This window comes from Arcticibacter tournemirensis (assembly GCF_006716645.1).
Lineage (GTDB): Bacteria > Bacteroidota > Bacteroidia > Sphingobacteriales > Sphingobacteriaceae > Arcticibacter > Arcticibacter tournemirensis.
On the sequence record NZ_VFPL01000001.1, the window covers coordinates 403,701 to 519,043 of the forward strand.

Consider the following 115,343-nt stretch of genomic DNA (forward strand, 5'->3'; position numbering starts at 1 on the left):
CCGTAAGGACATCGTTCCAGTTTTCTCCGATAAGATGTTTGTAAGGGAAGAAGTAGTTGATTATATTCCAGTACCGGTATAAGGAAAGCAACCTGAAGCCATCGTCCGGAAAGGTCATGGAGGCGTAACTGTTCTCATTTTTAAAGATTGGATTTCCAACACCCTCAGCTAAGCCGATGTAGTAATGCTCCATTTTCCTTTTGGCGCTTCTTATCTGAATGAGTTTATTACTGAGGGTATCTCCGAGCTCTTTTTTATTAGTCAGCCAGTCGAGGTCAGGCAGGATTTTGGCGTCCTTGTTACGCTCGTTTCTTTCTGTGGCTTTACTGTTTATGTCTCCCGCCAAGTTCACAAGATTAAGTAAACAGGCATTTCTTTCTTTCGCCGTTTTACTGCTTAAATAAGAAGGTAAGACTTTAAAAAGTGCGTAGTCCCAGTTGACTTCACCTGAGGCTATAACAGGGTGATAATATTTTAAGAATCCCCATACTTTACACAGGAGAGCCAGGTTTTCGACTGCAGGTTTATCAACTTGTGAGATTGAAATTCCTGAACCATTATCAAAAGTGTGGTCGTTAGCAGCCCTATAGGTTTTTGCATTTTCTTTAATTACAACATTGATATCCTTTCCATCTATCTTTAGAGTAAGGCCATCCGCCCATACGGTTCCTGTTCCGGTATTCATGGCTGCTATGTAGATATAGCAGGCATCGTTAGGAAGCGGAAGCCTGGTAGTGTATCGTGTCCATTCGCTGCTTCCGTGGATATTCTTCTGATGCATGTTATCGAATTGAAGAGTTTTACCTTCTCCGTCAATCCTCAACAGGAGTCCGGCGTAGCCGTTGTCCACGTTGCGTAGCTTGAGAAAGCCACTTAATTCCACTTCTTTTCCTTTAAAGGTTACCGGAATACCAAGAGCCGGTGAGCCAAATTGATTTTCCTGCGTCTCCGTACGGCTCTGAATCATAATGGAGTTTTTTCCCTGATACTTTTCGGTTGTGTCGGTACGGATGGTATACCCCTGCCCCCAAATAAACCAGTCCTTTGGGAAGCCAGATTCGTTTAATTGTTCGAACCCGAGATTGAGCCCGGCTGTTTGATTTGATGATTGTGCATAGGATGAGGCAGAAAGTGCCATCAGAAAAATCAATAGAAAGGAGTAGAATTTCATAAGGAGAGCTGTTATGTGATTGAGTTTGATAATGTATCTTGTTCCGGCTATTCGACATTAGCCAGAACAAGATACAAAGAAATCAGAAGATTTCCATCACGGTGCTTTTGCTCCATTTTTCGAGAGGGGGCAGTTCAATGATCCCTTCTTTATTCTCTAAATTTTTATCGTGGTTCACGGAATCGGCAATCCCGCACCATGGTTCGATGCATACAAAAGGAGCGTCTTTAGCTGCCCATATTCCCATATAAGGAAATCCTTTGAAATGATAACGAAGTCCATGCGGTGTTTTATCACTCCGGATGGTAATGGTTTCGGACTTCAAGTCCTTAAAAACAATAGCATCTTGATAAAACAGGTCGTGCTTCAAGGGGAGCTTATCTTCATTGTTCAGAAAAGGTACGGGCTCTGCAATCAGGTTGCCGTCGATCTTCCATTGAGAGCTTGTTTCCTTCTTTTCGAACTCGAGGTAATAATCGGTATAGTTTGTGCCCTCAAGCAGAGGCACTTTAAATGCCGGATGCGCTCCAAGTGAAAAGAACATTTCTGTTACGGAAGGATTTTTGACCTCGTAGGTAAGGGTGATACGATTATCGTCGAGCTGATAAATGTGCCTTAGTTCAAAATGAAAGGGATAGCTTTTGAGCGTTTCATCATTGCTTTTTAAAACAAGGGTAACTGCGGTGGCTGAAACTTCTTCTACTTCGAAGTCCATATCTCTGGCAAATCCGTGTTTTATGAGCGAGTATTCCTGTCCGTTATAGAAAAAACTATCGTCTTTTAAGCCCCCTACGATAGGGAACAAAACCGGAGTGTGCCTTGGCCAATATTCGGGATCGCCGTTCCATAAATATTCAAGACCGTTAGTTTTGCTGAAAAAACTATGAAGTTCTCCTCCTTTTGTATCAATAGAGGCAACAAATCCCTCGTTTTCTAAAGTGATCATAATATGCTGTTAAAATGTATTCTCTTTTTTTAGTTTCAAGAATAGCAAATTTAAGCGTATTTAGTACTTTAAAACTATTATGAAAAGATATATACTTCCAGTACTGCTGTTTTCTGTTTTGCTCTCTGCCTGTTCCTCCCACCCATACAAGCAAACCAACAAGTTCTATCGTAAACAAGCTAAGGAACTTGTAAAGTCGCTGAGCGATATTCCACCTGTAGAAGGTTATGGGGGTAAAACTGCTGAATATCAGATTGGCACAACTAACTTTAATCTGAGGAAGCCCAATTATGTGATCATCCATCATACAGCTCAGAACTCATGTGATCAAACGTTAAAGACTTTTGTTTTACAACGGACCCAGGTTAGCGCTCACTATGTGGTGTGTAAAGACGGTACAGTTCATCATATGTTAAATGATTACCTGCGGGCATGGCATGCGGGCGCCGCCAAATGGGGGAGCCTGACCGATATTAATTCTACATCTATTGGTATCGAACTGGACAATAATGGAAAGGAGCCTTTTTCTGAGAGCCAGATAAACAGCCTGATCTCGCTTCTGGAGAAGCTGAAGAAAAACTACTCTATTCCAACGGGCAATTTTATCGGACATGCAGATATAGCTCCGAGGAGAAAACCCGACCCGAATGCTTTTTTTCCCTGGAAGAAGCTGGCAGAACATGGCTTTGGCTATTGGCCGGATATGATTGTAGAGGTTGTGCCGCCCGGTTTCAATAGTATTAACGCCCTGCGTATAATCGGGTACGATACGAAAGATTCCGTAGCTGCGATTAAAGCTTTCAAGCTGCATTTTGTTCAAACCGACTTATCGCCGAGGCTCACTGAAGCCGATAAAGGGCTGCTTTACAACTTAAGTAAGAAATATTAATTTGATATCCATAGATTTTGTCTATGACGTATTGATAAAAAGAATGAAGAAATAGCTGCAATCAATTGATGTTTGAACGCCGGCTTGGTACCTTTGCACCAGATTTAAAAATAAGAATTAGATATGATAACAATAGGTCAAAAGTTTCCGGCATTCGAGAAAAAAGCAGTAGTTAGCAGAGAAAAAGGTAAAGAATTCGAAACTATTTCTTCTGATTATCTTGTTAATGATGACAACATCTGGACAGTAATTTTCTGGTGGCCAAAAGACTTTACATTTGTTTGCCCTACAGAAATTGCTGAATTCAATAAGTCATATGGCGAGTTCCGCGACAGAGACGCCCGTTTGATCGGAGCATCTACAGATTCAGAGTTTGTTCACCTTGCCTGGAGAAACAACCATGAGGACCTGCGTGACCTTAAGTTCCCTATGCTTGCGGATACATCGAAATCACTTGCAGAGGATTTAGGCATTTTAGAACCGACAGAAAAGATTGCTTACCGTGCTACATTCATTATAGATCCACAGGGAATCGTTCGTTGGGTAAGTGTAAACGATTTAAATGTAGGCCGTAACGTTAAAGAAGTATTACGTGTGCTTGATGGTTTACAAACCGATGAGCTTTGCCCATGTAACTGGGAAAAAGGTCAGGAAACTCTTCAGGCATAAACTGATAGCTGTTGGCGGTTAGCTATTGGCAATTAGCTCCTGGAATATTATTCAGAAGCCAATTGCCAATAGCTAAAGACCAACGGCCAATAAATACAGTCCCCTTGCGAAAGGGGATTTTTTTTGAACTTCAATTCGAATAATAAAATGAGCGAAACTGCAGAAGTAATAAGTGAATTATTAGAAAGCATCCACGTAGACGGGGCTTACCGCAATGAAGGTCTTAACCTTCTCGAAAAAGGCGAGTCAAGATATCTGAGAGATCTGAAAGTAAATTTTAACAGCACCTTAAGTTCTGAACATTTAACAGCTAAGGAGATCGGTCTTATTGGTTTGAGTATTGCTGTAAATAACATTAACAAACCGCTGACTGATTTCTATACCCGCTTTGCCGAAGAAAACGGCGCTACAGCAGAGGAAGTTGCAGAAGCAGCTGCGTGCGCTTCTTTACTTTCATCCAATAATATTTTTTACCGTTTCAGGCACTTCACACAGAAGGAAAAATACGGACAGATACCAGCCCGCATCAGAATGCAGATTATGGTAAAGCCCGTAACGGGAAAGGAGTTTTTCGAACTTTTAAGCCTCGCTGTTTCAGCGGTTAACGGGTGCGAGATGTGTGTGAATGCACATGAAGATTCTCTGATAAAGATGGGAACACGTGAGGAGCGTATTTTCGATGCGGTGCGGATTGCCTCCCTGGTTACAGCGACAGGTAAGCTGATTTACTAGACGCAGCTTATTTTTATTTATAATCTTCATCACAATTTAAAAAAAACCGACACCTTGCTTTTACGAATTGAAAATCTTTCGTAATTTAGCTACAAGGTTAACCGCCTTGAGACTTAAGCAATTTCCCGGCGAAGACATTACAGGTGTGATGTAAGTTTCAGGGACAAAAGGTTTTTAATTGTAATTTGGGATACCGTCGTATGATAAGCTTCATACGACGGTTTTTTTTAATGTGCATCTTTGGGTATTTCAACATTCTTTTTAAACTTTTGCAGGTATACCAGAGGGATGGAGCACAGCAATATAAATCCAACCAACCAGTACGCATCGGTATAAGTAAGCAGCATAGTTTGCTTTACAACGGTACCTTCAATCGCTTTTAACGCCACATGCTGTGCGTCGAGGAACGAATAGCCTTTAGCCATAAAGTTTTGAACCATTGCGTGGAAACGTGCAACATAGGCGGGGTTATAGTCATTTATATTCTCAATAAGAATATTCCGGTGTGCCCCCTGTCTAACATGGATGAATGTGGTAATGGCTGCTATCCCGAAAGAACCTCCGAGCTGCCTCATCATGTTATTCAAGCCTGTTCCCTGACCAATTTCAGAACCTCTTAAGTCCTGTATTGCAAGGGTTGTAAGAGGAACGAAGAGCAACGACATCCCTAACCCGCGTACCGCAAGCGGCCAGAAGAAGTCGCTCGTACCCGAAGAAAGGGTTGATTTGCTCAGCATATGCGAAAACAAAAAGAATAGTGCCAGGCCCGCTGTCGCCATAAACTGTGCAGGCACTCCCTTTTTTAACATTATACCAACAAAGGGCATCATTGCAATTGTTACCAGTCCGCCGGGGAACAATATCTCGCCGGTTTGCTGAGCCGAAAATCCAAGAAGCGTCTGGCAAAACACGGGAAAGATAAACACCGATCCGTAAAGTCCCAGTCCAAGTATGAAAGAAGTGAACATTCCTACCGCAAAGCTTCGATGCCTCATGATCTTGAAGTTTACTATCGGATGGTCGGTAGTCATTTCCCTCCAGATAAAAAGAAGCAGTCCTATTATTGCCGCAGCCGAAAGAACGATAATATACCCGGTAGCAAACCAGTCCTCGCTTTCGCCCTTTTCGAGCACGGTTTGTAAGCTTCCTACTGCGATTGCCAGCAGAAGTATGCCCCACCAGTCAACCGGCATGTCTTTTCCGATTTTGGGCGTGGCCCTCACAAAGGTATAAGTACAGTAGGCAGCAATAATTCCTACGGGGATATTTACATAGAAGATCCAGGGCCACGAGAAATGATCGGTGATATAGCCGCCGATAGTGGGACCTACTGTGGGACCAACGACAGCGCCAAGACCAAAAAGTGCCGTTGCAATACCCACCTCTTCGGGAGGCCAGGTTTCAAGCAAAATGGCCTGGGCATTCGAAATAAGGCCACCTCCGGCGAGTCCCTGAAGGATCCTGAAAACGACCAGTTCAGTCAGTGTATTCGCATTACCACAGAGGTAGGAGGCAATAGTGAAAATTATGATAGAGGTGAGAAAGTAGTTTTTACGCCCAAACCTGTTTCCGAGCCAGCCAGACATGGGCAGAATAATTACGTTGGCTACTCCATATCCCGTAGTCACCCAGGCGATATCCTCGAGTGTTGCTCCGAGATTTCCCTGAATTTGGGGGATCGAAACATTAACGATTGTTGTATCTATTAATTCAAGAAGCGCGGCGGTAATTACTGTAATTGTAATTACCCACTTCTTTAAACCTTTTTCAGCCATTTATTTGTCGTTTGTGAGAACAGAAACCTTCACGCTCATTCCGGGACGCAGCCGCTGCATCAGTTCTTTACTTGCTTTTATCTTGATCTTAACAGGCACCCGCTGAACTACCTTAACAAAGTTACCTGTTGCGTTATCCGGAGGCAGCAACGAGAACTTTGCGCCGGTTGCAGGGGAGAAGTTATATACTTCGCCATCTACTTTTTCTTCAGGAAAAGCGTCTACTTCTACGTCCACTTTTTCGCCTGCCCTTAGTTTTTCGAGCTGGGTTTCCTTGAAGTTAGCTGTGATATAAAGGCTGTTATCGTTAACAATGGAAAATAAGGTTTGACCAGCCTGGATCAACTGGCCTTTCTGTATACTTTTCTTAGAAACGTTTCCGGACGCCGGTGCAACTATGCTGGTATACGAAAGCTGAAGTTTTGCAAAGTCGACGTCGGCCTGGCGCTGATCGACGCCTGTATTGGTCACTTGTAACTGCGACCGTGTAGTTCCTACCTGACCCTGCGCTGCTTTATACTGGTCGAGCGCAGCCTGATAGGCAGCCTGGGCTGCGTCTCTTTCGGCCTTGGCTGAATCAAACTGCTGTTGTGTAATGGCTCCCTCTTTAATCAGGTTTGAATAGCGGGTATAATCCTGATTGGCTCTCCATAGACGGACGCGGGCGGCCTCTGCGTTTGATTTTGCTGTAGACGATGTTGCTGTTGTCGAACCTATCTGCGACTGAGAGACCCCGATGCTGGCTGTAGCCCCACGCTGCGCGGCCAGAGCCTGTTCCAGTTTGATCTGGTAATCGCGGTTATCCAGCTTAACCAGTACTTGACCCGCTTCCACGTGTTCGTTTTCTTCAAACAGAATGGAGTCTACATAACCACCCACACGCGCTACTACCGGACTGATATCAGCATCTATCTGGGCATCATCAGTATCTTCATGTTTCTGCAGGTAAAGATACTCCCTCGTGGCAATGATGCCGCCTATTATTAGTATCACTCCGAGGATAACAGGAATGATCTTGTTTGATTTCTTCTTTTTTGGGTTGTGTTCCATTGTACTACTATGCTTATCGTTGTTTGATTGTTCCTGTTGATTTTCTTAAGGTATACCAGGCGAGACCTGCGTCGGCCTTTGCCAGTTCAAGATTTATCTGAGATTGAAATAGCTGCGTCTGGGCGTCTATCCGGTCGGTTACTGAGGCGATATTGTTCCGGTATTTGGATTCGAGGATACGGTCGTTTTCTGCGGCCTGTTGTATCGAGTTTTCCAGGATCTTTATTCTCTCAACAGAGCGGGTGAAGTTCTGATAATCCTGGTTCACTTCTGTTTTTACATTATCAGTAGTAATGCCTTTGCCGATTTCCGCCTCGTTCTTCTGAATCTGCGCTTCTGATACTTTATGTTTATTCGTCCAGAGCCTGTCTATACTCCAGGCCAGAGTCGCGCCTACCGATACCGGCGCCAGGAAGGTGTTTGCCTTCGGCACAAACTTACCTGTCGGGTTGATATAATACATACTTCCCGTAGCGCTTAAAGTAGGCATCAGGTCGGCTTTAACGGTTTTTATATTCGTTTCGGCGAGCTGTGACCTTAACGCATAGTCTTTAATTTCTTCGCGATTGTTAAGGGCTGTATCAATTAAACTGACAAGAGCAGCGGGCGTGGTAGCCGGAAAACCAAACTCCTTTATCTCCAGCTCTGTGTTTTCGGGCAGGCCCAGTAAAATATCCAGATTATAGTTAACTATTTTTTTGTTGGTCTCCAGATCGACACCAGTAAGCTGGATGTTATTCTTCTGTAGCTGAAACCTTAAAACGTCATTTTTGGTTACCAGTCCCTGGCTGAAGAACTGCTGTGCCTGTTTGATCTGCTGATCTACAGCCTGCAGGTTTTGCTCTACTACTTTCTGGCTTTGCTCAACTTTATAGAGGTTGTAGCAGGCGGTTATGATGTTATATGCAATATTATCCTTTTGTTTATCAGCATCGAGACGGGCGATGCTGGTCAGCAGATCGGTAGATTCTTTAGCATATTTTAACTTATTGCCTGCAAAGATGGTCTCCTGAACAGAGAGTGTACCTATAAAAGCGTCGGCTTTGGAAGGCAGGTCCAGCGGTTCATTCGTGCTGCCGGGCAACTCAAATTTCCCGCTCAGGAAATTAGCGTGACTAAAGGCGTAGCTGGCACTTGCAGTAGGTAAAGCCCGGTCTTTAGCCTGATTAAAGCGGCTGACGGCTTCATCAATGCGTGACTGTGACACCTTCAGAGCCTTGCTGTTTTCTATGCCCAGTCTGATGGCTTCGTCAACCGTAATCGTTCGCGACGACTGCGCAGAAGCGCCCAGCGAACCAAAGAATAAGATAATAAGGAGCGTTTTTCGCATGTTTTTGCGGATTATTCTGAAAATGCCTTTTTTCAGCTTTTGATATGAGTGATTCATGACTTACTAATCGTGGAAGAAAATTCAGTATTGCCGCTCGGGACAGTACGGTAATTAATTATTTATACAGGCAGCAGGTTTCAGGTAGGATTCCAGCATAGCCTTAAGATGTTTCTTTAAACGGGGCTTGATGTCAGTATTCAGAATATTGTCATCGCTCAGGTCTTTATCCAACAGCGCCGACGCAATACCCGAAAGATTGACAATATAGTATTTGGTGCCGAACAGCGTCGCTACGAGGAGATCTATATCTACTTCCTTAAAGCTTCCGTTCTCAATGCCTTCACGCAGGATTTTTCGTATCTCGTTAATATTTCGCAACAAATACTCTACTATAAAGCTACCCATTTCGGACCGTTGCTGTATAGATATTTCATGCTGCATCAGCCGTTGAAAACAGTTCTGTGCTGCAATCTTATCCACATACAGGTCGATGTATTTATTCAATTTCTCCCATGAAGAGATATCCTCTTCATTTAAGCTGATCAGCGTCTGATGAAAACCTTTGAACCTTCTTTCAAATACGGCCTTATAAAGACCTTCTTTTGACCCGAAGTAGTAATTAAGCATAGCCATATTAACTCCTGCTTCGTTCGCTATCGAGCGGGTAGAAGCACCGTCATAGCCAAGCTCGGAGAAAAGCTTTTCAGCAGTCTGCAATATGATCTCTTTCTTGTCCTCTTTCACGCCGCAAAATTAATCAATCGATTGATTAATAAAAATATTTCTTTAACAATCCGTCGTTTGTGACGTTTATCTGATTATTAGCATTGATTTTTAAAGACTTAGGTATGGAACAATTTAATAAAGACAAGCAGCCGGAGGGGTTATATTTCATTCTGGCAGCGATTTGCGGTGTGTTGACGGGATGGGTAGCTACCCATTCGCTGTTATGGGTTTTTGTAGGGGCTCTTTTAGGTTTACTTACAGCGGGCTTTTACCTGAACGTTTTTGTAAAAGGAAGGCATCATTAAAAATAAAGGGGGTGTCCAAAAAGGCACCCTCTTTCCTTTTACAAGAGAGTAGGAGTTTTTCAGATTCTTATGAAATAGCTTTTCACTTTATGTTTAATGCAGTTAATTGCTGCATTAGATCGTATAGACATTGTGTTATCATGATGAATCGCGTCAATTTAGGCTTTTTAAGCAGCTTTTGCTGCCATTTTCCTTAAGTTATGTGCTATGGCGGCCAGTCCGAACTCGATATTTACTTTAGGGAGTGTACGTAGTCTGAATCGATTGAACCTGTTATTGCTTTTTAGTTGACCAAATACAGCTTCTGGTTCTATCGCTCTGTTCTTTCTGAGCCTAACACCTTCTTCACTTAACAGCTTTTGCTTCACTTTCTCCTTAAAGGCCCTTAAGGCATGGTTGACCTCAATTTTACGGTCTTCATCGCCTTTATAACACATTTTCCTGAGCGGACAGCCCTGGCAGCTCTCTGTTTTGTAACAGCTCACCTTAGATTTATACCCCAGCTCTGAGATGCGCTCAGATTCCTCCATTTTGATCATACGTTTGCCTGCCGGACATATAAAGTAATCCCCTTGCACATCGTAGGGCAGGTTTGAGGCATGATATATATTCTTTTTAAAGCTGCGTTTTTGTTCTTTATGAAAGTAATTGTACTTGATAAAAGCCTCAATATCATTATCCTCCATCCACTGGTAGTTCTGCTCGCTTCCATACCCTGAGTCTGCCACTACTTTCTTTGATTGTTTATTGTAATGTGCTTTGAACTGCTCCAGGTGGAGGGTCAAAGTGGCAGTATCTCCGGCACGCTGGTGAATGGAAAAGTTGGTAATAAACTGATTCTCGGTACTAATCTGGGTATTATAAGCCGGTTTAAGCTGGCCGTTTTTCATATGGTCTTCCTTCATCCGCATGAAAGTAGCATCCTGATCGGTCTTGCTGTAGCTGTTGCGTGTGCCTAAAGTTTCCAGTTGCGCTTCATATTTCTCAAGTCGGGGAAGTGCATCTTTTTCAAGCTTCTTAACCTCTTTTTTTTGTTGCTTGTTCAGCTCTGCCAAACGACCGTTCAGTTCATCTATCCTGTTCTTAAGTTCCGTTGAACTTACAGGAACGCCTGGCTTTTCCGGTGAGGCCAGTTCCGCTTTATCATGCTTTATAGACCTATCTATATCCCCAAGTACTCCGGTTATTTTTTCTTCCAGCTTTGCTTTATTCTTCTCTGTAGAGCCTTTCCATACAAAGGTATACCGGTTCGAAGCCGATTCCAGCTTGGTGCCGTCCACATACTGGATATCAAGACTGACATAGCCAAGATCAGCCATCAAACGGACCAGTTCTGCAAACAGATGCTGGATCTTATCCTTTAACCGCTTACCACGAAAATCGTTAATAGTGCGGAAATCAGGGGTACTGTTGCCTGATAGCCACATGAAGTGGATATTTTCCTGCAGGGCCTGAGCCATCTTTCGACAAGAATAAATATTACAGAAGTAACTGTAGAAAAGTACTTTAATTAGCATTCTGGGATGAAAGCTGCTGGTACCGCCGCCTTTATATCCTGAAAGAATATCATCGATATTAAGTGATTCAACAACTTGGTTAACAATACGGACAGGATGATCTGATGGAATCCGATCCCCTATGTTCGAGGGAAAAAGCACAACCTGCTGCGAGGTTAACGCCTTAAAATGTACATTTGATCTTGTTTTCATTAGCACCATTAATTTACGAATTAATGGGAAAACAAAAAAGGGTGTCCTTACTTTTTGGACACCCTCTTCAACCTAAACCTTATCACAATTAAACCAACTTATCATCGGTTCTGAAATAAAAACGGTCGGCCAGAGGAAATGTTTTACAAAAATTTAAAAATATCAGGAAGCAGCCATGACCTTATCCTGATGTCGCTTTACCGTTTCATAGGCATTATTGATTGAATCGCTTATTATAGTTATTAATTCGCCGGGTTGCACCTTGCCGATAACATAGTCCCAGGCTTCTTTACTATTAGCGATTATCGCGCAGGGGATTTCAGGCTTAACTTCTTTTATCCCTTCCTGTAATAATACTATAAGCTCATCATAAGTCCTGTCCCGAAGGTATTTCTCCTGGCAAATTACAATATTGTCAAACATTCCAGCTGCCAGCCGGCCAATCTCGCGTATGTCGTCGTCTCTTCTGTCGCCAGTGCCTGATATAACCCCAGTTCTGTAACTGGCCTCTGTATTGAGAATAAAATCTCTCAACCCTCTGAGCCCGTCGGGATTGTGTGCATAGTCTACCAGTATTTTAAAATCTCTGAACTCGAAGAGGTTCATCCGTCCAGGCGTATGGGCCGGAGAGGGGACGAAGGTTTCGAGCGAGGTTCGAATGTCTTCGATTTTGAATCCCCACAGGAAAGCGGCAAGGCCTGCGGCCATCGCATTCTGAGTCATGAAATGAACGGTTCCATTGAAAGTAATGGGAATATGACTGATTTTAGCGATACGGATTTTCCAGTTACCTTTTTTAACCGTAAAAATCCCCTGATCGTTAAAAGCGGCTACGCCGCCACGGCTGCAATGCTCTTCTATCACTGCGTTATTCTCATTCATGCTGAAATAAGCGACATTACAATGAGTAGTATCCCGGCCAATTTTAACGCAGTATTTGTTATCTGCATTTAAAACTGCCCATCCGTCTTTCTGCACCGACTCTACCAATACCTGCTTTACGTTTGCCAGATCTTCCAGCGTGTGAATGTCCGAAATGCCAAGGTGATCTTCCTGGATGTTGGTTAGAACAGCGATATCGCAGCGACTAAAACCCAGTCCAGCCCTTAGTATTCCACCCCTTGCAGTTTCAAGAACAGCAAATTCAACGGTGGGGTCTTTAAGTACAAAAGCGGCACTGGCGGGACCGGTGGTATCACCCTTGATCATCAGAGAGTTTTGGATATAGATACCGTCGGAAGTGGTGTATCCCACTCTGTAACCGTTGTTTTTGATGATATGCGCTATGAGGCGTGTTGTAGTGGTTTTGCCGTTTGTTCCGGTTATTGCAATGATCGGAATACGTGCCGACTTCCCAGGAGGATAAAGCATATCAATAACGGGAGCCGCAACATTCCGCGGCTGGCCTTCGCTGGGGGCGAGATGCATTCTGAATCCCGGCGCTGCGTTTACTTCCAGGACGACCCCTCCGGTTTCATACAAGGGCTGCGACAGGTTCTCGGCCATAATATCAATGCCGCAGATATCCAGTCCAATTACTCTGGCAATCCGTTCGCAAACAAACACGTTATGTGGGTGAACAATGTCGGTGACGTCGATAGCGATTCCCCCGGTGCTGAGGTTGGCAGTAGATTTTAGGAAAACAATTTCTCCTTCAGCCGGAATGGTTTCAAGTGTGTACCCTTTTTTTTGGAGGATGTCCATCGTATCGCGGTCCACGGTAATTTCCGTCAGCACATTTTCATGCCCATAACCGCGTCGCGGATCCTCGTTGGCAATCTCTATAAGCCTTGAAATGCTATGTCTGCCGTCAGCCACAACATGGGCCGGAATGCGGCGTGCGGCGGCTACCATCCTGTTATTGATCACCAGGACCCTGAAATCGTAACCGGTAATAAATCGTTCGGTAATCACTTTTTCAGAATATTGCCGCGCATGCTTAAATGCTTCAAGGGCCTCCTGCTCCGTTTTTACATTGATTGAGGCCCCTTTGCCATGATTACCGTTCAGCGGTTTGAACACAAGAGGGAAGCCCATGTCACTTATTGCCTGCAGCAGTTCTTCCTCCGTTGAAACAGTTGTGCCATCAGCAACAGGTATAGCTTGTTCTTTCAGAATGCGCTTGGTTTCTTCTTTGTCGCCGGCGATGTCAACAGCTATGCTACTGGTATTGTCCGTAAGCGTTGCCATAAACCGCACCTGATTCTTGCCATGTCCGAGTTGAACGAACGAACCGGCATTAAGTCTGATGTAGGGGATATCGCGTGCTTTAGCCTCGTCGACAATGGAGCCCGTACTTGGTCCAAGCCTTTCGTTATCCCTCATTTCACGCATTGTAATGATGTCGTTCTCTATATTATATGCGGAGCCTTCAACCAGCGCTTCTGCAATGCGAACGGCGGCTTTTGCTGCATATATTCCTACATTCTCTTCAATATAGGCAAACACAACGTTATAGATGCCGGTGGTTTTAGTGCTTCTTGTCCTGCCAAACCCGGTGTCCATTCCGGCAAGCGTTTGAATCTCTAAAGCAATGTGCTCAATAATATGGCCCATCCAGGTACCTTCTTCCACGCGTTCAAGAAATCCACCGTCATATCCTTTTGAACAGCGGTGTGTGTACAAGGTAGGAATAAGCTCTTCCAGCCTTTTCTTAAATCCTGGTATTTCGTTACTGGGTTTGTATTCTAAATCCTCCAGATCCAGGCGCATCTGTATAAGCTTTTCCCTCTTTATAGACCAGATGTTGGGGCCTTTGAGCACCTGGATATTCATTATTTTCATCGGGGTAATCGGTTTTAATACAAAAGGAATTTAATATCACTTGTTATTAATTTCCGGGAACGCAGGTAAGCGCTTTGTGTAAGTTAAGGTCAATCGTACGGAACTTTAAAGTGTGTCATGGTTTAACCCATCGGTTATATGTTAATTTTGATTTAATCCTATCCTCCGTTTATTCATTTCTTCTGTGTCAGCACTCATATCAGTTTTAATTCCGGAGATAAACATCGGTCTATTTAACCACGTACGGTTGATAAAGTTTTTAAAAAAAGATCAGCGTTTAGAATAAGTAAACCGGGCTATAGATGCTGTTTCTGTAACTTGCATATCAAAACAAGTTTATCTAAGTTTGATATATATAGATTTGAGATAAGATTTGAGGAAATAGATATTTTATATAGCTCCGCGTCATCCTGACACTGTGCTTTCGCTTTCCGCTTGATTACTCATATCTCGATTTCGTCTTGATACCTGATACTTTGTATCTTGATTCATTATTAATCAGAAGGAATATGCTGCCTAAAGGGAAACTTGTTATTATTGGAGGAGCTGTAGATCTGGGGAGTTCTTTAAGCTATAATGAGAATATCAGCCATCCGCATTATATTAAGTTTTTTGAGCGCGGGATATTGAAGCGAATGATCACCGAATCGTCGAAGGGAGAGGATTCGGTCGTTGAAGTGATCACCACAGCCTCTAAAATTCCCGAAATTGTCGGCGCCGAGTATATAAAATCGTTTAATCAGCTCCAGGTTGGTAATGTAAATGTGCTTGATATCCGCTCCAGGGATGTAGCATCGTCGCCAGAGGTTAAGGAGAGGATAAAAAATGCCGATGTAGTAATGTTTTCGGGAGGCGATCAGCTTCGGCTAAGTGCCATCTTTGGCGGTACTGAATTGCTGAAGATATTAAAAGAACGGTATCAGAATGAATCCTTCATCATTGCCGGGACGTCGGCAGGCGCTGCCGCAGCTTCTACCAATATGATTTACCGGGGAAACAGCAGCGAAGCCTTAATAAAAGGAGAAGTACAGATCACCGGGGGCCTTGGATTTATTGATGATGTGATCATCGACACCCATTTTGTGCAGCGTGGAAGAATGGGCCGTTTATTCTATGCTGTAGCCAGTAATCCTGGAATGCTCGGCATTGGCCTTGGCGAAGATGCCGGCTTGCTGATCAAAGGAAATACAATGGAAGCAATCGGCTCGGGACTAACAATTCTGGTTGACGGGCGTTATATAAATGAGACCAGCATTTATGATGTAGAGATAGGATCGCCGGTTTCAATTGATAACCTGAGGGTTCATGTAATGTCGATTTTCGATAAATATGATCTGCACAGGCACCAGCTGTTTATAAACCAGGCCATACGGGTAGAAGAAGATGTTTACCTTAAGGCCAAAGACAAGGATTGATGAAACCAGCAATTATTATCCATGGAGGTTTTTTTAGTGAGTCTTCTGGTAGTGAGGAAGTGAAAACCGCCAAGCAGGAAGCTCTTAAAGAAATTGTAAACAAGGGATATGACTTTTTGCAGCAGCACACAGCCCTTGAGACGGCCGCCTATACGGTTGCATTACTTGAAGAATGCGATCTTTTTAATGCAGGGTTGGGAGCGCAAATACAGGCCGACGGGAAAATCAGGCTGAGCGCATCCCTAATGGATGGAAAGAGCAGGAAGTTTTCGGGCGTGATTAACATTGAAGAGGTAAAAAACCCGATCTATGTAGCTGAAAGACTAATGGCGTTTGAAGATAAGGTTTTAAGCGGCCCCGAAGCGCAGCAATTTGCCAGGAAGGAGGGCTTTGGTTATTTCAACCCGGAAACACAACAGCGGAGGGAGGACTATCTTAAGAAGCTGAACGAGTCGCTGAGAACAGGGACCGTTGGATGTGTCGCTCTGGACAAAGAAGGCAACCTTGCCGCCGCTACTTCAACCGGAGGCAAGGGTTTTGAGATGCCTGGGAGAGTAAGTGATTCGGCAACCGTTGCAGGCAACTATGCGAATGAAGTTGCTGCCGTTTCCTGTACCGGAGTGGGCGAAGATATCGTAAACGCCGCTTTAGCTGCCAGTATCGTCACCCGGGTTACAGATGGAATGAGCCTTGAAAACGCCGTAAACAGATCTTTTAATGAGCTGAAATCTTTCGATGGCTTCGCCGGTGTAATAGGGATCTCTTCAAAAGGCGAGGTATTTCATTATTGTTCACATCCCTACATGGTTTGGGCTTTAAGTTCCGGACAATCTGAAGTATTTTCTTAGTCATTCAACTTGCTTTGAATGATTACTGAACGGCCGCTATGGGTGTAGTTAATACAAGTATATACGGCGTAGAAAAAATAAATGTAACTCAATGTCAGATATATACGTATCTTTGGCTAAGAGTTTATCTGTTGAGTGAAAGAACATGGGGGTTAAAAGTTTAGTATGTGCGGCAGCATTCATGCTTGCAGGACTGAATAGTTTTGCAATTTCATCTGATTCATTACTAGTAAAAAATAAGCCGGAAAGGGTAAAAATAGGTCCATCTAATTTCGATGCTACGCCTGTTGATTCTGCCCTGCTGAGAAAACTCCTTGTGAAGGAACGTCTTCAAAAAAAGGATAAGGAAACACAGGAGCTGATCAAATACCAAAATACACTTCTTCTAAGGAACTTACTGAACGAGACGGAGACTTCCGAGGTTCCTAACGAGCGCATTTTAAGCACCCTTGACCTGGTTCTTGAAGAGTACCGCCGTACGGGCGATATCAAAAGCGAGTCGCTTATCCTGAATACTCTTGCTGTGTATTACGGAAAAAAAGGTGAATCTGATAAAGCAATACAGTACTTTAAAGAGGCGCTAATTCTGAAAGAACGCCTCAATGACAAGCCGGGAATGATAAAGATTGCTGAAAATATGGCAGCGATCTACCAGATTGCAGGGAAGTATGACAAGGCAGCCATTCAGAATGAATATTATATTCAGCTTAGTCTTGCGCAAAAGAAAACAGCGCAGGCCGCCGAAGGGTATCTGAGCCTGGCCGAAAACAAGCTGTTGCAGAATAAGTACACTGAATCGGAATATTGCATACTTAAAAAAGCACTCCCAATGTTTACGCGGACGGGTAATAAGGCGGGCCGGCTGAAATCGTTTGAAAGTTTGGCGCGAATCTATTATACGCAGAACAGGCTTTCGGAGGCTAAGTGGTTCTATATACAAGCTCAAACCCTAGCCACAAAACTCAATAACAAAGAGGCGATGCTATCCAGTTTAATTCATTTAGCTCAGATAAAGAGCGCCTTGGGAGAACATGAAATGGCCCTGAATGATTATCGTGAAGCAGAACTGCTCGCCCTTAGAAATAACTTTCCCGTTAAACTCGTTCAGATAAAAGCTGAGATCGGTGAGGTTTATAGCCAGATGGGAAATTATCTTGCTGCCGGTTCGGCACTGGATGAATACTCGAAATTACGTGAAGATTTATTGAAGAGCGTTACCCTGTAGCGCTGGTTACAACTTATCAATAATATTGTAAAATTTATATCTTAAAAGTAACAATTTATACTAATTTTGGTCTGAAGAAGTTAAAGAGGCAGTACAAAAACTGCCTCTTTTCTTTTATACCGGAAAAACTGGTATAGAATTAGTAGAAGAGAGAGATACGAAAATGGATTTTAAATCTTTTAAAGAAATGCTGAAAAAAATATTCCTGGCTTTGTTTATGGTGGCAGTAATCGCTTGCAAGGCTAAATCAAGGGTGGATACCGCCGTAGACAGCACGCATAATTTGAAGCCGGAAGCTCAGCAGAACCTTGTTGCCAGCGAATTGGTTAAGATCATTGAAAGTGCCAACTTCAAAAAAGTGAAGCTTAATGATTCTATTTCTTCAGTCATATTCGACAGGTATCTGAAACAGCTGGATGAGGGACACAACTATCTCCTTGCGAGCGATGTAAAGGAATTCGAAGAATACAGGTACTCCCTGGATGACGATTTGCGTGAGGGCGATCTGAGCGCGATGTTCAGGATGTTTAATGTGCTTCAAAAGCGTTATGAAGAAAGACTTCGTTATTCTCTTGCACAGGTAAATAAACCTTTTGACTTCACTAAAAACGAAACTTACACCTATAACCGCGAAAAACTTCCATGGTTTAAGTCGTCACAAGAGGCAGATGAAGTATGGACAAAGCGCGTGAAATACGATTTGCTTAACCTCAGGCTTTCCGGAACGGACGCGGCCAAGAATGCCGGACTCTTAAAACAGCGGTATGAAAATCTCCTTTCCCAGACCAAAAAATTGAATAATCAGGACGCATTCCAGGTAATGATGGATGCTTTCACCGAATCAATAGATCCACACACCAATTATTTCAATCCGGAGAATGCGCAAAGATTTAATGAAGAGATGGCGCGCACTTTTGAAGGAATAGGCGCGAGCTTGCAGCTTGAAAATGAAGTAGTGAAAATAGCAGGAGTTATCCCGGGTGGTCCTGCCTTCAAATCGAAGAAGATAAACGTGAACGATAAGATTATCGCAGTTGCACAGGGAGCGGATGGAGAGTTCGTGGATGTTAGAGGATGGCGGCTTGATAACACTGTTCAGAAAATTAAGGGGCCGCGCGGTACCGTCGTACGGCTGAAGATTATTCCTGCCGGGCAGGAACTGTCGGCTCAGCCTAAAATCGTTTCCCTGGTGCGTGAGAAAGTAGTTCTCGAGGACCAGTCGGCCAAAAAGAAGATTAAAACGGTTACCTCTGGTGGAAAAACGTACAAAATAGGCATCATTGAAGTGCCTGCGTTTTACATGGACTTTAAAGCGTATCAGGCAGGCGATCCTAATTACAAAAGCACAACGAGAGACGTAAAGCTCATTATTGATACGTTAAAAAGAGCCCAGGTAGATGGAATTGTGATGGACCTTCGTACGAATGGAGGCGGTTCATTAATGGAAGCTATAGAACTGACCGGGCTTTTCATCAAGACGGGACCAGTGGTACAGGTTCGTGACCCACGCCGTACAGAGATTAATGCTGACGACGATCCTTCTATAATATGGACCGGACCGCTTGGCGTGATGGTCGACCGCTTTAGCGCCTCGGCCTCTGAGATATTTGCTGCTGCCATTCAGGACTATAACCGCGGAGTGATTATGGGTACCCAGACCTATGGAAAAGGTACCGTACAGTCGGCTCTCGATCTTTCAAGATTTATAAGCACGGTAGATGAACTGTTAAACAAATTTAAGGGCTCTGATAAAGAAGGAACCTCTGCTACTGCAGGCCCCAAATACGGTCAGATCAATCTTACCATGGCTAAATTTTACAGGATCAATGGAAGCAGCACACAGCATAAAGGAGTTATTCCTGATATTCAGTTTCCAATGATCTTCCCGGCTGATAAATATGGTGAAAGCTCTGAGCCTTCAGCCCTGCCCTTTGATTCGATAAAGCCTAGCAAATATGCGCCTGTTGCTAATCTCCAGCCGATTAAACCGATGCTGGTTAAACAACATGAGGAACGGATGAAAGCGTCGCCGGATTACAAATATTTATTGGAAGATATAGAGCAGTTTAAGAAGCGTGAGTCCGAAGCCTCTGTTACCCTAAACGAAGCACAGCTTAAAAAGGAACGCGAAGAGCAGGAGGCTAAAACCTTAGCCCGCGACAACAAACGACGTGCTTTGCAGGGACTGCCTCCGCTGAAAAAGGGCGAAGTGAAGCCGAAAGAAGAAAATGACTTCGTGCAGGACGAGAGCCTGAAAATTATGGCCGATTTTATCCGGTTTAACAAGGCCGGGCAGTTTACAATGGTGTATTAGTGTTATTTATATGTAATAAGTCGTAAGTTTTAACAGAAAACAATAAGTGGTTTTACCTTTAACATAACACTAGGTTATCAAATAATAAGTATAATTTTTTAAGAAGCCGGTTTACGCCGGCTTTTTTCGTTTATCAAACTATCTGTTTATATTAAGGTTTCCTTGATATGGCCACGCAACTGCTTCAGTTTAATGATAAAGGTATCTATTGCTCCGCCGGCGATTTTTATATAGATCCATGGAAGCCTGTAGAATATGCCGTCATCACACATGCTCACTCAGATCATGCGCGTTGGGGGAGTAAGTTTTATCTCGCTCATCGTCTTGCACGTGGCGTTTTAAAATATCGTTTAGGCGAAATACAGCTTGAGACAGCAGAATACGATCAACCGATATTTCGAAACGGCGTTAAAATATCGTTTCATCCTGCCGGCCATATTATTGGCTCGGCACAGGTACGGGTAGAATATAAAGGAGAAGTATGGGTGGTTTCGGGTGATTATAAAACCGAGGACGACGGGATATCTACACCGTTTGAACCTGTAAGGTGTCATACGTTTATATCCGAATGCACCTTTGGTATGCCGGTGTATAAATGGCCGGCCCAACAACAGGTACACGATGATATTAATCAGTGGTGGAGGCGGAATGCAGAGGACGGAAAAATCACTTTTATCACCGGCTATTCTTTAGGAAAGGCACAGCGCATACTACAGCAACTGGACCAGTCGATCGGAAGAGTTTTTTTGCATGGAGTGATTGCAAATACCAACCGCGCCCTTGAAAGCGATGGTGTCAATCTGCCGGCGGCAGCGTGGTTAAGCCCTGACGTTAGTATAGCGGATGCCCGGGGAGGCATTATAATTTGTCCGCCCTCCGCTATCGGTACCCCCTGGATGAGAAAGTTCCATCCCTATTCATTTGGATATTGTTCGGGCTGGATGGCCTTGCGTGGAGCAAAGAGGCGAATGGCCGCCGACAGGGGATTTGTCCTTTCGGACCATGCCGACTGGCAGGGTTTGATTAGCGCTATTGATGCCACCCAATGCGAGTGTGTTTGTCTCACTCACGGCTATACTGCTTCTTTTGCGCGCTATCTTCGCGAGCGGGGCTATAATGCTCATGAGGCTCATACCTATTACGGCGCAGAAGAGGAAACGGCAGAGCTGGCCGATAACGCCGCTCCCGCTGGTCCGCAGTCAATGCCGGGAGAGAAAGGGGGGATGTTATGAAAGACTTCGCACAGCTTTTTTCGTCGCTCGACGAAACCAATAAAACGAATGAAAAGATTAATATCCTGAAAGAGTATTTTATTTCTGTTCCCGATGCCGATAAGATCCAGACGCTGGCTTTGTTTACAGGCCGGAAGCCGAGGCGGCAGATAAACTCCACGCTGGTAAAACTCTGGGCGATGGAGATGGCGGATATCCCGCAATGGTTGTTTGAAGAAAGCTATCAGGTAGTGGGCGATCTTGGCGAAACCATTGCTCTTCTACTTCCGGAGAACGAGGGGACGCAGGACCGATCGCTGGCAGAATGGATTGCTGAAATAAATGGACTCGGTCCTCTTACCGACGAGGAACGAAAAAACTGGCTCAAGGCTTCGTGGAATATGATGGATCAGCAGGAGCGATTTGTTTTCAACAAAATACTGACTGGCAGCTTCCGCGTTGGCGTTTCACAAAATCTCATTATTAAGGCGCTTTCGGAGATCTCTGGACTTGAGCCGGCAACCCTTACCCATCGGATTATGGGCAACTGGGATCCTCTTACTTTTAGCTTCTACGACTTGCTGCAGAAAGAAGATGCGTCCGACGATGTCTCCCGGCCTTACCCTTTTTGCCTGGCCTACGCCATTCAGGAAACATCCGATCAGACTAAGACAGCCGAAGAAATGGAAGCTGCTCTTGGAGTGCCCGATCAGTGGCAGGCTGAATGGAAGTGGGACGGCATAAGAGCTCAGGCGATCCACCGGGCCGGGAAAATATTCATCTGGACGCGAGGAGAGGAACTGGCGACAGACAAATTCCCCGAACTGCATGCATTTTTATCCGGCCTGCCTGAAGGTACTGTTCTGGATGGTGAAGCTATTTGCTTTGCCGATGGCAAACCTTTGCCCTTTAACGTTCTTCAAACGCGCATTGGAAGAAAGAACCTCAGTAAAAAAGTTCTTGAAGCAAGTCCGATGGCCTTTATAGCTTATGACTGCCTCGAATTGGCAGGTGATGATATCCGCTCAATGCCCTTAAGGCACCGCAGGTCGGTGCTTGAAATGCTCCACGTCAAAAGTGAGTTTAAAGATGTTTTCAGGCTTTCCCCTGTTGTCCCGTTTGACAGCTGGCAGCAACTTTACGACTTACGTTTGCGGGCAAGGGAACATCAGGCAGAGGGGTTTATGCTGAAGAAAAAGGAGTCTGTATATCAAACCGGCCGAAAACGTGGCGACTGGTGGAAATGGAAGGTAGATCCTTTGTCGGTCGATGCGGTGATGATCTATGCTCAAAAAGGCCATGGCCGCCGGGCGGATCTGTATACCGACTATACCTTTGCCGTGTGGGATGGTGATAAGCTCGTCCCTTTTGCCAAAGCATATTCGGGGCTAACAGACCAGGAGATCAGGCAGGTTGATAACTTCGTGAAACGCAATACCCTTGAAAAGTTCGGACCCGTGAGGACGGTGACTCCTTCGCTGGTTTTTGAAATAGGATTTGAAGGAATAAATAAGTCAACCCGGCATAAATCAGGCGTAGCCCTGCGTTTTCCCAGGATCCTCAGGTGGCGCCGTGACAAGAAGATAGAAGACGCCGATAATTTGGATACGTTGAAGGCATTGCTTGTGCAGTAAAGTATATTTGTTTTATGAACCCTGGCGAAAGGATAATATCTGACTGGTTTGAAAAGAAAGGATGGAAACAATTCCCCTTTCAGAAGGATATGCAGGATGCCTACCTTTCAGGATACTCAGGTTTGCTAAATGCTCCGACCGGTAGTGGTAAAACCTTCGCACTTTTCCTTCCTTTTGTAGCAGATTATATTAATCGTTATCCCGATGATTACCAGGTAAGGAAGAATAACGGCTTGCTCATGCTCTGGATAACCCCCTTAAGAGCGTTAACAAACGATATCCGCAAAGCCATGCAGACGGCTGTGGATGATATTGGGCTTCCATGGGTAATCGGCAGTCGCACCGGAGACACCTCTCAGAAGGAAAAGGATGCGTTAAGAAGAAAACAGCCGGAGGTGCTGCTTACTACTCCTGAGAGCCTCCATCTCATGATCGCTCAAAAGGACTATCCCAAACTGTTTAAGAACCTTCAGGTTGTAGTAGCCGACGAATGGCATGAATTGCTGGGAACGAAACGGGGTGTTCAGCTGGAACTGGGACTATCGCGGCTGAAATGTGTTGCGGGAAATGGGTTGTATGTTGCGGGTTGCAGGTTGCAGGATGAAGTTGCCACAGGTATTTCGCCCGCTATAAAGGAGCCTGCAAGTGATACCGCTCATTCAGCACAGCCCGCAATACAGAACTCACAACCAGCATCTCACAACCTACAACATGCGACTCACAACCCACAACCCGCAACCCGCAACCCACAACTCCGCATCTGGGGGATCAGCGCTACGATAGGTAATCTGAGTCAGGCGGCAGCGGTATTGTTGGGCAATGATGTGCCTGAGGAAAAAATTAAGCTCATACGGGCGCACCTGGATAAAAAAATAGAGATCGAATCGGTAATCCCCGATAATATTGAGAAATTTTCGTGGACCGGACATCTTGGTATTAAGCTGTTACCGCAGGTGATGGAAATCGTTGCCAAAAGTAAAACTACGCTGATCTTTACCAACACGCGCTCACAATCGGAGATATGGTATCAAACTATCCTTGATAAATATCCGGAGTATGCCGGCATCATGGCCATGCACCACGGATCGTTAGACAACGAACTGAGAAGCTGGGTGGAGGAGGCGCTTCACCGGGAAATGCTGAAGCTGGTGGTTTGCACCTCAAGCCTCGACTTAGGTGTCGACTTCAGGCCTGTGGATACGGTGATACAGATAGGCAGCCCGAAGGGGGTAGCGAGATTTATGCAAAGGGCGGGGCGAAGCGGTCACCATCCGGGTGCAGTATCAAGAGCCTGGTTTGTGCCTACGCACTCTCTCGAGCTGCTGGAGGGAGCGGCTATCAAGCAGGCGATGGTGGAGGAGGTTTTTGAAAGCAGGGATCCGGTAGTTCTGGCTATGGACGTCCTGACCCAGTATCTCGTAACTCTTGCCGTATCCGACGGGTTCATCCCTAACGTGATATTCAAAGAGTTAAAAACCACCTACGCTTATGCTGATCTTCAGGAAAAGGAGTTTGGGCAGATCCTCGACTTCATAACCAAAGGTGGTAAAACGCTTTCGCAGTACGACGAATATCTCAAAGTAGAGATAGAGAACGGCCTTTATAAGGTAAACAGCAGGCGTGTGGCCATGCGGCACCGGCTTACTATGGGAACGATCGTAAGCGATGTGAGTATGAGGATCAAGTTCCTGACGGGCGGCTACCTGGGCTCTATTGAAGAAGATTTCATTTCAAGACTGAAAGTGGGAGATAACTTCTGGTTTGCAGGGAGAAGTCTGGAGCTGGTAAAGGTGAAGGATATGACCGCCTTTGTGAGGAAATCGAACAAGAGTACGGGAAGGATCCCGAGCTGGATGGGCGGGCGCATTCCTTTGTCGTCTCAGCTATCGGCTATGTTCAGGAAGAAGCTCGACGAGGTGGCCCGGCATATAGAGAAAGATGCCGAGGTAAAAGCATTACGGCCCCTGTTTGATATGCAGGCCGAGCTTTCGCATCTGCCGCATTCTTCAGAGTTTCTGATTGAGAAGTTTGAATCAAAGGACGGTCATCACCTGTTCTTTTATCCTTTTGAAGGCCGGCTTGTACACGAGGGCATGGCTTCTCTTTTTGCCTGGCGCATTTCAAAAATTAAAGAGGCAAGTTATTCAATTGCTATGAACGACTACGGCTTCGAATTATTGACAGACGAAGATATTCCGTTGGAAAAGTCGCTTACATCGGGCCTGTTCTCTGAGGATAACCTTTTGGATGATATTCAGAATAGCCTTAATGCAAATGAAATGGCCAGAAGGAAGTTCAGGGATATTGCTCATATTGCCGGACTTGTATTCACCGGCTTTCCGGGTAAGGCAATGAAGAACCGCCATCTTCAGGCGTCAACCTCACTGCTTTTCAACGTCTTTAGCGAGTATGAGCCAGACAATGTGCTGGTACGGCAGGCATACAATGAGGCTTTACAGTTTCAGCTTGAAGAGTTCAGGCTTAGAGAAGCGTTACGGAGATTGCAAACCCTCAAGGTTGTTATCAGGCACTGCAGCCGGCCAACGCCTTTCGCATTTCCGATCATGGTAGACCGCCTGCGCGAAAAGCTTACAACGGAATCGCTTGAAGCAAGAGTGGCGAAAATGTCTCTCGATTACTCCTGATATTGTAACATTTCACATTTTTGTTTATCATAAATTTTATTCTTCAGTATGTATATGAAACTTATTAAATCACTAAGCATGGCAGCGCTTCCGGCCCTGATGTTTGCTGCATGTTCTCAAAACAAAAGTTCATCAGGGGAAAACAAGAGAACTGTTTTTTTCGATAAGGCCGGAATGGACACCACCGTTAGTCCCGGCGAGAACTTTTTTCAGTACGCCAATGGAGCGTGGTATAAGAATACCGAAATTCCGGCATCGGAGTCGGGATGGGGCTCTTTCTATGTCCTTTACGATGAGAACCTCAAGGATCTGAAAAAGATACTGGAGGAGGCATCGAAAGATAGTAAGGGAGCGAATGAGCAAAAGGTAGGAGATTTTTATGTTAGTGGTATGGACACAGCTGCTATCGACAAAAGAGGTTATGAGCCGGTAAAGCCATTGCTTGCCAGAATAGATGCTGTTAAAAGCCCTAAGGAACTAGTGAATTTTGCTGCCGGTAGTTTTAAGGAAGGCGAGTCATTCCTCTTTTCTTTCTTTGTAGGGCCTGATGACAGGATCAGCACGAAGAATGCAGTCAACTTTCAGCAATCCGGTTTGGGATTGCCTAACAGGGATTATTATTTTAATACCGATCCTGAGAACCAGAAGATCCGCAGGGAATATGTAAAATATATAGCAAAGCTGTTCACGCTTACCGGTACCGATTCGGTAGTCGCAAAGAAGAATGCGGATGCTATTCTTAAACTGGAAACAGAAATAGCCAAATCACACTTTACACCTGTAGAGCTGAGAGATCCGGTTAAAAACTACAATAAGTTTGCAGTAGCTGAATTTCAGAAACAGAACCCCGACTTCGACATGAAAGACCTTCTTTCAAGACTTAGTCTGAAGACCGATACCATCCTGGTAGGGCAACCGGGCTATTATAAAGCGCTTGCCGGACTGCTTAAATCGCAGCCACTCGATCTATGGAAGAACAAGCTGAAGTTTGAAGCGCTGAGCTCTTCTGCCTCTGCTCTAAGCACTCCGTTCAGGAAAGCAAGATTTGATTTCTACGGAAAGGTTCTGAACGGTCAGCAAAAGGAGCAGGACCGCTGGAAACAAATGGTGAGTAAAACAGACCAGGGCCTGGGCGACTTGCTTGGACAGCTGTATGTAGAAAGACATTTCCCGGCAGATGCAAAAGAAAGAATGCTGAAGTTGGTTGATAACCTTCAGAAGGTATACCAGTCGCGTATTGAAAAACTTGACTGGATGAGTCCTGAAACGAAGAAGAAGGCACTTGAAAAGCTGAATGCGTTTACAAAGAAGATTGGCTACACCGATAAATGGAAGAGCTATGATGATGTTGAGATCAGCAGATCTAAATATTATGAGAACCTTCAATCGATCGCAAAGCATGACTATAAGGAGATGACCGGTAAGCTTGGTAAGCCCGTGGATAAAACGGAATGGTTTATGACCCCGCCAACTGTAAATGCCTATTACAATCCAGCTTTTAATGAAATAGTTTTCCCGGCCGGGATTCTTCGTTTCCCATTCTTTGACAACAATGCTGACGATGCAATCAACTACGGTGCGATAGGAGCTGTTATAGGGCATGAGATGACCCATGGTTTTGATGATCAGGGCAGGCAGTACGACAAGGATGGCAATCTGAAAGACTGGTGGACGAAACAGGATGCTGAGAAGTTTACCAAAAAAGCTGATGGCGTAGTAAAACAGTATAATAACTACACTGTCCTGAATAATCTGCATGTAAACGGACAGCTCACACTTGGTGAGAATCTGGCTGATATCGGCGGGACAGCCATTGCATACGATGCATTCAAGCTGACCGACCAGGGTAAAAGTGATGGGAAGATAGATGGCTTCACTCCTGATCAGCGTTTCTTCCTTGCCTATGCGCAGGTGTGGCGTATAAAAAGCCGCGACGAATTGTTAAGGACCCGTATCAGTACAGATCCGCATTCTCCGGAGATGTTCCGTGTAAATGGTCCCCTTTCAAACATGCCGCAGTTTTATAAGGCCTTTAATGTTAAGCCTGGCGACAAGATGTATCGCGCAGAGAACGAGCGCGTAAAGGTTTGGTAAATTATACTGTATAAGCGACGTGTGCCAGAAGGCGCCCGTCGCTTACATAATGATTCATAGTTTTTATTATTGTGGCAGCTTATTTGCTAATATCAGGTAAATAAAGATATCTATGAATTTAAAAAGAACCTTTGGTACCATTTTGACAATACTGGGTGTTGTTGGACTTATATATGCCGCGATTGGTTTTGTTCAGGAGTCGGGAAGCTGGCGTGAGCTGGCAGTTTATGGAGTGTTGGGAATTATATTCTTTTCTACCGGGATAGGACTTATAAGAAGTACAAGTGATGTAGCTAAGATGTAAAAATAAAGGGCTGACCTTACGGACAGCCCTTTTTACCTTGGCAAGGTATAATTGATTGAATTATAATTTCTCTCTTAATGACTCGATCAAACGGCCGCCCTTGTAATAATAGCGTTGCCAGTAAGATTCGTTGAGGTTGCTGATCATTACCCCTCTGCTGCTGGAAGCATGTGCGAATTTATTATTCCCCAGATATACTCCAACATGCGAAATAGCCCTGCTTCTGATCTTAAAGAATACGAGATCTCCCTCCTGCAACTCATCCTTACTTACTGGATTGACCATGCTGAAGATGTTGCGGGAGTTATTTCCTATAACCGTATTGAAAACCTTTTCATATAGCTCAAATGCAAAACCGGAACAATCGATCCCTCTTTTGGTATCACCCCCTAAACGGTAGGGCGTTCCCAACCAATCGTATACAAACTGATATAATTTAACATTCGATGTAGCAGAAACAGCTACTCCCATGATTTGCGAAAAATAATCTTTAGCAAGATTGTCCGGATCCTCGGTGGTTTTTTTGGTTGTTTGTGCCTGGGTTGACACATACGTTAACACAATTAGTATTGCTACTATTACTTTTTTCCCCATTCTAAACATCGTTTATCAGTTAAACAACAAGACTTATAAACGCCCTCTTGTACTAATTAATGCACCCATTACTTGTACGAGCACTGCAAAGCTAAATAAATATTCCTCATCTGCAAGGGCTTTCTGTCTATTTTTAACAACTTTTAACAAACTTTCGTATGTCTTTCTAGACACCCAGCTCAAAAAAATCCTTTATTGTTTCAGTATACAGCTATGCCATAAATTATGTTTCAAAAAATATTTTTTTCTTTTGACACAAGTACTACCAGAGGTATTTTGCTGTATCGTGTTTGGGACTTCCGGCAGTCAGGTTTTACTTGATGTTCACCTGGTTATCGGGCGGGCGATAAGTTGCCGGACATGTTTGCTCATGCCTCTCGAATCGTTCCCGGCACCGACTTTTCAGTTTGTTGTGCTTCAGTCATTTCCAAGGTTGGTAGAACTATCATTATATCAGAAACAAGGTTTGAAAGTAATTGAACAAATTTTATATTTGCACGGTAATCGGCATACAGCCGGTTCGGGATGTAGCGTAGCCCGGTATCGCGTCAGCATGGGGTGCTGGAGGTCGCAGGTTCGAATCCTGCCATCCCGACAAAAGCGATACCAATCGAAGTCGAAACCCCTTAAATCGTATGATTTAAGGGGTTTTTTATTTTATTCCACCCCAATTCATTCAAGTTATATCAAGGAAAATGTGCCCTATTCGGTGCCCCAAATTTTTAAAATATATTTGGGCACAAATAGCATATTAAGTATTTGATAGTCAATTGATTACTTAGTTTATTTTGACGGTTTTTGGTACCCTTTAGTGTGCCCTAAAAATTCGGCAGACTTGCCCACAATGCAAAAGCCGCCAAAGACCGTCAATCTGATGCTATTGTAACTTAATAATTGACAATATGAAAACAGCGAACAGCACCTTTGGCGTTATCTTTTATCTTAGGAAGTATAAAGCCACCAATGACGGTAAGACCCCTATTTATGCAAGGATCACCGTAAACGGAAGTAGAATTGATTTATCTGTTAAACGGACGATTGATCCCGATAACTGGAATGCCAATAAAGGAATGGCACGTGGTAGCAGAGAGGAAGTCGTAAAGCTGAACAAGTACTTAGAGCAGTATCGTTCGGGTATCGTGGAAAGCTACCAGGAACTTTTATTGCAGAAGAAACTTATCACGGCAGAATTAGTAAAGGAAAAATTTACCGGAGAAGACCAGGCGGAATTTACTTTATGCAAATTGATGGAGTACCACAATGCAGAGCAATCCCAGGTGTTAGAGCAAGGAACGATGAAAAATTATTATACCACACAAAAGTATATTAAGGAGTTCATAGCGGAGCGATTTAAGACAAGTGATAAATACTTATCAGAATTAAGCTATAAGTTTATTACAGATTTTGAATACTTCCTACGTAACAGGAAGCCCGAAAAAGGGCAAAAGCCTTTAAACAACAACGGCTTAATGAAGCACATAGAAAGGTTTTGCAAGATGGTGAACCTTGCCGTTAGGCTGGAATGGTTAGACCGTAACCCCTTTCATGCCTACCAGTTAAAGTTTGATAAGGTAGAACGCGAATACTTGACCAAAGACGAACTGGCAAGGATTGAAAAAAAGAAATTCAACATTGTTAGGCTACAGGTGGTAAAAGACTTGTTCATTTTTAGTTGCTATACAGGTTTAGCGTATATAGATGTATTCAACCTAACCCCGGCAAATCTTATAGAGAAATCCGAAAACAACATTTGGATAGCCACAAATAGGCAGAAAACCAATGAGCCTGTAAGAGTACCGATACTGCCAAAAGCTTTAGACATTATCGAAAAGTACAAAGGCCACCCGCAGGCATTAGCAGAAGGGAAAGTGCTACCAACGTTGAGCAATCAGAAGTTAAACAGCTATTTGAAGGAAATAGCGGATATGTGTAACATCACCAAGCCGCTAACCTTTCATATTGCGCGGCACACTTTCGCCACAACGGTTACTTTGACTAACGGTGTACCTATTGAAACAGTAAGTAAACTGTTAGGTCATAGCAAGCTTACTACAACTCAAATTTATGCTAAAGTTGTCGAGAGCAAGATAAATGATGATATGGCTCTGCTAAAAACCAAACTATGCTAAAGGATATAGGGCTGCCAATTTGATTGTCAGCCCTATTTTTTAATCTGTTGGGCATTCAATTTTGGGATAGGCGTAAAATAAATTTGGATGGTAAAAATATCCATCGTAATATTGCAATATAAAGTATGGGCTTAACTAAAACAGAAATATTCACCGAAGAACAAAACAGGTTAGCTGTGATGCTGAAAGCTATCGCGCACCCTGCCCGTATCGCCATTTTACAGGAAATCATTAAATCAAATACCTGTATATGTGGCGATCTTGTAGAAGAATTGGGTTTAGCGCAGCCTACCATTTCACAGCATTTAAAAGAACTAAAAAATGCTGGACTTATACAAGGTACTATTGAAGGGGTTAGCGTTTGTTACTGCATTAACCCACCTGTTTGGAATGAGCTGAAAGAACAATTAGGCGGCTTTTTTGCAGCCTATGATTTGAAAGCCACCTGCTGTTAAAAAAATTTGATTACATTAATCGCAATATTGCAATAATATAATAATCACAAAGCCATGAATAAAGTAGAAGCGATCAACTGGAAAACTTTTAAAGACACCTTATTAGAGCATCCCGACCTTGATCTGCAATTCCAATATGCCGAAGGGAAACTGGTAGATGCAGCATATCATATAACTGAAATCAAACAAGCGCCGATCACCTCGGTAGATTGTGGCGGCGTAATGAATGCCTGGACAGAGATTATTGTACAGCTATGGGTACCGGAAGGTGAGCAACAGGAACGTTCGATGAAGGTAGGTAAAGCTTTATCTATCGTTAATATCGTAGAAAAAATGCTACCGCTTAACCCGAACGGTACGGTAAAGATCGAGTTCGGTAATTCTGAATTTGATACCCGCCAGATGTTTCCAAATGAAATGATCGTGGATGGCACGGCTTTAACTGTAGACTTGCGGCCTGATGCGGTACAATGCAAAGCCCAAACCCGCGGAGGCAGTTGTGGTACTAATGATAAAGGCGAAGAATGCTGCACACCCGCTGTGGCTGAAAAACCAAAAGTACAATTAGTGAACTTGGCTGCTGCACCGGCTGAAGCCTGTTGTACACCGGGCGGAGGCTGCTGTTAAAAATTGCAGAAATGATAATTGACCAGGCCCAACCCTATAAAGATGCTTTGATTGAGCTGCTGGCGGCTGAAAAGCTGCCGGTGGCCGATCTGCCGGAAACACTGGATAACTTTATTGTTGCTATTCAAGATGGCGCAGTAGTCGGTGTAGCCGGAGTTGAAGTTTATGGCCAGTACGGTTTGCTTCGCTCTTTGGCGGTACATCCGGCACATCGGAGTGTGGGTATCGCGGGTAAGTTGCTGGCGCGTTTGACCAATATGAGCCGTTTGAAAGGGTTAAGCGAAATGTACCTACTCACAGAAACCGCACCGGCCTATTTTGAACGGCAACATAATCATCAAATAACACGGGAAGAAGTTCCGGCGGAAATACAGCTATCATCAGAGTTCAGCCATGTTTGTCCCATTTCTGCCTTTGTGATAAAAAAGAAACTTAACTAAGTTTTTTTTAAGTATATCAATCGTTAAATAGCAATAAACCAATTAAACCCTAAAAATAAAAATTATGAAAAACTTATCCTTTCTTTTCTTAATCGGCTTACTGGTTGTAAGTTCCGCTTTTGCGCCTGCTACAGACCCTATTTATCCTGAATTGGCACAAACTTTCAAAACCGTTAAAAAGAGCAACCCGACACTTGACGCTCGCCGTGATGATCTCGGTGGTATCCAGCAATTAGCTATTGTAGCTAAGAGCAAAAAACAAGATGTCATTGTGGAGTTTGTTAGTAACGATGGTTTTAGCGGTCAAATAGCGAAAGCTGTGCTAAAAACGGCGCTTGCTTCATACGGTATTAATGATGTGAAGATATTTGTAGTCGGCGCGGCTACTTCCGTAAAAGTGGCTTCGGCACTGGCGAAAATCGGCTTTAAGATGAGCGGCGATCAAGCCAAATACAACGACCAGGGCGGTTCGGTTACTTTTGAAAACTCGCCATCCAATCCGCAGGCAATCCATGTGCTGGTACAGGAAAGTGCAGCATCTTTATTGGTCAACGTGGATAAGTTCGCTGTGAAGCTGAATTACAAACCACTCCCTATGGGCGCAACAGATGAACAATACGATGCGCAAGCCAAATTGATCACAGCGGAAATGTTATTCGCAGCATCTAAATTCAAAGAAAACTGGAAATAGTTAATCATCAATTCACATTAAAATACGATATACGCAATTAAATTATGTCAGCAAACAACTGTGCCCCTGTGGCCGAACGTAAAAAATTAGGATTTCTTGACCGCAATCTCACGCTTTGGATTTTCCTTGCGATGGCGATTGGGGTTGGTATAGGTTATTTTATTCCCTCATCCGCAGGGTTTATTAATTCATTTTCAAGCGGAACGACCAATGTTCCGTTAGCAATTGGTTTGATCCTGATGATGTACCCACCGCTTGCCAAAGTTAAATATGAGAAAATGGGCGAAGTGTTTAAGGATACTAAGGTGTTAAGCGCTTCGCTAATTTTGAACTGGATAATCGGGCCGGTGCTGATGTTTGTATTGGCAATAACGTTATTGCGCGATCATCCTGCTTATATGGTAGGTTTAATACTGATCGGACTTGCGCGTTGTATCGCTATGGTAGTCGTATGGAACGAACTGGCCGAAGGCAACCGGGAGTATGCCGCCGGGCTTATCGCGCTGAACAGTATTTTTCAGGTACTTCTTTACAGCGTATATGCCTATCTTTTTATCACCGTATTACCGCCTTTATTCGGATTGAAAGGTTTGGCGGTGAACATTACCATTGGTGAAATTGCCAAAAGCGTAGGCATCTATTTAGGGATACCTTTTGCCGCAGGTGTGATTAGCCGCAATTTGTTAATTAAAATTAAAGGTGAGGAATGGTTTCAGACAAAATATGTCCCATTCATTTCTCCTATTACTCTGATAGCTTTACTATTTACCATAGTGGTAATGTTCAGCCTTAAAGGTAACCTGATCGTTCAAATCCCATTTGATGTAATAAGAATAGCTATACCATTGGTTATTTACTTTACAATCATGTTCGTGCTTAGTTTCTTTATTGGCAAGTCTTTTGGTGCCGACTATTCACGCAGTACGTCTATAGCCTTTACCGCTACCGGAAATAATTTTGAATTGGCGATAGCGGTTGCTATTGGTGTATTCGGTATTAATTCTGGGGAAGCTTTTGCCGGAGTGATCGGGCCATTGGTTGAAGTTCCGGCCTTGATCGCATTGGTAAACCTTGCCTTTTATTTCCGCAAAAAATACTACACCACAAAAACATTAACACCGATACGATAATGAAAATTGCTTTATTTTCTGATATACATGCCAACCTTCCCGCATTGGAAGCTTTCTTTGCGGATGTTGAAACTCAAAAACCTGATGCGATTTACTGTTTAGGCGACCTTGTAGGTTATAACATTTGGCCTAACGAGGTTATAGATGAAATCCGTAAACGGGGTATTCCCTGTATTGCAGGTAACTATGATTTTGGCATAGGCCGCAGTAGCGATGATTGCGGATGTGCCTATAAAACCGATGAAGAAAAGGCTTTGGGTAAAATCTCCATATCCTACACCAACGAAGTGGTTAAGGATGAGCAAAGGGCGTATTTACGAACCTTGCCTGCACATATCAGGCTTGAATACCAATTGAACAATGATAAGCTTAATGTACTGTTGGTGCATGGTAGCCCCCGTAAGGTTAATGAATATTTATTTGAAGACCGCGACGAAAAAAGCCTGCTAAGAATTATGGAACAGGCGGATGCGGATGTATTATGTTTTGGTCATACCCACCAGCCCTACCACCGGATCTTACCATCGGTAACAACAGATGAAACCCACTATCGCCATGCAGTTAATATCGGTTCAGTTGGTAAGCCAAAAGATAAAGACCCCCGCGGCGGTTATGTTTTACTGCATATTAATTCGGATAGTTCCATTAAAAATAAAGACAGCGTAAAAGTTGAGTTTATCCGTATTGACTATGATATTGAAAAAGCGGCTAAAGCGGTTGAAGATAGCCCGCTACCCAATGAATATGCAGATATGTTAAGAAAAGCTTAGCGAATGATTTTAACTTGAGTAAGGATGATATAGTTGCCAGCAGTGCGTGTTAAATCTCTTTGCCATTGAATTTGGACGGGAATTGGAAAAGATGAACTATCGGTGATTCCCATAGCTCTAAAACTTTGATTGGTTCTGTAGAAGGAAGGTGCATTTTTGGTTGTATCACCGCTGATTGAAACTTTTATGCCACCACAGAATGTACAGGTACTAAGATCATAGCCCATTATATTTGCATTGCTTGTTGCAATGCCGTTATTACTTTTTTTACAGTTGGTTGCACAAAACCATAAAAACAAGATGGAAACAAGTGTAATCTTTTTCATAAGCTGTTTATCTCCTCTACGCATAATTTAAAGCAAACGCTACATAAAAACTAATATAATGAAGATAGCACTTTTTTCAGATGTACATGCGAATTTACCGGCATTTGAAGCTTTTTTGTCAGATGTTGATATCCGTAAACCCGATGCTGTTTATTGCCTGGGCGACCTAATCGGATATAATATTTGGCCTAACGAAGTTATTGAAGGTGTACGCAAGCGCGGTATTGCTACATTGGCGGGTAATCACGACCAAAAAAACAAGGGGTATGCCTATGAAATAGTATATGCTGATCACAGGCGATACTTAGATACCTTGCCTGCTCACATACGGTTGGAGTTTCAGTTGAATAATGACCACCTGAATATCGTAATGGCGCATGGAAGTACCCGCGCCATTAATGAATATGTTTTGGAAGATACAGACGAGGCTTATGTATTGGAAATGATGCAGGAAGCTAAGGCGGATGTTTTGTGTGTCGGCCATTCACATAAACCATACCATCGCATTATTTCTACAGCAAATGGAACTTTTAAGCATGTAATTAATATCGGTTCGGTGGGCAAGCCTAAAGATGGCAACCCAATGGCCTGTTATGCCCAAATCACATTAACTGATGGTAGCAACACTACAGACGGGGATAGTATTCAAGTCGAATTTATCCGTGTTGCCTACGATGTCGAACAAGCTGCAAAAGCCATAGAAGATAGTCCACTGCCCGATGAGCTGGCAGATAAATTACGTAAAGCCTATTAAATCAAACCCCATGAACTTTCCCGAAAACCTATATTATTCTAAAGAACATACCTGGTTAAAGGTAGATGGTACTACCGGAACAATCGGTATCACCGAATTTGCACAAAGCGAATTAGGCGAGATCGTTTACGTCGAACTGCCTAACGTTGGGCAGACTTTTAAAGCAGACGAGATATTCGGCTCGGTAGAAGCTGTAAAGACTACCAGCGACTTATTTATACCTGTATCGGGTAACATTATCGCGAAGAATGATGCATTGTTAAAAAATCCCGAACTGGTGAACAGCGATCCTTTTGTAGCGGCATGGATAATTAAAATAGAAATCGATGAACCCTCCGAGATAAATAATCTTCTAAATGCAACTAATTATCAAAATTTGATTGGTATTTAAAACCGGATTAAATTAAAAAAACCTATCACCAGTTACGAACTTATATTTAGAAGTATTAATAGCACCTTGCTGTAATTGTGCAATATCACTCATTCGTCACTAAATATGTTAAATTCAGTCGGCATAATACGGCTTTGGGGTGGAATGGCTTGGCGATGGTCAAGCACATAGTGATTGAAAGAAAAATAGCTGTTTAAAACTCCTGCTTTAACTTCCTCGAACGTTTTGGTTTCATTAATTTTTAGCAATGTACGTTTTCTCGCAAGGTGGCTATCAATTAAGTCTTCAAGTTTAACTTTACCAGCCCTGATATATTCGGTAAGCAATACCAATCCATCAATATGGAGAATAACGAGATCGTTGATGTGAAAACCCTCAATGCCTTGTTCTTTCATTTCTGCTATTAAATTTTCGCGCTCATCGTTGAACCATCCGGCCATCAAGCTTTCAATGCCAGGAACTGTAAGGTTTACATCATAAACTATTAAAATCGGAAAAAATTTAAGTGATTTCGGTTTATAACCCTGGTCGAATGGATATGCCATCGTTAGGCTAAACCTTATTCGTGTGATTAACTGCTTTACTGCTTTTTCTGAATTTTGGGTTTTATAATATTTTTTACTGATCTCCTCTTGTATGTCAGGTACGTTAAAGGATTGTTTAACCTTTCCCGAAATAAAACTGTCTTTAACTTCAATAATAAAAACTTTGTTGCCGTTGCGTATATAGTAATCCGGTTCCGAATTACCCATTTGCGCTTTCATTTCTTCACCTGAAAATTGCTTGCAACTCTTGTTTTCATAGGCTTTTTTAAATAACTTGTAAACAAGATACCCTTCCGAAAAATCTGTAGTAAAATCAGTTCTAAATCGATCCTGAGAAATTCCTAATTGTAAATTATTGGATAAGATTGCTTTACAATCCCAATATATAGAGCTATAAACCTTGTTGATGATCATTGCCCGATTAAGTATTACATATTCATTTTCGCCAACTGCAAAAAGCGGCTTATTCCGGATAGCAAGAAAATCAAAATTAGCGACGTTTTCTTCACTTTCCTCAATATCCGTTTGATGATTATATAATTCAAGAAACTTTTTATTTTCTTCGTTAAGGCCATTTATCGTTACCGCATCACTAAAACATAATTGAGTAAGTGGGAATATTTTGACAGCGTAGTCTTTGAACCCGCTAACGTCCTTGGATTGTAAGTAGAGTTCGTATAATTCACTATTGTATTGTTCAATAAACTGCAAACAATACATCGCCTTAATTAATTGGCAAACGGCAATAATCTGATCAATGTAACTAAAGTCATAATAGCTAATCAGTGATGCGGTAGACAACCATGTCGCGCGTAGAATGCCCGAATATTGTTCAGGTATCGTAGTACCGATTTGATTTTGTTTCAATAAAAAAGCTTCATTGAGTTTTAGATAAGCTTTAAAAAGATCCAAATGAGCTTGATTTGTATTTATGACACTGTTTTCATCAATTTCAGGCAAACTCTTTGCAATAACGCTCATCCTTAAATTCGCATAATGATTAATCAATACAAGTTTGAAACCCTCATTTATTTCTGCTCGATATCCAAAAAAAATCCTCTCCATCAATTCTTGCCCCAATGGTTCTTTGTGACCAAACCAAGAAACAATTTGCTGTTGCAACTCTGTTATCCCCCTTTGCAACATAGAATTTAAAACACCAATCATTTTCAAGGTGAGTGTTTTGCCGTATGGAGTTAAAATATCTTCAACACTTCGTGGTTCGTCGCCGAATATTTTTGAATACTTAATTAGCAACGACATGCTTAGGTTCGAGTGAGTTGGCATTGAGGATTAGGTTTTTAATTATGAAATTTTATATCTGGAAATTCACTGTTGATCTTTTCTACCAATTCAGCCAGTTCTTTTTTCTTCATCTTTCCAACAAGCTTTGTTTTTCTGTACAACTCGCCGGTATATAAATTAAGCTTATAGTTCTCCTGATAATTATGGGCATGAGGTATCGAAGGAAACGGATCTGCATCACTTCGATGAACTACCCAAATCCTACCATTTTTATGCAAAGTTGCTTTTTCTAACGTGTCCGAAGTTTCGGGAAGCCAATCTATATCATTTTCATCAACGTCAAATTCGATTTTACCGAGTGGCAAACCATTTTGATTAATGTGATCAAGCACCACTTCCAATATTTTTTCGTCAGTTAGTTTCGCGTGTATCACCTCATAATATTCGAGGTTAAGCTCAGACTGTAGAATTGTCCAAATATCATCCTCGCTGAGAAAAGTGATACCTTTTGCCAACAATCTATCGTACACGACAGCTTGATTTTTTAAGTAAGTCTTTAACATATCCTCTCTTTCACTCATGATTAAAAGCTTTTATCAAGTTTTTTGTGAACAAACGATACAATCGTCATAATATCAAGTGCTTCGGATTCTGTTATTACAAATTTTATTTTCGGAGTATGTGCAGTAGGATTGCGTATTAACCCAAAAAGCCCCTTAATCGTATTTGATAATCCGAGATGCTCACTTCTTTCTGTATCAGTTTGTAACGGATTGATTCTCAATAGTGGATTTGTAGTGGAGAATACAACATCAGCAAGTGGGTTACCATCAGCATGAACACCAGTGAGGTTTCTTAATCTCTGAGCAATACTCTTTACTGCTTCGAAAACTGAATGAAAATAATTCTCCTTAACTAATTCTTCATTGCAGTATTTAAACACTTCCAAATGGACATTTCTTAATTCTAACTTTTGCTTATAGTGACTTGCTCGTTCTTGTGCCTCAGTGAGAGTTGTTGCCGCGGCTACTTGTCGATACTTTGCTTCCTTAGTAATTTCAAGTCCGATAAAGGAGAGACGCTTATTTAATTCGTTTAAACGATATTGAAAAATTTCATCTTTGTTAAAATATCTTGCTGGGTTCATCGCCTGGCTTAGAAATTTCAATATTCCATTTGAACATTGATTGTTGTTTTGGAAAAGAACGAAAGCGTTATAAAGCCTGCTCCTCTTATTAAGTCCAGTTGGAGTATGATCTATTAACGAGCAATCTGCAAGTATTTTAGTGATTTCCGATCCGGTCAAGCCCTCACTTGTATCAGCAATTAGTTCACAAATACTTTCCAAATGTACCGCTGAAATCATTGGATGTTTAGTTACTGCTCTATCAGCCATACCGCAATGTTTTAAGTAAATTCAATTATGATAATAAAATAGGTAGGCGCTAAATTATAATATTAATATTCAGTTCTTTAGTTTCATAGGGCATTTATGATTTTACTTGTTATATAAGAAGGCATATAACAATGGGTAACAATATATTACTTCCCATAATTTGAATGTAAGTCAAAGTGTTTAAAACTAAAACTTTATGATTTCGTTTCAACACCAATAAAACATATTCCCATGCCCAACAAATATTTTAAGCCGCACGAAACATTAGACCTTAACTCACATAAATATGATGTTGGTGTTCTCATAAGATTAAAGGATGGTTACGAAGACAATCTTTTTATCAAAAAGGTACTTGAATTGCCGGAGCTTGAATACGAGCCGTATTACCTGTACCACCTCGATTACTTTTTAAGCAAGGGGCCACAGGGTGAGCAGGAGTTTTTTTCTTTTGTTTGGCAGATCGTTTTAAGGCTAAACAGCTATTTAAAGGAAATAGCGGATATGTGTAACATCTCCAAGCCGCTAACCTTTCATATTGCGCGGCATACTTTCGCCACAACGGTTACTTTGACTAACGGTGTACCTATTGAAACAGTAAGTAAACTGTTGGGCCATAGCAAGCTTACTACAACTCAAATCTATGCTAAAGTGGTCGAGAGCAAAATAAATGACGATATGGCTCTGCTAAAAACCAAATTAATGTAATAATTACAAGGACTGACAATCAAATTGCCAGTCCTTTTTTTTAAAGCCTTTAACCTACATGAATACGATTTTACTTCATATTTCCCGCGCAAATTAAAATAACACCACCAGTGGCCTGTTAGTGTCCTTGAAAACAAAGCTTATTAAAAAGAAAAAGTCGACATAGAAATGACCCGAATTTGAATTATCTCGTATCTACCAAGTTCTTTAAGTTCAAAAATAGAAACCAACGCTCTTAAATCCTTCAATAATTTTGTAGTTGCGTAATTCAAATACCCTGAAAAGGGAAAAAAAATAGGATCGACTCGCTTAGTAAATGGAATAATTTTCTGAAGATAAACCCACAATTCAGGTCCAAGAATGTCAATTGTAATTGAGTGGATTGACGAAATCATCTTTAAAAATTAAAAACATTTTAAATGTTACGGTCGTAACATTATATTTGCACAATGGAAAAGAATAATTGGTTACTGATCACTTATAAGGTACCAGCGGAACCGGCCAAAAAGCGTATCGCCTTATGGCGCAGACTAAAAAGCATGGGAGCTGTATATCTTCAAAACGGCGTTTGTCTGCTACCTAAAACAGAAGAGCATATACGTCAGCTTAAAATGACGGAGAATGAGATCCGGGAAATGAATGGTGATTCGGTTATCCTGGAAACCGTTGCTTTAGACAAATCACAGGAGCAGAAAGTGATTACCCGCTTTAAGGCGGACCGTGATGAGGATTATAAAGAATTTTTAGGTAAATGCCAGGACTTTGAAAACGAGATTGATAAAGAAACAGCGGCGAACCATTTTACTTATGCTGAGTTGGAAGAAAATGATGCCGACCTCAAAAAATTACAGGTCTGGCTGGTGAAAATCCAAAAGCTGGATTTTTACGAAGCTGCCAGCGCGGAAGAAGCCGGGAACCGACTGAAAGCCTGCCAGGAGATGCTGGATGTTTACGCCCAGCGTGTATTTGAAGCCCATGACGAAAATAAATAGACCGGGATGAGCGCAAAAGAAATTCGGGTACAGACCCTTAAACAAAGATCTTACCAGTTCATCATCCTTTTCGGCTTTGTGAGCATGTTCGGCGATATCACCTATGAAGGCGGGCGCAGTATCACCGGGCCATACCTGGCTTTGCTGGGTGTAAGTGCCACGATGGTCGGATTTATCGGCGGTGTGGGTGAATTTGTAGGCTATGTCTTCCGATTGGTTTCTGGCTATGTGGCCGATAAAACCAAAGCCTATTGGGCCATCACATATTTAGGTTATGGTCTATTGATCTCCATGCCATTACTGGCGCTAACCAATAACTGGAAGGTTGCGGCGATATTGATCATCCTCGAACGATTCGGTAAGGCCGTTAGGTCGCCTGCAAAAGACACCATGCTTTCACATGCCACCAAATCTGTAGGCACTGGTTGGGGCTTTGCCATTCACGAAGCCATAGATCAGATCGGGGGACTGATCGGCCCGCTGATCTTTACAGCGGTCTTTTTCCTGAAAAGCGGTTATAAACAAGGGCTGACCATACTTTGGATACCGGCTATAGTGACCTTGTTATTCTTAACACTGGCGCGTTTTAAAAACCCGCGCCCCGAGGAACTGGAAGAACAGGCAGAATTAGAAAGTGACCATACTGATAACAAAAGAACTTTACCAGCTATTTTTTGGTGGTATATGGCTTTTTCCTTTATCTGCGTCACCGGCTTTGCTAATTTCCAAATGATCGCTTATCACTTTAAGGTGAGATCGGTTATTTCCGATCTGCAAATACCCATGTTCTACGCTATCGCCATGGCGGTTGATGCCGTGGTTGCATTGATCGCCGGAAAGGTTTATGATAAAATAGGTCTGAAAACACTCATTATTTTGCCTGTGCTGACTTTACCTATTCCTTTTCTCGCTTTTACCAATTCTTTTCAGGCGACTCTGATCAGCATTATCTTGTGGGGTGGTGTGATGGGTATCCAGGAAACGATCATGCGTGCTGTGATCGCGGATATTGTACCCAAAAACAAAAGAGGGTTTGCATATGGTCTGTTCAATACCGCCTACGGTGCCGCCTTGTTTGCTGGCAGTGTTTTGATCGGCTTCTTGTACGATAGAAATATTAGTTATATCAATTGGTTCACAACAATTGCGGAAGTTATAGCGGTCGGCGTTTTTGTGGGCTTGATCAGAACGCTACGCCAACCTAAAACCATTTAAGAAAAATATCCAATGAAAGTATTAACCTGGAACACGTTATTCGCAGGCCTGGACGGATCTGCCGATAAAAGGCGAAAACTACAGATCGAAATGATCAACGAAATCAGGCCCGACATCTTTTTAATGCAGGAAGCCAAAGGGTTTGAGCTAAACAAACAACAGGCGCTTTTTCAAATGGAAAGCGATATTGCTATGCGGGGATTTTTAGGTATCGCGCCACGTACGGGACAAAACACCGCGATCTTTATTAACCCAGCTTACCATGTCAAGTCATTTGAAGCGGACAGCACCCACTTTCATCATGCGGCAACTTTTGTGTCAGTAGCAATTCCTAACTTCGATAAAATAGTAACTTTCGGAAGCGTACACCTGTGCCCTTTAGGTCCGGAAATTAGACGCAGGGAGGCGACCTATCTTTTGCCCTATGCCGACCCTGATGCGTTGAGTTTGATCACCGGCGACTTTAATTCCTTGTCGCCACATGATGCTGAGCCTGCTGATTGGGAACGATTAAGCCCGCATTTCCGCAGCCGCTATTTTGATGGAGATAATGATCTGGCCGACCGTAAAGTTTTGCAGCTTTTGGAAATGGCGGGTTTTGTAGATTGCGCCCGTGCGGCAAAAAAGAACAACATTACTACCGTTCCTTGTGCAGCTTATAATAATGCCGAATTTGTGAACTTTCGCTGCGACTATATGCTGGCCAGTCGGGCATTGACCAACAAACTAAGCCATTATACTGTGATCAAAAATGAACGCACCGATCAAGCCTCCGATCATTATCCCGTGCTGGCCGAGTTCAAATAGCAAGATTTCAGATTGCGTTCAGAATTTAGCCGGAATATAGCAGCCGGATTTAATTAACTTCGCTATATGAAGGTGCTGATCGTAGAAGATGAGCCGGAACTATCCGGTAGTATTGTGGCTTACCTGCAAAAAGAAAATTATCGTTGCGAAACAGCGGATGACTTTTTGCAGGCAGAAAGTAAAGTCATCGACTTTCAGTACGATTGTATGATCGTAGATATCGGCCTGCCCGGCGGAAGTGGCCTTGACCTGATCAAACTGATCAAAAGCATGAAACGGAACGATGGCATTATTGTGATCTCGGCCAATAGCGCTTTGAGCGATAAACTGATGGGGTTAAATTTAGGCGCGGATGATTACATCGCCAAACCGTTTCATCTTTCTGAATTAAGTGCCCGGCTGCTATCGGTAATCAGGCGGCGGAATTTCCAGGGCGCTGCCACTTTCACCTTCAACGAATTGCAGGTCAATATTGATGATAAAAGTGTATTTGTGCACGGCAGGCCCCTTGTACTCAATAAGAAAGAACTGGACTTACTGTTGTTTCTCGTGTCCAATAAAAACCGGATCGTTTCCAAATCTGCCATCTCCGAGCATTTATCACAAAATGAATCCGGCTATTACCGGGGCCAGGATGTGGTGTATGCCCACATGAAAAACCTGAAAAAGAAACTGGCGGAAGCAGGCGCTAACGACTATATCAAAACCATTTACGGAGTGGGTTATAAACTGGAGTGCTATGAAACTGCTGACTAAGACCTCGCGCAATTTGCTGGGCTATGCCTGTGTCGTATTGCTCATCAGCATCCCGGTTTTCTATTTTATTATCGAGCAGTTGTATTACCAGGATGTGGATGACGCGCTCCGGCTGAAAAAGAAAGAGCTGATCGTGCGCACCAAACACTTGCATACCGAACATGATGTGCGCTTATGGTTAGGCATGGATCAGGAAGTACGCATGTTTCCATTGCAGGCAGGAGGCATACCCAAGGATACCATTTACCCTAAATTATATGTAGATACGCTTGACCAACAATTTGAACCCTACCGTGAACTCAGGACAACGCTTACCATCAATAACGAAACGCATCTGGTAACGATCCGCCGATCACTGGTCGAAAGCGAGGACCTAATTGTCGGCATCGCCGAGGCCCAGGCGATCCTGCTCATTTTATTATTCGGCGGGTGGATCATTATCAATCGTCGCACTTCAAAAAAAATATGGCAACCCTTTGAACGCATTATCGACTGGCTGAAAAAATATGAGATGGGCAAAGACCCTCATTCGGGCATACCCTCATCAGGCATCGCTGAATTTGACACACTTAACGCGGTGGTCAGCGACCTTATCCAAAAAAATCATGGGGTATTCATCCAGCAAAAACAATTCATCGAGAATGCTTCCCATGAAATGCAGACCCCGGTAGCCATCCTGCAATCTAAACTTGACTTGCTGATCGTATCAGAAGGACTCACTGCTGAGCAGGCACGTTACCTGCAATCACAGTATGACGCCATTGAGAGGCTCAATCATTTGAACCGGAGTTTGCTGCTACTCTCACAGATCGAAAATCACCAGTTTGAAGAAACAGCCCCAGTTTCGCTTCAGGCGCTTACGGAAAAGATCCTGGGACATTTGGAAGAAAGCATCAGCAGCAAAAACATCACAATCGACCGCAGCTATCAGATTGAAAAAATAGTGAACGGGAACCCGATGCTGCTGGAGATCTGTTTATCGAACCTGATGACCAATGCGGTCAGTCATACCCCACAGGACGGCACCATTGCCATTTTATTGGACGAAGACCTGTTCCGGCTGAGTAACACCGGTGAACCGCTGGGCTTTAGTGAAGACCTGTTGTTTACCCGCTTTGGTAAAAAGAAAGGCAGTAAATATGGTGTCGGGCTTGGTTTAGCAATCGTGCGCCAGATTGCGGAATCGATGAAAATGAAGGTAACCTATACTTATAACGGCTCAGCACACGAGTTTACACTTGTTTTTTAAACCCAAATATCAGTTTTCCAGCTTTGAAAAAGACGATCCCAGACAAGCTACCGATCAGGATGGCAAATAACACATCTGCCGGATAATGAACCCCGTTATAAACCCGGCTATAACTCACCAATATGGCCCACAGCAGCAGGGTGCCCAATACCCATTTTTTTGGCTTCAGTAGTGCGGGAATAAAAACAGCAACGGCAAAAGCATTGGCCGCGTGAGAGGAAACAAATCCGTAAAGGCCACCAGGACCGGCTTTGCTCAAATGGATCAAGGGTATAAGCAGCGGTTCATGTGAAGGGCGCTTTCGTTCAACTAAATTTTTGATCAGGTGCGAACTCGTTTGATCTGTGAACAGGATCAATAAAAAAATGACCAATAGAGGTTGCCAACAATTTTTTCCGAACTGTTTCCAGATCGCATAAATCAGTATCGCATAAAATGGGAACCAAAAGAACTTATCACTGGCGGCGTACATCACCGGGTCCCAGAACTGGTTGTGATGGGAATTGATCGTCAGGAAAAGTTGAGTATCGGCCGGTCCTATGATAGTTAAAAGCCAATGCGATGCAGTACCTAAAAACAGTAAGAGTAATAACAGGGCAAGTGTGACAATAATTAATTTCCATGTTTCCAGCTTAAGTAATGATTTCATATAACGCCAATGTCTGAGACAAATCTGAAATATTTCGGAAGTGTTCATTTCATTAAGCTGCCGCTGCTGTTTTCAGAAACTTTTCAGATTGTTAGGCCAGTTTTGTAACGGCAGCCTTAATCACCTGCCCTTACAACTGTGCATCCCTTAAAAAAACTACCATTAGGACTTTGCTGCCTGTTAATGATCGGCAGCACCCGGGCGCAAACCAAAATTCAGGCGCTGATCCCTAAAGCAGAAATTGTGCTGCCCAATGTGAAAGGCGGCTTCGACCTGATGGCCTATGACGCAGGACAAAAGCGATTGTTTCTATCCGCCCAGGATAACCACTCGGTTGAGGTGATAGACCTTAAAAATAGCAAACCGCTTAAAAGCCTGCCAGGGTTTAACGAACCGAAATGGGTGTTTTATCATCCTGAAACCAATACCTTATATGTGGCTACAGGAAAAGATGGAAAAGTAACCGCAGTAAATGCGGCTACTTACAAAGCCATTAAAACCTACCAGTTCAAAGAGAAATGCAATAACCTGCGTTACGACCAAAATACCAATGAACTGTTTGTTGGCGTTGGCGATACCTTCGGAGCGATCGGTATCATTGACCTGAATACACAAAAGATCACCCGGCAGATACCCTTAGCCGGATTCCCCAAACAGTTTGAAGTAACCACTGACCGAATCTATGTGAATGAACCCGGTAAGGGATTGATCGAGGTGATCGACCGCAAGTTAAATAAGGTAATAGCGGCATGGTTGGTCAAATCAAATAAAGACAACGTACCAATGGCTATTGATCAGGCCAAACATCTCCTTTATATCGGCTGCGCCGGAGGATCGTTGCTCACCATGTCCACTGAAACAGGGTTAGAATTGAGCCGGGTAACAATCCCCAAAGATGTCGACGGCGTTTACCTGGATAAAAAGAGCAACCGCCTGTACGTTTCCTGCGGCGAAGGCTTTTTGGATGCTTTCCAGATAAAAAATGGCAAACTAAATCTTATTCAGCAGTTCGCTACCCGTAACGGTGCTGGCACCGGCTTGCTTATCCCCGCAGCTCAACTGTACGTATTGGCAGAACCGCAAACCGGCAAATTACCCGCAGCAATACGGATTTTTCAACCTGCTTTATGAAAATGAAATATTTGTTTACCCTGCTATTTTGTGCGGTGGGTTTCAGTAGTGTAAAAGCGCAAAGCAGCCTGCCGGATTTTCTGAATCAGGCTTACAATAACAGCCCGCTGATTAACGACAATAAAAATCAGCTGGTCAATAGTCAGGCGGAGGTAGAGCGAATTAAGGCAATGACTACCAAACTACAACTCAGCCTGAATGCCTACTATTTGTTTGCTCCGGTATATATTACCGATGCTGGCCACAAAGGTTTCAATTTCAATCCGTCGAGTGCCACCAATTACTATGGTTATGATATCGGTACGACCAATGGCGGCAGTATGCAGGGTATGGTGACCGCGACCCAACCCTTGTTCGCTTCCAAACGGGCGGATATCCTGGCTGAACAGGCCCGCGTAGGCGCGCAGATCAATACGAATATGATCAACCTGACCCGGCATGACCTGGAAAAAACAGTCACTGATCAGTATATCCTATGCCTGCTCGATAAAAAGCAGATCAGCAATGCGTCGGAAAATATGAAGATCATCGACCAGCAGCGGGTCATCGTCAAAAAATTGGTAAATGCCAGCTTGCTGAAAAACTCCGACCTGATCCTGCTGAACATCGAGTACGAAAATAATCAGAACGTCCTGCTTACCTATCAGGCGGCTTATCATAGGGATTTGCTGGAATTGAGGATCATGAGCGGCAGCCGTGATACGGCAACAGTTACGTTGGATACCGTTAGCCTGCATTTGAAGGACAGCCCGCAGCAATCCGCCTATCTTGAAAAGTTCCGGCTGGATAGTCTGAATCTGGTGGCATCTCAAAAGGCATTTGAAACCAAATACCAGCCGCAATTAAGTGCATTCGGTAATACCGGTTTGAACGGAACACATTTCAATACGCTGTATGACCGTTTTGGTCTAAGCGCCGGACTGAATCTTTCATGGGCAATACTGGACGGGCATCAAAGGGAGATCACCCGGAAAAAAACCGCGCTGCAACAACAAACCATTGCCTTCAGTAAAAACAATGCCCAAATACAAAACGACCTGCGCAAAAAGCAGGTGCTGGATGAATTAAATTCCTACGATGGCCGGTTACAGAATCAGCAAAAACAGCTGGGTGAATATCAGTCGCTATTAAATAGCTACCGTACCCAAGTGATACAGGCTCAACTGTCTGTCATTGATTTTATCAACGTACTAAAAAACCGAACCACCGCCCAGCGGGATCTATTACAGCTGGAAACTAACCGCAATTTATTGATCAACGCCTATAACTACTGGAACTGGTAATGAAAACATATATAGCCCCATTTTTTTTGCTGCTCACGTTAAGTGCCTGCCACAGCAACGATACGCAAACCATTAAGGAACCCAAGCCGCGAACTGCCGTGCAAATTACACAGGTTGGTACCGGTGCGATCAGTGACGACCTGGTGCTTTCAGGAACTTCGGTTTACCTGAAACGTAATATGGTAACCTCGTCTATCGCCGCATTCATCACTAATGTTTATGTTAAACTCGGCGATCATGTTCGTAAAGGCCAGTCACTTTATTTGCTGGAATCCAAGGAGCGCAAGGCACTGGGGGCAGATATTACCAAAGTTGATCCATCGCTGAAAGGATTTGGTTTAATTACGGTTACCGCACCGGCATCCGGCATTATCACCACATTTGATAAGCAGCAAACCGGTGAATACGTTTTGGAAGGTACACAGCTTTGTACAATAGCCGCCAGCAACGATCTGGCTTTCCAGGTGAATGTGCCTTATGAATATGCCGACTTGGTGAAACCCGGTAAAAAGTGCGTGATTACTTTGCCAGACGGCTCTGCTCACCAGGCAACCATTACGACGCCCTTGGCTACGATGAACGCCGCAGAGCAGACCCAGGTTTTACTGGCGCGGCCTGATCAAACGCTGTTCCTGCCAGAAAACCTGTTAGGTAAGGTCACTTTTAACCGTTCAGCATACGGCAATCAGCAGGTGCTGCCTAAGTCCTGCGTCGTGAGTGACGAATTGCTGAAAGATTTCTGGGTTATGAAACTGGTCAATGACAGCACCGCTATTAAAGTCCCGGTAAAAACCGGCAATAAAAACAAAGAATCTATCGAGATCCTTTCGCCAAAATTTCAAAACGGTGATAAAATATTGATCAGCGGCAATTATGGTTTGGCGGACACTGCACTGGTAACTGTAGTTAAATAACAGCATCATGGCAGAAAAGAAAAACTATTTCCAGAAATTTTCGCGCCCGATATTATTTGTTGGCGCAATACTGCTGGCGGCCGGAGCGTATTTCTATACGCATATGCAGACTAACCTTTTCCCTGAGGTGCTTTTCCCGCGTGTAGCGATTATTGCTGAAGCAGGCCAGCTGCCCATAGACCGTATGATGCTTACGGTGACCAAGCCATTGGAAAGCGCTGTTAAAAAAGTGCGCGGGGTAACCATTGTGAAAAGCAGCACCAGCCGTGGCAGCGTAACCATCGATGTGTATTTTGATTGGGGATTGGATACTTATGCCCAGAAAACGCAGATCGAAAGCCGGGTAAACGAGATCAAAAACTTTTTACCGGCCGGAGTCAATATGTCGATAGAAGCGATGAACCAGTCATTGTTTCCGGTTTATGGCTACACGCTATCGAGTAAAACACACGGACAAGTAGCACTGAAGGATCAGGCTTATCTTACCCTACGACCTATATTTTCGAGGGTTAACGGTATCGCCAATGTGGTGACCCGAGGCGGCCGTTCCAAAGAATTTGTCATTATACCTGACCCGATAAAAATGTCGGCCTTAGGCATCACACCGGATGCAGTTAAAACAGCCTTTGCCAATAACAATTACGTGCTGTCGAATGGTAACCTGGCCGACTTTAACCGCATGTACCTGACGCTGACAGATACCCGCGTGATGGATGTGGATGGGCTTTCTAACCTGACCATTCGTAACGACGGTTCCCGGCTGGTCAAATTGCGCGACTTCGCAAAAGTGGATGTGCAGGAGCAGCAGGAGTTTGTAATCGTGAATGCCAATGGTAAAAATGCGATCCAGATCGACCTGGTTAAGCAACCCGGTGTAAACCTGATCGATTTCGCCAAAGATGCAGCCGCAAAGGCAGAGGAAGTGCGTAAGGCACTGCCCGATGATTTCGAGCTGACCCCTTATTACGACCAGAGCGCCTTTGTTGGCGACAGCATTCATAGCGTGATCAAAACAATCTACGAAGGATTGATCTTGGCCATCATCGTGATGATCTTCTTTTTAAGATCATGGCGTTCAAGTTTGGCGGTGATGCTTTCTATACCGGTTACCTTAGGTTTTACCATCACCGTGCTTTACCTCGCAGGTATCACGATCAATATCATGTCATTGGGTGCCATTGCTGCGTCAGTTGGATTGATTATTGACGATGCCATCGTGATCATCGAACAGATCCACCGGGAACACGAGGAATACCCGGACAAGCATATTTTTGATGTGGTTATTGATGCGATCAAAGCCTTGTTCCCGGCCATGGTCGGTTCTTCACTGGCCACCATCGTGATCTTTTTCCCCTTCCGCTTAATGAGTGGACTGGCGGGTAGCTTTTTTAAAGAATTGTCCGACACGATGCAGATTACGCTGGTATGTTCCTTTTTGGTGACCTGGTTATTACTGCCGGTATTGCATATGGTCGTTGGCTATCGGTCGCACAAAGGAGCAGAACATAAACATAATGACTTTTCCAGTAACAAACTATCCTGGCTGACCTGGACCTTCAAGAAACCTGTTTTTGCGTTTCTATTCATTGGCGTCCTTGGGATTGCTGCTTACATCGCATCCGGCAAATTGGAAACCGGATTTTTACCCAATTTAGATGAAGGTACTATTGTACTGGATTATTTCTCTCCGGCAGGCACTTCGCTGGAAGAAACCGACCGCTTATGCAAGCAAATGGAAAAGATCGTTACCGCCCAGCCAGAGGTAGCCACCTATTCACGGCGTACCGGCGTAAAAATGGCTTTCAAAACCACGCAACCCAACTTCGGGGATTATTCCATTCAACTCAAAAAAGACCGGAGCAAAACCACGGATGAGGTGATCGGTGAACTGCGCGATAAAATATCAGCGCATGTACCACTAATGCACATTTCGTTTGGACAACGCATTTCCGATCTGCTGGGTGATCTGATGAGCACACCGGCACCCATCGAAATCAAAATCTTCGGTGACGATTATGCCAAACTCCAGGAACTCGATAAGCAAGCTACTGGTATCCTGCAAAAGATCAACGGCGTAGCCGACCTGGATGACGGTTTGATCACTGCCGGCCCATCCTTAGAATTTGTACCCGATCAGGATAAACTCGACCTGTACAAAATATCCTTAACCGATTTTCAAATGCAACTTTCGGCCTATACAGGCGGTGTCCCTTTAGGCATGAATGCCGGGATCGCTGAACCTTCAGCTTCGCAGGCTGCCCTAACCGGGGGTATTCAGATCGGTGAACTACAGGACGGACAGCAGATGCGCAAGATCCTGCTGCGCTTTACCAATTTTAAGGATAATGACCTGGAGCATATCAAAAAACAATTGATTTTTTTACCTAACGGACAAACCCGGCCTTTAAGTTTCTTTTGTGCGGTCAACGTATTGCCGGGAGAAGTGCAGCAAACGAGGGAAGATCTGAAATCCAATATCATCCTTACCGCGAGGCTGGATGGACGTGACCTCGGCAGCGCGATAACGGAGATTCAGCAAAAATTAGGTTCCGGTCTGAACCTGCCAAAAGGCTATTTTATAAGCTATGGCGGCGCTTACGCTGAGCAACAGCAATCATTTAAGGAGTTGTTGCTGATCTTAGGGTTAGCTGTCGTACTGGTATTTGCGGTATTGCTGTTCTTATTCCGTGACTGGCTGCTGGCCTGTCTGGTGATTCTGATCTCCGCTTTAGGGATCGGCGGCAGCATTCTGGCGCTGTTTATCTGCAATATCCCGCTCAATGTCAGCAGCTATACCGGCATTATCATGATTGTCGGCATCATCGCTGAAAATGCCATATTCACGCTCAACCAATTCCGCTTTAATCTGGCTGATAGCGGAGATGTGGACACGTCGATTAATTACGCTATTGGCCTGCGTATCCGGCCAAAACTGATGACCGCTATTGGCGCTATCCTGGCCTTGATGCCATTGGCTTTGGGCATTGGCCTCGGCGCGCAAATGCAACAGCCGCTGGCTGTCGCGGTGATTGGTGGTTTCATTGCGGCTTTACCGCTCTTACTTTTTGTTTTTCCATCGCTGATCCGCCTGGGTTACCGCAAACACCTGAAAACACATGAAGTATAATTATATCCTCTGCCTGCTTTTACTCTTTTTTACAGCCAGTGCAGTAAAAGCACAAAACCTTGACCTGCGTTTGCTGGAAAACATTAACGGCCCTGCCAATCCGCAATGGGATGGAAAATGGCGGGCGGTGACCAATAGCGCTATACCCATATCCATAGCCACGCCGGTCGCGCTCTTTGTAGCCGGGCAGATCGATCATAACCAAAATCTTAAAGAGCAATCCTACGTGGCTTTAGGTTCATTAGCAGGTTCAGCATTGCTTAGCACCCTGAGTAAAGCGATCACCCGTCGCGACCGCCCGTTTGTCAACCATGGTGATGTGATCTTTGCCAAATCCTTTCCAACGGATTATAGTTTTCCCTCGGGCCATACGACCGTGGCTTTTTCCACGGCTACTACGCTAAGCCTTTCTTTTCCGAAATGGTACGTGATCGTTCCTGCCTATACTTACGCGGCATCAGTGGGCTACTCCCGTATGTATCTCGGTGTGCATTATCCAAGTGATGTGCTCGGTGGCGCGATCCTCGGCTCGGCCTCGGCTTATATCACATACCGCACCAATAAATGGCTGCGACGCGACCGAAAACACAAACAACTTTCTGAAAATTAATCTCCCTATGAAATACTTGAAAATTTTATCGCTTTTAATATGCCTGCCGGGCATTACTTTTTCGCAAACGAAGCCAACTGTTCCCGCTAAACCCAAATTGGTGGTCGGGATCATCATCGACCAGATGCGTTACGACTACCTTTATCGCTATCAGGATAAATACAGCGAGGGTGGATTTAAAAGATTATTGGGCCAAGGATTTCTTTTTCGCGATACCCATTATAATTATATCCCGACCTATACCGGCCCCGGGCATTCCGCCGTTTACAGCGGCACTACCCCGTCTTATAATGGTATTATTGCTAATGACTGGTATGATCGTGAATTGGGCAGAAGTGTTTATGTTACCGAGGATACTACGGTTCAGGGTGTGGGCGGCACCGGGAAAGGCGGACAAATGTCACCACGCCATCTATTATCAACAACGGTAACCGACGAGCTGCGACTGGCAACGAACCGCAGGTCAAAGGTGATCGGCATCGCCTTGAAAGACCGGGGAGCCATTCTGCCCGCAGGACATCTACCAACAGCTGCCTACTGGTTTGACAATAACAGCGGGGACTGGATCACCAGCACCTATTATACCAAGGTATTACCGGAATGGGTGAAATCATTCAACCAGCAGAAAATGTCTGATCAATATTTATCCAAACCATGGGAAACCTTACTGCCTCTGGATACTTATCAGGGCGGTTTAACCAACGGGTCGGCTTATAGAAAGCCTTACAAAGGCGAAACCAGTAATAAATTCCCGCACGACTTGCCTGGCTTAAAAGCCGCCAACGGTTACGAATTACTTCGGGAAACACCTTTCGGTAATACCTATACACTTGATTTTGCCATACAGGCCATGCAAGCTGAGAAGTTAGGCAAGGGTACGAATACCGATTTTTTAGCGGTGAGCTTTTCTTCGACAGATTATGTAGGACACCAATTTGGTATCGAATCAATAGAAGTGCAGGATACTTACGCCAGACTTGACCGTGAGATCGCACGGTTGCTGACTTATCTGGACCAGCACTATGGTAAGGATAACGTACTCGTATTCTTAACGGCAGATCACGGTGCGGTGGAAACACCTGGTCACATGGCAGAGCTGAAAGCACCGGGTGGTATTTTTAACAATAAAGGTTTAAAAGAAAAACTGAACGATGCCTTATCGGAACAATTCGGTAAAGGCAAGTGGCTGCTGGATTATCAGAATTTGCAGTTTTGGTTGAATGACGATCTGATATCGGCGCAAAAGAAAAGTAAGGCTGAAATAGCTGATGCAGTTTGCCAGCATCTTCGCAAAATGGCAGGCGTTTATCGCGTTTTACCTGTAGCCAATCTGTCAAAAAACACCAATGAACAATTGAACGACCAGTTATTCAATGGCATCAATCCTGTCCGTTCCGGCGATGTGGTGATGCAATTACTGCCGGGCTGGTTTGAAGGGTCAATACCCGCCGCTGGAGGAACGACTCATGGCACCGGCTATGATTACGATACGCATGTGCCATTGATCTGGTACGGCTGGAAAGTTAAGCATGGCTCAACTGGCAATCTGGTACATATCACCGATATCGCCGTCACCGTTTCCGATCTGCTGAATATTAGTCACCCGAGTGCTGCTACCGGACAAGTATTATCCGATTATTTACTAACCCGTTAAACGATTAGCTATGTGGTGGATATACGCGTTATTATCAGCTTTTTTTGCTTCCCTGACCGCCATCTTCGCCAAGATCGGGGTCAAGGATGTTAATTCTGACCTGGCTACGGCCATCCGGACAGTGGTGATCTTATTCGTTGCCTGGGGTATTGCCCTCGGGCGCGGAGAGATCAAAGGCATTGGCGAATTATCAAAAAACACCTGGATATTTTTAGGGTTGTCCGGACTGGCGACCGGGCTTTCCTGGATATTTTATTACAAGGCCCTGCAAATGGGAAAGGTATCACAAGTCGCACCGGTTGATAAACTCAGCGTGGCGCTGACGATCGTTCTGTCAGTGATTTTTCTAAAAGAAACCGTTTCGCTCAAAGCCGCAATTGGGGCAGTAATGATCATTGGCGGCACATTGGTACTGATCTTTTAGCCAATGAAAGGAAGAAACATTTATTCACCCGTAACCAGCTTGTTAATGCTGTTTTTGTTGAGTGCATCTGTGATGTTGTCAACGATATTTTATCAGTACGACAAAGCACTGGTCATCGCTTTTAACGCGCAGCGAAATCCGACTGCTGATCTATTTTGGCTAAATATCACCAATAGCGCCGGTTGGGTCGCTTATGGAACGGTGGGCATCGCGCTGATCTGCCTGATTTTTGTTAAAGCAAGGAAGATAGATTATTTAGCCATTGTTTTGGCGGGTGCCATATCCGGTGGTTTAGCGACATTGATCAAATATGGGGTAGCGCGGATCAGGCCCTTCCATTTATTCACCAGTATACATGAATTGGGGCCGGGTGGCGGCTGGTCTTATCCATCCGGGCATACCTGTGATGCCTTTTTCCTGGCAACTATAATAACCATCGTTTTCCGGAAGCAGACCTGGCTTATCGTAGTCGTTTATTGTTGGGCAGTATTGGTAGGGATTTCCAGGGTTTATTTAGGCGCACATTACCCTTCGGATGTGCTTGCCGGGATCGCTGTTGGGAGCACCTCTTCCATGACAGCCTGGTGGCTCTCTCGAAAGATCATGAAGATCAGCGAATAAATGGATCATTTCAACCCCAGTGATTTCAATTGCCTCCGGGTTGAAGCTTCATCGGTATGGCAAATGCCATGCATCCCCATTTTTTCAGCGATCTCTACGAACATTGGCCGATCTTCCAGATAAACGATCTGATCAGGGTTTACTTGCGCCAGATCCAGCGCCAGTTTAAAAATTGCCAGATCCGGTTTCCGCAGCCCCACAAATCCTGAAGAAACAAAAAAATCACCGAAGCTGTCCAATCCGAACTGTTTGATGCGGTAGGCCGACAATTCACGCCCTTCGTTGCTGATCACGCCGACTTTTAAATGGTATTCGGCCTTTAACCGCCTGATCAATTCGATCATTTGGCTGTACGGCTGTGATTGCTGGTACATAAACGTTTCAAATGCATCCATGGAAAATGGCCGCTCCTGGAAAAAGAAGATCCGGTTAAGATATTCTTCCAGGCTGATCTTCCCGATCTCATAGGTTTCAAAGGTCAGATGGTGGCGTTCCTCCATATCGGCAGGGTCGATATGAAAATGCAACGCTGCTTCCCGACGGGATTCATGATTCCAGCCGTCAGTTAGCAAAACACCACCTATATCGGTGAAAATTGCTTTGATATTCGTTGTTTGCTTATTCATAGTTAACAGAGGTAGATCATCTTAATTACCCTTTTTCTCTTTACCGAAGTAATCACTAAAGAACAGGAGTTGATATTTGATGGAATTTGACCAGTATTCCCAGGTATGGCCACCCGGTCTGATCGTGAAATCATGCGGGATATTGCGTTCCAACAACTGTTCGTGCAGATTTTTATTAACCTGGAAAAAGAAGTCGCTATATCCGCAGTCAAACGTAATAGCCAGACTGCCAGGTGTTAATAAATAAGTCAGATTGATCACGGAATACTTCTCCCAGTTTTCAGGCTTTTCACTGTATTTGCCGAGAATATTTTCCATTTCCCAGTTTTTAGGGAATGGCCTCAGGTCAACACCACCACTCATGGCTCCGGCAGCTCCGAAAACATCCTGATGCTTAAAAGCCAGGTAAAAAGCGCCGTGCCCGCCCATGCTCAAGCCGGTAATAGCTCGTCCGTTTCGGGATTTCATCGTACTATAATGCTGATCGATATAGGGAATTAGTTCTGCGGTTATATAAGTTTCATACTTGCTGGACGGGTCAATAGGGCTGTCGATATACCAGCTTCCACGGTTACCGTCAGGACATACGATCAGGATGTGGTGAAGATCTGCGTAATCGCTGATCGCCGGTACGTTTTTAACCCAGTCCCGGTAATTGCCACTGAAGCCATGTAACAGGTAAACAACCGGGTAATGCTGATTTTTATTATAACCAACTGGCTTGACTATTACCGCTTTAATGTGTTTGTGCATCGCATCACTGTAGGTATCGACCGTATCCACGGTTGCACCACGTACCAATTGACTAACAGACAGCAGAATTAACGCTGTATAAAGAAAACGTTTGAAAATTCTCATTTATAATAAAGTTTTAATTAGCTTAAAAAATATCCTATTGCCGCTGACAACAGGGTGAAGAAAACGAATGCGACTACAGCACTTTTAATACTCTCAGTAAATACTCTGCGACCCTTAAAATGATGCTGATATTCTTCGTAGGTGATCAAATAAGCCATTAAACCTGCTATAATTCCAAGGCCTGTGCCTATCAGTAGGAAGAACCGAAACTGCATGATTACTTCTATTTATCCATCGGTACAATAAACAAAGGCACCTGTGAATCACGCAATATGCCTTCTGCGATACTGCCTTCCAGTAAACGGTTGAGGCCTTTCCGGCCATGCGTACCCGCGACGATCAGATGTGCATCCCATTCCCGCGCCATTTGTAATACCACATCATGTACCTCACCCTCCGGCGCGAAATATTCCGTTTCGACACCTTTGCCGTAATCCTTCGCCAAGCCATGCAGGAATTTTTCGGCATCTTTTTTTGCTGTGTTTTCGGCATCGTCAGGAAAAATTCCAGCATCGACATTCCCTTCCGTTTTGGCCGGTTCGAGCGCGTCGATCAGTCCGATCTTTACTTTGGCCCCTAACTGCCTTGCCAGTTCAAAACCATATTTGACGGCTTTGATGGCGGAGGGGCTGTCGTCCGCTACGATCAATATTCTTTCGTATTTCATATTTTAAGATTTAAATGGTTCTTGCTAACAGGATGCCCATATAAGTCGCCAGAAACCCCAAAACAATACTACCTAAAGTGTATAAGAGCATTGTGAATAGTTGGTGGTCACTGACCAATTGCACGTTCTCAAAAGAGAACGAGGAAAAAGTTGTATACCCCCCGCAGATACCTGTTACCAGGAACAACCGCCAGTTGAGGGCCTGATCGCCGAATTTTCCTAAATAAAAGACCAGGAAACCGATCAGAAAACAGCCGGTCACATTAACGAGAAAAGTGCCATAGGGCAATACGGAAGTAACCCTGTCGGTGAGCCAGCGGTTAACGAGAAAGCGGGCCACGCTGCCCAAACCGCCGCCTAAAAAGATGATCGCGATAATTTTCATATTTGCCAGAATTCGACCGCTTTAAAGACGATCATTTTACCTTTTAACAGCGCCGCATGCTTTTCGCAAAATGCTTCCAGTTTGGATTTTTCATCGATCAGCTCCACGCACATGGCCAGGTCTTCGTTGGCCAGCTCTACGTGATGGCCGCTGATCTTCCCGTGCAGGGAATAGCCATGATGCGTCTGGTAAACCGTCGCATTTATTAAATGGTCATCTTTTGCATATTTCACCAATTCTCGGTAAAGCTGCCGCGAACGCAGGCGGTGCAACAGATTTTCAGCTTGTACCTTCTCTTTGGGCTGCACATAGATCTGTAGTTTACCGTAGATATGTTCCGTGATCTTACTCATCTTTTTTGCGTTTAGTGGTGATGCCGTATTTGCTCATTTTCTGGTGCAGGTAACCGCGCCGTTTCATGGCTTCGGAAAGTGACGCTTCATCGGCATATTCATCGGCAAATATTTTGGGTACCGCGATGCGCTGCGCGCTGTAAATGCCGGAATGTCCGCTGAAAAAATATGCCGTAAAGCAGGCTACCGCAAACAGCAAAGCATGTTCGCCGCCAAATAGTTCTATACCCATTACCGTACAGGCTAATGGTGTGTTGGTGGCCCCGGCAAATACTGCTATAAAACCAAGTGCCGCAAATAAACTCACAGGAGCATCCAATAAGCCCGACAAGGTATTGCCTAATGTAGCACCGATATAGAATAATGGTGTTACTTCGCCGCCTTTAAAACCTGTCCCGAGCGTTATCGTAGTGTAAATGGTTTTCCAAAGCCAGCTAAACGGATCTGAACCACCAGTGTGAAAGGCCGAAGGAATGGTGATCGCTCCGGCATGTTCGGCATCAACGCCTAAACTCAGGTAGTCCGGCTTGCCGTTCAGATAATACAGACCGATGATCAGCAGGCCACCGAATACCGGGATCATCCATTTGTGCTTAAAGATCTTGCCGCAGATCATTTTGATCTCATGTACCATACCTGCGAAAAGATAGCTGGCTAAACCAAATGCTGCCGAGGCCAGGATCACTTTACCCAACAACAACAAATCGAAATGAAAAATATCCGATACCACAAATGGTGCGGCAACGGGTAATGCTTCGATTTGGTAATGTACGTGGGTAACGTGCCAAGCCGAAACCGTCATATCGCCAACAATAGCAGCGATCAGTGCCGGTAATAAGGCATCATACTGGATTTTTCCGATGGTCAGCACTTCCATCGCGAAGATCGCACCGGTCAGCGGCGTGCCGAATACGGCTCCGAAACCCGCAGCCACGCCCGCCGTTAAGACCATGCGCATATCAATGCCCTTTAATTTGAACCAGCCGCCGAACATCGAAGCGATGCTGCCGCCGATCTGTACTGCCGTACCTTCACGGCCTGCCGAGCCGCCGAACAGGTGGGTGATCACCGTCGTTAACAGGATGATCGGTGCCATGCGTTTGGGAACACCGCCGCCAGCCTGGTGAATCTCGTCCATAATAAGGTTGTTACCCCTTTCCGAAGATTTACCAACGGATTGATAAATGAAGTGGATCAGCACACCTGCCAGCGGGAGCAGGAACAGCAGCCAGAAGTGTGCAAAACGGAAATGGATAGCTGCGCCTAATATCCAAAGGAAAAAGGCAATAGCGCTTCCGATCATCAGCGCAATAGGGATGACCAGTACCGTCCATTTGAACAGGTGTTTAATGATGGTGTAATGTTCCCTCAAGTGGATCGTTCGGTTGTTTTCGGGTTCGGTTGTCATGCGTTTAATTTGGGTTTGATTTCTTGTTGATAGCGGTCGATACTCTCGCTGATAATCTTTAAGGCCGTTTCCCGGCCTTTGAAGCCCAGCACATCGACCCTTTTATTTTCCAGTTTTTTGTAGTCCTCAAAAAAATTACGGAGTTCGTGTTCAGTATGAGGCGGCAGGTCGCCGATATCTTTGATGTGATCCAGCGATATATCATTGGCCGCCACAGCAATGATCTTATCGTCAGGCTCGGATTGATCCTCCATGTGCATGACACCGATCACCCGCGCATCCAATATGGACAGCGGTATTAATTCTTCGGAACAAATCACGACGATATCAAGCGGATCATTGTCGAGGTAGTAAGTTTGCGGCACGAGTCCGTAGTTGGCCGGGTAATGCACAGCGGAATAAAGTACTCTGTCGAGCATGAGCATTCCGGTAGGCTTATGCAATTCATATTTACACCGGCTACCCTTGGCAATTTCGATCACTACCTTGACAATACCAGGCGCATCTTTGCCCAGTTCAATATCGTGCCATGGATGTATATTACTCATAATGCTTTATTTAAACCCTTTGAAAGTGCTTTTCCCTGCAAATCTGCCTTTGATGCAAAGTTCTTCTTCAATTCGCAATAGCTGATTAAATTTGGCAACGCGCTCTGAACGGCAACCGCTGCCGGTTTTAATGTGACCGGCGTTGGTAGCCACCACGAGATCAGCAATGGTCGTGTCTTCAGTTTCCCCGCTGCGGTGGGAGATAAAGCAGTTATAATTGTTCTTTTGGGCCAGTTCAACAGCCTGCAATGTTTCCCAGACTGTGCCGATCTGATTCAGTTTAATTAATACACTGTTCGCGATTCCTGCGCTAATGCCTTCCTGTACAATGGCAGGATTGGTACAAAAGATATCATCACCAACCAGTTCGATGCGGTTTCCCAGTTTTTCGGTCAGGGATCTCCAGCCTTTCCAGTCGTTTTCCCCGAGGCCATCTTCCAGCGAAATGATAGGATATTTATCGATCCATGATGACCAAAGTTCGATCAATTCATCAGAGGTGTAATGCTGACCGGTGCTTTTGAACAGGCTGTATTTGCCATCTTTCCATAGCTCACTTGCAGCGGGGTCAAGGCATATAGAAATGTCGTTTCCCGGCTCGTAACCTGCCTGGATAATGGCCTCCATTATTACTTCTATAGCTTCCTCATTTGATCTCAGATTTGGTGCAAATCCTCCTTCATCACCGACAGCCGTAGCGTAGCCTTTTTTACCCAGCAGCGACTTCAGACTGTGAAATACTTCTTCTCCCATCCGAATGCTTTCCTTGAAGGTAGGGGCATTATGTGGCGCGATCATAAATTCCTGGAAGTCTACATTGTTATCGGCATGATGACCACCATTGATCACATTCATGCAGGGTACAGGCAATAAGTATTCATCCCGCGCGATCAGTTGCCGGTAAAGAGGGATTTGGTTTGATGTCGCGGAAACCCTTGCAAAGGCGATAGAGGCCGCCAATAACGCATTTGCGCCCAGTCTGGATTTATTAGGTGTGCCATCCAGTTCGATCAGCTTTTTGTCGAAAGCCTCCTGGCTTTCAAATTCATTTCCGCTGATGGTATCGTTAACTTCTTTATTCAATCCGCCCACCGCAATTTCCACGCCTTTGCCCTTATAACGCTTTGGGTCATTGTCGCGCAGTTCAACGGCTTCTTTTTCACCGGTGCTGGCACCCGATGGAGATATACCGCGCGCAATACTGCCATCAGCTAAAGTGATTTCTGCCTCTACGGTTGGATTTCCTCTTGAATCCAGTATTTCCCTGGCTTTGATCTTTTGAATTTTCATAGATTATTATTTTTAGATAAGCTTATCTGTTAATATTTCGAGTTGTTTAAATAAGTTTTCATATCGTTTCCTTAGCGATTCGTCAATTTCGCCATGGCCTTTCAACCGGTCAAAAGGGGCACCGGTAACATCTTCCCAAATAAAGGAAGCCTTGGTTGTCAGCAAGTGCTTTAAACTAACTGATTCACCTTCGAGACCATAGGTTTTCACGATATCCCGGAGTACTTTTCGGATCTCGGCGGCGGTATTTTGAAATGATTGAAACTCATCTTCATTCAGGTCATATTCAAGCGTCAATAGTTCACCGGGTTGCTGATTCGCTTTGGCATAGGTAACTGTAGCTTCCATATCCCGGAGCTTTTCTTCGATCACATATACAGTTGACCGGAAAGATCTTTGCTGGCTTTCTGACAGTGCTTTCATCTCAGGCTTTAATTAAAAGGTTAGCATAAATATTCGGTATGGAGCTTTGCAGGATCGCTTGCTGAACCTCTTCCAGCGTATAGCTGACCCGGATAATGTCCGCAACAGGCAGTGGCCCTTTATCGTTTAGCGTTAACATCAGATAAGCGGCCCGATTATTCCCGTCTTTAGATTTACCGACAGATCCGGCATTTATAGCAAGTTTAGACTGGCCAAAATATTTGATATAAGGACGATGTGTATGGCCCATGATAAGTACATCTGCGACATAATCATCCATCAGATCAAGTAATGTATCCTCTGGAAAATCTTCAAAAACGTATTCACTGACACTTCTCGGACTCCCGTGGGTTAACAAAATATTCGTTTGATGATGCTCTAAACGGATAAACTTCGGGAGGGAACGCAGAAATTCCCTGTTTTCATCCGATAGCGCTGAATTGGTAAACGCAATGGCTTTTAACCCGGCTTTATGTTCCTCATTTGTTTTAAAAGAGAAATCAAATTCAGTTTTGTTCAAACCGATGGACAGGTCATGATTACCACAAAGCGTAGGTATGTTTTCTGCCCTGATCAGTTCGATCACCTCATTTGGCCAAGGTGCGAAATTGACCAGATCGCCGAGACAATAGATACGATCAATCTGCCGGCTGGTAATATCCCGAAGCACAGCCTGCAATGCGGGCAGGTTGCCATGTATATCGCTGATCACTGCTATGTTCATAATATAAAATATTTGAGGTTCACAAAAACTGTACAGATGGCCGCGGTCCGCATGATGGCAATGATCATGTCCTGCCACCACTTACTGCGCCGCTCATACCAACGTTCCAAGCGTTCCGGCAGCCAAAGAATACAGCAGATCGCCATGATAGTGCCCAGCACATTGCCAGCCAGTACATCACTTACATAAGCCCACCCCAAGTAAATACGGGAATACATCAGCAGCAGCGCAACCAGCCAAAAAATAAAGGCGTATTTGAAACTTTCCGTAAAACACCAGGATAAATAAATGGCGAGACAGGTGACTACCGCAGCTTGAACAGAAGGAAAATTGAGTTCCGGCTGAACTGCCGAATTTGCTAATACAGACGTAACCGGAGCTTTCCAATGCTGAAAGTGGTTATATTGAATAGTGATACAGGCATACCAGGAAAAGAGTGAAGCCAAGATCGCGGTAAGGGAATATGCAGGTGCACGTCTTGCCAGCGCAATGACGACACCCGAAGTTACGATATAACTGCAGCTGCCTTGTGCGACCCAAAATAAAGGATGATCTAACCAGCTGATATGGAAAGAGTTAAGCAATATAGTGCTTTGAGAATTGCCATAACATATCAATAATATGATCAGCTGAAGCCAGATCAAAGCCATCAGCAAGAAGAACAGTCCAAATCCCTGGCTAAAAAACGATCTCGAAAAAAGGATGTTTATTGCTTTCACCTACAAAAAATTTAATGGTCGGACCACAGTCCTCCCGGTCATTTTGTAGGCGTCATCAGCACGAGGCGGTTATTTTAAACGGAAGAACACCATTTCCGTTGAATAATATGACAAATGTAGGAAATTTAATTTCATAACAAAAAATCAATCGGTTTTACGCGTTCAATTAATACATTATATTCTTTTAACCTCAATTATCTCTGACTGTTAACAAACCAAAATAGTAGGTCGACGTTATTGCTTTAATAATAATAAGATTATGCCCAACAAGTATTTCAAGCCGCACGAATCATTCGACCTTAACTCACACAAGTACGATGTTGGTATATTGACAGGATTAAAAGATGGTTACGAAGACAATCTATTTATTAAAAAGGTACTTGAACTGCCGGAGCTTGAATACGAGTCGTATTATCTATACCACCTCGATTACTTTTTAAGCAAGGAGCCACAGGGTGAACAGGAGTTTTTTTCTTTTGTTTGGCAGATCGTTTTAAGGCGTATTAACTACCTCGAAATTAAAGACCCTTTTAATTCGAGCCATGCTTTGGATGTGGAGATAATAGAAAAACTTTTGCACTTTCAAAAATACCTACGTTCAATTGACCAGTGGGATACCCAAAGAACACTACCCGAAATTATTGCCGACCAGCAGGAGACGATCAGGAAACAACAAGAAGAAATTGCAGCTTTAAAGGATGAAGTCAAAGCCGCAAAGAAATTAGAAACCCAGGAGTTTATCAATATTGCAGACGGTTACCTATTAACTTTTTTAGATATATGCCTGCAAATCCAGGATGATACCTTATTGCCTGATGGCAAAAAAGAATTGGTTTTATCACAAACACAAATTGTGTGGTGCAAGATGATCGCTAAGTATTTCAGGGAGGGCGGTAACGAGATAAGCCTCGAAACCATACGTCGGTATTTCCCCGCAGACAGGAAAAATCCCGGTAGCAAGTATGCTAAAATTCCACCACAGTTAAAGCTGTTCCAACTGAAACCCGCTAAAAAGCGCAGTTGAAACTCATACAACTTAACTATACTTACCGCTACTTCCTCTAACTCCTAACAGGCTATATTTCAATACCCTACAAGCTTGCTTTAAGTTGCCAAAAACACCTTCAATTTAACCACGCAAATCTGCATGGTCACGCACGCGCTGTTTTTCTCTTTTCATTTGCTGCATGGAGATAATAAACCAAGAAGCCCTAAGCCGGTGTGTCAGGGATGCAGTAAGGGCAGAATTACAAGAGCATTTTAACGCAGGTAGAAACCCGCCACAGGATGAACGGCTATTATCCAAACAAGAACTGTCCGAGGAGTTAAGCGTGTCATTAGTCACGCTTACCGACTGGATGAAAAAGGGGCTACCCTATTTGCGCCTGCATAAGCGGGTGTATTTTAAAAAGAGCGAGGTGCTCAAAATCATGCAACAAAAAACTAAAGATCAAGGAGGAAAAGATGAACGTTGAATTAATCACATGGGAAGATTTGAAGCGGTTTAAAAATGAAATGTTGACCGAAATTAAAAGCTTGTTAAAGCCCGGTCAGGGTCAAAGTAAACAATGGTTGAAAAGCTACGAAGTCAGGAAGCTGTTAAATATTTCGCCTGGCACTTTACAGAATTTAAGGGTTAATGGAACGCTACGTTATACCAAAATCGGCGGGCTGCTATATTACAAAAAAGAAGACATTGAAAAGCTTTTAGAAGGCGAGGACAAATAAGGTTCTGCCAGCAGAACCCAAAGCAAATCTTTGGACGAACAGCGGCGCAGCGTACCGCTCGCGGTATAGCTGCATAGCTGTATATCCGGCCAAAGGCCGTTAACGAAAATCATTTGCCGATAAGAAGCAAGTTTGTGTTTTTGTTCCACAAAAACTCCCCCAAGCCTTCGGCAAGGGGGCAAACTTGCTTTTTGCGCCCGTTGGTTGCAAAAAGGAAAAAAGACAGAAAAGGGATTGGGTAAGACAGATTGTAGGGTATGGAAACAGGATTGAAAGATACGGTTGGGATAGTACCAAGTAAACCGAAACATAAAGGCGGCAGGCCGAAAATAGCTATCAAACGGGAGGCTTTTATCAGGGTTAGGTTAACCGCCACGGAGCATTTTGTTATAGCCGGTAGAGCCAAAGAAGCAGGTATGAAAATCAGCGATTGGTTCAGGTCGGCAGCTAAAGCCGCGAGAGTTGTAGCTCGGTTAAATCCCGAAGATATGCAGATCATGCGGATGCTTACAGGGATGGCTAACAACCTCAACCAGCTAACAAAGTTAGCGCATAAAGATGGCTTGTTATCGGTAGCCCGTAAGTGTGATGGATTGCTAACCGAGATAGATCAGGCACTAAAATATTTCAATAGCGATGATAGGTAAGGTTCCTAAACCCGGTAAAAGCTTTGGCGGCTGTATAGAATATAACGTGCTTAAAAAAGATGCCGTTACACTTTATGCGGATGGTGTTCGCATCGACAAGATTGCGCACACTATAAACGATTTTAACATGCAGCGTAAAATGAACCCCGGCTTAGGTCAGGCGGTTGGTCACATTGCTTTGAGTTGGAGTCCAAACGACAAGGATAAGTTGAACGATGAGAAAATGGTGGAGATCGCTAAAGAGTATTTGCAGAAAATGAAAATACAGGACACCCAGGTATTAATGGTAAGGCATAAGGACAAAGAGCATCCCCACCTGCACATCGTTTACAACCGGGTAAACAATCAGGGTAAAACCATATCCGACAAGTTCCAGCATTACAACAACCTAAAGGTAAGCAAACAGCTCACTTTAAAATACGGTATGTACATGGGTAAAGGTAAAGAACAGGTTAACCGCCCACAATTGAAAGGCATTGATAAGTTAAAGTACGAATTGCACGATACATTAAAAGCCGCCATCAAAAAAGTGGGCAGTATTATAGAACTGAAAAACGAACTGGCTAAACAAGGTATTGACACTTACTTTAAATTTAAGGGTGGTACAACCGAGATACAAGGTATTAGCTTCGGTAAGGGTAAATACAAATTCAAAGGTTCGGAGATTGACCGCAGTTTAAGTTACGGCAAAATAACCCAGGCGATACAGCAAAATGTACAACAACGCCAGTCCGAACAGGTACAGCATAAACAGTTTGTTAGCGACCTGAAAGCTGCCACGCAATCGCAAATCCCAGCGTTCCCTCCGCAGCAAAAAATGGGTGGCAAATCGCTACTCGACATATTGTTTGCACCGGACTATGTTGAGCCGGTGCCATACATACCCGACACCGACGAGCGCAAGAAAAAGCGCAAAAAGCCAAGTCAAAGCTATAATGTAAGCAGGTAATATTAATAATTTAAGACAATGGAAAATCACGAAGAAAATAACATACAACAGGAGATCATTGATAGCCTGGCTAAAAAAATGACAGACCTCGAAAAAAGGCAGTCTAAAATTGACGAGCTTAATTTAACTGCCCTTCCATCAAAAATAGAGGATTTGGAAACAAAGATTGGTGAAACGGCAGAAATGAAAACTTTGGAAAACAGTAAACAACTGGAACGGTTCGGTGGTCAGTTAAACAGGTTTGATGCAAAACTGGATGCTATACCTAAAGCAATCCCCATCAAGCATGAGTTTGAACCCAAATCGCGGTTAGTGATTAAAACTGTGTTAGGGCTTATTCTTTGTATTTGTGTTTTACTTGCCATCGGGATAAACCTGTATTTGGAGAACAATAAGCGAAGCGATGCAACCAATAAATATCTGTTACTACGTGGATTTTACCCTGATATAACCCGGCAGATCGATAGTGCTTACAATAATAATCCTGATAGCCTCATCAAAAAAGCACAGTCCAAGATTGATGAGCGGGAAACAGTGTCCCAGGCTGCAATTGAAGCAAAGCAAGCCGCCGAGGAGAGTAAAGCAGCTAATGATAAGTTGAGAAAGCTAAGAGGTAAATTTACCACCACGAGTAAACACAAAAAATAGCTATCAATAGTTTGGTAGCGGTTGTATCATACCCGTGTACAGAAATACGCCTAAATTCGCTATTTTGAAAATACTTAATTCTTAAATACACAGCCATGAATTTAGAACGGTATCAATATCTAAACAGCAATGACTACCACGATTACGAATTTTGGAGCGAGGGACCAAAAGGACGTATTCGCAAAATGGTTACGTTTTCGCGTATTCCGAATACCGACCCGGCTATATACAATTTGGCATTCGGTGACCTTAATTCCATTACTGGTGAGTTGGACGATACAGTTATCAGCAATAATGAGGATAGGCAGATCGTATTAGCTACAGTCGCAAATACAATTGCAGAATTTTGCGACCGGCATGGTAACCATTACATTTATGCTAAGGGTAGCACGGCTTCCCGTACAAGGCTGTACCAAATGGGTATTACAAGTTTATGGGAAGAAATCAGCATGGATTTTGAAGTGTACGGGCTTAAAGATGATGACTGGAAAGAATTTGCGCCAAACAGTTTTAACTACGGTGGCTTTTTGGTAAAGCGTAAGTAATTGATTAAATTTGAATTATTAAAAGAAAGGGGGCAATGATGTCAACGACAACAAACAACTTATCTATAAAAAAAGGCTTCGGCACTGGTACGGTTAGCGAACAGGTTAAAAGTCACGCCAACGATCCTTTTGTGATTAAAAAGGTAGAGGAAGCTACTAAGACTTTACAACGGGTTGGTTTACCAGGCACAAAAAAGAAATGAGCACACCTAACAATAGATTAAAGGCTGGGTGTAAATCTGGCCTTTTTTGTTTCGCGTAACTATTTTTTATCCTTCAATAATTCCACTTTTTCCTTTTCACTGGCTAATAACCGCTCATAAAGCGATTTATTTTCTTCAAAAAGTTCAACAAGTTTTTCTATCGGATTGAAATTAAATTGGTGACCTACATTCGCCCCATGATTATTTGAGCCTTCATAATTGTTTTGAATGTTATATATCACGGCTTCATCGCTATAATTTTTAATAGCTTCAGCAGATACACCTAAAACGGCAGCTATTTTACTCAAAGCATCATCCTCTACCTCTGCACTTTGCTCAATCTTAGAAACAGCTTGTTGACTGATACCAAGCTCTAAAGCTAAAGCTTCCTGTTTCATGCCACGTAATTCGCGTATGCGGCTTATTTTTCTTCCGATGTGTAATGCTGTTTCTGCCATAGCCCAAAAGTAATGTGATAATTGTAAATGTACAAAACAACGGGCAGATTGTAAAACACAACCTGTTATGGTTCGGTACGCTACAAGCATACGCCAATTTTGATAAACAATCAAAATTATGGCTATGAACAGACAAAACTTAAATCTTACTACGCCCCAATATAACAAGCTTATTGAGGTCATTAATTCGCTCGTTACCAAGTACAACGTGGAATACATCTATTGCTTCGGCTGTTTAAATGAAGTTAGATCAGCGGCCAGTTGTTTTATAGAAGATGTTACAATAGCTGATACCCACTATTTTTTATTGATGCTCACTACAGATATTACACGCATTGAACATTCGGTGCAGGATCATGTAACTGGTGCATTTCCAGAAATGAACATTACCATACTTGTTCATGCCATTGAAACGGTGACTAATGAAATAAAGCAGGGTAATCGTTTTTTTAATGCGGTTTGCCGGGATGGTTTGCAGATGTATTCTTTTAACGGCCTACGTTTGAATACAGATTTCCCAAATCTAAATCCATCTACTACATTAAGCAGGGCACAAAAACATTACGAACACAGGGAAGGTATGGCTTTAGGTTTCCTACAATCGGCCAGCACCTGCTTAGAACACGGCTATTACAACAATTGCGTATTCCAGTTGCACCAAGCCATCGAGCAAGCCTGTATTATGGTTATCCGTATCTATATGGGCTACCGTTCTGATATGCACAACCTTGCCCGGCTGATCAATTTATGCAGGTGCTTTTCGGATGAACCGTTTGAACTATTTCCCAGGAAGACAGCAGAAGAAAAACGGCAATTTCAGATACTGATACGAAGCTATTCGGAAACCCGATATAAAGATGAATATCAAATTGATAGTGCCGATGCTGATAAACTATTTACTCAGGTAGTAGAATTTCTTAACCTAATCAAAATACTCTGTAATAACAGGTTAGAGCAATATCGTAACGAAGTGCCAACAGTTATCAGTTTATTAGAAAATCATCCTGCCGAACCGGTATCGTAAAAACGCAAAAGCATCATGAAAAAAAATATAAGACCGGGCATCATTTTGCCAAAGGACACTTTTTTCTATACCATTTCATTGGAAAGCAGGCAGGGTTTAACACGGGAAATGCTTGAACTGCACTATCCGGTACCAAAGGGGCGCAAAGTTTACATGGGTAATCATGTAGAGTATAAGGGTTTCAAAAATGCGCTAATATCTGTAGAAGCCAAGTTATCCGATGGTTCTGAAAATATATTATACCTGCATGTCGGGTTAACGGAATTAGATATAGCCTGTACGTGTGGTATGCCGGGTGAGAAGCTTTGTTTTCATGGCTTTATGACTTTGCACAATCTCGCATGGTTCCGACGATTAGAGCTGGAAGATTATTATTGGCCGGGGATAGTTGATGATGATAAAATAAAAGATAAGTTCCTTACAACGGAGGTAACCAAAAATTGGATAAAAATCACCCCTAAAGAAAAGTATGGTAACATCTTTAAATCCAATATCGGTTTTGCGGAGCGGGAGCGGTTTTCGCTAACAACACCCGCTAAAACGTTAGCTTTTCCCCACGGAGGACAAGAGGCCATCGCTTATTGTATTGCCTACAATTTAGGTGAGCACCATGTGCATCTGCCCATCTTGATGGCATGTTTAGGGATTACGAGCAAGCAGGGCAACGATATTGTAAGCTTTAAACAATTCAACCATCAAAAGAAGCTGATACCAAACGTTTCTTATACGGCCAATCAGCAAATGCTTAATACTATAAGCCTGCAACAGCACGATATTGCAAAACGGCAATACGGTATGGCCGGTGAGGAGAAAAAACAAGAATCGCAAAGCCTAAAACAAGCAATGCTCACCTTGTGGGAGCAGGCCATTCCATTGCTTTTAAAGGAAAGATATATCTATAGATATTATACTTACTGGCTAAGGTATTTGAGGAGCAAGCCACGGAAATCGGATATGCGAGATTGTAAATACAGTTTGGAAAGACCTGTATTAAGTTTTCAATTGAAAATGTATCAAGATCATTTCGCTTTAGAAGCCATAGTGACGGTAAATGGTAACCCGTTACAATTTAAGAACAAACCACCACTTTTTGTATTTGATAAGGCTACCGATTTGATTTACTTGATGGCTTCGGTTCAGGATGATGATTTATTGCGCTGGATGTTATTACACAATAATCGGTTGACCATTCTTAAACAACATTTCAGGGAATTTCAGGATACCTTTTTCGCCGAATTGAGTACTTTTTATCTGGTACATTTCATTGACCCAAATAGCAAAAAGATTGAGCCATACGATTACAACAACATTACAAATTATCTATCAATGTGATTTGTCATGGAAAAGGAAGAATTTAAAGAGCTATCACCTAAAGAAATAAAGGACTTGCAATATGGGTTAAGGCACTTATTTGTAAACTACCCTTATGATGAACTAAAAAAGATAATTTGGGAGCTATACCGCGGTTGGGTTTACAATTCAGCGGAATCGGTCACAGGCGAAGAAATTACTAACATGTTATTGTTTTATGAAGGGTTCAATTTATTTCTGGACGACCTTTATGAATATTGCGAGTATCTAAACAGGACAGTGCTAAAAAAGGACGATGAAGATAAATAGGAAGCAAGTTGCATGAATAATGTCTACTGGCGTGTGCGGCAAGCACCTACGTGCCTACGGCGCCAGCCTCTCCGCCTATACAGGAGTGAAGTTCGTTCCTCACAACACACCTGTTTTTCTCTCCTGTTGAAAAGAAAATCCCAATTTCACCGCGTAGGCAAAGTTACCGACCGCCGGATTAAAAGTAAAGGCTATACAAGCGAAGCATTTGTGTTTTGTTTTTTAGCGGTGCTTCGGCCTTGACATTTAATCCGGCTCGCGCTTTTGGTGCCTAAGCGTTGAAAATGGGATGGTATGTGAATAGACAACAATAGGCAAATTACACATTATCCGCGCAGATTTTACATATAATTAGAAATTTGCTTTTCTTGCCTTTTAATCCTTATCTTTATAACGGTATCTACAGATGCCAGCCGCCCACTGTTGCGAAGCTGTATCAGCACTGTATCTAAAGTTATTGGAAACTTTTTTCTCACATGTGAGGAATGGTTTGTGGGCGACATTTTTTCTTGTGAGGTTAAAAGCAAATCCATGAACAATAAAAAACCTACCCTCGCTTTTATAAAGCGTCAAGCCAAGAATTTAAAAAGGAAGAACAGTATAACCCATACGCAGGCTCTCGAAATAATCGCCAAAGATTTCGGGTTCTCCAACTGGAAACATTGCCAGCGATCACTTAATGAACAGCCAGCCGCTGAAATACCACCAATCAAAGAGCAAATAGAGGTAAGTTTTACTGATTGGCTTAAAAAGCACCAAAACAGGGATACCCCTCTCGGAGATTTGGCTAAGGACATGCTTGGCGACAGGTCATGGCCGTTATACGACACGCTTGAAGCATACAGAAGTTATTTAAGCTCACACAGGGCCTCTATACCTGCAATGCAAACTTTAGAACGTGTATGGAAAAGTTATAAAGCCTTTTTACGGAGAGCAAAAGTACCCCGTCCAAACATTCCGGCCGTAAGAAAACCAGTCGTTAAAAATCACGACTTGCGAAAAATTGTGAGTATTAAAGGAGTAATTCCGCGCCACTATAATGTACGAACAGTGGAGAAATTTGAAGTTGGCGACAAGGCATGGATTTCATGGGGCGGGAAAAAGGCCATCCCGGTTACGATTGTTGATGTTGATTTAAGGCATTATTCAGTGAGGACAGAGCGACCATTAACTAAAGCAGGAAGCGTTCATTCCTTATTTTTAGATGAAGTACGAAGTACCCCGGAATTGGCTTGTATCAACCACGTCACACTATAAGGAACTTAAAGGCTCTCGTTTTACGGGAGCCTTTTCGGTATATTTCAATCCTAATTACAGAATGCCCGAAATGATTTGACAATCATAACTGTTTGATAATAAGGTGTTTTATAATTGAAAAACATTTATTATATTTGTATAACAAGTTCATTGACTATTACTTATACGGATAAACAGACCACAAAAGCAATCAAACAAAGGCGTATTAAATGTGCCCTATTCGGTGCCCGATACTGTTTATTTCCGATATAACTTATTGAATATCATAGATTTAAGTGGCCTGATAATCATCCTGCCATCCCGACATCAAGGACCCCCAAATAGGTTCAAAACCCTCTAAATTGTATGATTTAGAGGGTTTTTTTACGATTAGAGGAACAGGTGCTAACGTCAAGTTGGTAGAGATAAGGGAGATTGATAGAAACAGCCTGGCCAACGATAATCATGAACGGGGATCTCCAATGTATTGATCTTTAAAGTTTGGTTATTAGATCACATTTCTCTGAGCGAATGAAGGAACAGCGCCGGTATGTTTATGTCCACTCTGGAAATTGAGAGGTATTCAGATCTAAAGCTTCAATTGCTTTCATTTCAGACTTGCTAAGCTTAAAGTCGAAAATGTTTAAATTCTCAATCATATGTGCTCTTTGAACAGTTCTGGGTATAGCAACTACTCCACGTTGGTAATGCCACCTTAAACTTACCTGAGCATTGCTTTTATTGTGAATTTTTCCAATATCAGCCAAAGTTTGATTAGTAAAAAGTCCGTTTCTACCTTCTGCAAATGGTGCCCAGGCTTCCATTTGTACTCCGTTTTTCTTCAAATCATTATAGGAGTCCATCTCATGAAAGAAAGCATGAGTTTCGATTTGATTTACTGCGGGTTTAGTTTTAGCCACTGACATTAAGTCGTTATATTGAGCCGGGGTGAAATTACTTATTCCAATAGCTTTTATTTTACCCTCTTTGTAAAGCTCTTCCATCATTCTCCACGAACCCTTAAAATCTCCTCTTGGTCGATGAATCAAGTATAAATCTAAGTAATCTGTGCCCAGTTTTTTTAAAGAGGTTTCAAAAGCCATTTTTGCCTTTTCATACCCGGCGTCATCTACCCAAACTTTTGAAGTTATAAAAAGTTCTTCTCTTTTTATACCACTTTGTTTAATTCCTGCCCCAACAAATTCTTCGTTTCCGTATCTGCTTGCCGTATCGAAAAGGCGATACCCTACAGAAATAGCTTCAGCCACAGAACGTTTACATATATCACCTCTTAATGAATAAGTGCCAAAGCCAAGAATTGGCATAAGTAAACCGTTATTTAATTTAACGGTTGGAACTGAGCTCTTGTTTTTTTTAGGATTTGAAGCGCTATATGCTTTATTGCCCAAAAAGGGTAAAAAGATTGCAGAAGTTGCAAGTACTGCACTTTTTTGTAAAAAATCGCGGCGTTTAATTTGGTTTTGTTTGTTCTTGGTATCCATAATGTTTTATTAGTTCGGGTTTATTTTCACTGCCTAACAGTCTGCAACTCACTTTTACTGCTATAAATGTAGAAATATATTCTCGTTAAAGAATAACTATGAGAATGAATTACATGTTATCGACAGCAGACGGACATTGCGCTACCCCTTCACATCTTTCTCCATAGATGCTATACTGGTAGTCAACGGTTGTCTGATATACCCAGGGAAAGACTTCAATGCCTCGCTGAGCCTCTTCAGGTTCTGCCTCGCTTCCTGCGTATGCTGATTTTCAAGCAGGTAATGGTTGTAGTGCTGAGCAAGAAATACAAACCGCACCCGGTTTAAAAGGTCCAGCGTTTCGGTATTAATTAAGCGTTCAATCTCTTCATAAACCTTCTTCCTGCTCTCCAGTTCGGCCATTGCCCTGCCGGCACGCTGTACGTCGCCTTGATAGTGATCGTTCGAAAGGTTCTTTGCAACTATCAAAGTGCCGGGAATGAGATATTCAAGCCTTGTTCCAAGCAGTTCGAGTTCCCTGGCATAGGTATTCCTTCCCGGCTCGGCATAACTCCCGTCCGATACCCGGCTGAACCGGTCGTTAAGGATGTTTAGGTGGGAACGCAGGAATATTTCCATGCAACAGGTTTCGCCAGCAAGTCTGGCAATATTGGCGGCATGAATAATCGGAGCATTATCCATACTGCAACCGCCTATTACTATCCGTTTTCGCTTTAGAGCCAGTGCAGCAGAGGGCGATATGTATTTCTCTACATAGCTTTCTAACTCGTTCATAGAACTATGGCGTACGGTGTCCTTTTCCGAAACCTCTTTGTATGCCGCATTTAAAAGCGTGCGGAATTCCTCTGTTTTTGAAAGCGTGTCATCCACATACCTTGTCCTGGCCTCTTCCCAGGCATTAAAATCTTTATAATACTGCTCGATGCTACTTTGACTTGTATCGTTTTTCCATTCGGGCTTACCAGGAAAATTATGAGTCAGCTTAATCAGCTTACCAATAATGGGATTAACACCGTAACTAAACAATCTGGTATTGTTGGTAGCGACCTTGGTGAAAATAGTGGTGTTTGTATCTATCAGATGATCTGTGTACCGGATACAGGTAACTGCAGCAAGAGGCAGCGGTTGCGGCTTTAACTCCTTTCTGATAAACAGAGCACAGATGCTTTCCTCACTATAGCTTGTCTTGGGGAAATGAGTGTACACCCATTTGCCGCTTAAATTCCGGGTGTAGTTTTCCGGATCTTTAGTCTCTACAGTTGAAAGACGGTCCCTGCCCATTTCGAGCGGATAGAAGGAAACTCCCCGGGCTGTCTTCGACTTAATAAAGTAAGCGGTGTCAACTTTCTCCTTCTCCTTCAGAAGTGCAGCTACCGTCTTCCATCCCGCATTCCCGTCAATAAGCTTCTTTATTCGGGCTACATTTATTCCTTCTACTTCCAGATATGCCGCCACGCCCTGTGGAACCGTAAAGAGAGTTTTGCTCGCTGCATTTGGATCAAAGCTTTCATTTTTTAATTCGATCTCTTTTTTAAGCCGCTTCATTGCCTGTTCAGAGTACAAAAGTTTGGAGGGGTCGTCTCCATCGCCTTTGATGGGCTTGAATGAAAAAAGGAGAACAGGGAGTGTGAGAATGCAAATTATAGGAGTGTTTAGCTTTTTCATGCGACCGGTTTTAGGTTAAGATGACAATTATAGAAATTTTCCATAAGATTTAAATTTAGAAATATTGTCTCCAGGCTACAACAGCAATGAATTTGGGGCCTTTCAGCAGACGGCATTTTTGTGCCAGTAAAAGAGAGGTGAAAGTTGGTAAAAAACCTATAGAGTGCCTGACAAATGCCTGACCAATCCCTGATCTCGTCAGCATCTCATCAGACTCTTGTCAGCATCATGTCAGACTCTCGTCAGACTTTAGTCTGACATGATGCTGATGAGATACTGACGAGATGCTGATATGATGCGGCACTGGTAAGGGTTTTATCAGAGATTTGTCAGACAGTGTACCCCTATTGGCTTTCCTGGAACCCCATGCGGACTTGAATAGATATGCCAGAAGTGATAGGGACTGACCCCTTCTACAACACCCCCATTCCATCCGCCACCCTACACGCTTCCAGCGCATTCGTGACGTTTAGCTTTTGAAAGATGTTCTGCCGGTGCCGGTTCACCGTGTGGATGCTGAGCGATAGTTTTTCTGCAATTTCTTTGCTTCTGCGGCCAAGCTTGATTAGCTGGAGGATTTCCTTTTCCCGCGCGCTGAGCATCTCATTGAAGCTGCGCTCCTCCGGATCTATGATGGCTCCCGTCCGCGTATTAAGGATAACTCCTTTGGGGACTCCAAACTCGGGGTGGTCGTAGATGATGTTGTATAAGCAAAGTGCCAGCCATGCAGTTCCTTCCGCCGAACTGCTGATGTACAATAGCCGATGCTCAAGCAAAAGCTGCTTGCCTTCTCTGTTGCGGATCCTGAGCTTCGTTACCACCCGGTAATCCGGACGTTCAGCTCCCTCTATCGAATTCAGCAGCTGAAAAAACTGGAACTCCAGCCTGTACTTCTTTTGCAGATCTTCCGCATGTATACGGCTCAACAGCTCATCTTCCCAAATGGAATTGATTTCGGCTTTGCGCTTGTGAATACCCAGTCGTTCTGCCACTGCTCCATAATAAATGTAACTTCTCCGGGCTTTCATGTCGCTGAGTACACTGATGCAGTTTTCAAGTCTCGAATACAACTGCGCGATGAACTTCGCATTCTCCAGCTGGGCATTCAGATCCGCCTCCGGGGCAAAAGATTGCGAAAATAATTTATTATCAAGAAGTTTACGGATATTTTCCATATTGCGTAATGGCTATTAATAACCATTGAATCCAGCGTAAATGCTGGATAAATTGCGAACATACAAAAGTAAAGCGATTCGACTATTTCTAATCAACAACAAAAAGTAATGAAAAAAATTCTTTTCACGGTAAGTCTGCTTCTGGCTCTTAACCAGATGAAAGCACAGCGTCTCGACAAAATGACCTGGTACAACGAACCTGAGCGCTGGGAAATTAAGAATAATAGCTTAATAATGCAGGTAACGCCCAAAACCGATTACTGGCGCATTTCTCACTATGGTTTTACGGTTGACGATGCTCCTTTTTATTATGCAAACTATGGAGGCGAGTTTGAGGCTAAAGTAAAGTTGACTGGAGCCTATAAGGCCCGCTTCGATCAAATGGGACTAATGATCCGCACCGACCATGAAAATTATATCAAAACGGGGGTGGAGTTCGTAGACGGAAAGTTCAATGTCAGTACAGTAGTTACCCATCACAAAAGCGACTGGAGCGTAACCACACTTGATAAGGTTCCGCCCTTTATCTGGATCAAAGTAGTGCGCAGATTAGATGCCATTGAAATATTCTACTCTCTTGACGATAAAAACTATATCATGACCAGGAATGCGCCCTTGCAGGATAATACACCGGTAATGGTGGGCCTCATGGCTGCATCTCCTGATGGTGACGGGTTTGAAGCGAAATTCGAGAATTTCTCTGTGAAGCACCTTCCCGATCAGCGTCGCCTGGAATGGCTCAAGAATCATCAATAGACATATATTAGCGGAGTACTAGCCCTGGTACCCCGCTAAATTCCGGTCTATAAAAACCTTATCTACCTCAACCAATTTTTGATAATTCCATATAGATTCAAAGCGTCGGAGTATATAATTTGTTATTACTTCTTATTCGACAACCCTTCCGCCTCTTTTTCCGTATAATCATTTGTTGGCTTAAGTGCTGATAATGAATGGTATTCTGCTGCGGTGCGTTAATTTATCATTGTAAAACTTTTGAGACAATTTGTTGAATAATTGAGATTTAATAGCTTATCTGAATCCCACTAAAACGTTTTATTTGATCCTGTTTTAATAACTAACTCATTTCACTTCAAAATAGGGGTGAAATATTAAAATCTAAAAGTCTTTTATATGAGGAAAAATTTACTTAATCATCGAGTTACTTTTCGATGTCTCCTGGGGAGAACCCTCTCCATGTCTCTTAAAAATGATGTCGCGAGGCCCATCTCTGGTTGGATAATGACCGACGAGCGAGCTGTCGCGGCTTCAAGCCCTGTTAAGAGTTTGCTGTAAATCTTAAAATTCTAAGAATAAATTTTAACCAATAATCATATTTTATGAGAGCTATCAGAAAAAGCGGTAGCCGGCTAATATGCTGGATGCTATCGGCCTTTATCGCACTTAGTTTTGGATTGGGGAGCTGTAAGGATGACAAGGGGGTTGACTCCGAAGCGCTTCCCTTCGACCCGTCGAAGCCGGTTGTCGTGAGCGATTTCCTGCCGAAAACAGGAGGCAGTGGACAAAAACTTGTTATTTACGGCCAGAATTTCGGTAATAACCTGGACGATGTATCGGTATTTATCGGAGGAAAAAAAGCTGTAGTGATCGGAGTGAAGGGTGACGCAATCTATTGCTTTGTTCCGGGACAAGCTTATACCGGCGAAATTGAAGTGCGTGTGGGAGATCAGAGCAATGCTGCTATAGGAAAGGCAGAAGTGCCGTTCGATTACATCCGTAAGAAGGTAGTGACAACCGTTGCGGGATATAGAAATGACAGGGGAGACGAACCCTGGAGAGATGGAAAATTCAAAGATCCGATTCAGAATAATATGGCGAGTGGATTCTGGGAAGACTCATTTATGAGATTCGACCCGCAAAATCCCAAACATCTTTGGGTTACTTTCGATAGCAACAATGGACTTTACCTCATCAATTTTGAGGACAGTACTATCACCAAGAAACGTTCGGATTTTGATCGTCCCCGTAGCGTGGATTTCACCGTCGACGGCAATTATATGATCGTTTCACAGGACAGGGGTGGTGACAATGACGAATCAACATTATTATTATCACGTGCAAGAAACTGGACGGACAGGGAACCGCTGACAAAGTCCAAGCAATGTAATGGAGCATCCGTTCACCCTAACGGCGAAATGTATTTTAACAGCTACGGTAAGGGAGAGTTTTATCGCTTTGACCTGAATCAATATTTCAACGGCGGACTTGGAAACAAGGCATTTGAGCAGTTGTTTGTTGTGCAGGATCCAGGATGGGAATATAAGATCTTTATTCATCCGACGGGAAACTATGCTTACATAGTTATAATCAACCAGCACTATATTCTTCGGGTTGATTACAACAGAGAAAAGAAGCAGTTCAATCAACCATATCTCGTATGCGGTAAACTCGGCAGCACAGGATATGTGGATGGGGTAGGTACCTCTGTCCGTCTCAATACTCCCTACCAGGGCGTGTTCGTGAAAAACAAGGCTTATGTTGCTGAAGGAAAGCAGGATCAATATGATTTTTATTTTACCGACAAGCACAATCATGCGATCCGGGTGCTGTCGCCTGAAGGAAGCGTAACGACCTTTGCCGGAAGAGGAAGTTCGAGTATCAACGCCAATCCCTGGGGATATGTCGACGGAGACCTGCGTCAGGATGCAAGGTTTGACCAGCCAACCGGACTTGCCTACAATGAAGAAGAAGATGCATTTTATATCGGGGATCGGGCGAATCGTCGCATCCGTAAAATAGCATTGGAAGAAATGACTGCAAAGTAATTAGAGAATAATTAGAATGGAATTATGAACAGATTCGTACTAATATGTATGTTACTCCTTGGCATCAGTGCTGCTGCGCTGGCACAGGAGACAGTTGAAGTAACCGGTGTGGTTACCGACGTAAAAAGAGAACCACTCATTGGGGTAAGTATCTCTGTCTTAGATGCACCTGGATTGGGTACAACTACCGATATAAACGGTAGGTATAAAATCAAAATGGAGCGGTATAAGAAGCTCAAATTCTCTTATATCGGTTTTGACAGTCAGGAGATTCTTGTAAAAGATGCTTTTGTTATTAATGTGACCCTGAAGGAATCGGAGTCAAGCGTGCTGAACGAAGTTGTGATTACGGGGACTGGTGTTCAGAAAAAAGCTTCATTAACGGCTGCGGTCACCACTGTGAATGTGGCTGATCTAAAATCAAATCCGACCTCTAGTATATCAAACGCACTTGCCGGAAATGTTCCGGGAGTAATGGCCATGATGCAATCAGGCCAGCCCGGAAAAAATATCTCTGAGTTCTGGATCCGCGGGATATCCACTTTCGGAGGGGGGTCAAGCGCGTTGGTCTTAGTAGATAATATTGAACGGAGCATCGATGAGATAAACATTGAAGATATTGAGTCGTTTTCTGTGCTGAAGGACGCTGCGGTTACAGCTATTTACGGGTCAAGAGGCGCAAACGGGGTTATCTTGATCACTACAAAGCGCGGGAAACAGGGTAAAATTAGTATTAACTTCAAAGATGAGAATATCTATAACACCCGTACGGTTACACCGGAGTTCGAAGACGGCGCTACTTATGCCAGCCTGATAAACGAAGCACAGATCACACGTAATAAACCGGCTGTTTTTAAGCCCGAAGAACTGGAGATTTTTCGTCTGGGCCTAGATCCGGATTTATACCCTAATGTCAACTGGAAAGATCTCTTACTGAGAGATGGAGCCATGACTTATCGGGCCAATCTGAACCTGAACGGTGGAGGGTCCACAGCCCGATACTTCCTTTCGGGAAGTTATGTAAGCGAAGGCGGGATGTACAATATTGACGAGACGCTTAAGGATGATTATAATACTAATGCAAATTACAGACGCTGGAACTATCGGTTGAATACGGATATTGACATCACAAAAACAACTGTGGCGAAAGTGGGTATAGCAGGATCACTTGGCAAGCGGAACAGTCCGGGATTGGGTGATAATGATTTCTGGGGCTCTCTTTTCGGATATTCTCCTATAGGTACGCCAGTAACGTACTCTAATGGAAGAGTACCTGCTTACGGTTCTGGGCCTGCTCTAACCAATCCATGGGTATTGGCCACTCAAACGGGCTTCAATGAGAATTGGGCAAACAAAATACAGACGGATATCACTCTTGAGCAGAATTTTGACTTTATAACAAAAGGTCTTCGTTTCAGGGGTATTATAGGATTCGACACCAATAACGATAATACGATATTTCGTCGTAAGTACCCCGAACAATGGCGTGCAGACGCAAGGGATGGCCAGGGGAACCTGGTTTGGCAGCACATATCGGACCCCCGGGAAATGTTTCAGGAAAGTGCTGCCGGAGGTGAGCGACGAGAGTTCGTTGACTTAATGTTTAATTACGACCGTGGTTTTGGAGATCATAATTTTGGGGCGGTTGCCAAGTTTACCCGCGATGCGCTGGTAAGAACAGTAAATCTCGGTGATGACATTAAAAATGGAGTATCGAGACGGAATCTGGCTTTATCCGGCCGGACATCTTACAACTGGAAGTCCCGTTATTTTGCAGACTTTACTTTCGGTTATACAGGTTCAGAGAACTTTGCTCCGGGCGAGCAATTTGGATTTTTTCCTGCTGTCTCGTTTGCATGGAATATATCAGAAGAGCCTTTCATTAAAGATAATCTGCCCTGGATGAATCTGTTTAAGATTCGTTATTCTCATGGTAAAGCAGGTAACGACCAGCTAAATGGAACCCGTTTCCCTTATTTATACACTACCGGAGAGGCACCTGACGATGGGTATAGGTGGGCGGATTATGGCATTGAAAGAAACTATACGGGAATGAGATACACTCAGGTGGCTTCTCCTTATGTTACATGGGAGGTTGCAGTTAAGAAGAACCTTGGATTTGATCTCTCCCTTTTCAGGGACAAGATCGGTGCCAACCTTGATTTCTTCGATGAAAAGCGTACCGGCATATATATGCGTCGTGAATATTTGCCAGCGATAGTTGGTTTAGAGAGCACCCCTAGTGCAAACGTAGGAGAAGTAAAATCGCGTGGCTTTGATGGCCGTTTCGAATACAAAGAGAGAGCTGGAGAATTTAACATTACAGCAAGAGGAAACGTTACCTATAGCAAAAATGAAATATTAGAAAGAGACGAGCCAAATAATGTTTATTCGTATCAAAATCAGTCGGGCTACCGTGTAGATCAGTCCAGGGGACTGATTGCTTTAGGAATGTTTAAGGATTATGACGAGATCCGGAATAGTCCGACTCAAATGTTTGGGACCTACCAGCCTGGCGATCTTAAATACAAGGATGTCAACGGTGATGGTGTAATTGACGACGGTGACCGCGTGGCAATTGGCGCTACGAGAAGGCCAAATCTTATCTACGGGCTTGGAACTTCTGTTAGCTGGAAGGGATTAGACGTAAACGTACACTTCCAGGGTGCTGGAAAGTCGACGTTCTCCACTTATGGAAAGACCGTATTCGCATTCAGCGAAGGGGAATGGGGACAAGTTATGAAGGGAGTGATGGGAGATAACCGCTGGATCTCTGCTGATATTTCAGGAGATCCCTCTACGGAAGATCCAAATGCATCCTATCCTCGGCTAAGTTTCGGTGGAAATGCCAATAACTTCAGAGAGTCGACGTTTTGGCTGCGTGACGGCCGGTATCTTCGTCTGAAAACAGTAGACATTGGTTATACAATTCCGAAGCGAATAGCGAACAGGATAAAGACCAATACCATTCGTATTTTTGTTGTCGGCTCCAACCTGGTAACCTGGTCGAAGTTCAAACTCTGGGATCCCGAGCTGGCGAGCCCGCGGGGAGAAGACTATCCGCTGCCTAAATCAATCACTTTAGGTCTGAATGTTAACCTGTAAATTGAGAAAAGATGCAAAAGAAGATATATTTAGTGCTATTATTTATGCTCGGTGCGTGCGTACTTTTTTCCTGCAAAGATGCGCTCAAATCCGATCAATATTTCAAAGACCGGCTTACTACCGAAAAAGTATTTAAAAGTAAGGTTTATACAGAGCAGTGGCTGGCACACGTATACGATGAACTTAAAGGCGAAAATGCAGACGTAGCAAGTAAAGGCAACACTCCTCATTGTTTTGCCGACGATATGTTTTACGGCGACAGGGATAAGGATTTTGACCCATCGAAAAATGAGCTTTCGTATAACATGTTCAAAATGGGCCAATATAATGAGAATGATAAACAGGGCACATGGACCCAGTGTTACCGTGGAATACGTAACGCGTCGACTTTCATTCAGAATGTGTACATGAACACGGAAATGACTCCTGAGGAGATAGAAGACTATAGAGGACAGGCGCGCTTTGCCAGAGCGTATCTCTATTGGTTGCTGCTGCGGAAGTACGGTCCTATTCCACTGCTGCCCGAGGAGGGAATCGACTATACAGATAGTTATGCTGAGTTAGCAACACCACGCAGCACGTATGAAGAATGTGCTGATTATATAGCCAATGAGATGCTCCAGGCTGCGAAAGAGATGCAAACTTTAGGTATGCGACGCGGCCAGGATGGGTCGGCCCGGGCGACCTGCGGTGCTGCACTGGCTACCCGTGCTAAAGTGTTGATTTACGCTGCAAGTCCTCTGGCTAACGGGAATAAATCGAGCTTTGCTGCGAGATTAACTGATGATACCGGCAAACGTCTGCTTTCTGAAGACTATAAGGAAGAGAAGTGGGCTAAGGCCGCCGCTGCCGCCAGAGATGTGATCGAACTCGGCGTATATAATCTTTATACCGCACCGCTTCAGGCGACAGGATCAGACGCTACGGTTATACCGCCCAAGGACAACAATTTTTCAGAGAAAAGCTGGCCCGGAGGCTGGGCGAATATTGATCCAGCCAGGTCTTACGCTCAGGTATTTGATGGTACTCTGCAACCATCGGGGAACCCTGAACTGATATTTACCAGAGGTACCAATCAACCGAATGAAAGCATCGCTCAAATGGTTGCGCACCAGTTACCCCGCTCTGCAACCGGATGGAATACGCACGGATTAACGCAGAAGCTGGTTGATGCCTATTACATGAACGATGGAACGGATGCTCCCGGAAAAGATAAAGAGATCGGGCGTGGAAACGGTTCGGAACGCGTCAGTGGCTATGTAAGCCAGGATGATTACAACAAGGGATTGTACAAACCTTTGAGACCAAATGTCTCTTTGCAATATGCCAACCGTGAGCCACGCTTCTACGCCTCTGTTGCGTACAACGGCAGTTTTTGGACCTTACTTAATGAGTCGGAAGCTGTGAATCGTAATCAGCAGGTATTTTATTATATTGATGATAACAAAGGAAATGGAATGAACTCCGCCAATGCCTATTGGCTGCGTACGGGTTTTGGCGTTAAGAAATTTGTTCATCCAAGTGATACTTATCAGGGAGGAGCTGAGAGTCGAATCGTACCAAAAGCAGAGCCTGCTATTCGTTATGCAGATATTCTGCTTCTCTATGCAGAAGCGTTGAATGAACTTGACGGGTCTTACAACATCCCATCATGGCGCGGTGAAAATTACACCATCAACCGTGACATAGTTCAGATGCAAAGAGGTATTCACCCGGTGCGGATCCGTGGCGGTGTGCCGGATTATCCAGTGAGTGTTTACAACAGCAAAAATGAATTGAGAAAGGCCTTGAAACGGGAACGATTTATTGAGCTTATGGGTGAAGGCCAGCGCTATTACGACTTGCGCCGTTGGATGGATGCGCCTGTAGAAGAGTCTTTGCCCATTTATGGCTGTAATGTGATGATGGGTAGCCAGGAAAAGGACCTTTTTCACAGGCCTGTTGCCGTATGGGCACTCAAGACAACATTTGCCGACAAGATGTGGTTCTGGCCCATCAGTCTAAATGAACTTAAACGTAACAACCGGCTTACCCAAAACCCGGGATGGAACTATAACGATTAAAAAAATGATAATATGAAAAAGTCATATATACAGATCTTCTTATTCTTGTTATTAATAATCTGCAGCTCGTGCAATGACGAATGGAAAGATGAACTGTACGGCAGATATATTGGATTTAAAGCTCCTCTGGCAAGTGAAGGCGTGACCAATATCTTTGTGCGCTACAAGGACGGTGAGAAGACCACTTTTCTGCAGCCTTTAGTAGTCAGCGGATCAACCGTGAATGATAAAAATATTACGGTACACATAGGGTTAGACCCCGATACCTTGAACGTTCTGAACTATGAACGCTTTCAGAGCCGCGAGGATTTTTATTACAAGGAGTTGAGCAGCCAGTATTTCTCCATGCCTTCGACAGTAGACATTAAAGCCGGAGAGGACATGGGATACCTGCCAATAGATTTCACATTTAATGGCATTAATCTCGTAGATAAGTGGGTGCTCCCCCTGACAATTCAGGACGACCCTTCCTATGGCTATACCGCGCATCCACGGAAAAATTACAGGAAAGCACTTTTGCGTGTTAATCCCTTTAATAGCTATTCTGGTACGTATAGTGGAACGGCTCTAAGAACAGCTATGGTCGGTCGTGAGAATCAAACCGCTCTCGTTAAAAATGAGATCCGGAGCTATGTTGTAGACGAGAATACAATCTTCGTCTATGCCGGGATTGTTGATGAAGAACGGAAGGACCGCCGTAATTATAAAGTTTATATAACCTTTAGTCCTACCGGATCGGTAACTTTGCATGCTGATAATCCTTCTCTTAAATTTAAAGTTAACAGAGACGCGAGTTATACTATCCAGGAGAATATGGACGCGACGATTCCCTACCTGAAGCACCGTTACATTACCATCAACAATATAGACTATAATTATACAGATTATACGACGAATCCAGGTATTACCACTGATTTTAGAGTTTCTGGATCTTTGATCTTAGAACGGAAGCTCAATACTCAGATTCCTGACGAGGATCAGGCGATACAATGGTAATAAAATGAAGGTCGCTTTATTATAGCAACCTTTCTAAATAATAAGAGGCAACCCTTCGGGCACAACCTACTCTTAACCGGGCAGGCTGCGCCAGAGGGGTTTCCTCGTTAATGCCAATGACGTCTATGCTTACGACAAAGTGCTTACAGTTAAGCGAGACAGCGTCAGATTTACAGAAAACCTATTGATTTATAAGAATGAAGAAAAAATATCAGAGAATGGCACTAATTTAGCATACAAATCTTAAACTCGCAATTTACAAACGGGTTGAACTCCCTTAGAGGTAGAAGATATAAACTAAGGATGATAAAACAACTTAAAAGTCTGCTTATAAAGCCTAAGCTGTATCTAAGTGAAATAACTGGTGTTCTTTTACTTATCCTGGCAATATATTTTATAAAAAGCCAGGGAGAAGAATTAAAGAACGTCGGCTCCTACATCCGTGCAGGAAATCCCTTCTGGATAACATCCGGCGTAATTTTAAGTGTTGCCTACATCATTCTTCAGGCGTTAATGTACCAGGCAAGCTTCAAAGCGGTGCAACTTAACATTAAGCTTTGGGACTGTATAATACTGTTCCTGAAAAGAAATTTCATCAGCATTTTTCTTCCTGGCGGCAGCATTACGTCTCTGGCTTTCTTTACAAAGGATATCCAGAAAGAAACGGCTGAGGATAACCGCACAAAGATTCATTTTGCCAGTACAATATATGGTTTCACCGGGATTGTATCGATTATTATCCTTGCCATTCCAGTTTTGATCTATCTCGCAATAAAGGGAGAGAACTGGCAAAAAGCAAACCAGGCTGCTGCTATACTCGTATTCTTTATAGTTCTGATTTTGTATCTGTTAATATCCTTTTTTAAAAAAGGATGGGTATTCAGGCTAATTAACAGGTTTGTTCCGCATATAAATACCGGTTTGAGAAGTCATCCGGCATTCAAGTGGCAGTTCATTCGTGTTAACGTGTATGCACTGCTTATTGATTTGGTTGGCGTGGCTCATCTTTATATAGCCATGCTCGCGATGGGACATGAAGCCAGCTGGAAGGTTTCACTTATTGGCTATGTTGTAGCCACCTTATTGCTCGTTATTTCGCCATTTCTGCGAGGCGTGGGAGCAATCGAATTCTCGCTTACTGTAATTTTAAGGCATTATGGTTATACTACCTCCGAAGCACTGGCCATTACGCTTGTTTATCGCTTATTCGAATTTTGGCTGCCAGTTTTAGCCGGAATAGGGAGCTTTATTCTCCGAAAGGGAAATATGGTTCTGAGGGTGGTGCCGGCCTTTCTGCTTTTCGTTCTGGGCATGATCAATATTATATCCGTTTTAACTCCTTCTCTGGGTTATCGGATAAGATTGCTCAGATCCATTTTAACGGCTGATACCATCCATGCATCGAACTATCTCGTTTTTATTGTAGGTCTGCTACTGGTTATAACGTCTGCTTTTCTTATCAGAGGATTGAAGAATGCATGGCGGTTTGCTATTCTGCTCTGTTCCTTGTCGTTAATTGGGAACATTACCAAGGCAATAGATTACGAGGAGTCTATAGTTGCCCTCGTTGTGATCATGGTATTGTGGATCACCAGAAAACAGTATTACATTAAGCATGACAAACGTCTGCAAGTAGTAGGAATAGAAACATCATTGTTAATCCTGGCGGGGGTTACTATCTATGGGATAACCGGCTTCTATTTCTTAGACAAAAAGCATTTCGGTATTGATTTCAATCTTTCGGATTCCATAGAACATACCTTATTCAACTTCGTCCTTCTGGATATAAGTACCTTAAAACCGCTTACCCGGTTTGCGGCGGCGTTTCTGGATACGATAAGGATAAGTGGAATATTATCCCTGGGGTTTATTTTATATTCCCTTCTCAAACCCTATTTTATTTCGGTAGAACATAACGAAGAAGATTTCAGTCGGGCGAACCAGCTTATCAGGGAATACGGAACATCGCCGGTAGACTATTTCAAAACATACGACGATAAACTGCTTTATTTCGGGAACAGACGTGAGGGTTTAATCTCCTATAAAATGGCGGGAAGTTTTGCAATAGTTCTGGAAGAGCCAGTATGCAAAGATAGGAACGACAAAATCATCCTGCTGGAAGAGTTCGATGAGTTTTGCATTGAATCGGGGCTGCGGCCAGTCTATTATCGCGTAGAGGAGAACAGCCTGGAACTTTTCGAGGCTATAGGGAAGAAATCGCTTATCATTGGACAGGAGGCTATCGTTGATCTGGAAACGTTCAGTCTCGAAGGAAAGGATAAAAAATCAATGCGAAATGGGTTGAACAGCCTGCAAAAGAAGGGATATAAGGCTAAGATCTACCATCCCCCTATAAAAGATGGAATCCTGCAGAAACTCAAGTACGTTTCTAACGACTGGCTTAAAAGTACGAACCGGGAGGAAATAGTTTTTACTCAAGGGATGTTCAGCTGGGACAAGCTTAAACAACAAACGGTGATAACCGTGGAGAATGACGATGAACAAGTTTTCGGATTCCTGAATATTATACCTGATTTTGCTCCCGGAGAGGCTACCTATGATCTGATAAGGAAAGTTGAGGAAGCACCGGGAGGCGTAAACGACGCGCTGATTGTAGCACTGATAGAATACTGCAAATCGCAAAACTATCGTTATCTCAATTTGGGTCTGGCGCCCCTTTCTGGTATTGACCAGGGCAAGGATTTACCAGAAAAGACGTTAAAATTTGTATATGAAAAGCTTCAGCAATTCAGACACTACAGAGGTTTAAGGGATTTTAAAGAAAAGTTCGGGCCCGTATGGCACAATAAATATTTGATTTACCAACACCATTACGACCTAATTAGTCTGCCGAAAGCGTTAAATAAGGTAATGAAACCATAATATTTTTTATGCAAATTATAAAAATTGCCGCAGTACTGTTTGTGATGATGTCCGGTGCCGTTGATGAGGCAATGGCGGCAAAAGCTTCTGGCGATCTGCCTGTTATTGTGAGCAGGCCGAAATCAGACAATAGCGACAAGCTGATTATTTTTATCACTGGTGATGGCGGCTGGAACACATTTAGTAAACAACTTGCTGACAGTTATGTAAAAGAGGGGATACCTGTGGTTGCTTTGAACAGCCTAAAGTATTTCTGGAAGAAGAAATCCCCGCAGGAGGCAGCAAATGATGTTGCATCGCTCATCACCAAATACTCAGCCGAATGGCAGAAGAAAAAGATCGTCCTTTGCGGTTATTCCTTTGGAGCGGATGTAACTCCGTTCATCTACAGGCGGTTGCCTGCACCCCTGAAAAGTAAGGTGGTTCTGCTTCAATTGCTTTCACCTGCCTCCTTCACTGATTTTGAAATCCATATTTCCGACTTATTTGGCTCGAAAGATCCGGTGAGATCAATGGATATACTGTCGGAGCTCAAGTCGGTAGACGCACCTGTTATTTGTTACTATGGTAGCTTAGAAGAAGAAAAACCGTTTCAGAATCAACAAAAAGTTGGATTTAAAGTTTCTATATTGCCTGGTGATCATCACTATAAGAATAGTTTTTCGGCGATAGCAAAGGCCGCCACCAGTAAGTAGGATTACCCATTTTCCAGGAAGATATGTATTGTGATGTTAAGAGGAGCAGGCTGTTGGTTTTAGGACTTGCTGCAGCGGTTCTTTTAAGTTCCTGCAGTTTGTTGTTCAGATATAGAGAGGTGGCTCATAAGGGTTTGAACGCTGATGATTTCGGACTGCCGGTTATTCTTTACAAGTCGGAAAACCCCGCAACAAAAAGAATGGTTATTCTTCTTTCCGGAGACGGAGGCTGGCTTGACTTCAACGATGAGCTGGCTGAGGAATTTTCAAAAAAAGGATATAATACTATTGGCTTTAATAGCAGAACCTATTTTTGGCAACAGAGAACGCCCGCAGAAACATCCCGTGATTTCAATAAGTTAATCGCTAAGTACGCCCGTTTATGGAAGGCAAAACATATCATTTTAAGCGGATATTCATTTGGAGCAGATGTAATTCCGTTTGTTTATAATCGGATGCCAGATAACCTGAAGAGGCACGTGTCTGCGCTTCAATTGATGTCTCCCTTTCTCTCTACAGACTTTAAAGTGATTTTTACCGACCTGATTAAAACGGGTAAGGACAACAGAACCTATAAGGTGAAGAATGAAGTAGCAAGGATAAGGATTCCTATCTATTGCTTTTATGGGGAGAGCGAAGACCCAAAACCATTAATAAACATCAGAAAGAAGAACTTCCTAACAAAACTGGTAAAAGGGGGGCACGAGTATGTTGATGCAGTTCCATTGATTGTGTCATCGCTAAACATAAAATAATAAATTAAGATTGCTTCGAGCAGGAATGAGACATATCTATTGCGCTGATCCTATAATTTCTTTTCGGATCCGTTGATGGCTGACTTAGCGACAATACGGGCCGGATATAGTACATCCGGTAGTGACGTTTTAAACAAAATAAATTGGCATTTTAAACAAAACCGTCCGCTTGAAAGAGGCTTAGCTTTGTCATGAATATAAATTACGATTATGAAAATGACAAAAAACAATTATCAGGGCAGCTTACAGACACCAACAGGCTCAGAGTTTAATGCCACATCTACGGCAGAAGATGTAATAAAGGGGATTGACCTCAGAGGAAAAATTGCCATCGTAACAGGTGGCAATACCGGTATCGGACTGGAAACTACCAGGGTATTAGCTGAGGCCGGGGCAAAGGTTATCGTTCCAGCAAGAGACATGGAGAAGGCGATGGCTAACCTCAAGGCAATTCCGAATGTAGAGATCGAGCCGATGGACTTAATGGATCCGGGTTCCATTGATGCTTTTGCTGAAAAGTTTCTGGCATCCGGACGACCCCTTCATTTATTAATAAACAATGCAGGAATAATGTGGGTGCCCTTACGCAGAGACATCCGCGGTATTGAATCACAATTGGCAACTAACTATTTAGCGCAATTCCAGCTGACCGCAAACTTATGGCCTGCTCTTAAAGAAGCGAATGGCGCACGAGTGGTTAATATTTCTTCCCAGGGACACCAGTTTGCTCCTTTTGATTTTGACGATCCAAACTTCCATCAACGCGAATACGAAACATTGAGTGGGTATGGGCAGTCAAAAACAGCTGTCAACCTTTTTTCACTTGAACTCGATAATCGGGCTAAAGCATTCAATGTTCGGGTATACTCTCTAAATCCGGGGTCGATCGGCGGAACCGAACTAGGGAGAGAAGCACCATTGGAGCTGTTTCAAAAAATGGGATTTTGTGACGCAGAGGGGAACATCCTGCCAGAGGTATTAGCATCATTAAAGACAATACCGCAGGGTGCTGCGACAACTATTTGGTGCGCAACCAGTCCATCACTCGAAAACATAGGAGGTGTATACTGTGAAGATTCAGATATAGCCAGGTTAGCTTCGGATACACCGATGTCAAATGGAGTAAAAGCTTATTCGCTTGATGAATCCTCCGCTAAACGATTGTGGGTGCTGAGCGAGGAGATGACGGGAATAACTTTTGATGTTGAATAAATTTCTTCTTAAACAGGCTCGTAAGAAGAGCGGATTCATATAATAACTATCTTTGAATTAACAAGGTCGACCTGACGAAACATTTTTATTGACCCGGGATGGATCATATTTCTAAATATCTAACTAAGGAAATTAAGCTCTCATGCTATGATGATAAGCTGTTTAAATCCGACCTGATATTTGATGACCATATGTTGGTTTGGTTCATTTCTGGTGAAACTAAAATCATACAGGCAGACGATACTTTTTATTTCAAGGCCGGAGATATTTTTTTAATTCCCAGGAATGTACTGGCTACAATAATCAACTATCCCAAAAATGGACAGCCCCATAAAACGGTTGTTATGCACCTGTCGCAAAAAAGGCTAAAAGACTTTTATGCAGGCGTTGGTTTAGGAGAGATGAAGAAGACAAGTCAAAAGATCATCAGTTTTAGCAATCATCCCTTTTTAGAAAGCTGCCTGGCCTCACTTATACCATATTTTGATGTGGAGGGAGAGTTTCCGGAGAATATCGCCTCATTAAAAATAACTGAAGCTATCAGTGTTTTAAGAGAAATAGATAAAGATGTTGATTGTCTGCTGGCAAACTTTGATCAACCCGGAAAGATTGATCTGGTTGATTTTATGCAGCGGAATTTTATGTTTAATATGTCGTTGGAGAAGCTTGGTTATCTGACAGGTAGAAGCTTATCAACCTTCAACAGAGATTTCAGGAAGTTCTTTAATGTTACTCCGCAAAAGTGGCTTACTGAGAAACGACTTGAGTTGGCTTACTATCAATTAACCGCAAAGAAGAAAAAGCCAACTGAAGTTTATCTTGAAACAGGCTTTGAAGATCTTTCCCACTTTTCTTTTGCCTTCAAGAAGAAGTATGGGGTCGCTCCAAGCCAATTGCGATCTACTGGATCGGAAGTATAATAAGGGCCTGATTAAATACTGTATTTTTAATAGAGAATATATGAAAAACAAACAGATTCAAAGGGTACTCACAATCTTTTTAATGATTGTTGTTGGTAATGGCTACGGGGTGTATTCACAAGAACAAAATGGTAATCATGCTATCAGGAACGTAGTGCTTGTACATGGCGCTTTCCTGGATGGATCAGGTTGGGAAGGTGTGTATCAAGAATTAACCCAAAGGGGATATAATGTTACTGTCACGCAACACACCTTACGGGATTTCGATGATGATGTTGCTGTTGTTGAAAAAGTGATTAGTCAGCAGGATGGCCCGTGCATCCTTGTAGGGCATAGCTATGGTGGGGTAGTAATTTCGGCAGCAGGGAACCACCCCAACGTGGCCGGCCTGGTGTATATTGCAGCACATGCCCCTGATGCGGGCGAGTTGAGAGCCGATCTTGTAAAAAAATATCCATCAGCTTATAAATCGCTTATTAAGGGTGATGATGGATTTGACATTGTAAACCCGGCAAAGTTTGCTGAAGATTTTGCAGCTGATCTTCCCATAGAGAGAGCTACTTTTATGGCTAATGCACAGGTTCCAACCGCCGATAAAGTGTTCCGGGCTGTGATCCAAAAACCTGCTTGGAAATATAAGCCTACCTGGTATATGGTGGCTGGTGCTGATCGTATTATCAACCCTGATCTGGAACGATTTTATGCTGGTCGGGCTAAAAGCAAAAAGGTGGTTGAAATTAAGGGCGGCAGCCATGCCATCTATGCATCGCGCCCCAAAGATGTTGCCGCGCTTATTATTGAAGCGGCAGCCCATGCCGGAAAAAAGGATTAATGATTACAGGCGATATATTTCGGGATGTAGTACCAGTTACTTCTTCATTGCGTATTCTGAGGGCGACATGCCAAATTGCTTGCTAAAGTTTCTTCCGAAATGCGTTTGTGAGTTATAACCAACCATGTCCGAAATCTCATATATCTTGTAATTACCCTCGCGAAGAAGCTCTGCTGCTTTCTTTAAACGGGCTATATTGATAAGTTCATTGGGTGTGAGATCGGATATAGCCTTTATTTTGCGGTATAGGGTAGGGCGGCTCATGTTCATCATGTCTGCCAGATGCTCTACATCAAGGTCAATATTAGCAAGGTTTTTATAAATGGTATCGTTCAGCTTCTCCAAAAAGTTTTCGTCGGCTTTCGAATAGGCCATTGTTTTTATATGGACAAGCGGCGAACTCGCAAAATACTGACGGATCTTATTCCGGTTAGAAAGCAGGTTCGCTATCTGAACCTTTAAATATTCAGGAGAGAACGGTTTCTCAATATAGGCATCCGCTCCCAGTTCCAGGCCTTCGATCTTAGACTGAAGGTTGTTTTTGGCTGTCAGGAGGATGATTGGAACATGGCTGAACTCAAAGTTCGACTTAATGATTTTACAAAGTTCAAAGCCGTCCATTATGGGCATCATGATGTCGCTTACGACCAATTGAACCGCTTCCTTAAGAAGGATGTCGAGGGCTTCTTTTCCATCGTAGGCCTTTAAAATGGAATATTTATCTTCCAAATCATCAGATATGAAATCCAAAATCTCCTCATTATCGTCCACAAGGAGGATCAATGGTTTAGTTTCCTGGTTAGTTAAATCCTGCATGTCGTAAATATTAATCCCTCTTTAGTCCAGTCGGTAAATTTAATATAAAAACATTCAATGTACTATCATTCGTATCAAGAGTTAACGATCCTTGCAGTAATTCGGCAAGTGAGCGGGAAAGAGCCAGGCCTATGCCGGTTCCGGTTTGCTTGCGGGTTTCTTTGATCCGGAAGAATGAGTCGAAGATTTTGTCTTTCATATCTGCCGGGATATGATAACCATCATTTTTAACCTGAATGGTAAATTCATTCTTCTCTTCATCTATCCGCGAGAGGGAAACGATAACCAGCTTTTCGCTATATTTTATCGCATTAGAGATCAGGTTGCTTATTATCTTATTGAAGGCGTCTACATCCGTTGATACATTGACCGGCTCTGCCGGAACATCAATTTGAAATGTAATTTTCTTTTGTTCGGCAGCAGATTCAAATCTCTGATGCAAATCGTGCAGCAATGATACGATATCGACATTGCTAAAGTTGAGACTGAAACTGTTTGTTTCCACCTGTCTGAAGTCAAGTAATTGCTCGGTTAGCTCCAGCAGGCGGCCTGTGTTCCTCTCCATGATCAGAAGATTTTTTTTGATGGACGGCACTTCATCTGCTTTATTAATGATTCGCTCCATTGGCCCCTTAATTAAAGTGAGAGGCGTACGGATCTCATGCGCTACATTAGTGAAGAAGTTGATTTTTGCCTGGTACACTTCCTGTTCTTTTTTATGTGCCAGAAGCTCTATTTTCCGCCGGTTCTTTTCTTTAACTTTTCTATCATATCTCTTAATGATATAGTAAAAAGCAGCCAGCAAAATCAGCATGTAGATGAGGTAAGCTGCCGGACTTTTCCATATCGGAGGAAGAATGACTACGACCAGTCTGGTATCGGTTTTATTCCACTGGCCACTGCTGTTTGACGCTTTTACGTGGAAAGTATAAGTGCCGGGTCCCAATCCGGTAAAATAGGCCTGTCTGTTTGTTTTGAGATATATCCATCGACTGTCGAGCCCCTCGAGTTTATAGGCGTACTCGGCCATTTCCGGAGCGGTAAAGCTCAAGGCTGCGAACTTGATATTAAATGACGACTGATCGTAGGTGAGTACAATTGTGTCTGTTAAGATAATTGACTTTTTTAAGGGCGAGTTCTCTTTATCAACAGGCAGCTCTTTGTTATAAACCTCGAAGCCTGTAATATACACAGGTGGGATATATGTGTTGTCGGTAAACTTATCCGGGTTGAAACGGATCATTCCCTTGACGCTCCCAAAGTACATATAGCCATCGGTGGTGTCTTTGAATGCTGAATTATAATTGAATTTGTCGTTCAGCAAGCCGTTTGATTTTGTAAAAGTTGTTATCTTTTCAGAAAAAGGATTAAAACACACAAGCCCTTTTGATGTGCTTATCCATAAGTTTTTTCGAGAGTCCTCCAGTATACCGAATATAAAGTTACTGGGCAGTCCTTCGTTAATAGTGTAACTTTTAAATGTATTAGAGCCGGGCACATACTTGCATAAGCCGCCGCCATCAGTGGCTAGCCAGATTGTTCCGCCAGACGATTCAAGTATCTTGTTAATCCTGTTGCTATTTAAGCTTTTACTCTTTCTGGGATCGTTTTTGAAATAACTTTTTTTGCCGGTGTTGTTGTCAAGACGAATCAGCCCGTCTCTGATGGTACCAATCCAGATATTCCCGCTATGGTCTTCCAGAATGGAGTATACGAAGGTGCGGTAATCATTATTAAAAAGGTTGACGTGTGTGAAGTTGTTTTTTTCTTCGTTGTAAAGATAGAGACCTCTGGTGGTTCCGATATAGGTTTTACCTGTTCTGGTTGCAAGGAAAGTGACGATAAAATTGCTCTTTAATTCATCGGGAGCTTCTCCCGAATCGTAATGCCTGATCACCTTGTTTGTTCGAATATCCATAATATCCAGGCCGTGCTCAAACGTTCCAATCCACAGTTCGTTGCCTTTAGCAAGCAAGCCATGAATGTTGGTGTACGAAATATCCGTCTTCGAGCCGGTTGGTGAAAAATGGGTAAACACACTGGTTTTGGGATTGAACTTATTAAGAGCAGCATCTTCGGTACCTACCCATATATTGCCATAATCGTCTTTGCATATTTCTCTGACGGCGTTTCCGCTGATTGAACTGTCGCTATTCGTGGGGAAGAACTTTTCAAAAAGATTGTATTGCCTGGGATAATAATTTACTCCTCCGAAGAAACTGCCCACCCAGATTCCGCCTTCCCTGTCTTTGCACAGGGTATAAACAGCATTGTCCGACAAGGAGTAAGGGTTTACGTTGTCTTTTACCAGGTTTACGACCTTCCTTGTAGAGAGATTATATATAAAAATACCCACCTCTGTTGCTATCCAGTACTCATCTCCGGTAATGTGCAGGAAATCTCTTACATAAATTTCCGACTTGTCTTTATTGTGCGTAAGGATGTCTTCATACGTTTTACTTTCTTTGTTAAAGAGTTTGACGCCTTGATTGGATGTTCCGAGCATCAGGTATTTCCCCGCATCATATATCCTTAAAATATATCGCGCTTTTGCCGGCTTCGAATGTTTGAAAACATCGTATGATTTAAACGACTTGTTTTTTATGTTTAACTCTCTGACCAGTCCGCCAGAAGTACCTACCCATATAGAGCCATCAGGACTTACACATAAAGAGGAGGCATCCATTATGTTTGTTGCATCGTAAAGATGCAGCTTGTTCCGGGCCGGAGTATAACAGAAAATCTTTGAATCCGACATAAACCAAACGTTACCGTATTTGTCGGTATTAAGATTGGTTATTACCATTCCTAATGTGGCCTTTACAAGAGTGAAGTTTTCTGATACTGTATTATAGCGGTATAAGCCGTTTCCGGTACCTACCCACAAGGTCCCCTTATTGTCTTCAATCAGGCTATTTACCATGTCGGTGCCGATACTTCCGGGATCGTCTTTATCGGGTCTGAATACTTTAAATGTGTAACCGTCAAAGCGGTTTAATCCATCAACGGTGCCAAACCATAGAAAACCATGTTTGTCCTGAAGACTAGCGGAAATTGTATTTGTAGACAGGCCGTCTTCTACTTCATAGCGTTTGAAGTAATATGGCTGTGCGCTTAAGGATTCATTAAACGCAAAATATATCAATAGAATGAATTGGAATGAAAGTTTCAATTAATTTAAAGGCTATAACTGCAAACTTATAGAAAATTGCCTTAGGTACAATCGCTTATACTCCGGTTTCCAATAATTTTTTAATCTATCTTTATGTAAATAAAAGGGTTATAATAAGCATTTCTGAAGCGGGTGCGAAGCGGATACATCCGGGGATTATTTGCCGAAGGGACAATAAATAATTGAATATATTTGAATAACAATCCCTTTGAGACGAAATAGAGATATTTTGAGACAAAAAACGTAGCAAAGCTTTGCCAAATGGTTTTATTTTGGATTTTTAAAGATTGCGACACACACGAGCCTATGCAGGCAGAGTACTTTGCATGGTTCGGCAATATTCCAAAACCTTATTTATAATAGCAGACCGGGTTATAAAGGTTTATTAAACACACATTGGATGAAATATTTAATTGTTCTTTTATTTGTTAGCAAGCTGGCTGTTGCTCAAACGCCTGATCTTGTTAAATATGTCAACACACTGCAGGGAACCAATTCAAAACATGAGTTGACGCGCGGCAATACGTACCCCACTACAGCCCTTCCTTTTGGAATGAATACCTGGACTCCGCAGACGGGCCGAAATGGTGATGGCTGGAAATACCAGTATTTTAAGAAAACGATCAGGGGCTTCCAGCAGGCGCACCAGTGCAGTTCGTGGAGTAATGATTATGCGGTATTTTCTTTCATGCCGGTTACCGGAGCTCTTAAGGTAAACGAAGAAGAAAGGGCTGCAGGTTTTAGTCACGATAATGAGATTGCACGTCCCAACTATTATAAAGTAAAGCTTGATAACGGAATTACTACAGAGATGTCACCCACAGAACGCGGGGCACATCTTCGTTTCTCATTCCCTAAAGGCGAAAAAAGCTATCTGGTTCTGGACGGCTACACAAAAATGAGCATGGTGAAGATCATTCCTTCAGAACGCAAGATCATCGGATACGTTAATAATGGTCATTATGTGCCTGAGAATTTCAGGAACTACTTTGTCGTGGTATTCGATAAACCTTTCAAAAGCTACGGCACATGGGAAAACCGTACAAATTCTGTTTCTACGGGGACATTGGAGCTGGAAGGTAAGGGAGCGGGTGCGTATATTGAGTTTAAGGCCGGAGAGCAGGTACAGGCGAAGGTTGCTTCTTCGTATATCAGTACTGAGCAGGCCGGACTAAATTTAAAAAGAGAGCTTGGCAAGTTCAGGAACCTCGAGGCTACCAAAACGGCTGCCGCTAAGATATGGAATGAGCACTTAAGCAGGATACTTGTAGAAGGCGGCACTGAGGAGGAGAAAGCAACATTCTATTCCTGCTTCTTCAGGGCCAGTTTATTCTCCCGTCAGTTTTTTGAATATGATAAGGATGGTAAACCTTATTACTACAGCGCTTATGACGGAAAGATACACGAAGGGTACATGTACACGGACACCGGTTTCTGGGATACGTTCAGGGCTCAGTTCCCGTTAAATGCTATCATGCATCCTACTATGCATGGTCGTTATATGCAAGCTTTGCTTGCCGCTTACGAACAATGCGGATGGCTGCCTTCATGGTCGTTTCCCGGTGAAGGCGGAAGTATGATCGGAAATCATGCCATCTCATTACTTACAGACGCCTGGGTAAAAGGCATACGGACATTCGATCCGAAACAAGCTTTGCAGGCTTATCTTCATGAAGCCACTAACAAAGGTCCATGGGGCCCCGCCAATGGCAGACATGGCTGGAAGGAATATTATCAACTGGGGTACGTTCCTTACCCCGAATACGGAGAAGCTACTGCAAAAACTCTTGAATACGCGTATGATGATTTTTGCGCCTGGCAGTTATCGAAAGAAACGGATCAGCCATTTTATACCCGTATTTTTGAACGCCAGATGTACAACTATAAAAACGTTTACGACCCATCTACGCGCTTTATGAGAGGCAGAAACAGCAAAGGGGAATGGAAAGCCAACTTTGATCCTATTGAGTGGGGCGGTCCCTATACCGAAGGTAATGCCTGGCATTGGCAGTGGTCGGTTTTTCATGATGTTCAGGGACTGATCAACCTGATGCAGGGAGAGAAAAATTTTACTGCGAAGCTTGATTCGGTGTTTTCAGAGCCTAATAAAGTGAATACAGGAACCTATGGTGGAATGATACACGAGATGACTGAGATGGTGATGGCGAATATGGGGCAGTATGCTCATGGCAATCAACCGATTCAGCATATGATCTATTTGTATAACTATGCGGGTCAACCCTGGAAGACTCAATATCATGTACGTCAGGTAATGAGCCGTTTGTATAATTCTACTGAAAACGGGTATCCCGGAGACGAAGATCAGGGTCAGACTTCGTCATGGTATGTTTTGAGCGCTTTAGGCTTTTATAGTGTTTGTCCCGGCACTGATCAATATGTAATCGGCAGTCCGGTATTTAATAAGGTGACTATTACTCTGGAGAATGGGAAGAAGTTTGTGATCCAGGCGCGTAATAACAATGCGCAGAACGTATATATCCAGTCGGCAAAGCTTAACGGAAAAGACTATACTCCTACTTATATAAAACACTCAGACATTACAAACGGCGGACTGCTGGAGTTTGATATGCAGGCTCAGCCCGCAACGCAAAGAGCGCAAAGTGTATCTGACCGGCCTTTTTCGTTATCGCGCTGAAGGGATACTGAAGAATGAATGGAGATTAACTCATAGCCATATTGAGATCTTTAGTACATATAATGAGACAGTTTAGTGAAAGTATCGCTGCCTTTTTTACTTTATTTGTAAGCCAATGAAGTTGAACCTGTTCTATTTAGTTTTTATAGTTACTACCAGCTGTTTCTTCTCATTACAGGCGCAGGAACGCGATAACATGCATGCCGCGCCAGCACCACTGTTCCGCGATCCGGTCACCGATGGTGCCGCTGATCCCGTAGTCTTCTGGAATCATAAAGAAAAAGCGTGGTGGATGCTTTATACACAGAGAAGGGCGAATTCGGAAACAGCCGATGTTGCTTATTGTTATGGGAATGCTATTGGTATCGCTTCGACCGAAGATAAAGGACGTACATGGGCTTACCGTGGAACACTTAATCTTGACTTTGAAAACGGTCATAATACGTTCTGGGCTCCTGATATTGTTTTCCATAAAGGGAAATATCACTTATTTGTTTCTTATATCCGGGGTGTATATAACCATTGGGCAGGAAAGCCACGAATGGTACATTATACCAGCAAAGATCTGTGGAACTGGAAGTTTGAAGGTTTTCCTGTATTGCCATTTGATAACGTAATAAATCCGACTCTTTTCCAAATGCCCGACGGCAACTGGCGGATGTGGTATAAAGGTCCCAATAGTCTTACTTATATGGCTGAGAGCAGAGATTTAAAGAAGTGGCATTCACCATCAAAGGAGCCGGTGATTAAAGGGAATCCACATGAAGGAGAAAAAGTTTTCCGATTCGTAGGATCCTATTGGATGCTTACTGATGAATGGTCGGGCATGAGGATATATAAATCTGCGGATCTTGAACATTGGGAGAAACAAGGAAAAATACTTGATAAAGCCGGGAAGAGGCCAGATGATACACCTACCGGCGCTCATGGCGACGTGGTTGTAGTGGGCAATAAGGCGTATGTGTTTTATTTTACGCATCCTGGCAGAAAGGCGCATTCAGCAGCAGATATTCGTCCGGATGGGGTGCTTCCCTACGAGTTTCGACGCTCATCCATACAAGTAGCCGAACTCGTATTAAAAGATGGTACTCTTACCTGTTTAAGAGATGAGCCTTTTGATTTTGAAATGACGCCGCCGACGGAGAGAGATATAAAATGAAGTACATCGCTGGATTGGTAAGGTCTGAAAATTAGACTTAGCTGATGTGGATTGTGGCTCTGATGATTACCAGAACAAGTTAAACGACAATTATATAATGAAAAAGACGTATTTATTTCTGCTTTTTGTGCTGCTAAGCCAGATTGGTGTAAACGGACAGAGCCCTCAGTGGCAAATAGTGAAGGGAAAGATCACTTCTCCATGGAGTGAAAATGTAAATCCATCGCGGGTATTACCCGAATATCCCCGTCCACAAATGGTGAGGGAAAACTGGGCAAACTTAAATGGACTGTGGAACTATTCTATATTGCCTAAAGATGGCGCTAAACCATCGGCTTACCAGGGTAAGATATTAGTACCCTTTGCTGTAGAATCGGCACTCTCGGGTGTGGGAAAACGGGTTGGAAAGGATAGTATTCTTTGGTATAACACTTCTGTAAGTATACCATCAGCTATGAAAGGGAAAAGGGTGCTTTTGCATTTCGGTGGTGTTGACTGGGAAACTGAGGTTTATGTGAATGGCAAGAAGGTGGGAATGCATCAGGGCGGTAATGATCCCTTTTCATTCGATATCACTTCGAGTTTAAAAAAGAGTGGAAAACAAGAGATTTCGGTACGGGTATGGGATCCTACGGATGAAGGTCCTCAACCACGAGGCAAACAGGTTAGGCGGCCCGAAGGAATCTGGTATACTCCCGTTACTGGTATCTGGCAGACTGTTTGGCTGGAAGCGGTTGCTCAAACTTATATAAGTGGCACAAAGCAAACACCAGACATCGATAAAAAAGCGCTGATCGTTAGTGCTTCTGTTGAAAATGCTGTTAAAGGCGATAAGGTGAAGATCTCTGCCTGGGATGGTAAATCGAAAGTGGCAGAAACAACGGTTGATGCGGGAACTGAAACCGCTCTTAATATAGCGAATCCCAAACTATGGTCGCCAGACAGCCCTTTCTTATATGACCTCCGTTTGTCAGTGATCAGGAATGGTAAGACGATAGATGAGGTGAAAAGTTATTTTGCGATGCGGAAGTCCTCTATGGGTAAGGATGCAAACGGCATACAAAGAATGCTGCTGAATAATGAGTTCGTATTCCAATATGGGCCTCTTGATCAGGGCTGGTGGCCCGACGGGCTTTACACTGCTCCAACGGATGAGGCCTTGAAGTTTGATATAGAGAAGACTAAAGAAATGGGCTTCAATATGATCAGAAAACATATTAAGGTGGAACCGGCACGCTGGTATTATTACTGCGACGTTATGGGATTGCTGGTTTGGCAGGATATGCCAAGCGGCGACCTGGGTAATCACTGGGAGATGAGGCCGGGCGTGTTTGGTCGCGCAACAGATAAGAACCGCAGTCCTGAATCGGAAGGATATTACAGAAAAGAGTGGAATGCTATTATGGATGCTCTTCACAATTATCCTTCAATTGTAGTCTGGACTCCTTTCAACGAGGCCTGGGGGCAGTTTAAAACCGAAGAGATTGTGGAATGGACGATGAAAAAAGACCCTTCTCGTTTAATAAATACGGCAAGCGGTGGTAATTTCCATCCTGTAGGGCATATCATCGACCTGCACAACTATCCTGAACCATTAATGCCGGATCCACGTACCTACGGTGCTGAAAGGGCGCTTGTGCTAGGCGAGTTTGGAGGTCTTGGACTGCCGGTAGATGGTCATGTATGGCAGCAGAAAGACAACTGGGGATATCAGAGCTTTAAAAGTGCGGATGCGCTTTTTGAAAGATATTCTTCTTTCATGAATTCGCTTGAGGGGTTAATCAAAGCGGGACTTTCTGCTGCTGTGTACACGCAGACAACAGATGTTGAAGTTGAAACGAATGGTCTTATGACTTACGACAGGAAGGTAATAAAAGTGCCGGAAGCAAAGCTGAAACAGGTTCATCAAAAGCTGTACAATAAATCTCTTGTAAAGTTGCCGTAGGGCTTTAGTTCAAACAAGGTGCTGATTCTAAGGGGGAAGTTTCTTTTTGTATTTTGGAATCAGCACTTTTTTTATAATCACTTTGTCCCTTTAACATGGAGGGCAATTTCGCTCGTATGTGCTATATCTAATGTTGTTCCTGGCTTAATATCAAGAAAACGCTCAAGATAGACGTCTATAATGCCTTCAAGGACACGTCTTCTTGATTCTTTGAATTCGGGACTTACGGTGAATTTTGAAAGTCGCATACTTCCTTTATCATCTACCAAAACAGAGAATGAATAGTTAAAATCCTTATAGGCTTTATCAATTGTAATGCTATACTCCGGGTAAAGGTATTCATCCGAGGGGCTTACATGGAGGAGGTCGTGTGGGTCAAGTTGTACTTTGAGTTTGTTTACTTTGATCTCAGGGATTTTGCTTTTGAGAACAACGGGCATCCGGGCTGCGAATGCACTGTCTCTGACTCCGGGATTCCTGTTTGCCTTCGCTGATTTTGCCTGGATGAACAATGTGTCTTTATGTGAAGGCTTACGAAGCTGCTCAGGGTCGGCATGTGTTTTTTGAAGGTAAGCATATGAATAGAACTTCATGTAGGCATTGGAAAAGTCTTTTGATACCTTTTTTTCCTCCACAGAAAGGAGCTGAAAAATGAGGCTGTCTTTGCTTACCGTTTTAATTCTCATCCAGTGGCGGGCGATATTAAATACCGAGTCATGATCATGATAAATAGGATAGTGGTAAAACACCTTTGCCTGCGGATGAAAAATCATCAGAGAGTCGTCTGAAAGAAGATACATTTTCCAGGTTGGTTCAAGCTCATATCCCTGATCGTTAAAGGATAGTCCGGAGGTAAAGTACCTGTCGGTTTCGATATACTGCATTCCAAGCACTGCTTTAAAGGTCGGCCTATCATTTTCTTTTGGCTTTTCCCGGCTGCATCCACTAATTATTGAAAGAGTTAGCATAACCCTAAGGAGAGACAGTCCGGGCTTTCTACAGAAGTATTTTAAAATCATCAAGGGCTAAAATAGATATTTCTGCAATTCATAAAGTCAATGGTAATAGAAATGTGCCTATTAATCTATCAAACCGCTACCTGGCTTTATCTAATCGCCTGATTTTTGAGGTGTAATCTTGAGTTTGGAGATATCGAAACCTTTACTCATCGCCGAAATAAGCAGCTCTTTATAGGTTTCTTTTTCCATCCACGGCTTTCTGCTAAGAATCCATAGGTATTTACGGTTAGGATGGCCAACCATGGCGTATGAGTAGTCAGATGCAAGATCGATAATCCAATACTTTCCGCTGAAAGGCCAAAAAAAGCTTACGTTTAGTTTGGCATTGCTAACAGGGTCGGAAATTGATGCCTTTCCGGTTGCCGTTCTCTGTATTCCTTTAGATATGCACGAATTTTTGATAGCGATAGTGCCATCATCATTTAGCGAATACTGAGCAGTGGTATAAGTGCAGCCTTTTTCGAACCGCTGAGGTATAGCGGCTATTTCATACCATCTGCCGAGATAGCGGTTGAGATCCACCTTTGGAACTGTATCTAGCGGTTGTTCAAGAAGTTTTTTAATAATTAACGCTGCAGTCCCAAACACCAACGCTGCTGCAGCTATCATAGGAATAGATTTTTTCATTCAGCTATAACAATAAGAAGCTTAGATGGTTTATTGCAAGGAGATGAATATAAAAGCTTTCAGATCAAACCGGTCCGGTCTTTAAGCGGCAGTTTGGATACCACGAGCCTGTAAGAGTCACGAATCCACTCCCGCATGAGTGCATCGTCTGCAGATCCGTTGGGAATTATTGTATTCCAGTGTTTTTTATTCATATGGTAACCGGGAAGTACTTCAGGATATTGCTCTCTCAGCTCTATAGCTCTCTCAGGATCGCATTTTACATTAAATGTAAATGAGTTTAACGAAGCAAGGCTAAACATCTTTCCTTTGACTTTCATTACCAAGGTGTCGTCGCCAAACGGAAATCCTTCAATAACGCCGGGAAGGGAAAGACAGAAATCTCTGTATTCTTCTATATTCATATAAGTAGTACGGTTATCTGTTGGTGACAGGGGAGTCCGACGTTAAACCTTCCATCTCAATCTTCTGCTATATTGGCTGAGAATCCTGCTGCCGGTTTTCCTATTGATTTGTAGGCTCCTTCGCCATGCAGTATCGCTGCCAGGCTGGAGTTGTTTGTGATAACGGATGTAGCAGCTTTAATATCTTCATCATATTTGAAAGACTGCTCCATTCGCCCTTTCTGGAAATAATAACGCGATACTATTTCATTTTCGAGGATACGCTGTATTTCTTCTTTAAACTGTATGAAGTCGTTCTTTTTACTTACAGAGACTTTATTTTTCAGAGCTTCGTATTCAGCTTTGATCTCTGCCATTTTACTTTCTTTATCGGCTTCAGACTGGAGGTCGTTGAGCAGCCTTTCTGTTCTCGTATAGTAGTTATAGTCTTTATCCGACAAATAATTTATAAACTCGTTATATTCATTTGTACTTAACTTGAAGTGCCTGGGGTCATTCGGTTTTGGTTTCTCGTTTCGATATTTAGTTGCATAATCAAAAAAGTAATAGCGTGTTGCCAGCGTTTGCGAGATTGGGCTATATTTTACAGGCTTAACGAAAATATCGGGATAGATACCACTTCCATCATAAACGATACGTCCGCCGAGCGTTTTATAAGCAGAAATCAGAGAATCGGCTACTTTCTCCACACTGCCTTCTGAGGTACGGTGTGTGTAATCTAATGCCTGTATACATCTTCCGGAGGGGGTGTAATATTTCGCAACGGTGACCTTTACCAGGCTGTTGTAGGGGAGGTTAAAGGTTTGCTGAACAAGTCCCTTCCCAAAGCTTCGTTGTCCAATAACAGCGGCCCGGTCTAGATCCTGCAGCGACCCGGCTACAATTTCGGAAGCCGAGGCAGAACGATTGTTTATAAGTACTGCCAGCGGAAGGGTTGGCGCTATAGGGGAATTATAAGTTTTATATGTATAGGTTTTTTCTTGGTTGTTGCCCTTTTGAGTTACAACTTTCGTATTGGAAGCAACAAAAAGGTTAACAATCTTTACAGCTTCCTGCAGGATACCCCCTCCGTTAGAGCGGAGATCGAGAATCAGTCCGGTTGGTTTGTTCTTAAGGATGGTCATCAGCGCATTTTGAACTTCTGCACCAGAGTTTTCAAGAAACTTGTCGAGCTTAATATAGCCGATATTATTATCCAGCATTCCGAAATAGCTAATATTTGGTTGCGTTATCTCTGCGCGAACAATATCTTTTTCTATGGGGCTTGCCTCTCCGGGTCTATTAATCAGAAGCTTCAATGGTGTGTTTTTCGGCCCTTTTAACATTGAACTGACAAGCTCGTAAGGTCTGTTTTTTAGGGAGACGTTGTTTATCTTAATAATCTCATCGCCTGCGCGAATATCTGCTTTCTGAGCGGGAAATCCTTCAAAGGTGTCGGCTATGATAAATTTACCGTTTCTGTTCTGAATGCTCGTTCCAATGCCTCCATATTGGGTGCTCACATATTTCATGCGGTAATCTTCCATTTCGGATTCAGGCACAAATTCCGTGTATGGATCAAGGCTTTCAAGCATGGCATCAATCCCTGTTTGCATAAGCTTTGACGAATTTATCTCGTCGACATAATTCATGTTGAGCTCAGTGTACAGGGTAGAAAATATCTCGAGATTTTTTGACGCCTGAAAGTAATCGTCGCTGAAGGCCAAAGACAATCCGGCGATTCCCACAGAAGCTATAAGTATTTTTTTTCTGAGGTTTTTATTCAGTGTAAGCATAATGTTTTTCTATCATGTAAACGAAAACGGCTGTAATAGTGTACAGGATTATAAATATACCAGATGATTATGAGATTTAATAGATCTAAATCTTTTTTCTGCAGGAGGGTTCGCAGTGCCTGGATAAAAGAAAAGCCCCAGATGGAGCTTCCTTATAAACGATTATTATCAATATTAGCAAGTCCTTTTTCAAGGGTGAATACTACATATTCCCTGTTTCGTTTCAATCTGTTCATCAGGTGCTGAATAAGCTTCTCCTCTTCTCCAGGAGTGTAAATGAGGTCATCTTCAGAAAGTTCCCTGTATTTCCGTTTTACCTTAAGTTTAAGTCTTTCCCAGTCCGACTTGCTTATACTGATCTCTGCCATAATTTTCTTTGTTACAAAATTATAAATTTTGTCGTCTTGTTAAAGCTGATCAGAATATACTTCGTCAACATTTTTAAAATTCAGGTGTTGTTGACTTAATATTGACTGATACGTGAAAATTAAATTATAAAAATTATGAAAAAAATCATTCTACTAAGCTGTTTATGCGTCGCAATGAGTTTTGCGTCATTCGCACAGCTTCCCTCTTTTAATCTGGGAGTAAAAGCAGGGCTTAATTTGGCAACTCTGAAGTCGGACAATTTTTTCGGTGAAGAAAATCGCCTGGGTTATCAGTTCGGTGTATGGGCTCGCTTAGGGGGTGCAGGTTTCTATGTCCAGCCAGAGGCTTATCTGGCCGGAAAGGGTGGAAAGTTTGATCTGAGCCAGGACAACGGCGTTAACGCTGAAGGAAAAGTAAGGTTCACAACACTCGACGTACCTGTATTGATCGGAAATAAAATAGGATTTGACAAACTGAATGTGCGTTTTATGGCCGGTCCGGTTGTTTCTTTCATCCTGGATGATAGTTTTAAAAGTAATTTCCAGAATGTTACAGACGTTAACGATTACAAAAATCAAACCTGGGGCGCCCAGATAGGCGCGGGAGTAGATATTGGCAGTTTGGCTGTTGACCTGAGGTATGAGGCCGGCTTAAGTAATGTAAGCAAAAGCGGACAGTACGACCAGAAGCAAAATCTATGGCATTTAAGCCTGGGTTATAAGCTATTCTAGGTTAAGTTATACGTAATAAGTTGTAGGTGTTAAGAACAAAACTAACGTCTTAAGCTATTTACCCATAATCAGCTCCGGAAACGGGGCTGATTTTTTTGGTGATAACGCATCTTCCGCAAAGAGTAGCTTTTAGCTACAGGGGAAGCGATATCTTTCCCATCATTACGGCAGGCCCGCCTCCGGTTTGTATAACCGATCCGCAAATGGTTTCGTTTGCAAGCAGGGCAAATAGTGCTGCTTCTTTAGCGTCAGCGTTAAATCCCAGTTCCTCTGTTCGCTTTATGGCACTATGAGGCAGGCATTTTTGAATCTCCTCCATAATGTATGAATTATGGCAGCCGCCTCCACTTACATATACGACCAAATTTTCCTTACCTGTTATCTCTTTAATACCATTTGCAATGGAATGTGCCGTAAGGAGCGATACAGTTGCTATGACGTCGGCAGGGTTGGCCTCTGAAATGCCTGCTAATGCCTTAGATTCTTCTACAAAATTTAGATTGAATAATTCAGGACCTGTAGTTTTGGGAAGATCTTCCCTGAAAAAGGGATGCGCCAGCATAGCGTTTAGAAGCGAAGGGATTACCTTCCCCGACCTTGCATAGGTTCCATCGTTATCGAAGGGTGAATTAAAGTACTTTCTTGACAATGCATCTGTTAGTGTATTGCCTGGCCCTGTATCAGTACACACCACTCTGGAAGCATTTCCGTCACCGGGAAGATAGGTAAAGTTTGAAATTCCACCTATATTTAATAGTATACGGTTCTCCTCTTCAGAGGAGAACAATATATAATCTCCGTAGAGTGCAAGAGGGGCTCCCTCCCCACCGGCTGCAATATGTTTTTGCCTAAAGTCGCTGAGCGTCAAAATTGCCGTTTTTACTGCAAGATGATCGCCGTCACCAATCTGAAGGGTAGCGTCGGGATATCCCGTCAATTGATGCAGGCGCCGGGGCGCGTGGTAAATGGTTTGTCCGTGGCTGGCAATGCAATCAATATCAGAAGCACTTACTCCCCATTTGCCGAGCATGCTTAGGATCATATCGGCATGAAGGGTTCCTATTAGTACATTAAGGAGGCTTAATTTCTGTAGATCAACCTGTTGTTTGGAAAAGACACTTTTCACATCTGCTTTAAAATCTTCAGAATATGGAAGCGTTTCAAATTCTTCAACGGCCAACCGGGTTTGTCTTCCGCTGCCATGAATACGACATAACGCGATATCAAGCCCATCAAGAGATGTACCAGACATAAGTCCGACGATCAGGCGGCTTTCCTTGTCGGCCATCAGGCATAGCTTTTGTATTTCCTTATTCATAGAATATTAGGCATTCTCCTTCGGAGAATAAAATCACTACTAAGGAACGTAAAAAACACGAAAATTTCTTATAAAAGCCTACATTTATGCTGGCTATACTACACAGCAGTATGCACGCCGCCTCATTATGAATTTGTAACAAAAATTGCTTTAACGAATCGAAACACCATGAAAAAATGTATTAAATCCTGGCTGTACCTGCTTGTTTTGTCTATATGCATAAATGGGTACGTTCAGGCCCAGCCTAATCTTAAGACAAAAACCGGCCGCGTTATAAATAGCGAGGTACTCCCTTTGGATACGGCAATCAAAGTAGGTAAGCTAAAAAATGGCTTTACTTATTACATTCGAAGGAATACCGAACCCAAAGAAAGGGTTCAGCTATACCTGGCAACAAAAGCAGGATCGATACTGGAGAATGAACAACAATTAGGGCTTGCTCATTTCATGGAACATATGAGCTTTAACGGGACCAAAAATTTCCCCAAAAATGAGCTGGTTAACTACCTTCAGAAGTCAGGAGTCAGGTTTGGCGCAGATCTCAATGCCTATACCAGTTTTGATGAGACAGTATACCAGCTTCCACTGCCTACAGACGACCCTGAACTATTTAAAAATGGAATGCAGATTATGCGCGACTGGGCGCAGGACGCCCTGCTTGATCCGTCTGAGATAGATAAAGAAAGAGGAGTAATATTAGAAGAAAAGCGCCTTGGTAAAGGTGCCCAGGAGCGGATGCAGAATAAGTATCTTCCTATGCTGTTCAATAACTCCAGGTATGCAAAACGCCTTCCTATCGGAACAGAGGAGGTGCTGAAAAGTTTTAAGCCTGAAACTATCCGGCAGTTTTATAAAGACTGGTACCGGCCTGAACTTCAGGCTTTGATCGTTGTTGGAGATGTAAATGTCGCCCAGGTGGAGAAGATGATCATAAGCATGTTTTCCGATCTTAAAAATCCTGCAAAGCCACTTCCTCGTACAAAATATACTATTCCGCTTCTTAATAAAAATCAGTTTATAGCAGTAACAGATAAGGAAATGCCCTATACTGTCGCCCAGGTGATGGTAAAGCACCCTGCAGCAGACTTGAAAACAACAGGCGACATGAGGAACAGTATCGTCAGAACTCTCTATAACCTCATGATAAGCGCCCGTTTCTCAGAATTAATGAAACAGGCTAACCCTCCGTTTCTACAGGGAGGAAGCAGCATCGGAGATTTCATGGCCGGACTGGATGTTGCCTCGGCTTTTGTAGTAGCCAAGCCCGGAGAGCTTGAAAGCGGGTTTAAGGCGGTGTATACCGAAATTGAGAGAGCCCGGAATTTCGGTTTTGTTGCGACAGAATTGGAACGCGCTAAACAGTCGTACATGACTTCGATGGAGGCAGCATATAAAGAAAAAGATAAAACGTCTTCTGAAAACTATGTACAGGAATACCTGAGGTTGTTTCTTCAGGAAGAGGCCAGTCCCGGGATAGATTACGAGTATAATTTTGCAAAGAATACGATAGGTGGAATATCACTGGAGGAAGTAAACGGATTAACTGCTAAATACCTTACTGATGTAAACAGGGATGTTATCATCATGGCTCCCGAGAAGGAAACTGCTACTCTTCCGGTAGAAGCTACAGTGAACGCCTGGATTCAGGCAGTGAAGCAAAGCAATATTACTGCATACAGTGATCAGGTGTCGGATAAACCGTTGTTGGCAGTTAAACCCACAGCGGGAAAAGTGGTCAGCGAAAAAAAGATTGGTGCCATAGGAGTAACAGAATTAACTTTAAGTAATGGAGTGAAGGTGGTATTAAAACCCACGGATTTTAAGAATGATGAGATTCTGATCAATGCTTTTAGTCCTGGTGGCACTTCGCTTTACTCAGATGCTGACTACCAGTCGGCTTCATCTGCGTCCTCACTTGTAGCACGCAGTGGTATCAGTGAATTTAATTCGATTCAGCTTCCCAAGCTTCTCACTGGCAAGAGAGTATCTGTAACTCCCTATATTTCCGAGCGTGCGGAGGGCATCTCCGCCTTTTCTGCGCCGAAAGACCTCGAAACCGCTTTGCAATTAGTGTATCTGTACTTTACTCAGCCACGAAAAGACGAGGAGATATTTAAATCGGTTATCCAGCAGCAAAAGGGCGCACTTGCTAACAGGGAAAATGACCCGAACAGCGTCTTTTCAGATACAATATCTGCCGTGCTGGGAAATTATAATATAAGGCGTACCGGGCCCACTCTGTCAAAAATAGAGCAAATAGATCTTGAAAAGGCCTACTCTATTTATAAAGATCGCTTTGCCGATGCCAGTGACTTTACCTTTACGTTTGTTGGCAGTTTTAAGGATCAGGAGATAAGACCGTTGCTTGAACAGTATCTTGGTGCTCTGCCTTCTTCGAAAAGGAAGGAGGAGGCTAAGGATCTTGGTATTTATCCGCCTGCGGGGGAGATTACTAAAAATGTTTACAAGGGACAGGAAGACAAAGCCACCGTACGGCTGATTTTTAGCGGTGATTATAAATACAGTGACGAAAATAATAACCGGCTGGATGCCTTGGCCGAAGTTCTTCAGATAAAGCTTATTGAGCGCTTAAGAGAAGAAGAAAGTGGTGTATACAGCCCTGGGGCTGGTGCCAGCTACAGCAAAAATCCAAGAAACCGGTATTCTGTGACTGTTGCCTTCGGGTGCGCACCAGCAAATGTTGATAAATTGGTGAATGCTACATTAGACGAAATCAATAAGATAAAACAAAACGGAGCTCAGGCTGGCGATATTGAGAAGTATGTTGCAGAAGAGAGAAGAACCACAGAAACCCAGTTAAAGCAAAATGGATTCTGGGCGGGTTACTTAACTTCAAATTATCAGTTGAATGAGGATCCTCTTAAGATTCTTACATATCTTGATTCCTTAAAGAAGATTACACCTGAAAGCCTGAAGACTGCGGCTAATGAATATTTGAGCGGTAGTAATTTGATAAAATTTGTTCTATTGCCCGAGAAGAAATAAACGAGGTTAGTTTTATAAAAACAGAACAGGCCGGTATATTAATATACCGGCCTGTTCTGTTTTTATCTCTTGTGTTATGTTAAGGTAAATATCTTGCTTCGTTTTTATAAGCTGACTATTGGTTAGTCCACGCTTGTATCTTACGACTTATTACCCGACACTAATTAGCTGTTGGTAAGGAAATCATAACGTTGTTCGAAGGCTGACTTTCATTTTTTAACCGGTCTATGGCTGTCACAACATAATAGTACGTACCGGGCCTTACGTTTTCATCTATAAAGCCTGTGTGGTTCTCGAAACTTATGTTAATGATTTTAGATCCATCCTGTAAGTTGATACTTTCATTGGAATGGAAACGGTAAACTACATATCCATACGCTGTTTCCCCATCACGAGCTCTAAGAGGTTGTTCCCAACTTAAAGAAACCCTGTTTCCCGTGACGTTGGCCTGGAGATTAAGTGGCGACTGTGGAGGAACGGCATCAAGCCATAGCATCTGCGGAGGCAGTGCCGGATGGCTATAAAAATTTTGACGTAAAGAATCCTGTATCCCGGCATAATTTAGAGTAACAGATTTAGAGCTAAAAAAAACGCCTCCCTGCACCCTATTGTTTTTTCTTGCATATCTGATCTGATCGGGGATTTGTCTCCAGTCGTTCCATCCAGCCCTTCGTTCGATGGCGCGATACGCTGCATGTCCGATATATAAGTGTTTTCCGAAAGTATTATTACTCCACCAGTCTACTAATTTCTCGTAAGGTGCAGCTCTGTAATAAAAGGGGAAATAGATCTGAGGATTTATATAGTCGAGCCATCCTTGTTGAACCCATTTCCTTGCGTCGGCATATAATGTACCATATCCGTCAAGACCGCTGCTTTCCGATCCTTCCGGATCTTGAGATCGGTTACGCCAGATACCAAAGGGGCTTATTCCGAACTTAACATATTTTTTTGCCGCGTGAATGCTATCGGAAAGGTCGTGTATTAATGTATCCACATTATGACGCCGCCAATCTGCTATATTGTCAAAATTCTTTCCGTAGGTATTAAAGGTTTGCTTATCCTGGATTACCTGATTCTTTTCCGGATAAGGATAGAAGTAATCATCAAAATGAACTCCGTCAATATCATAGTTTCTTACCACATCCATTACCACCTGTATAATATATTCCCTTACTTCCGGCAGCCCGGGGTTGAAAAGCTTTTTGCCTGCGAAGCTAAAAAACCATTCAGGATGCTTCCTGGTGATATGTTCAGAATGGATGTCCGCTGCCGCAAGGGTAGTAGATGCGCGGTATGGATTAAACCATGCGTGTAACTCCATTCCTCTTTTATGTGCTTCATTAATTGCAAACTCCAGTGGGTCATAATATGGAGTGGGCGCCTGTCCCTGCCTGCCGGAAATAAACCTGCTCCAAAGTTCCCTGCCTTTTCCATAAAAAGCATCCGAAGCCGGCCGTACCTGTAATATTATGGCATTTATACCATTTTTCTTATGCGCGTCAAGAATTTGAATAAGTTCCTCCTGCTGTTTCCCTGCAGAAAGTCCCGGCCTGGATGGCCAGTCGATATTAGCAACGGTTGCAACCCATACACCTCTGAATTCTCTTTTTGGATGCAACTCATCCGAGTTGACTTGTGATAAAGCCGTGGAAATTACAGCACAAAAGATAATCATCACCAGCCAGAATCTTAAAAACATATATCTTTTATAATTATAAAATTTAATGGAATATCCCTTTAACAATGTCGTTGCCCGTTTCTCTTTCTAATCCAGAAAGTGTATTTGGGCAAAGATAATTAAACAATCTTTATAAGATATTATTATGAGCACAAGCGACTTTCTCCTAATCAGAGAATGCCAGATAAATAATTTTCAAGGCCAATAAGCTTTGTTTAGAGCAAACGTTAGAGTAAGTATAATTAACTAATGAAATTTAAAGCTTTCCTAAAATATTATATTTGTCTTTTCGCGGGTATAAAGTGATGGATGATAAATATTGGATGTCTATACCGCTGCGTTGCCCGAATATAAGCTTGAAACTAAAAAATTATGGAAAATACTCAATACGAGCCGGCTACCAGAAAAGATTCGAATAAAGTTTATTTTTTGATCCTGGTTATTGTTGCTCTTCTTGGAACGAATGCTTACCTGTTCTTCAAAGACAAAAAGGCAAGTGATAAGATCGTTACGCTTACTGATGAAAAGTCGCGTATGGAGATTGAGATTGATAAGATTGAGGCTGAATTGGATAAGGCAAATACGAACAACGTGAAGCTTTCGTCAGAAATGAAAGAAAACCAGGAGCTTGCCAGGCAGAAAATTAATGAACTGCGTGAAGAGCTCAGAAAAGGCAAACTGACGCAGGGACAACTTGCAAAAGCCCAGGAAGAAGTTAAACAATTACGTTATTTCGTATCAAAATATACTTCTGATTTAGCCGGTCTTCAAAAAAAGAACCAAGCGCTGATTTCTGAAAGGGATAGCCTGAAAACGACGGTGGCAAATGTCAGCGAACAAGCAAGCCGCCTGGAACAACAGAACAGCGAGTTAAACAGCAAAGTGAAAGTTGCTGCCGCTTTAAAGTCAGGAGCCATTAATATTACGCCTGTTAAAGTCAGGAATAATGGCAAAGAAACAGAAGTAAGTCGTGCAGGATCGGCCAAGAAGCTTCGGATCAGTTTTACGATAGCAGATAATCCGATCTCAGAAAAAGGTATGCATGACATTTTCGTAAGAATTGTTGATCCGACAGGAAATCTGATCGTTTCTGATAACGGCAGTTTATTTACTGCCGACGGGGATGACCTGCAGTATACCTACAAAACAGCCATCGAGTTTGATAATGCGCAAGGCAAGGTCTTCAATATTGACTGGACAAATCCTGGTCCTTTCCAAAAAGGAACATACACCGTTATTCTTTATTCTGATGGCTACACAATGGGTACGTCTAAAGTGAACCTGAAATAAAGACGTGCGCTGCCACTTTAAGCAAGTGGCAGAATAATATGAAACGTTGTGCCTCTGCCGGGTTCCGTTTCAAAATGAATAGATCCGAGCATATTTTCTACAGCTTGTTTAACAAAGGCAAGACCCAGGCCAGTTCCTGAGCTCTTAGTTGTAAAATTAGGATTGAATATCTTTTCACGCAATTCTTCAGGTATGCCTTTGCCGTTGTCGCTCACATTTATAATAACGTTTCCTGAAGAGAGGGACAGGTTAATGCCGATAATCTTTTCACGACTTTCAGGGATGGCCTCGATAGCGTTTTTTATAAGATTATTAAATATC

103 protein-coding genes, 1 tRNA gene, 1 pseudogene and 1 riboswitch (2 of these 106 cut by a window edge) are annotated in these 115,343 nt (G+C 43.2%); of the genes and pseudogenes, 66 read left to right on the forward strand and 39 right to left on the reverse strand.

Annotated features, from left to right (window positions below; all coding sequences use genetic code 11):
- On the reverse strand, positions 1-1,171 hold the 5' portion of the coding sequence (locus tag BDE36_RS01700; protein WP_141813493.1) for a S41 family peptidase. Its footprint begins 1,073 nt before the window's first position; only the first 1,171 of its 2,244 coding nucleotides appear in the window; it begins with the start codon at positions 1,169-1,171; its stop codon lies off the left edge, out of view.
- A gap of 82 nt (positions 1,172-1,253) precedes the next feature.
- Complete coding sequence (locus BDE36_RS01705; RefSeq protein WP_141813494.1) at positions 1,254-2,117, reverse strand: aldose 1-epimerase family protein; 864 nt, start codon at positions 2,115-2,117, stop codon at positions 1,254-1,256.
- A gap of 79 nt (positions 2,118-2,196) precedes the next feature.
- Here BDE36_RS01705 and BDE36_RS01710 point away from each other — a divergent pair, with 79 nt between their 5' ends.
- The 3 genes from BDE36_RS01710 to BDE36_RS01720 all read left to right on the forward strand — a co-directional run bounded on the left by BDE36_RS01710 (position 2,197) and on the right by BDE36_RS01720 (position 4,407).
- Entirely contained in the window at positions 2,197-3,006 is an 810-nt protein-coding gene (locus BDE36_RS01710; RefSeq protein WP_141813495.1) for an N-acetylmuramoyl-L-alanine amidase, read from the forward strand.
- 123 nt (positions 3,007-3,129) lie between these two features.
- Complete coding sequence (locus tag BDE36_RS01715) at positions 3,130-3,675, forward strand: peroxiredoxin (protein ID WP_128768106.1); 546 nt, start codon at positions 3,130-3,132, stop codon at positions 3,673-3,675.
- A gap of 147 nt (positions 3,676-3,822) precedes the next feature.
- Positions 3,823-4,407, forward strand: a complete 585-nt coding sequence (locus BDE36_RS01720) for a carboxymuconolactone decarboxylase family protein (RefSeq protein WP_128768105.1) — start codon at positions 3,823-3,825, stop codon at positions 4,405-4,407.
- Between the two features lie 227 nt (positions 4,408-4,634).
- Here the strand turns inward: BDE36_RS01720 and BDE36_RS01725 are convergent, their stop codons facing one another.
- The 4 genes from BDE36_RS01725 to BDE36_RS01740 form a co-directional block, all read right to left on the reverse strand.
- Positions 4,635-6,182: a DHA2 family efflux MFS transporter permease subunit gene (locus BDE36_RS01725; protein ID WP_141813496.1), complete on the reverse strand. Its 1,548-nt coding sequence runs from the start codon at positions 6,180-6,182 to the stop codon at positions 4,635-4,637.
- Entirely contained in the window at positions 6,183-7,232 is a 1,050-nt protein-coding gene (locus tag BDE36_RS01730; protein WP_141813497.1) for an HlyD family secretion protein, read from the reverse strand. It lies immediately after the preceding gene.
- Between the two features lie 13 nt (positions 7,233-7,245).
- Positions 7,246-8,562 carry a TolC family protein gene (locus tag BDE36_RS01735; protein ID WP_235904424.1) on the reverse strand — a complete coding sequence of 439 codons (1,317 nt, stop codon included), beginning with the start codon at positions 8,560-8,562 and terminating at the stop codon, positions 7,246-7,248.
- Positions 8,563-8,673: 111 nt separating this feature from the next.
- The gene (locus BDE36_RS01740; protein WP_128768101.1) at positions 8,674-9,306 is read right to left on the reverse strand and encodes a TetR/AcrR family transcriptional regulator; all 633 of its coding nucleotides are present in this window, start codon (positions 9,304-9,306) and stop codon (positions 8,674-8,676) included.
- A 104-nt stretch (positions 9,307-9,410) separates the two neighbouring features.
- Here BDE36_RS01740 and BDE36_RS01745 point away from each other — a divergent pair, with 104 nt between their 5' ends.
- Positions 9,411-9,593: a hypothetical protein gene (locus BDE36_RS01745; RefSeq protein ID WP_128768100.1), complete on the forward strand. Its 183-nt coding sequence runs from the start codon at positions 9,411-9,413 to the stop codon at positions 9,591-9,593.
- A 167-nt stretch (positions 9,594-9,760) separates the two neighbouring features.
- Here the strand turns inward: BDE36_RS01745 and BDE36_RS01750 are convergent, their stop codons facing one another.
- Positions 9,761-11,311, reverse strand: coding sequence for an IS1182 family transposase (locus BDE36_RS01750; RefSeq protein ID WP_420837433.1), 1,551 nt, complete (start codon positions 11,309-11,311; stop codon positions 9,761-9,763).
- 153 nt (positions 11,312-11,464) lie between these two features.
- Positions 11,465-14,086 (reverse strand): cyanophycin synthetase, encoded by a 2,622-nt coding sequence (gene cphA / locus BDE36_RS01755; RefSeq protein WP_128768099.1) that lies wholly within the window; start codon positions 14,084-14,086, stop codon positions 11,465-11,467.
- 509 nt (positions 14,087-14,595) lie between these two features.
- Between cphA and BDE36_RS01760 the strand changes: the two genes are divergently transcribed.
- The 9 genes from BDE36_RS01760 (at position 14,596) to BDE36_RS01800 (ending at position 27,776) form a co-directional block, all read left to right on the forward strand.
- A complete protein-coding gene (locus BDE36_RS01760) occupies positions 14,596-15,501 on the forward strand; it encodes a cyanophycinase (protein ID WP_141813499.1) in 906 nt (301 codons plus the stop codon).
- Positions 15,501-16,349 (forward strand): isoaspartyl peptidase/L-asparaginase, encoded by an 849-nt coding sequence (locus BDE36_RS01765; protein WP_141813500.1) that lies wholly within the window; start codon positions 15,501-15,503, stop codon positions 16,347-16,349. The genes BDE36_RS01760 and BDE36_RS01765 overlap by 1 nt, the downstream gene beginning before the upstream one ends.
- Before the next feature lie 145 nt (positions 16,350-16,494).
- Positions 16,495-17,574, forward strand: coding sequence for a tetratricopeptide repeat protein (locus BDE36_RS01770; protein WP_141813501.1), 1,080 nt, complete (start codon positions 16,495-16,497; stop codon positions 17,572-17,574).
- A 187-nt stretch (positions 17,575-17,761) separates the two neighbouring features.
- Entirely contained in the window at positions 17,762-19,888 is a 2,127-nt protein-coding gene (locus tag BDE36_RS01775; protein ID WP_244939604.1) for a carboxy terminal-processing peptidase, read from the forward strand.
- Positions 19,889-20,055: 167 nt separating this feature from the next.
- Entirely contained in the window at positions 20,056-21,120 is a 1,065-nt protein-coding gene (locus tag BDE36_RS01780) for a ligase-associated DNA damage response exonuclease (RefSeq protein ID WP_141813503.1), read from the forward strand.
- Complete coding sequence (locus BDE36_RS01785) at positions 21,117-22,733, forward strand: ATP-dependent DNA ligase (protein ID WP_141813504.1); 1,617 nt, start codon at positions 21,117-21,119, stop codon at positions 22,731-22,733. Before BDE36_RS01780 ends, BDE36_RS01785 begins: the two co-directional genes overlap by 4 nt.
- A 14-nt stretch (positions 22,734-22,747) precedes the next feature.
- Complete coding sequence (locus BDE36_RS01790; RefSeq protein ID WP_141813505.1) at positions 22,748-25,378, forward strand: ligase-associated DNA damage response DEXH box helicase; 2,631 nt, start codon at positions 22,748-22,750, stop codon at positions 25,376-25,378.
- A 54-nt stretch (positions 25,379-25,432) separates the two neighbouring features.
- Complete coding sequence (locus BDE36_RS01795; protein WP_141813506.1) at positions 25,433-27,472, forward strand: M13 family metallopeptidase; 2,040 nt, start codon at positions 25,433-25,435, stop codon at positions 27,470-27,472.
- 112 nt (positions 27,473-27,584) lie between these two features.
- A complete protein-coding gene (locus BDE36_RS01800; protein ID WP_141813507.1) occupies positions 27,585-27,776 on the forward strand; it encodes a hypothetical protein in 192 nt (63 codons plus the stop codon).
- Between the two features lie 60 nt (positions 27,777-27,836).
- Here BDE36_RS01800 and BDE36_RS01805 read toward each other — a convergent pair whose 3' ends face one another.
- Positions 27,837-28,370, reverse strand: a complete 534-nt coding sequence (locus tag BDE36_RS01805; RefSeq protein WP_141813508.1) for a C40 family peptidase — start codon at positions 28,368-28,370, stop codon at positions 27,837-27,839.
- Between the two features lie 521 nt (positions 28,371-28,891).
- Between BDE36_RS01805 and BDE36_RS01810 the strand changes: the two genes are divergently transcribed.
- From BDE36_RS01810 to BDE36_RS01845, 8 genes are all read left to right on the forward strand, one after another.
- Positions 28,892-28,965 (forward strand) — tRNA-Pro (locus BDE36_RS01810).
- Positions 28,966-29,272: 307 nt separating this feature from the next.
- Positions 29,273-30,499, forward strand: coding sequence for a site-specific integrase (locus BDE36_RS01815; RefSeq protein WP_141813509.1), 1,227 nt, complete (start codon positions 29,273-29,275; stop codon positions 30,497-30,499).
- A 125-nt stretch (positions 30,500-30,624) separates the two neighbouring features.
- Entirely contained in the window at positions 30,625-30,954 is a 330-nt protein-coding gene (locus tag BDE36_RS01820; protein ID WP_141813510.1) for an ArsR/SmtB family transcription factor, read from the forward strand.
- A gap of 54 nt (positions 30,955-31,008) precedes the next feature.
- Positions 31,009-31,581 (forward strand): DUF6428 family protein, encoded by a 573-nt coding sequence (locus BDE36_RS01825; RefSeq protein ID WP_141813511.1) that lies wholly within the window; start codon positions 31,009-31,011, stop codon positions 31,579-31,581.
- Positions 31,582-31,592: 11 nt separating this feature from the next.
- On the forward strand, positions 31,593-32,021 hold the full coding sequence (gene arsN2 / locus BDE36_RS01830) for an arsenic resistance N-acetyltransferase ArsN2 (protein ID WP_141813512.1): 429 nt from the start codon (positions 31,593-31,595) through the stop codon (positions 32,019-32,021).
- A 64-nt stretch (positions 32,022-32,085) separates the two neighbouring features.
- On the forward strand, positions 32,086-32,712 hold the full coding sequence (locus tag BDE36_RS01835; protein WP_141813513.1) for a hypothetical protein: 627 nt from the start codon (positions 32,086-32,088) through the stop codon (positions 32,710-32,712).
- Between the two features lie 44 nt (positions 32,713-32,756).
- Positions 32,757-33,842 (forward strand): ACR3 family arsenite efflux transporter, encoded by a 1,086-nt coding sequence (arsB, locus tag BDE36_RS01840; RefSeq protein WP_141813514.1) that lies wholly within the window; start codon positions 32,757-32,759, stop codon positions 33,840-33,842.
- Positions 33,842-34,612, forward strand: a complete 771-nt coding sequence (locus BDE36_RS01845; RefSeq protein ID WP_141813515.1) for a metallophosphoesterase family protein — start codon at positions 33,842-33,844, stop codon at positions 34,610-34,612. The genes arsB and BDE36_RS01845 overlap by 1 nt, the downstream gene beginning before the upstream one ends.
- Here BDE36_RS01845 and BDE36_RS01850 read toward each other — a convergent pair.
- Complete coding sequence (locus tag BDE36_RS01850; RefSeq protein WP_141813516.1) at positions 34,609-34,962, reverse strand: hypothetical protein; 354 nt, start codon at positions 34,960-34,962, stop codon at positions 34,609-34,611. The two genes, BDE36_RS01845 and BDE36_RS01850, sit on opposite strands and share 4 nt — an antisense overlap.
- Positions 34,963-34,996: 34 nt before the next feature.
- On the opposite strand from BDE36_RS01850, the gene BDE36_RS01855 reads away from it, so the two are divergent.
- Both BDE36_RS01855 and gcvH read left to right on the forward strand, forming a co-directional pair.
- Positions 34,997-35,692, forward strand: a complete 696-nt coding sequence (locus tag BDE36_RS01855) for a metallophosphoesterase family protein (RefSeq protein WP_141813517.1) — start codon at positions 34,997-34,999, stop codon at positions 35,690-35,692.
- A gap of 10 nt (positions 35,693-35,702) precedes the next feature.
- Positions 35,703-36,083 (forward strand): glycine cleavage system protein GcvH, encoded by a 381-nt coding sequence (gene gcvH, locus BDE36_RS01860; RefSeq protein ID WP_141813518.1) that lies wholly within the window; start codon positions 35,703-35,705, stop codon positions 36,081-36,083.
- Positions 36,084-36,172: 89 nt separating this feature from the next.
- Here gcvH and BDE36_RS01865 read toward each other — a convergent pair whose 3' ends face one another.
- The 3 genes from BDE36_RS01865 to BDE36_RS01875 are packed head-to-tail and all read right to left on the reverse strand — an operon-like array spanning position 36,173 to position 39,269.
- Entirely contained in the window at positions 36,173-37,915 is a 1,743-nt protein-coding gene (locus tag BDE36_RS01865; RefSeq protein ID WP_141813519.1) for a hypothetical protein, read from the reverse strand.
- A gap of 14 nt (positions 37,916-37,929) precedes the next feature.
- Positions 37,930-38,454 carry a hypothetical protein gene (locus BDE36_RS01870; protein ID WP_141813520.1) on the reverse strand — a complete coding sequence of 175 codons (525 nt, stop codon included), beginning with the start codon at positions 38,452-38,454 and terminating at the stop codon, positions 37,930-37,932.
- A gap of 2 nt (positions 38,455-38,456) precedes the next feature.
- Positions 38,457-39,269, reverse strand: coding sequence for a TIGR02391 family protein (locus tag BDE36_RS01875; RefSeq protein ID WP_141813521.1), 813 nt, complete (start codon positions 39,267-39,269; stop codon positions 38,457-38,459).
- Between the two features lie 468 nt (positions 39,270-39,737).
- Here BDE36_RS01875 and BDE36_RS01880 point away from each other — a divergent pair.
- The 6 genes and pseudogenes from BDE36_RS01880 to BDE36_RS01905 all read left to right on the forward strand — a co-directional run.
- Positions 39,738-39,974: pseudogene (locus BDE36_RS01880) on the forward strand (tyrosine-type recombinase/integrase); the annotation flags it as partial.
- A gap of 449 nt (positions 39,975-40,423) precedes the next feature.
- Complete coding sequence (locus BDE36_RS01885) at positions 40,424-40,966, forward strand: Chromate resistance protein ChrB (RefSeq protein WP_141813522.1); 543 nt, start codon at positions 40,424-40,426, stop codon at positions 40,964-40,966.
- A gap of 6 nt (positions 40,967-40,972) precedes the next feature.
- Positions 40,973-42,181 carry an MFS transporter gene (locus BDE36_RS01890; protein WP_141813523.1) on the forward strand — a complete coding sequence of 403 codons (1,209 nt, stop codon included), beginning with the start codon at positions 40,973-40,975 and terminating at the stop codon, positions 42,179-42,181.
- 12 nt (positions 42,182-42,193) lie between these two features.
- A complete protein-coding gene (locus tag BDE36_RS01895) occupies positions 42,194-42,988 on the forward strand; it encodes an endonuclease/exonuclease/phosphatase family protein (RefSeq protein ID WP_141813524.1) in 795 nt (264 codons plus the stop codon).
- A gap of 66 nt (positions 42,989-43,054) precedes the next feature.
- On the forward strand, positions 43,055-43,744 hold the full coding sequence (locus BDE36_RS01900; protein WP_141813525.1) for a response regulator transcription factor: 690 nt from the start codon (positions 43,055-43,057) through the stop codon (positions 43,742-43,744).
- Entirely contained in the window at positions 43,728-44,993 is a 1,266-nt protein-coding gene (locus BDE36_RS01905; protein ID WP_141813526.1) for a sensor histidine kinase, read from the forward strand. Before BDE36_RS01900 ends, BDE36_RS01905 begins: the two co-directional genes overlap by 17 nt.
- Here the strand turns inward: BDE36_RS01905 and BDE36_RS01910 are convergent.
- Entirely contained in the window at positions 44,977-45,642 is a 666-nt protein-coding gene (locus tag BDE36_RS01910; protein WP_141813527.1) for a phosphatase PAP2 family protein, read from the reverse strand. The genes BDE36_RS01905 and BDE36_RS01910 overlap by 17 nt on opposite strands.
- A gap of 183 nt (positions 45,643-45,825) precedes the next feature.
- Between BDE36_RS01910 and BDE36_RS01915 the strand changes: the two genes are divergently transcribed.
- Genes BDE36_RS01915 through BDE36_RS01950 form a run of 8 tightly spaced genes read left to right on the forward strand, consistent with a single transcriptional unit; the run spans position 45,826 to position 55,406 of the window.
- A complete protein-coding gene (locus tag BDE36_RS01915; RefSeq protein WP_150309363.1) occupies positions 45,826-46,773 on the forward strand; it encodes a YncE family protein in 948 nt (315 codons plus the stop codon).
- Positions 46,770-48,056, forward strand: a complete 1,287-nt coding sequence (locus BDE36_RS01920) for a TolC family protein (protein WP_141813529.1) — start codon at positions 46,770-46,772, stop codon at positions 48,054-48,056. The genes BDE36_RS01915 and BDE36_RS01920 overlap by 4 nt, the downstream gene beginning before the upstream one ends.
- On the forward strand, positions 48,056-48,970 hold the full coding sequence (locus BDE36_RS01925) for an efflux RND transporter periplasmic adaptor subunit (protein WP_141813530.1): 915 nt from the start codon (positions 48,056-48,058) through the stop codon (positions 48,968-48,970). Before BDE36_RS01920 ends, BDE36_RS01925 begins: the two co-directional genes overlap by 1 nt.
- Before the next feature lie 7 nt (positions 48,971-48,977).
- A complete protein-coding gene (locus BDE36_RS01930) occupies positions 48,978-52,097 on the forward strand; it encodes an efflux RND transporter permease subunit (RefSeq protein ID WP_141813531.1) in 3,120 nt (1,039 codons plus the stop codon).
- The gene (locus BDE36_RS01935; RefSeq protein ID WP_141813532.1) at positions 52,087-52,707 is read left to right on the forward strand and encodes a phosphatase PAP2 family protein; all 621 of its coding nucleotides are present in this window, start codon (positions 52,087-52,089) and stop codon (positions 52,705-52,707) included. Before BDE36_RS01930 ends, BDE36_RS01935 begins: the two co-directional genes overlap by 11 nt.
- A 7-nt stretch (positions 52,708-52,714) precedes the next feature.
- The gene (pafA, locus tag BDE36_RS01940; RefSeq protein WP_161987516.1) at positions 52,715-54,361 is read left to right on the forward strand and encodes an alkaline phosphatase PafA; all 1,647 of its coding nucleotides are present in this window, start codon (positions 52,715-52,717) and stop codon (positions 54,359-54,361) included.
- Positions 54,362-54,371: 10 nt separating this feature from the next.
- Complete coding sequence (locus BDE36_RS01945; RefSeq protein ID WP_141813534.1) at positions 54,372-54,785, forward strand: EamA family transporter; 414 nt, start codon at positions 54,372-54,374, stop codon at positions 54,783-54,785.
- A gap of 3 nt (positions 54,786-54,788) precedes the next feature.
- Positions 54,789-55,406: a phosphatase PAP2 family protein gene (locus BDE36_RS01950; RefSeq protein WP_141813535.1), complete on the forward strand. Its 618-nt coding sequence runs from the start codon at positions 54,789-54,791 to the stop codon at positions 55,404-55,406.
- A gap of 5 nt (positions 55,407-55,411) precedes the next feature.
- Here BDE36_RS01950 and BDE36_RS01955 read toward each other — a convergent pair whose 3' ends face one another.
- The 11 genes from BDE36_RS01955 to BDE36_RS02005 all read right to left on the reverse strand — a co-directional run bounded on the left by BDE36_RS01955 (position 55,412) and on the right by BDE36_RS02005 (position 63,407).
- Positions 55,412-56,032 (reverse strand): HAD family hydrolase, encoded by a 621-nt coding sequence (locus tag BDE36_RS01955; protein ID WP_141813536.1) that lies wholly within the window; start codon positions 56,030-56,032, stop codon positions 55,412-55,414.
- 21 nt (positions 56,033-56,053) lie between these two features.
- Complete coding sequence (locus tag BDE36_RS01960) at positions 56,054-56,890, reverse strand: alpha/beta hydrolase (RefSeq protein ID WP_141813537.1); 837 nt, start codon at positions 56,888-56,890, stop codon at positions 56,054-56,056.
- Positions 56,891-57,113: 223 nt separating this feature from the next.
- Positions 57,114-57,557: a universal stress protein gene (locus BDE36_RS01965; protein WP_141813538.1), complete on the reverse strand. Its 444-nt coding sequence runs from the start codon at positions 57,555-57,557 to the stop codon at positions 57,114-57,116.
- Between the two features lie 10 nt (positions 57,558-57,567).
- Positions 57,568-57,942, reverse strand: a complete 375-nt coding sequence (gene crcB / locus BDE36_RS01970; RefSeq protein ID WP_141813539.1) for a fluoride efflux transporter CrcB — start codon at positions 57,940-57,942, stop codon at positions 57,568-57,570.
- Positions 57,939-58,295 (reverse strand): DUF190 domain-containing protein, encoded by a 357-nt coding sequence (locus BDE36_RS01975; protein ID WP_141813540.1) that lies wholly within the window; start codon positions 58,293-58,295, stop codon positions 57,939-57,941. Before BDE36_RS01975 ends, crcB begins: the two co-directional genes overlap by 4 nt.
- Positions 58,288-59,703, reverse strand: a complete 1,416-nt coding sequence (locus tag BDE36_RS01980) for a voltage-gated chloride channel family protein (protein ID WP_141813541.1) — start codon at positions 59,701-59,703, stop codon at positions 58,288-58,290. Before BDE36_RS01980 ends, BDE36_RS01975 begins: the two co-directional genes overlap by 8 nt.
- Complete coding sequence (locus tag BDE36_RS01985; RefSeq protein ID WP_202618105.1) at positions 59,700-60,251, reverse strand: inorganic diphosphatase; 552 nt, start codon at positions 60,249-60,251, stop codon at positions 59,700-59,702. The genes BDE36_RS01980 and BDE36_RS01985 overlap by 4 nt, the downstream gene beginning before the upstream one ends.
- A gap of 6 nt (positions 60,252-60,257) precedes the next feature.
- Complete coding sequence (gene eno / locus BDE36_RS01990; RefSeq protein WP_141813542.1) at positions 60,258-61,541, reverse strand: phosphopyruvate hydratase; 1,284 nt, start codon at positions 61,539-61,541, stop codon at positions 60,258-60,260.
- 12 nt (positions 61,542-61,553) lie between these two features.
- Positions 61,554-61,964 (reverse strand): hypothetical protein, encoded by a 411-nt coding sequence (locus BDE36_RS01995; protein WP_141813543.1) that lies wholly within the window; start codon positions 61,962-61,964, stop codon positions 61,554-61,556.
- Between the two features lies 1 nt (position 61,965).
- Positions 61,966-62,688 carry a metallophosphoesterase family protein gene (locus BDE36_RS02000; protein WP_141813544.1) on the reverse strand — a complete coding sequence of 241 codons (723 nt, stop codon included), beginning with the start codon at positions 62,686-62,688 and terminating at the stop codon, positions 61,966-61,968.
- Complete coding sequence (locus BDE36_RS02005; RefSeq protein ID WP_141813545.1) at positions 62,685-63,407, reverse strand: phosphatase PAP2 family protein; 723 nt, start codon at positions 63,405-63,407, stop codon at positions 62,685-62,687. The genes BDE36_RS02000 and BDE36_RS02005 overlap by 4 nt, the downstream gene beginning before the upstream one ends.
- Positions 63,408-63,446: 39 nt before the next feature.
- A riboswitch (Fluoride riboswitch) is annotated at positions 63,447-63,513 on the reverse strand.
- 153 nt (positions 63,514-63,666) lie between these two features.
- On the opposite strand from BDE36_RS02005, the gene BDE36_RS02010 reads away from it, so the two are divergent.
- The 8 genes from BDE36_RS02010 to BDE36_RS23865 all read left to right on the forward strand — a co-directional run bounded on the left by BDE36_RS02010 (position 63,667) and on the right by BDE36_RS23865 (position 68,127).
- Positions 63,667-64,431 carry a hypothetical protein gene (locus BDE36_RS02010; RefSeq protein WP_141813546.1) on the forward strand — a complete coding sequence of 255 codons (765 nt, stop codon included), beginning with the start codon at positions 63,667-63,669 and terminating at the stop codon, positions 64,429-64,431.
- Between the two features lie 163 nt (positions 64,432-64,594).
- The gene (locus BDE36_RS02015) at positions 64,595-64,882 is read left to right on the forward strand and encodes a helix-turn-helix transcriptional regulator (protein ID WP_141813547.1); all 288 of its coding nucleotides are present in this window, start codon (positions 64,595-64,597) and stop codon (positions 64,880-64,882) included.
- Entirely contained in the window at positions 64,872-65,135 is a 264-nt protein-coding gene (locus tag BDE36_RS02020) for a helix-turn-helix domain-containing protein (RefSeq protein ID WP_141813548.1), read from the forward strand. The genes BDE36_RS02015 and BDE36_RS02020 overlap by 11 nt, the downstream gene beginning before the upstream one ends.
- A 257-nt stretch (positions 65,136-65,392) precedes the next feature.
- Positions 65,393-65,782, forward strand: a complete 390-nt coding sequence (locus BDE36_RS02025; RefSeq protein WP_141813549.1) for a plasmid mobilization protein — start codon at positions 65,393-65,395, stop codon at positions 65,780-65,782.
- Positions 65,772-66,731 carry a relaxase/mobilization nuclease domain-containing protein gene (locus BDE36_RS02030; RefSeq protein ID WP_141813550.1) on the forward strand — a complete coding sequence of 320 codons (960 nt, stop codon included), beginning with the start codon at positions 65,772-65,774 and terminating at the stop codon, positions 66,729-66,731. The genes BDE36_RS02025 and BDE36_RS02030 overlap by 11 nt, the downstream gene beginning before the upstream one ends.
- Positions 66,732-66,749: 18 nt before the next feature.
- The gene (locus BDE36_RS02035; protein ID WP_141813551.1) at positions 66,750-67,379 is read left to right on the forward strand and encodes a hypothetical protein; all 630 of its coding nucleotides are present in this window, start codon (positions 66,750-66,752) and stop codon (positions 67,377-67,379) included.
- A gap of 95 nt (positions 67,380-67,474) precedes the next feature.
- The gene (locus BDE36_RS02040) at positions 67,475-67,924 is read left to right on the forward strand and encodes a DUF6934 family protein (RefSeq protein ID WP_141813552.1); all 450 of its coding nucleotides are present in this window, start codon (positions 67,475-67,477) and stop codon (positions 67,922-67,924) included.
- A 35-nt stretch (positions 67,925-67,959) separates the two neighbouring features.
- Positions 67,960-68,127 carry a hypothetical protein gene (locus tag BDE36_RS23865; protein WP_170205906.1) on the forward strand — a complete coding sequence of 56 codons (168 nt, stop codon included), beginning with the start codon at positions 67,960-67,962 and terminating at the stop codon, positions 68,125-68,127.
- A 59-nt stretch (positions 68,128-68,186) separates the two neighbouring features.
- Here BDE36_RS23865 and BDE36_RS02045 read toward each other — a convergent pair whose 3' ends face one another.
- Positions 68,187-68,585 carry a helix-turn-helix domain-containing protein gene (locus tag BDE36_RS02045; RefSeq protein ID WP_141813553.1) on the reverse strand — a complete coding sequence of 133 codons (399 nt, stop codon included), beginning with the start codon at positions 68,583-68,585 and terminating at the stop codon, positions 68,187-68,189.
- Positions 68,586-68,709: 124 nt separating this feature from the next.
- Here BDE36_RS02045 and BDE36_RS02050 point away from each other — a divergent pair, with 124 nt between their 5' ends.
- From BDE36_RS02050 to BDE36_RS02065, 4 genes are all read left to right on the forward strand, one after another.
- Positions 68,710-69,609, forward strand: a complete 900-nt coding sequence (locus BDE36_RS02050) for a HEPN domain-containing protein (RefSeq protein ID WP_161987517.1) — start codon at positions 68,710-68,712, stop codon at positions 69,607-69,609.
- 15 nt (positions 69,610-69,624) lie between these two features.
- The gene (locus tag BDE36_RS02055; protein ID WP_141813555.1) at positions 69,625-70,941 is read left to right on the forward strand and encodes a hypothetical protein; all 1,317 of its coding nucleotides are present in this window, start codon (positions 69,625-69,627) and stop codon (positions 70,939-70,941) included.
- Positions 70,942-70,947: 6 nt separating this feature from the next.
- Positions 70,948-71,229, forward strand: a complete 282-nt coding sequence (locus tag BDE36_RS02060; RefSeq protein ID WP_141813556.1) for a hypothetical protein — start codon at positions 70,948-70,950, stop codon at positions 71,227-71,229.
- 531 nt (positions 71,230-71,760) lie between these two features.
- The gene (locus BDE36_RS02065; protein ID WP_141813557.1) at positions 71,761-72,486 is read left to right on the forward strand and encodes a YozE family protein; all 726 of its coding nucleotides are present in this window, start codon (positions 71,761-71,763) and stop codon (positions 72,484-72,486) included.
- A 533-nt stretch (positions 72,487-73,019) separates the two neighbouring features.
- On the opposite strand, the gene BDE36_RS02070 is transcribed toward BDE36_RS02065, so the two are convergent.
- The 3 genes from BDE36_RS02070 to BDE36_RS02080 all read right to left on the reverse strand — a co-directional run bounded on the left by BDE36_RS02070 (position 73,020) and on the right by BDE36_RS02080 (position 76,807).
- The gene (locus BDE36_RS02070) at positions 73,020-73,967 is read right to left on the reverse strand and encodes an aldo/keto reductase (protein ID WP_128768088.1); all 948 of its coding nucleotides are present in this window, start codon (positions 73,965-73,967) and stop codon (positions 73,020-73,022) included.
- A gap of 141 nt (positions 73,968-74,108) precedes the next feature.
- Positions 74,109-75,632, reverse strand: coding sequence for a hypothetical protein (locus BDE36_RS02075; protein WP_141813558.1), 1,524 nt, complete (start codon positions 75,630-75,632; stop codon positions 74,109-74,111).
- A 413-nt stretch (positions 75,633-76,045) separates the two neighbouring features.
- Positions 76,046-76,807: a response regulator transcription factor gene (locus tag BDE36_RS02080; RefSeq protein WP_141813559.1), complete on the reverse strand. Its 762-nt coding sequence runs from the start codon at positions 76,805-76,807 to the stop codon at positions 76,046-76,048.
- A gap of 108 nt (positions 76,808-76,915) precedes the next feature.
- On the opposite strand from BDE36_RS02080, the gene BDE36_RS02085 reads away from it, so the two are divergent.
- The 11 genes from BDE36_RS02085 (at position 76,916) to BDE36_RS02135 (ending at position 93,054) form a co-directional block, all read left to right on the forward strand.
- Complete coding sequence (locus BDE36_RS02085; protein ID WP_141813560.1) at positions 76,916-77,563, forward strand: DUF1349 domain-containing protein; 648 nt, start codon at positions 76,916-76,918, stop codon at positions 77,561-77,563.
- A gap of 584 nt (positions 77,564-78,147) precedes the next feature.
- On the forward strand, positions 78,148-79,593 hold the full coding sequence (locus tag BDE36_RS02090) for an IPT/TIG domain-containing protein (protein ID WP_202618104.1): 1,446 nt from the start codon (positions 78,148-78,150) through the stop codon (positions 79,591-79,593).
- A gap of 24 nt (positions 79,594-79,617) precedes the next feature.
- The gene (locus tag BDE36_RS02095; RefSeq protein WP_141813561.1) at positions 79,618-82,698 is read left to right on the forward strand and encodes a SusC/RagA family TonB-linked outer membrane protein; all 3,081 of its coding nucleotides are present in this window, start codon (positions 79,618-79,620) and stop codon (positions 82,696-82,698) included.
- An 11-nt stretch (positions 82,699-82,709) separates the two neighbouring features.
- Complete coding sequence (locus tag BDE36_RS02100) at positions 82,710-84,761, forward strand: RagB/SusD family nutrient uptake outer membrane protein (protein ID WP_141813562.1); 2,052 nt, start codon at positions 82,710-82,712, stop codon at positions 84,759-84,761.
- A gap of 12 nt (positions 84,762-84,773) precedes the next feature.
- Positions 84,774-85,757 (forward strand): DUF4973 domain-containing protein, encoded by a 984-nt coding sequence (locus tag BDE36_RS02105; RefSeq protein ID WP_141813563.1) that lies wholly within the window; start codon positions 84,774-84,776, stop codon positions 85,755-85,757.
- 303 nt (positions 85,758-86,060) lie between these two features.
- Complete coding sequence (locus BDE36_RS02110; RefSeq protein WP_141813564.1) at positions 86,061-88,640, forward strand: phosphatidylglycerol lysyltransferase domain-containing protein; 2,580 nt, start codon at positions 86,061-86,063, stop codon at positions 88,638-88,640.
- A gap of 8 nt (positions 88,641-88,648) precedes the next feature.
- Positions 88,649-89,335, forward strand: coding sequence for an AcvB/VirJ family lysyl-phosphatidylglycerol hydrolase (locus tag BDE36_RS02115; protein WP_141813565.1), 687 nt, complete (start codon positions 88,649-88,651; stop codon positions 89,333-89,335).
- A gap of 23 nt (positions 89,336-89,358) precedes the next feature.
- Positions 89,359-90,090, forward strand: a complete 732-nt coding sequence (locus BDE36_RS02120; protein ID WP_141813566.1) for an AcvB/VirJ family lysyl-phosphatidylglycerol hydrolase — start codon at positions 89,359-89,361, stop codon at positions 90,088-90,090.
- A 210-nt stretch (positions 90,091-90,300) separates the two neighbouring features.
- Entirely contained in the window at positions 90,301-91,302 is a 1,002-nt protein-coding gene (locus tag BDE36_RS02125) for an SDR family NAD(P)-dependent oxidoreductase (RefSeq protein WP_235904219.1), read from the forward strand.
- 98 nt (positions 91,303-91,400) lie between these two features.
- A complete protein-coding gene (locus BDE36_RS02130) occupies positions 91,401-92,222 on the forward strand; it encodes a helix-turn-helix domain-containing protein (RefSeq protein WP_141813567.1) in 822 nt (273 codons plus the stop codon).
- A 40-nt stretch (positions 92,223-92,262) separates the two neighbouring features.
- Positions 92,263-93,054, forward strand: coding sequence for an alpha/beta fold hydrolase (locus BDE36_RS02135; RefSeq protein WP_202618103.1), 792 nt, complete (start codon positions 92,263-92,265; stop codon positions 93,052-93,054).
- A 36-nt stretch (positions 93,055-93,090) separates the two neighbouring features.
- Here BDE36_RS02135 and BDE36_RS02140 read toward each other — a convergent pair whose 3' ends face one another.
- Positions 93,091-93,870 (reverse strand): response regulator transcription factor, encoded by a 780-nt coding sequence (locus BDE36_RS02140; protein WP_141813568.1) that lies wholly within the window; start codon positions 93,868-93,870, stop codon positions 93,091-93,093.
- 10 nt (positions 93,871-93,880) lie between these two features.
- Positions 93,881-97,042: a ligand-binding sensor domain-containing protein gene (locus tag BDE36_RS02145; RefSeq protein WP_141813569.1), complete on the reverse strand. Its 3,162-nt coding sequence runs from the start codon at positions 97,040-97,042 to the stop codon at positions 93,881-93,883.
- Between the two features lie 400 nt (positions 97,043-97,442).
- Between BDE36_RS02145 and BDE36_RS02150 the strand changes: the two genes are divergently transcribed.
- From BDE36_RS02150 to BDE36_RS02160, 3 genes are all read left to right on the forward strand, one after another.
- On the forward strand, positions 97,443-99,698 hold the full coding sequence (locus BDE36_RS02150; RefSeq protein ID WP_141813570.1) for a GH92 family glycosyl hydrolase: 2,256 nt from the start codon (positions 97,443-97,445) through the stop codon (positions 99,696-99,698).
- Positions 99,699-99,813: 115 nt separating this feature from the next.
- The gene (locus BDE36_RS02155; RefSeq protein ID WP_141813571.1) at positions 99,814-100,857 is read left to right on the forward strand and encodes a glycoside hydrolase family protein; all 1,044 of its coding nucleotides are present in this window, start codon (positions 99,814-99,816) and stop codon (positions 100,855-100,857) included.
- Positions 100,858-100,954: 97 nt separating this feature from the next.
- A complete protein-coding gene (locus BDE36_RS02160) occupies positions 100,955-102,802 on the forward strand; it encodes a glycoside hydrolase family 2 protein (protein ID WP_141813572.1) in 1,848 nt (615 codons plus the stop codon).
- 77 nt (positions 102,803-102,879) lie between these two features.
- On the opposite strand, the gene BDE36_RS02165 is transcribed toward BDE36_RS02160, so the two are convergent.
- The 5 genes from BDE36_RS02165 to BDE36_RS02185 all read right to left on the reverse strand — a co-directional run bounded on the left by BDE36_RS02165 (position 102,880) and on the right by BDE36_RS02185 (position 106,995).
- Positions 102,880-103,686, reverse strand: a complete 807-nt coding sequence (locus tag BDE36_RS02165; RefSeq protein ID WP_141813573.1) for a hypothetical protein — start codon at positions 103,684-103,686, stop codon at positions 102,880-102,882.
- Positions 103,687-103,911: 225 nt separating this feature from the next.
- Positions 103,912-104,448: a lipocalin family protein gene (locus BDE36_RS02170; RefSeq protein WP_141813574.1), complete on the reverse strand. Its 537-nt coding sequence runs from the start codon at positions 104,446-104,448 to the stop codon at positions 103,912-103,914.
- A gap of 59 nt (positions 104,449-104,507) precedes the next feature.
- A complete protein-coding gene (locus BDE36_RS02175; protein WP_141813575.1) occupies positions 104,508-104,852 on the reverse strand; it encodes an MmcQ/YjbR family DNA-binding protein in 345 nt (114 codons plus the stop codon).
- A 56-nt stretch (positions 104,853-104,908) separates the two neighbouring features.
- Entirely contained in the window at positions 104,909-106,627 is a 1,719-nt protein-coding gene (locus tag BDE36_RS02180; protein ID WP_141813576.1) for a S41 family peptidase, read from the reverse strand.
- Between the two features lie 152 nt (positions 106,628-106,779).
- Positions 106,780-106,995 (reverse strand): hypothetical protein, encoded by a 216-nt coding sequence (locus tag BDE36_RS02185; RefSeq protein WP_128768054.1) that lies wholly within the window; start codon positions 106,993-106,995, stop codon positions 106,780-106,782.
- Between the two features lie 135 nt (positions 106,996-107,130).
- Here BDE36_RS02185 and BDE36_RS02190 point away from each other — a divergent pair, with 135 nt between their 5' ends.
- A complete protein-coding gene (locus BDE36_RS02190) occupies positions 107,131-107,727 on the forward strand; it encodes a porin family protein (protein ID WP_141813577.1) in 597 nt (198 codons plus the stop codon).
- Positions 107,728-107,860: 133 nt separating this feature from the next.
- Here BDE36_RS02190 and BDE36_RS02195 read toward each other — a convergent pair whose 3' ends face one another.
- Positions 107,861-109,045: an anhydro-N-acetylmuramic acid kinase gene (locus BDE36_RS02195; protein WP_141813578.1), complete on the reverse strand. Its 1,185-nt coding sequence runs from the start codon at positions 109,043-109,045 to the stop codon at positions 107,861-107,863.
- A gap of 168 nt (positions 109,046-109,213) precedes the next feature.
- Here BDE36_RS02195 and BDE36_RS02200 point away from each other — a divergent pair, with 168 nt between their 5' ends.
- Entirely contained in the window at positions 109,214-112,051 is a 2,838-nt protein-coding gene (locus tag BDE36_RS02200) for a M16 family metallopeptidase (RefSeq protein WP_141813579.1), read from the forward strand.
- A gap of 160 nt (positions 112,052-112,211) precedes the next feature.
- Here BDE36_RS02200 and BDE36_RS02205 read toward each other — a convergent pair whose 3' ends face one another.
- On the reverse strand, positions 112,212-113,753 hold the full coding sequence (locus tag BDE36_RS02205; RefSeq protein ID WP_141813580.1) for a glycoside hydrolase family 10-like protein: 1,542 nt from the start codon (positions 113,751-113,753) through the stop codon (positions 112,212-112,214).
- Between the two features lie 351 nt (positions 113,754-114,104).
- Here BDE36_RS02205 and BDE36_RS02210 point away from each other — a divergent pair, with 351 nt between their 5' ends.
- The gene (locus BDE36_RS02210) at positions 114,105-115,022 is read left to right on the forward strand and encodes a hypothetical protein (RefSeq protein WP_141813581.1); all 918 of its coding nucleotides are present in this window, start codon (positions 114,105-114,107) and stop codon (positions 115,020-115,022) included.
- Between the two features lie 17 nt (positions 115,023-115,039).
- On the opposite strand, the gene BDE36_RS02215 is transcribed toward BDE36_RS02210, so the two are convergent.
- Positions 115,040-115,343: the 3' end of a sensor histidine kinase gene (locus tag BDE36_RS02215; protein ID WP_141813582.1), read on the reverse strand. 3,389 nt of this gene lie beyond the right edge of the window; only the last 304 of its 3,693 coding nucleotides appear in the window; the start codon falls outside the window, past its right edge; the stop codon is at positions 115,040-115,042.

Coding starts and splice junctions, on each gene's coding strand:
- BDE36_RS01705 (WP_141813494.1), bottom strand. CDS start 2,117: ATGATCACTTTAGAAAACGAGGGATTTGTTGCCTCTATTGATACAAAA.
- BDE36_RS01710 (WP_141813495.1), top strand. CDS start 2,197: ATGAAAAGATATATACTTCCAGTACTGCTGTTTTCTGTTTTGCTCTCT.
- BDE36_RS01715 (WP_128768106.1), top strand. CDS start 3,130: ATGATAACAATAGGTCAAAAGTTTCCGGCATTCGAGAAAAAAGCAGTA.
- BDE36_RS01720 (WP_128768105.1), top strand. CDS start 3,823: ATGAGCGAAACTGCAGAAGTAATAAGTGAATTATTAGAAAGCATCCAC.
- BDE36_RS01725 (WP_141813496.1), bottom strand. CDS start 6,182: ATGGCTGAAAAAGGTTTAAAGAAGTGGGTAATTACAATTACAGTAATT.
- BDE36_RS01730 (WP_141813497.1), bottom strand. CDS start 7,232: ATGGAACACAACCCAAAAAAGAAGAAATCAAACAAGATCATTCCTGTT.
- BDE36_RS01735 (WP_235904424.1), bottom strand. CDS start 8,562: ATGCGAAAAACGCTCCTTATTATCTTATTCTTTGGTTCGCTGGGCGCT.
- BDE36_RS01745 (WP_128768100.1), top strand. CDS start 9,411: ATGGAACAATTTAATAAAGACAAGCAGCCGGAGGGGTTATATTTCATT.
- BDE36_RS01750 (WP_420837433.1), bottom strand. CDS start 11,311: ATGGTGCTAATGAAAACAAGATCAAATGTACATTTTAAGGCGTTAACC.
- cphA (WP_128768099.1), bottom strand. CDS start 14,086: ATGAAAATAATGAATATCCAGGTGCTCAAAGGCCCCAACATCTGGTCT.
- BDE36_RS01760 (WP_141813499.1), top strand. CDS start 14,596: ATGCTGCCTAAAGGGAAACTTGTTATTATTGGAGGAGCTGTAGATCTG.
- BDE36_RS01765 (WP_141813500.1), top strand. CDS start 15,501: ATGAAACCAGCAATTATTATCCATGGAGGTTTTTTTAGTGAGTCTTCT.
- BDE36_RS01770 (WP_141813501.1), top strand. CDS start 16,495: ATGGGGGTTAAAAGTTTAGTATGTGCGGCAGCATTCATGCTTGCAGGA.
- BDE36_RS01775 (WP_244939604.1), top strand. CDS start 17,762: ATGCTGAAAAAAATATTCCTGGCTTTGTTTATGGTGGCAGTAATCGCT.
- BDE36_RS01780 (WP_141813503.1), top strand. CDS start 20,056: ATGGCCACGCAACTGCTTCAGTTTAATGATAAAGGTATCTATTGCTCC.
- BDE36_RS01785 (WP_141813504.1), top strand. CDS start 21,117: ATGAAAGACTTCGCACAGCTTTTTTCGTCGCTCGACGAAACCAATAAA.
- BDE36_RS01790 (WP_141813505.1), top strand. CDS start 22,748: ATGAACCCTGGCGAAAGGATAATATCTGACTGGTTTGAAAAGAAAGGA.
- BDE36_RS01795 (WP_141813506.1), top strand. CDS start 25,433: ATGAAACTTATTAAATCACTAAGCATGGCAGCGCTTCCGGCCCTGATG.
- BDE36_RS01800 (WP_141813507.1), top strand. CDS start 27,585: ATGAATTTAAAAAGAACCTTTGGTACCATTTTGACAATACTGGGTGTT.
- BDE36_RS01805 (WP_141813508.1), bottom strand. CDS start 28,370: ATGGGGAAAAAAGTAATAGTAGCAATACTAATTGTGTTAACGTATGTG.
- BDE36_RS01815 (WP_141813509.1), top strand. CDS start 29,273: ATGAAAACAGCGAACAGCACCTTTGGCGTTATCTTTTATCTTAGGAAG.
- BDE36_RS01820 (WP_141813510.1), top strand. CDS start 30,625: ATGGGCTTAACTAAAACAGAAATATTCACCGAAGAACAAAACAGGTTA.
- BDE36_RS01825 (WP_141813511.1), top strand. CDS start 31,009: ATGAATAAAGTAGAAGCGATCAACTGGAAAACTTTTAAAGACACCTTA.
- arsN2 (WP_141813512.1), top strand. CDS start 31,593: ATGATAATTGACCAGGCCCAACCCTATAAAGATGCTTTGATTGAGCTG.
- BDE36_RS01835 (WP_141813513.1), top strand. CDS start 32,086: ATGAAAAACTTATCCTTTCTTTTCTTAATCGGCTTACTGGTTGTAAGT.
- arsB (WP_141813514.1), top strand. CDS start 32,757: ATGTCAGCAAACAACTGTGCCCCTGTGGCCGAACGTAAAAAATTAGGA.
- BDE36_RS01845 (WP_141813515.1), top strand. CDS start 33,842: ATGAAAATTGCTTTATTTTCTGATATACATGCCAACCTTCCCGCATTG.
- BDE36_RS01850 (WP_141813516.1), bottom strand. CDS start 34,962: ATGCGTAGAGGAGATAAACAGCTTATGAAAAAGATTACACTTGTTTCC.
- BDE36_RS01855 (WP_141813517.1), top strand. CDS start 34,997: ATGAAGATAGCACTTTTTTCAGATGTACATGCGAATTTACCGGCATTT.
- gcvH (WP_141813518.1), top strand. CDS start 35,703: ATGAACTTTCCCGAAAACCTATATTATTCTAAAGAACATACCTGGTTA.
- BDE36_RS01865 (WP_141813519.1), bottom strand. CDS start 37,915: ATGCCAACTCACTCGAACCTAAGCATGTCGTTGCTAATTAAGTATTCA.
- BDE36_RS01870 (WP_141813520.1), bottom strand. CDS start 38,454: ATGAGTGAAAGAGAGGATATGTTAAAGACTTACTTAAAAAATCAAGCT.
- BDE36_RS01875 (WP_141813521.1), bottom strand. CDS start 39,269: ATGGCTGATAGAGCAGTAACTAAACATCCAATGATTTCAGCGGTACAT.
- BDE36_RS01885 (WP_141813522.1), top strand. CDS start 40,424: ATGGAAAAGAATAATTGGTTACTGATCACTTATAAGGTACCAGCGGAA.
- BDE36_RS01890 (WP_141813523.1), top strand. CDS start 40,973: ATGAGCGCAAAAGAAATTCGGGTACAGACCCTTAAACAAAGATCTTAC.
- BDE36_RS01895 (WP_141813524.1), top strand. CDS start 42,194: ATGAAAGTATTAACCTGGAACACGTTATTCGCAGGCCTGGACGGATCT.
- BDE36_RS01900 (WP_141813525.1), top strand. CDS start 43,055: ATGAAGGTGCTGATCGTAGAAGATGAGCCGGAACTATCCGGTAGTATT.
- BDE36_RS01905 (WP_141813526.1), top strand. CDS start 43,728: ATGAAACTGCTGACTAAGACCTCGCGCAATTTGCTGGGCTATGCCTGT.
- BDE36_RS01910 (WP_141813527.1), bottom strand. CDS start 45,642: ATGAAATCATTACTTAAGCTGGAAACATGGAAATTAATTATTGTCACA.
- BDE36_RS01915 (WP_150309363.1), top strand. CDS start 45,826: ATGATCGGCAGCACCCGGGCGCAAACCAAAATTCAGGCGCTGATCCCT.
- BDE36_RS01920 (WP_141813529.1), top strand. CDS start 46,770: ATGAAAATGAAATATTTGTTTACCCTGCTATTTTGTGCGGTGGGTTTC.
- BDE36_RS01925 (WP_141813530.1), top strand. CDS start 48,056: ATGAAAACATATATAGCCCCATTTTTTTTGCTGCTCACGTTAAGTGCC.
- BDE36_RS01930 (WP_141813531.1), top strand. CDS start 48,978: ATGGCAGAAAAGAAAAACTATTTCCAGAAATTTTCGCGCCCGATATTA.
- BDE36_RS01935 (WP_141813532.1), top strand. CDS start 52,087: ATGAAGTATAATTATATCCTCTGCCTGCTTTTACTCTTTTTTACAGCC.
- pafA (WP_161987516.1), top strand. CDS start 52,715: ATGAAATACTTGAAAATTTTATCGCTTTTAATATGCCTGCCGGGCATT.
- BDE36_RS01945 (WP_141813534.1), top strand. CDS start 54,372: ATGTGGTGGATATACGCGTTATTATCAGCTTTTTTTGCTTCCCTGACC.
- BDE36_RS01950 (WP_141813535.1), top strand. CDS start 54,789: ATGAAAGGAAGAAACATTTATTCACCCGTAACCAGCTTGTTAATGCTG.
- BDE36_RS01955 (WP_141813536.1), bottom strand. CDS start 56,032: ATGAATAAGCAAACAACGAATATCAAAGCAATTTTCACCGATATAGGT.
- BDE36_RS01960 (WP_141813537.1), bottom strand. CDS start 56,890: ATGAGAATTTTCAAACGTTTTCTTTATACAGCGTTAATTCTGCTGTCT.
- BDE36_RS01965 (WP_141813538.1), bottom strand. CDS start 57,557: ATGAAATACGAAAGAATATTGATCGTAGCGGACGACAGCCCCTCCGCC.
- crcB (WP_141813539.1), bottom strand. CDS start 57,942: ATGAAAATTATCGCGATCATCTTTTTAGGCGGCGGTTTGGGCAGCGTG.
- BDE36_RS01975 (WP_141813540.1), bottom strand. CDS start 58,295: ATGAGTAAGATCACGGAACATATCTACGGTAAACTACAGATCTATGTG.
- BDE36_RS01980 (WP_141813541.1), bottom strand. CDS start 59,703: ATGACAACCGAACCCGAAAACAACCGAACGATCCACTTGAGGGAACAT.
- BDE36_RS01985 (WP_202618105.1), bottom strand. CDS start 60,251: ATGAGTAATATACATCCATGGCACGATATTGAACTGGGCAAAGATGCG.
- eno (WP_141813542.1), bottom strand. CDS start 61,541: ATGAAAATTCAAAAGATCAAAGCCAGGGAAATACTGGATTCAAGAGGA.
- BDE36_RS01995 (WP_141813543.1), bottom strand. CDS start 61,964: ATGAAAGCACTGTCAGAAAGCCAGCAAAGATCTTTCCGGTCAACTGTA.
- BDE36_RS02000 (WP_141813544.1), bottom strand. CDS start 62,688: ATGAACATAGCAGTGATCAGCGATATACATGGCAACCTGCCCGCATTG.
- BDE36_RS02010 (WP_141813546.1), top strand. CDS start 63,667: ATGCCCAACAAGTATTTCAAGCCGCACGAATCATTCGACCTTAACTCA.
- BDE36_RS02015 (WP_141813547.1), top strand. CDS start 64,595: ATGGAGATAATAAACCAAGAAGCCCTAAGCCGGTGTGTCAGGGATGCA.
- BDE36_RS02020 (WP_141813548.1), top strand. CDS start 64,872: ATGAACGTTGAATTAATCACATGGGAAGATTTGAAGCGGTTTAAAAAT.
- BDE36_RS02025 (WP_141813549.1), top strand. CDS start 65,393: ATGGAAACAGGATTGAAAGATACGGTTGGGATAGTACCAAGTAAACCG.
- BDE36_RS02030 (WP_141813550.1), top strand. CDS start 65,772: ATGATAGGTAAGGTTCCTAAACCCGGTAAAAGCTTTGGCGGCTGTATA.
- BDE36_RS02035 (WP_141813551.1), top strand. CDS start 66,750: ATGGAAAATCACGAAGAAAATAACATACAACAGGAGATCATTGATAGC.
- BDE36_RS02040 (WP_141813552.1), top strand. CDS start 67,475: ATGAATTTAGAACGGTATCAATATCTAAACAGCAATGACTACCACGAT.
- BDE36_RS23865 (WP_170205906.1), top strand. CDS start 67,960: ATGATGTCAACGACAACAAACAACTTATCTATAAAAAAAGGCTTCGGC.
- BDE36_RS02045 (WP_141813553.1), bottom strand. CDS start 68,585: ATGGCAGAAACAGCATTACACATCGGAAGAAAAATAAGCCGCATACGC.
- BDE36_RS02050 (WP_161987517.1), top strand. CDS start 68,710: ATGAACAGACAAAACTTAAATCTTACTACGCCCCAATATAACAAGCTT.
- BDE36_RS02055 (WP_141813555.1), top strand. CDS start 69,625: ATGAAAAAAAATATAAGACCGGGCATCATTTTGCCAAAGGACACTTTT.
- BDE36_RS02060 (WP_141813556.1), top strand. CDS start 70,948: ATGGAAAAGGAAGAATTTAAAGAGCTATCACCTAAAGAAATAAAGGAC.
- BDE36_RS02065 (WP_141813557.1), top strand. CDS start 71,761: ATGAACAATAAAAAACCTACCCTCGCTTTTATAAAGCGTCAAGCCAAG.
- BDE36_RS02070 (WP_128768088.1), bottom strand. CDS start 73,967: ATGGATACCAAGAACAAACAAAACCAAATTAAACGCCGCGATTTTTTA.
- BDE36_RS02075 (WP_141813558.1), bottom strand. CDS start 75,632: ATGAAAAAGCTAAACACTCCTATAATTTGCATTCTCACACTCCCTGTT.
- BDE36_RS02080 (WP_141813559.1), bottom strand. CDS start 76,807: ATGGAAAATATCCGTAAACTTCTTGATAATAAATTATTTTCGCAATCT.
- BDE36_RS02085 (WP_141813560.1), top strand. CDS start 76,916: ATGAAAAAAATTCTTTTCACGGTAAGTCTGCTTCTGGCTCTTAACCAG.
- BDE36_RS02090 (WP_202618104.1), top strand. CDS start 78,148: ATGAGAGCTATCAGAAAAAGCGGTAGCCGGCTAATATGCTGGATGCTA.
- BDE36_RS02095 (WP_141813561.1), top strand. CDS start 79,618: ATGAACAGATTCGTACTAATATGTATGTTACTCCTTGGCATCAGTGCT.
- BDE36_RS02100 (WP_141813562.1), top strand. CDS start 82,710: ATGCAAAAGAAGATATATTTAGTGCTATTATTTATGCTCGGTGCGTGC.
- BDE36_RS02105 (WP_141813563.1), top strand. CDS start 84,774: ATGAAAAAGTCATATATACAGATCTTCTTATTCTTGTTATTAATAATC.
- BDE36_RS02110 (WP_141813564.1), top strand. CDS start 86,061: ATGATAAAACAACTTAAAAGTCTGCTTATAAAGCCTAAGCTGTATCTA.
- BDE36_RS02115 (WP_141813565.1), top strand. CDS start 88,649: ATGCAAATTATAAAAATTGCCGCAGTACTGTTTGTGATGATGTCCGGT.
- BDE36_RS02120 (WP_141813566.1), top strand. CDS start 89,359: ATGTATTGTGATGTTAAGAGGAGCAGGCTGTTGGTTTTAGGACTTGCT.
- BDE36_RS02125 (WP_235904219.1), top strand. CDS start 90,301: ATGAAAATGACAAAAAACAATTATCAGGGCAGCTTACAGACACCAACA.
- BDE36_RS02130 (WP_141813567.1), top strand. CDS start 91,401: ATGGATCATATTTCTAAATATCTAACTAAGGAAATTAAGCTCTCATGC.
- BDE36_RS02135 (WP_202618103.1), top strand. CDS start 92,263: ATGAAAAACAAACAGATTCAAAGGGTACTCACAATCTTTTTAATGATT.
- BDE36_RS02140 (WP_141813568.1), bottom strand. CDS start 93,870: ATGCAGGATTTAACTAACCAGGAAACTAAACCATTGATCCTCCTTGTG.
- BDE36_RS02150 (WP_141813570.1), top strand. CDS start 97,443: ATGAAATATTTAATTGTTCTTTTATTTGTTAGCAAGCTGGCTGTTGCT.
- BDE36_RS02155 (WP_141813571.1), top strand. CDS start 99,814: ATGAAGTTGAACCTGTTCTATTTAGTTTTTATAGTTACTACCAGCTGT.
- BDE36_RS02160 (WP_141813572.1), top strand. CDS start 100,955: ATGAAAAAGACGTATTTATTTCTGCTTTTTGTGCTGCTAAGCCAGATT.
- BDE36_RS02165 (WP_141813573.1), bottom strand. CDS start 103,686: ATGCAGTATATCGAAACCGACAGGTACTTTACCTCCGGACTATCCTTT.
- BDE36_RS02170 (WP_141813574.1), bottom strand. CDS start 104,448: ATGAAAAAATCTATTCCTATGATAGCTGCAGCAGCGTTGGTGTTTGGG.
- BDE36_RS02175 (WP_141813575.1), bottom strand. CDS start 104,852: ATGAATATAGAAGAATACAGAGATTTCTGTCTTTCCCTTCCCGGCGTT.
- BDE36_RS02180 (WP_141813576.1), bottom strand. CDS start 106,627: ATGCTTACACTGAATAAAAACCTCAGAAAAAAAATACTTATAGCTTCT.
- BDE36_RS02185 (WP_128768054.1), bottom strand. CDS start 106,995: ATGGCAGAGATCAGTATAAGCAAGTCGGACTGGGAAAGACTTAAACTT.
- BDE36_RS02190 (WP_141813577.1), top strand. CDS start 107,131: ATGAAAAAAATCATTCTACTAAGCTGTTTATGCGTCGCAATGAGTTTT.
- BDE36_RS02195 (WP_141813578.1), bottom strand. CDS start 109,045: ATGAATAAGGAAATACAAAAGCTATGCCTGATGGCCGACAAGGAAAGC.
- BDE36_RS02200 (WP_141813579.1), top strand. CDS start 109,214: ATGAAAAAATGTATTAAATCCTGGCTGTACCTGCTTGTTTTGTCTATA.
- BDE36_RS02205 (WP_141813580.1), bottom strand. CDS start 113,753: ATGTTTTTAAGATTCTGGCTGGTGATGATTATCTTTTGTGCTGTAATT.
- BDE36_RS02210 (WP_141813581.1), top strand. CDS start 114,105: ATGGAAAATACTCAATACGAGCCGGCTACCAGAAAAGATTCGAATAAA.